This is a genomic window from Corynebacterium sp. Marseille-P4611, from assembly GCF_916618765.1.
GTDB classification, from domain to species: Bacteria; Actinomycetota; Actinomycetes; order Mycobacteriales; family Mycobacteriaceae; genus Corynebacterium; species Corynebacterium marquesiae.
Genome location: NZ_CAKAKD010000001.1, coordinates 1,252,031 through 1,364,758 on the forward strand (window position 1 = coordinate 1,252,031; position 112,728 = coordinate 1,364,758).

Below are 112,728 nucleotides of genomic sequence, written 5' to 3' on the forward strand. Positions count from 1 at the left end.
CGGAAGCGAAGCTGAACGGCTTTAACAGTAGAGGTTCGTGCAGGTAGCGGCCAAAATCTTACCGTGATGAGGAACACGTTCGGGGCTATTTCACCCCCGATGGAAGACGTACGTGCGTACTGTATAAAATCACTCACCTGCGAAACAACACGACCGGTTTATTACTTGGTTTTCAAACGTTTGCGAGAGTTGTTAATACCAGGGAATTGGTCAACAATTGGGGCCAGAGGGGCTTGGTGCTGTGGCTCGAAGAAAGCGGCATTTATCCCCTGATAGAAATTCGCCCGAGAGAAGGGAATTATGACTACCGCAACGCAGCCTCAACAGTTTGAAGCTTGGAAGGGATTTGAGTCCGGTCCGTGGACCGAGGGCATCAACGTCCGCGACTTCATCCAGCGCAACTACACGCCGTACGACGGTGACTCCAGCTTCCTGGCGGGTCCGACCGAAAAGACCAAGCGCGTCTGGGAGACCCTGGAAAAGAAGTACCTGTCCGTCGAGCGCGAAAAGCGCGTTTACGACGTTGACACCCACACCCCGACCGATATCGACGCCTTCCCGGCCGGCTACATCTCAGAGGACGACGACGTTATCGTCGGCCTGCAGACTGATACCCCGCTGAAGCGCGCCATGATGCCGTTCGGTGGCTGGCGCATGGTCAAGCAGGCTATTGCTGAAGCGGGCAAGGAAGTAGATCCTGAGGTGGAGAAGATCTTCACCCGTTACCGCAAGACCCACAACGATGCGGTCTTCGATATCTACACCCCGCGCATCCGCGCTGCTCGTTCATCACACATCATCACCGGCCTGCCGGATGCTTACGGCCGTGGCCGCATCATCGGCGACTACCGCCGTGTCGCACTGTATGGTGTGGACTACCTGATTGAGGAAAAGCAGGCTTCCCGCGATTCCGTCGCAGATGCTGGCTTCTCTGAGCACTGGGCACGCTTCCGCGAGGAGCACTCCGAGCAGATCAAGGCCCTGAAGAAGCTCAAGAAGATGGCTGAGTCCTACGGCTTCGACATCTCCCAGCCGGCTAAGACCGCTCACGAGGCAGTGCAGTGGACCTACTTTGGCTACCTGGCTTCCATTAAGTCCCAGGATGGCGCCGCAATGTCCATCGGCCGCCTGTCCGCCTTCTTCGATTGCTACTTCGAGCGCGACCTCGCCGCTGGCATCATCACCGAGGAAGACGCCCAGGAGATCATCGACTCCCTGGTTCTCAAGCTGCGTATCGTTCGCTTCCTGCGCACCATCGATTACGACCAGATCTTCTCCGGCGACCCATACTGGGCAACTTGGTCCGACGCTGGCTTTGGCAACGACGGCCGCCACTTGGTCACTAAGACCTCTTTCCGCCTGCTGCAGACCCTGGTGAACCTTGGCCCATCACCTGAGCCAAACATCACCATCTTCTGGGATCCGAAGCTGCCAGAGGGCTACAAGGAATTCTGTGCCCACATCTCCATTGAGACCTCCTCCATCCAGTACGAGTCTGACCGCCAGATCCGTGAGCAGTGGGGCGATGACGCCGCAATTGCTTGCTGTGTCTCCCCGATGCAAGTTGGCAAGCAGATGCAGTTCTTCGGCGCTCGTGTGAACGCCGCAAAGGCTCTGCTCTACGCCATCAACGGTGGCCGCGATGAGGTAACCGGCAAGCAGGTTGTCGAAGGCTACGAGCCCATCAAGGGCGACGGCCCACTGGACTTCGACGAGGTTTGGCAGAAGTACGAGGAGATGCTGGACTGGGTTGTTGGCACCTACGTAGAAGCCCTCAACATCATCCACTACTCCCACGATAAGTACGCCTACGAGGCAGTCGAGATGGCGCTGCACGATTCCAATATCGTCCGCTCCATGGGCTGCGGCATCGCCGGCCTGTCCATCGTTGCCGACTCCCTGGCTGCTATCAAGTACGCCAAGGTCACCCCGGTACGCGACGAGACTGGCTTGATTACGGACTACGTCACCGAAGGTGACTTCCCGTTCTACGGCAACGATGACGACCGCGCCGATGATATCGCCGCTACCATTGTCCACACCGTGATGGAAAAGATTAAGGCCATCCCGATGTACCGCAACGCCATCCCAACCCAGTCCGTGCTGACCATTACCTCGAACGTGGTCTACGGCAAGGCAACAGGCGCCTTCCCGTCGGGCCACAAGGCTGGCACGCCGTTCTCCCCGGGTGCTAACCCAGAAAACGGTGCTGACAGCCACGGTATGGTCGCGTCCATGCTGTCGGTCGGCAAACTGGACTACAAGGATGCCCTCGACGGTATCTCGCTGACCAACACCATTACTCCTTCCGGATTGGGCCGCACCCCAGAAGAGCGCATCAATAACTTGGTGGGCGTTCTGGACGCCGGCTTCATCATGGAAAAGTAAGAACCACTCATCCCATCAACCATCTCGAAAAGGAGAAAATCATGGCAACCCCAACTTTCGAAGACCGCATGTCAGCAATGAAGGCAAACCGCGATGCACACCAGATGAACTCTGGTCTGTACCACGCCAACATCAACGTGCTGGACAAGTCCACCCTGGAAGATGCCGTTGAGCACCCAGAGAAGTACCCGAACCTCACCGTTCGCGTCTCTGGCTACGCAGTCAACTTCGTTAAGCTGACCAAGGAGCAGCAGCTCGACGTTATCTCCCGTACCTTCCACCAGGGTTCCTAATCATGGCAGATGGCGTTACTGGTGTCGTTACCCTCTCTCCTGAAGAGGGAGAGCGAGTCCGCGGCGCAGCCGCGGGCCTGGGAGATGACGCTCAATTCGATGACATTACCCGCCCCGAACTCATGGAGGCGCGCCGTACCGGCGATATTGGCCTCGTGCACTCTTGGGAGCTCGTGACCGCCGTCGATGGCCCGGGTACCCGCATGACGATGTTCATGTCCGGCTGCCCACTGCGCTGCCAGTACTGCCATAACCCAGACACCTGGGAGATGAAGACCGGCACGCTGGAGCGGGTCGAGGATGTGGTCAAGCGCATTAAGCGTTATAAGCCAATCTTCAACGCTTCCGGTGGCGGTCTCACCATCTCCGGTGGTGAACCCCTCTTCCAACTTTCTTTCACGCGCCGCGTGCTCAAGGAAGTTCACGATGCGGGCATCCACACCACCATCGATACTGCCGGTTATCTCGGTGCGCGGTTGCGTGACGAGGACCTGGACAATATCGACCTCGTGCTTCTCGACGTCAAGTCGGGCGACGAGGAAACCTATCGCAAGGTCACTCAGCGCGAACTCCAGCCCACGCTGGACTTCGGCGACAGGTTGAACAAGATAGGCAAACCGGTGTGGATCCGCTTCGTGGCGGTGCCAGACCTCACGGACTCGCCAGAGAACGTGGAAAATGTGGCCAATATCGTGGCGCGTTGGAAATCCAACGTTGAGCGCGTTGAGGTCCTGCCTTTCCACAATATGGGCAAGGACAAGTGGGATCGCTTGGGCATGAACTACCAGCTAGCTGACACGAAGCCACCAAAGCCGGAAGATGTGGAGAAAATCCGTGACGTCTTCCGCTCGAAGGGCCTGGAAGTCCACTAGCCTGGGAGGACATGACCTCCTATTGCCGCTTCGGCCACACAATTAAAGAGCACCACCTAGAAGTCCCGTGGGATTATTCCAATCCCCACGGGACTTTTGGGCTCTACGCCCGCGAAATCATTCCGCCAGGCGGAGAGGACCTGCCTGCGCTGCTTTATCTCCAGGGCGGGCCTGGTTTCCCAGCACCCCGGCCGCTGGCACCTACGGGATTGATTGGCAAGGCGCTAGAGCGCTATCGCGTTATCCTCATGGATCAGCGAGGCACCGGCCGCTCGCACCGCATTGATGCACTTAGCCCGGCCGCAGAGCGCACCGCCAAGCACTTGGCGTTGCTGCGCCAGGACAATATCGTCCGCGATGCCGAGCGCCTGCGCGAGCACCTCGGCCTCGAGAAGTGGTCGCTGTTCGGGCAGTCTTTCGGCGGCTTTTGCATCACCGCCTACCTGTCCCAGGCGCCCGAGCGCGTCGAGCATGCTTTCTTCACCGGCGGCATCCCCACGCTGAAGGGCGCGGATGAGCTCTACCGCGCTACTTTCCGCAAGCTCAAGGCCCGCCAGCAGCGTTTTTACCGCGAATTCCCGTGGGCACAGGGTCGTATCGAGGAGATCATTTCCCACCTGGACAATTCAGATGAGCGGCTACCTACCGGTGAGCGCCTGTCCGCGCTGCGCTTTCGTACCATCGGCATCGAGCTCGGCCGCGGCACCGGCTTCGATTCGCTTGCCTATCTGCTCGAAGAGCCCTTCCGCACCGTGGCGAGGGAGAAGCGGTTGCGGGGTGATTTCCTGGCGGACGTCGGCCAGCGCGTGAGCTTTGCGGACGGCCCGTTATATGCTGCCATTCATGAATCCATCTACGGCGGCGCCGGTGGCCAGGCCACTACGAACTGGGCGGCGCACCGCGTGCGCGAGGAGTTCCCCGAGTTTGCCGAATCCGGTACGTGGCTAACCGGCGAGCACATCTTTCCCTGGCAGTTCGACGAGGACCCAGCTTTGCACGCGTTTGCCGACGCCGCCCATGGCCTCGCCCGCCATGAATTCTCCCCGCCCTATGCGTTGAACGAGGTGCCGACCACAGCCGCGGCCATCTACGTCGATGATATTTTCGTCCCGCTCGAGGAGTCCTTGGCTACGGCCGCGCACCTGGGAGACCTGCGGCCGTGGATCAACAATGAATTCCAGCACAACGGCATCCGCGAGGATGGTGCGACCATCTTGGGGAAGCTCTTTTCGCTTATCGACGATCACTAGCATTTCGCTATTTCCTATGCGAAAATATTGGTGATCATCACGACATTTAGGGAGACTCAATGATTGCCACCATAGTAATAGTCTTTATCCTGCTGATTATCTTGGGAACGCTCTTCGATGGCTATTTCATCGTTCGCACTCGCGAAGCTGCCATACTGGAGCGTTTGGGCAAATTCCAAAAGGTGGCACACGCTGGCCTGCACTTTAAGATGCCGTGGATAGACCGCGTCCGCGATAAGATTTCGCTGCAGGTGCGTCAGTTGGATGTCATGGTAGAGACCAAGACGAAGGACAATGTCTTCGTCCAGATCCCTGTCGCCGTGCAGTACGAGGTAGTCCAGGGCCGCGAGCGCGAGGCGTACTACATGCTCTCCAATCACGAGCAGCAGATTGTGGCTTACGTCCAGGACAATGTTCGTTCCTCCGTAGCGAATATGAACCTAGATGATTCCTTCTCCTCCAAGGACACCATCGCCCGCAATGTTGCGGCCTCCCTGCGCGACAACATGGCCGAATATGGCTGGAACTTCGTCAATACCTTGGTTACCGATATTCGCCCCGATTCCCGCGTGCGCGAGTCCATGAACTCCATTAACGCAGCGCAGCGCGAGCGCGAGGCGGCCGTCGCCCAGGCGGAGGCTGAAAAGATCCGCGTGGTGAAGGAGGCCGAGGGTGCAGCCGAGGCGAAGAAGCTGCAGGGCCGCGGCGTCGCCGACCAGCGTAAGGAAATTGTCGAGGGCATTGCACAGCAGTACGAGATGCTTCGCGACGCCGGTGTGGAAGAATCCCCCGAAGCCCTCATGCTGGTCTCCCAGTACCTCGACGCTATGGTCGACGTCTCTCACAACGGCCAAGCGTCCGTTCTCTACATGCCCTCCAACCCGCAGGGGATGGGCGATCTATTCAGCGGTATGCGTGACGTGCTCATGGCCAACCGTGCCCTCGACTCCGCCGAGGAGCCGTCCCAACGTCGTCGCCCGCAGCCTAAGAAGCCTTCCCGTGCTGAAGAAATCGAGCGCGAATCTAAGCGTCAGGCCGAACGCGCTAAGCGCGAAGCCATCGCCGCTTCCCAGCGCGCTGAGCAGCAACGCTCCGAGAACCAGCAGGCAGAGCCGCAGGCGCAGCAGGGCCAGCACTCCACCGCGCAGCCCCAAGCTGCCCGCGAGTACTTCCAGCAGCTGCGCGAGCAACTGAAAAGCGAGGACTAGCCCTGAGCATCGATAACCTCTTTGATGCCTATACCGCGCAGCGTGGCATAACCCGCCGCGCGGAGGTGATCCCCGATCACGAGTGCCAGATTTTCTCCGCCGACACCCAAGCTGCCTCAGAAACCGACACCTTAAACGCCGCCCGAAACCTCGTCCACGACGTCCTTTCGGCCAACCAAGAGCATGAGCCCCAGTGCGACGGGGACGAATCCGACAATAAGTAGGTAGTTCCGCTCCGCATCTGCCGAGGAAGGGTCATAGAGCGTCGATAGTGTTCCCGCCAGCGAGGTGCCGATGGCCATGGTGAGAAAGTACAGGGCTGAAAAGCGCGTCGCGTAGGCCCGTGGTGCGTGCGCGGCCGATGCCGCCATGCCCACTGGTCCGATGAATAGCTCGCCGAGCGACATCAAGAAGATGGTCAAGGCTAAAACCGCGAACGGCGTTGAGTTTTCTCCGCCCCCGACGAACGGCAACAGCACAAACATTCCGGAACCAGCCACCATGATGCCTACGGCCATTAATAGACGTCGCGAGCGAGCCCATCGGGCCATGCCTGCCGCCAATGGAAGGGACAACACCAAGATGAACAGTGGGTTGAGCGATTGCGTCCACGCCGCTGGAATCTCAAATCCGCCTACCATGCGGTTTACACGTTGATCCGAGTACACGGCTAGCACGCCGTAAATCTGCGGTTGGAGGGTCCAATAGGCCGTCGAGCAGAAAAACAGCGGAATATATGTCACGACTTTCCGCCGCTCCGGTGCGCTGACCCCCGGCGATCGCAGCATGCTGGCGAAGAGGGCGAGGGCGGCCGTAATCGTGGTAAAGAGCAAAAGCATGGCGAGCTTATCTGGCGAGATAGTCACCGCAACGGCGACGCCGCCCACGACGGCCGCCAACGCTATCGCCGCGGCCCTGCCCGGTGTGGTGGTGGGGTTGGGCGGCTGCGAATCAAATTCGGCGACTACCCGCCGGCGCAGCGTGCCGTAGAGGGCGCACCCGCAACACATGAGGATCGCGGCCGCGAGGAAGCCAGCGTGGTAGCCGTATTCTTGTGCCAGCCAGCCAGTAAGCATCGGCCCGAGTAGGGCGCCGATATTAATCCCTAGATAAAAGATCTGGAAGGCGCCATCTCGTGTGCCGGCCGCGGGAGGAAAAGCCGCACCCAGAATGGTGATTGCTGCTGTCTTGAGCAGGCCTGAGCCCAGCGCAAGCGGCAAAAGCCCGGCTACGAGACCTGCCGCGCCAGGCACCAAGGACAGCGAAAAGTGCCCGCAAATGAGCAGAACCGCGCCGCCAAGCAGTGTGCGTTCGGCGCCCAAGAGCCGGTCGCTGACCCACCCGCCGACGAACGTGCACAGATAGAGCAGGCTACCGTATGCGCCGACAAGCGCGGTGGCCTGTGCTTGGTCCATGCCGAGCCCGCCGGAGGTGGAATAGAGGTAGTAGGCGAGGATGGCCTGCATGCCGTAGAAGCTAAAGCGCTCCCACATTTCAATTCCGGCGACTGCTGGTAAAGCCGCCGGTAGACGCCGGATTGAACGCTGTTTAATAATTGTCATAAAAGCACTATAACGGCCGAAAGTCTGTGATAGACCTAAAATCATGGATATTTCAGCGGAGGATATTGTCACTCTCGATGCGCGACACATTTGGCACCCCTACGCCGAGCCAGGCGAGCCAACGCTTGTGGTGGACTCGGCCGCCGGCGTCCATCTAACGCTTGCGGATGGCACCACGCTTATCGACGCCATGTCTTCCTGGTGGGCCGCCGCCCACGGCCACGGACACCCGCGACTCAAGGCAGCAGCGGCCGCACAAATCGAGCGAATGAGCCACGTCATGTTCGGTGGGCTTACCCACGAACCTGCCGCGAGGCTTACTCGCAACCTCATGGAACTGACCCGGGGTGATTTCAAACAGGTCTTTTATTCGGACTCCGGATCTGTATCGGTAGAAGTAGCCATCAAAATGGCGCTACAGTATGCCCGTGGCTTAGGGCACCCCGAGCGCACCAAGATGCTGACGTGGCGATCGGGGTATCACGGCGATACCTTCGCGGCGATGAGCGTGTGCGATCCCGAAGGCGGTATGCACTCGATGTGGACTGGCACCCTAGCGCGCCAGGTTTTCGCCCCGGCGCCGCCTATTCGCGGAGCTAGCCCGGCCGAGCGCGCAACCTATCTGCACGAGCTGGAATCGTGCATCACCGAGGAGGTCGCGGCCCTAGTCATAGAACCTGTAGTCCAAGGCGCGGGAGGCATGCGCTTTCACGACCACGAGCTGGTACGCGGGGCCCGCGATATCTGTGACCACCACGGTATCGTGCTCATCGCGGACGAGATCGCCACTGGCTTCGGCCGGACTGGCGACCTATTTGCCACCCAAGCGGCCGGTGTCGTGCCGGATATTATGTGCGTTGGCAAAGCGATGACCGGTGGGTTTATGACCATGGCCGCCACGCTCGCTACCGCGAAGGTGGCCGAGGGGATGCGTCCGCGCGCGCTGATGCACGGACCGACGTTTATGGCTAATCCGCTTGCTTGCGCCGTTTCAGCCGCGGCAACTGAGCTCATTGTGGAAGGACACTGGCGCGAGCAGGTAGCGGGCATCGAAAAGCAGCTGCAGCGCGGGCTTGCAGACCTAGCTGAGGAGCCGGGGGTAGCGGATGTGCGCGTGCTCGGTGCCATCGGCGTGGTGGAAATGGAACGCGAAGTAAATATGGCCGCAGCGACGGCCGCGGCCGTGGAACAGGGCGTGTGGTTGCGCCCGTTCGGCCGACTGATTTATATCATGCCGCCGTTTATCAGCACCGCCGACGAAGTAACCCAGATGTGCCGCGGCGTGCGCGCCGCGGTAGCAGGAGGACGACAGTGATTATTTACGTAACGGGGACGAACACGGACGTCGGCAAGACGGTGGCAACGGCCGCGCTCGCCAGTGCCTTCAAGCAGCGCGGCCGTGAGGTTGTCTACGCTAAGCCACTGCAGACGGGGGAGCCGGAGGGGAAGGGGGATGCGGTGACCGTCGGCAAGCTGGCAGGCGTGGAGGTTACCGAGATGGTGCGCTTCCCGGAGCCGCTGGCGCCAAACCTTTCTGCGCGCCGGGCCGGAATGGACCAACCCGGCCTGCAGGAACTCAAGGAGTGGATTGCCGCCCTCGACGCGCCCGGCCGCGTGGTGCTTGTTGAAGGCGCCGGCGGGCTGCTCGTGCGTCTGACGGACACCTATACGCTTGCCGACGTCGCCGATAGGCTCCTCATCGTCACCTCCCTCGGCCTAGGAAGCCTCAACGCGGCCGAGCTGACCGTGCGCGAGGCGCAACGCCACGGAATCGAGGTGCTCGGGCTGATTGGTGGCTCGCTGTCGGCCGCCCCCGACTTAGCTACCCGACTGAACCTCGAGGAGATGCCGGAGGTGACCGGCTGTCCGCTGTGGGGCAGCCTGCCGGAGGGCATGGCCCGCATGACGCCGGCCGAATTCGCACGGGTAGCCGCCGAAGTCTACGCGGACTTTTTAGAGCACGCCGAGTAGCGCTACCTCGCAGAGGCAGCGCTAGCGGACCCAACGTACCTTGCCATTGACTCGGGCAAGGCGCCCACGCAGCGGCGGGGCATTCGGATCATCTTGGTTGACCCCGTTGTGGTAGGGGCAGCACACCGTCAGGTTCTCCATATTGGTCAACCCGCCGTGTTTCCACGCCTTGAGGTGATGGATCTGGGCCTTGTCCGCCGGGTGGTTGCACGGCGGCCACGGGCAGGTGGGATTTTCGGCCGCGGCCATTTGCCGCTGTTTCTCGGTGGCGTAACGCGACGTGCGATACAGGTTGACTGGGCCCTTGACGGGGTGGATTAGGGTGGCTAGACCATGCTCGGTGAAGGTGCGCTCGACCAACTCAGCACCGGTAATCGTGGCGCCATTAGTCAGCCGCAGGGTGACTTCTTCACCGTCGCCGTCCAAGATGCGGTCCAGCGCGTTGAGCGGGATGATGACATTGGTTGTGGTGCGCGCGGAAGGGGCGCCCGAGCCGCGAAGGAGATCGCGCAGGGAATCGAGTGGGCGCGCGGGATCGAGCGCGGCGTCGAACTCCGCGAGGAAGGCCGAGGGAGCGGTAATCCGCATGGTCCAGGGGCCATTCGGGCGGCGAAGGAGCTGCACCCCTTCGCGGGGCGGCGTGCGGCGCGGGCGGAGGTCGCGGAGGCGTTGCTTGGCGCGGCGGGCGATTTCAGAGGCGGGGCCTCGCAGGCGGCACAGCTCTACCCGCAAGTTCCACGCATCGCGCTGTGTGCGCACGCGGGAGACGTATTTTTCAATCAGCTTGAGCGTTATGAGGTCATGGTGGCGAGCGGCTGTAGCCGCGTGGCGTTGCTTGCGGCTAAAGCCGGTCGTACCGAAATAGACTTCGGCCATGGCGCGCAGTTCGCGCGCTTCCACGTCCGGCAAACCAAGCTCGAGAAGGGCGCGTTCAGACATGCCGTGGGCCTCGGCGAGGATGTCCATCGCCGAGGCAATATGGGTGGCATAGGCCTGCAGTGCGCTCATAGCTGCAACTTTAAGCAGAGCCGGCGGGCGAGCCGAGGCGAAGACGTCCGCAACTGTGGATAACTTGTTTAAGCGTCAACTTCCCCAGTGGCCCGCAATGGCAAAAAGGTACGAAACGAGCAGGCGCTTAATCTCTACGACCACGGCATCAAAGTCGTCCGAGTCGCCCGCAGTTGCGCAATTGAGCTGCGCGACGACGCTGTGGATAAGGGAGCTGGCCTGGTCAATGCGCTCGGCATCCGCGGCGGTGTCGCACCGAGTGAGATCGCAGGCGAGGTACAACGCACCGACGGGTGCCCCGGCGCTAGTTAAGACCCTTCATCACGCGGGCGACGTGGCCGGTGGCCTTGACGTTGTAGTGCGTCTGGCCGATGGTGCCATCCGGCTCGACCAAGAAGGTGGAGCGGATAACGCCCTGGACGACCTTGCCGTAGTTCTTCTTCTCACCAAACGCGCCGTAGGAGGTCATGACAGACTTATCCGGATCCGAAAGCAGCGGGAAGTTCAGTTCGTGGTCTGCGCGGAACTTCGCCAGCGCCTCCGGCTTATCGGGCGAGATACCCACGACGGCGATATTGAGATCATTGAGCTGTTCCAGGGAATCGCGGAAATCGCAGGCTTCCTTGGTGCAGCCTGGGGTATTGGCGCGGGGGTAGAAGTAGACCAGTACGCGCTGGCCTGCGTAATCGGCGAGGGAAACGGTGTTTCCGGCGTCGTCGGCAAGCGCAAAGGCAGGGGCGGTATCTCCAGCATTCAAACGGTTTTCAGTCATGGTTTCCACCTTACTTACCGCCCGGGCTGCACGCTTTTAGGCCGGCGGGGTAGAATGACCCCGTTAAGAGCGAACCTAAGTTAAGAGGAGAACTTCGTGGCACGCAATATTGAAGACATTCAGCGCGATATCGAGCGCACCCGCCGCCAGCTGGCCGGCACCCTGGACGAGCTGGCACAGCGCAGCAACCCGCAGAACTTTGCCAACGAGGCTAAGAACGCGGCTACCGATAAGCTGCAGGACCGCAACGTGCAGATGGCCCTGGGCGGCGTCGGCGCCGCTGTGGTTGGGCTGATTGCTTTCTCGGTCTTCCGCTCTCGCCGCCGCAAGAGCGACCTGAAGGAGCTGCAGCGCCTGCTGTCCGAGCGCCACTAAATTATGGAAGTCCCCGCACACTGCGGGGACTTTTTTCGTAGGCTGGGTTGGGATGAAGACACCAATCCCTTTTTATTTGCAGGAAATCCTCACCAAGGTGCGCGATAATCGCGACGGTGCCGTGGCGGATTATATTCCGGAGCTGGCCAAGGCTGAGCCCGAGTATCTCGGCGCCGCGATGTGCACCACCACCGGCCACGTCTACTCAGCGGGCGATGATGAGGTGGAATTTACCCTGCAATCCTTGTCCAAGCCGTTTGTCTACGCACTGGCGCTGCAGGAGCTGGGCCTTTCTGCGGTGCGTGAGATAGTGGGTATGGAGCCTTCAGGGGAGGCTTTTAATGAGCTTTCGCTCAACCGTGATGATCACCGGCCGGTCAACCCCATGATTAACGCGGGCGCGATTGCGGTCACGCAGTTAATTAATGGCGTGGATTCGGAGCCGGCCGAGCGCGTGGAGCGCCTGCGCACCTATTTCTCTCGGTTGGCGGGACGCGATTTGCTTATCGACGCCCCCATGCGCGACTCCGAGCTCGAAGTCAGCGACCGCAACCTCTCCCTGGCGCATATGCTGCGCAATTACGACATCATCCAGGACGAGGCGCACGATGCGGTGTCAACGTATATCGAGCAGTGCTCGATTGTGGTGACGGTACGGGACCTGGCCGTGATGTCGGCAACGCTGGCCAATGGCGGCGTGCAGCCGGTGACGGGCGACAAAATTTTGGACGCGGACGTGTGCCGGTTGACGCTTTCGGTGATGAGCTCGGCCGGCATGTACGACGGCGCCGGACGGTGGATGGCCGAGGTGGGTATCCCGGCGAAGTCGGGCGTCTCGGGTGGCCTGCTAGGCACGTTGCCGGGCCAGTTGGGCGTGGCTACATTCTCGCCGCGGCTGAACAAGGAAGGCAACTCGGTGCGCGGGGTGGATGCGTTCAAGCTGCTGTCGAAGGATATGGGCCTGCACCTGATGTCTACGGATGAGCGTTATGGCGTGAACCCAGTGCGCAAGGTGGAGCAGGATGCGGAGCTGACCGTCATTTATCTGCAGGGCTTGATTAACTTCAACGCGGCCGAGACCATCTTGTACGAGCTGATGGAGTGGGATTTTGGCGAAGGTACGGTAGTGCTCGAGCTATCGCATATCACCGGTACAAACCGTATGGGTCGGCGCATGCTGAAAGAGGGGCTGCGCCGCATCCGCGAGTCCGGCTTTGATATTGCGATCGTGGATCCGGATGGAGAGCTGGAAGATCGCACCATGTCGGACGGTACCCAGGTGCCCAAGGGAGAGCCGGAAGACTACATGATTAACGGTGAACCCGTTTAGGTTTGGGTTGCCTTACTTAATCAGGTTAGGATGTCCTATGTAAGGCCCTTCGCGTTAGCCGCGAGGGCACCCAACGACCAAGGACTAAAAATGGCTCATACCCCCTTCAAGGTGATGGCGGTTGTGGCGGCATCGGCAACCGCACTCGTCGGCTGCGGCGCAGCTGAGGAAGTAACTGGCGGCTCCAGCGGCGATGCTGAGTTCTCCTTCACCGATATCACCGGCCGTGACGTGGAACTGGATAAGGCTCCCGATCGCGTGATTTTGGGCGAGGGCCGGTCGCTTTTTGCTACCGGCGTACTCAATACCGATAATCCGCTGGACAAGGTCGTTGGAATCGGCACGGACCTCAAACAAACCGTGCCGGATTACTACAACGCGCTGGAAAAGGAGCTGCCCTCCGTCAACGAGGTGCCAGAAATCGGCGGCTTTACCAAGGGCGATGTCACCGTGGAGAAGCTTGTGAGCTTGGATCCGGACCTTATCGTGCTGTCGCTGGATCAATATGATGCCTCCCGCGAAGCTGGTCTGACCGACAAGATGGACCAAGCTGGCTTGAAGTATGCGGTCACCGATTTCCGCCGCGACCCGCTGGAGAATACGCCCAAGACTATGGACATCTTCGGCGAGATCTTTGGCCAAGAGGATCGCGCTGAGGAATTTAACTCGGATTGGCAAAAGACCGTGGATTTGGTCGAGGACCGCGCAGAGAAGGTAAAAGATAAACCAAAGACTTTCGTTTGGAGAGCAGCAGGTGTGTCCGATTGCTGCGGTTCCTGGAACGATTCCAATATCTCCCAGCTGGTCAACGCGGCCGGTGGCGAGAATATCGGCGATAAAGTCATTCCGGGCGAGTCTGGCACAATCACCCCGGAAAAGGTCCTGGAATCTGACCCGGATATGATCATCGCCACCGGTGGCGATTGGTCCGAGATGAAGGACGATGAAGGCCACCCTGTCGGATACGCTGCAGTGGGCTACGGCATTGATGAAAAGGAAGCCAAGGGCAGCATTGCGAAGCTTCCGGAGAAGCAGGCCGGCTTCGATAAGCTGCGGGCGGTTAAGGAGCATCACCTGCACAGCATGTGGCACCAGTTCTATAATTCGCCGTTTAACTACCTGGCACTGCTGCAGGTAGCGGAGTGGATCGACCCGGAGGCGTATGCCGATATGGACGTCGCCAAGCAGTGGATGGATGCGCAAGAAAAGTACTCGCCGGTCTCTGGTGAGGGAACCTTCTTTAGCACCAACTAATGGAGGGCGCAGAGGTAGCCGCCCTCGCGCGGCAACATAAGAAGTTAACCTGGCAACGCATAGGCATCGTTGCGGGCCTGACCCTGATTGCGGCCGCCGCATTTGTCATTAGCAACTTCGTCGGTGCAATTGATATCAGTCCTGGCGAGGTAATAAAGGGCATCGTGAATCCCGCGGGTCTGGAGGACCAGACGCGCACGGTGCTGTGGCAACTGCGCCTGCCTATGGCCGTGATGGCCGTGCTTATCGGTATGGCCTTGTCCTTGGCCGGCGCGGAGATGCAGACCATCCTCAATAACCCGCTAGCCGAGCCGTTTACCCTCGGCATTTCTGCGGCCGCCGCGTTTGGCGGCGCCACCTCCATCGTGCTCAAGTGGCAGCTGATTGCGCAGCCGCAGTTCAACCTGGCGCTGATGGCGTGGCTTGCAGCCGCGGTGGCTACGGCCATTATTGTTATCGCGGCCGTTATCCGTGGCGCGAAGGCAGAAACCATGGTGCTGCTGGGCATCGGGTTGGTGTTCTTTTTTCAAGCCATGCTGGCTCTTATCCAGTACCAGTCCTCGGCCGAGGCGCTGCAGCAGATCGTGTTTTGGTCCATGGGCTCTCTTACCCGCGCCAATTGGGCGGCCAATGGCGTATTGGCGGCCGTGCTGATTATCGCCCTGCCCATTCTGTGGGCGCTGGGCTGGCGCCTTACTGCCTTGCGGCTTGGCGATGCCCGCGCCACCGCCATGGGCGTAAATACCTCCCGCCTGCGCATCGTGGTGCTCATCGTGGTGTCGCTCGTCGCGGCGACGACCGTGGCCTTTGCCGGCATCATCGGTTTCATTGGTCTGGTCGGCCCGCATATTGCCCGCATGCTGGTGGGCGAGGACCAGCGCTACTTCTTGCCGGCCTCCATGGCGGCGGGCGCGGCCGTGATGTGTGCCGCGCATGCGGTCAGCCTGATGATTAAGCCGGGCCTGGCTATTCCCATTGGTATCGTTACCTCGCTTTTGGGCGTGCCATTCTTCATTGCCATCGTCATGACCCGAAGGAGGGCACTGTGGACGTAGAACTGACTATTTCCGGGCTGAGAGCGGCCTATGGCAAGCACCGCGTACTGGAGTCCGTGGACGTGGAAAAACTCCACGGCGGGCAGTTGGTGGGCCTGCTGGGGCCGAATGCCTCCGGCAAGACCACGCTTATCAAGTCCCTGGCCGGCGTCCACCGCGGCTGCCAGGGCGAGGTGGATTTTCGCGTCGATGGCACGGCACCGCGCGGCAAGCGCCGCCGGCAGCTCATCGGCTACGTGCCGCAGGATCTCACGAGCACGGCCGCGCTGCGGGCGTTTGAGGCAGTGCTGATCTCTGCGCGCCGTGAGGCCTGCGAGGACCCGATTACGCGCACCGGTGAGGTGCTGCACTCGCTGGGGCTGGACGCGATTGCCTCGCGCTACCTCAACGAGCTTTCCGGCGGCCAGCGTCAGCTGGTGGCGGTGGCGCAGATGTTGGTGGGCAACCCAGGCCTGATGCTTCTCGACGAACCTACCTCCGCCCTCGACCTGCACCACCAGATCTTTGTATTGGACGAGGTGCGTGCCAAGGCGAAGCGCGACGGCAGCTTGGGCTTGGTGGCCATCCACGATATTAACCTGGCTGCGCGCATGTGCGACCAGCTGGTGGTGCTCAAAAAGGGTCATATTCGCGCCCAGGGCAAACCTTCGGACGTTCTTACAGGGGAGCTCGTGGAAGGCGTGTATGGGGTAGAGGCGGACGTCGTCCAGCATGGCGGCGCTCCACTCATTGCCCCGCTGCGGGTGAGATAACAAAAAGGCCGGGTTATCGCCCGGCCTAATTTTTTAACTTAAATTTTTAAGTGGTGCGCCATCAGGGAATCGAACCCCGAACCCACTGATTAAGAGTCAGTTGCTCTGCCAATTGAGCTAATGGCGCATCGTTGACTTCCTGCCGTGTGGCTCTCTGTGCAACGAGTAGATACTCTAGCAGCCATTCTTGAAAAGTGTAAAATCGCCTGGTTATGGCGTGTTTTTAGGGGTCTATAACGAATTGGTTAATGCCTGAAGTGGCTTCTGGTAATTGCTGGAGTGAGACGCTAATCTAAATTGGTCTTTGAAAGCAGCAATTACGTGTCTAAGGGCAACTCAGTGAAACATTCCCTCCCTATTGCGCGCCGCCTCATCGCGGCCGCGGGCGTTGCGTGCATTTCCCTAGCCGCCGCCTCCTGCTCCTCTGATTCTTCTGCCGAGAATCAAACCGCTGACCAAGAATCCACCGCCGCCGCGAGCGCGAGCGGCGCGAAGGATGGAGGCAAAGAGTCCGAAAAGAAAAAGGACGGCCTGAAGGTTTCCGTAAAGGACGGGGCGCAGGACGTAGACCCGTCGAAGCCGGTAACGGTGGAGACCAACGGCAAGCTCAAGAGCGTCACCATGACCAATGAAGTGGGCGTGGAAGTCAAAGAAAAGCTCTCCAAGGACGCTAAGACCTGGTCTACTGCGGAGGACTTGGGCTATAACCACACCTATTCCATCGTCGCCTCCGATGTGGATGGCAACAAGAAGAACCTAAGCTTTTCCACCTCGCAAGCAGCGGGCGTAGCCGAAGTCTCGCTTACTCCGATCCCGGACTCTGAGGTGGGCGTAGGCCAGGTCATTGGTGTGAACTTTGGTGTGCCGATTACGGACCGCAAGGCGGCCGAGAAGACCATTACTGTGACCACCAACCCAGAGGTTAAGGGCGCTTTCTACTGGGTCAACAACCAGGAGGTGCGCTGGCGTCCGAAGGACTACTGGGAGCCGGGCACCAAGGTTGAGGTGAAGGTGGACCAGTACGGCAAGGACCTAGGCGGCGGAATCTATGGCGGCGAGAACGCCAAGACCAATTTCACCATTGGGGACCGCACCGTTGCGATTATTGATAACGCCACCAAGACCATGAAGGTCTTCAAGAATAAGAAGTTCTTGCGCGCCATCCCGGTCTCGCTAGGCCGCGATTATCAGTACGATACGCCGAACGGGCGCTACATCATCGGTGACGAGCATCCGCAGCTAGTCATGGACTCGGAGACCTTTGGCCTAGCCCATGAGGCAGGCGGTTACCGCACGACCGTGGACTGGGCTACCCAGATGTCCTATTCCGGCATCTATGTCCACTCCGCTCCGTGGTCCGTATGGGCGCAGGGCAATACCAATACCTCCCATGGCTGCATCAATGTGACGCCGGAGGCTGCCCAGTGGTTCCAGGAGACGATGAAGCGCGGCGACGTGGTGCGCGTGTTCAATACTTACGGTGAAACGCTTAATGCGATGGATGGCCTGGGTGACTGGAATATGTCCTGGGACGAGTGGTCTAAGGGCAACGCGGACGCCAATCAGTAGCGCCCAACCGCGGTGCAGGCGATGAGCGCATGGCTACAGTGGTGGCCATGCGCTTTTCTGTTTTAGACCGCGGGGCGGCCAGCCCGCTGGACCAAGTGGCTGAGCACGCGCGGCACGTAGAGAGGCTTGGTTTCCGGCGATTTCTGGTGGCCGAGCACCACGGTGTGCCGGGAATTCCGGCAGGCCAGCCGGGTATGTTGGCGGCGCACGTGGCGGCGCACACGCAGCGCATTCGGGTGGGAACGGCCGGCATCATGCTGTTGAATCATCCGCCGTTTTTGGTGGCCGAGCAGATTAACCTCCTCGAGGCTCTGTATCCCGGGCGCATCGATATTGGAATTGGTTCCTCTGTTGGCTTTACCGGCCCGGTGCGGCGGGCGCTGCGCCAGGGCAACCCGGCTGAAGTGAAACAGCGCTTTGAGCCGGAGCTGGAAACGCTGTTGCGCTACCTGCGCGGCGAGGAGGCGGTGACGGTGCGGCCGGAGTATGCGGGCACTCCGATCTACGTCTTGGCGGGCTTTCGATCCGCCATGGTTGCGGCCAAGATGGGGCTCGGCGTCATCTTGGGTGGTCCGGTGGCCACGCAGGAGGCAGCCGCGCGGGTGTATCGGGAGCATGCGCTTGCCGACGCCCCACCTATCATCTCCTCGCTCAATATTGCCGTTGCCGATACGTCCGCGGCCGCCCGTGATCTGTTGTTACCGGAGGCCTATGCCAAGGCACTCGCGCAATCTACCGGCGAGTTCGCGGCCCTGCGGCCTGCAGGAGAGCTGGACATGGATGCGCTGACGGGGCAGCAGCGCCGGCGCATTGAGGGGTCGCTGGCCCATGACACGTGGGGAACGGTGAGGGAAGTGGGGGAGGAGCTTAGGGGCGTCGGCAAGCGGCTGGGTGTTAGCGAGTTTGTGGTGACCGGAGACATGCCAGATGTGGCCGGTCGGGCGCGTTCGGAGGAGCTGCTGGCGAGCATGCAGGCGGAAAACTGAAAAGGCCCGAGCACAAGGCTCGGGCCTTTGGGGTGGCTGACGGGGCTCGAACCCGCGACACCCAGGATCACAACCTGGTGCTCTACCAGCTGAACTACAGCCACCATCGCTGCGTGAAAGCAACGAGATATAGGTTAACTCACGCCGCCTAAATTACAAAAACGCCTGGTAGTCAGCGGTGGTTTCGGCCTTGATCTCCTCCGCCTCGGGGGAGGTGGGGCCCTCGTCGGTGCGGAAGACGCTGCGGCGGTAGAAGTCCAACTCGCGGATCGATTCGATAATGTCCTGCAGTGCGCGGTGGGCCATGCCCTTATCAGGCTGGTTGAAGTAAGCGCGCGGGTGCCACCGGCGGGCAAGCTCCTTGATGGTGGAGACGTCAATCATGCGGTAATGCAGGGCGCTATCGAGCCGCGGCATATAAGCGCGGATGAAGGTGCGGTCCGTGGCGATGGAGTTGCCGGCTAGCGGAGCGGGGTGCTCCGGATCGCAATGCTCATTGATGAGCGCGAGTACGGCATCCTCGGCTTCCCCGATGGAGGTGGTGGACTCGCGGATTTCCTTATCTAGCCCGGACTTAGCGTGCATCTCGGTAACGAAGGAATCCATCTGTGCCAGCTCATCCTCGGTGGCGTGGACGACGAGGTCGATGCCTTCGCCCAGGATATTGAGGTTGCCATCGGTGATGACGGCAGCGACCTCGACGATGACGTGGCGTTCGGGGTCCAAGCCCGTCATCTCCAAATCGATCCAGACGAGGCGGTCGTGTTTTGCGGCTATCTCGGAATGTGGCATGCGGTCCATTCTACGCCCGCGTGCTTTTACCCCTGTATGGGGTACGAACTGGGCTGCCCTGGAGGGGCGATTGCTACTGGACAACGCAACCTTTTAGAAAGTGTGGCACTGTGCTGCATAAAATTAATAGGTGATTTGACTCACTTATAGATGTGAGTTACGGCATACTTTGGTTAATCGCTCTTCATCCCGGAGGTGCGACAGACTTAGGAGAGACCAGATGGCAAACTTCCTCGATGCCCTCAATACCGTAATTTGGTCCCCCGTCTTGGTGTTTTTATGCCTCGGCGCGGGTATTTATTTCACCGTGGTGACACGCGGCCTGCAGGTGCGCTGTTTACCGGACATGCTCAAGCAGATCGTTAACGGAGAAAAGTCCGCGGATGGCGTGTCTTCCTTCCAATCCTTGATGGTCTCGCTCTCTGGCCGCGTGGGTGTGGGCAATATCGCCGGCGTGGCCACGGCTATCGCCTTCGGTGGGCCTGGTGCCGTGTTCTGGATGTGGGCAGTGGCGCTTTTGGGCTCGTCCACCTCGTTCATCGAATGTACGTTGGCTCAGATTTACAAGGAAAAGGATCAGGACACCGGTGAGTACCGCGGTGGGCCCGCCTATTACATCGAAAAGGCCTACAAGCACACTAAGGCCGCGCCGTTCATGGTGGTCTACGGCATCGTATTTGCCGTCGCCATGATCCTGGCGACGAGTTACTTCCTGCCGGCCATCCAAGCCAATGCGGTGGCCGCTGCGGCCGATACCGCCTGGGGTATCAACTCCACCTGGGCAGCCGTCGTCCTCGCGGGCATCCTGGCCATCATCATTATTGGTGGCGTCAAGCGTATCGCGAACTTCGCCACCATTGTCGTGCCCTTTATGGCGCTCATTTATATCGTGATTTCCGTGGTGGTTATGTGCATGAACTTCTCGCAGATTCCGGAGGTCTTCGGGCTCATCTTCAAGTCCGCATTCAATATGGAAGCCGGATTCTCCGGCATGCTGGGTGCGGCCATTATGTGGGGTGTGAAGCGCGGCATCTACTCCAATGAGGCTGGCCAGGGTACCGGCCCGCAGTCCGCGGCGGCTGCCGAGGTCTCCCACCCTGCTAAGCAGGGCTTTGTGCAGTCCTTCGCGGTGTACGTTGATACGCTTTTTGTCTGCTCGGCCACCGCGTTCATGATTATTTCTACGGATATGTACACCGTCTTCCGCGGCAGCTCCGAGGACGGCGAAGTGGTCTACAACGGCTCGCTTCCTGATGGCGTCGAGGTCGGCCCCGGCTACGTGCAGTCCGGCCTCGATAGCGTTTTTGCCGGCTGGGGCCCAACCTTCATTGCCGTCTCCATTGCCTTCTTCGCCTTTACGACGGTCCTGGCGTACTACTACATGTCCGAAGTCAACCTGACCTACTTCAACCGTTGGGTCCGCTCCCGCACGGCCCGCCGTGGCCTGATCTGGGTCCTGCGCGCACTGATTATTGTTTCTGTCATCGTTGGCGCCACCACCACTCCGGGTGCGGCGTGGGCGCTGGGCGATATCGGCGTCGGCACGACGGCATGGCTCAATATCATCGCTATTCTTTTCCTGCAGATCCCCGCCATCAAGGCACTCAAGGACTACGAAAAGCAGAAGAAGGCCGGCAAGGATCCGCAGTTCGACCCAGAAGCTTTGGGCATTAAGAATGCGGACTTCTGGGTAGAGCGCAAACGAGCACGTGGCGAGGGCAGCGTGCTCAAAGACAAGGACTTAGAAGGCGCCGGGGCCTAGCCCATCTTGGCGTAGAAGCTGCCTACCAGCGGTGCAATCACCGGGGTGGGCAGCACCTGGCTGAGGGTATTCATCGCCTTAGACAGCGGGCCGGGCACCACGCGGCGCTGATTGCGGCGCATGGCCTCGATGGTTTCTTGGGAGCACGACTCGTAGGTGGTCCACAAAAAGTCCGGCACCACCTTGTCCACGATCGACTGGTCTTCCTCTGCGATGGTGGCCTCGCGCACGGGGCCGGGGGCAAGCAGGGTGCACGAGACGCCGGAGCCCTTCAGCTCATAGTGCAGGGCCTCCGTAAATGCATTGACGCCCGCCTTGGTGAAAACGTAGGTGGCGTTATTGGGGATGGGGATATTGCCCGCGGCAGATCCGACATTGCAAATGGCGCCGCTGCGGCGAGGCAGCATCTGCTCCAAGGCGGCTCGCGTGAGGTGGTGGACGGCAGTTCCATTGAGCTCGAACTGCGTCGTCTCGTACGACCAGTCCTGGTCCATGAAGGGGCCGAAGCTGGCGATGCCAGCGGAGTTGACCAGGATCGACACCTCGCGGGTGGCGATGGTCTCGGCCACGCGGGCGACGTCGTCAGCCACCGCTAGATCCGCTGGCAGGGCAATGGCCTCGATACTATGGCGCTGTTCGAGCTCGGCGGCGATGGACTCCAGGAGCTCGCGGCGTCGAGCCACAAGGATAACGTTATAGCCCAGGGCTGCGAAATCTTGCGCCATGGCCTTGCCAATGCCTTGGCTGGCGCCCGTAACGAGGGCGTAGGACGTTCGGGAAGGAGCGGGAAGTGACATGGTTAAGCCTTTCCGGAGTGGGGGCATGGTGAGTCCTAGCGTAAACAAAAAGCCCTGAAGCGGCGAGAAACTCGGCGCCTCAAGGCTTTCGCGCGGTGCCCCCAGCAGGATTCGAACCCGCGACACATGGGGTAGAAACCCACTGCTCTAATCCACTGAGCTATGGGGGCTTACAACGCACTTATAGTAGCCCACGAGGGCGGGGAAACCTAAGCCAGGGTGCGCTGCGGCGTGCGCAGGATGTCCACTAAGTCTTGGGTGGCTGCGGTCAGCTCGCGATCCGTGCGGTAGGCCACGATGGCGTAGTAGCGGGGTAGGTCATCAGCAATGGGGCGGGTGATGATGCCGTGTGGCTGCACAGCGGGTGCGCAATTGGGCACGATGCTGACGCCGAGGCCACTGGAGACCATAGGAATCGCGCTATTGAGGCTGGCGACCTCCTGGGTCTTTTCCGGCTTGAGGCCCGGGCGGCTATTCCATAGGTCTTGATAGAACTCGGCTAGTTCAGGAAGTTCGCGGCTGCGCGGTGGGACAAGCCATGTTTCCTTCTTCAGGTCAGCGAGGGAGACGGGGGATTCCAACTCGGCGAGGCGCTGGGGAAGGGCGACGGAGTAGTCGAACGTGGCCACCTGGTGGACGGTTAGCTCGGGGGAGTAGCGGCGAATGAAGGCCTTCGGATCGGACGTCGGCAAGAGCGCTAGGTCCACCTGGCCATCCAGTAGGTGCTTGATAGCGGTAGCCGGCTCGGCGTCATCCAGCGAGATATTGGCGGTGGGGTAAATCCGCTTGAGCTCAGCGAGGGCGGCAGGGGTAAATTCCCAGTTCAAAATGGCGCCGGAGGCGAGGGATACGGTGCTGGCCTTGTCGCCGGTGATTTCGCTGATATGGCGCTGGGTTTCGCTTAGCAGCGCATCAACCTTGACGGCCGTTTCGTAGACATAATCGCCAGCCTCAGTGGTGGAGACACCGGAGCGACCGCGTGAAAGTAGCTGAGCGTTTAGCTCCTTTTCTAGCTTCCGGATGGAAAGGCTCAGAGATGGCTGGGTCATATCGAGGGATTCGGCAGCGTGCGTGAAGGAGCCATGGTCTACAACGGCGCGAAAATAAAGAAGTTGACGGGTGTCCATAAGGTCCATGATGGCACATGTAAAGACAAAATGGGTGTTATGTGAGTAACTAGGTCGCGCTATACAATGCGCACTATGGCGAATGAGCAGGTTAACAGTGTGAACGCGGCGGGTAAGAAGCCCCGCCCTTCCTGGGGAATTTATATCGCAGCGATGCTTATTGCCGGCCTGATTGCCGGTTTTATTTCGCTGTTCCTTTTAGCCGATTCCCTGGCGGCCCTGGGTATCCCGGATCCCGGTCGCATAACTACCTTTGGCCTGCCACTTTTTCGTGGCATGGCGTGGGTGCTTATGGCTTTGTCCGTGGGCTCATTTTTGGCCTCGTCGTTCCTCATTGCACCGCGCGGGGACAATGCCACGCTTATCGATGCCCCCTTGTCCGTCGACGGCCACATCGCCGCGCGCACCGGTACGTGGGCTTCCTTTGGTGTGGCGGCCGTGGGTCTCGTGGAAATTCCACTCATTATGTCCGACCTCACCGGCGCGCCCTTTTCCCAGGTATTCGAGCCTTCCATCATGAAAATGGCGCTGACGGAAATTTCCACCACCATCGTGTGGGCAATCTCCGTACTCATCGCTCTCGTAGTGGGCATTCTCGGTCTCGTGGGCCGCGGCTGGTCCATGCAGCCGGTCCTGCTTTTCTTGTCCATAATGCAGGTCGTACCAATTGGCATGGAAGGCCACTCCGCGGCGGGCGGCGACCATGATTACGGCACCAATTCGCTCCTGTGGCATTTGGTCTTTGTCATGCTTTGGGTAGGCGGGCTTATGGCGCTTATCGCCCATGGTCGGCGCCTTGGCCCCAACCTCGCCTTTGCGGTGAAGCGCTACTCCGGCATCGCCTTTATGGCCATTGTGGTGCTTGCTGTTTCGGGCTTGATTAACACGCTCATCCGCATGAATGTCTCCGATCTGGTGGATTCTGCGTACGGAATCATTCTGATTACCAAGTTCGTGCTGACGATTTTGCTGGGCATTTTCGGCCTTGCTCACCGCGAGCTCACCATCCCGCAGCTGGGCAAGAATCCGCGCCTTTTCCTTCGTATTGCCATCGTGGAAGTAGCGGTCATGGCCGCCACTATTGGCGTAGCCATCACGCTGGGCCGCACTGTGCCCCCGGCGCCGCGGGATCCCAACCTCAACTCGATGCAGATTCTGATGGGATATGAGCTGTTTGAAAAGCCCACGGTGCTCAACGTGTGGACCATGTTCCGCTTTGACATCATGTTTGGCACCATTGGCCTGCTTTTGGCTGCGGCCTATGGTTACTGCGTCTACCGCGTACACAAGCGTGGCCTGACCTGGAGCAAGGGGCGTACTGCGTGGTTTATGTGCGGTGCGCTGGGCCTGACCCTTGTGATGTCCACCGGCCTAGGCCTGTATATGCCGGCGATGTATTCCATGCACATGTTGGTGCACATGATTTTGTCGATGGCAATACCGCTCCTGCTCGTCCTGGGTGCGCCATTGACCCTGCTCATGGAGGCCTTTGAGGCGGGACCGAAGGGAAAGCCCAGCCTGCACGACTATGCGCTGGCGGCCACCCAGTCCAAGATCGTCGCGTTTATTACCAATCCGTTTGTCAACCTCGTGCAGTACCTATTTTTCCTCTACGTGCTGTATTTGTTCCCGGGCCTGTATCAATTCGCTATCTCCGAGCACGCCGGCCACCTCATTATGAACTTCACGTTCATCATCTCCGGCTGCTTCTACTTCTGGGAAATCATCGGGCCGGATCCGCTTCCCAAGCGCCACTCCACCCCGTTCCGATTGGCCGTGTTGTTCCTTTCCATGCCATTCCACCTCTTTGCCGGCGTGTACCTGATGCAGCTGCAAAGTGTGTTGGGTGCAGACTTCTACCAGTATTTGGAGCTGCCCTGGGATCAGGATCTGCTCCAAGATCAACGCGTGGGCGGCGGCATCGCGTGGGGCTTTGGTCAATTCCCGCTGGTTATTGTCTTTGGCAAGCTCTTCCTGGATTGGCTCAGCGATGATCGTGCTACCGCCCGCCGCCACGATATGCAAGCGGATGCGGACGATGATGCCGAACTGGAACGCTATAACGCGATGCTGCAGGATATGGGCCACGGCGATGAATCGAGCTTCCGCGGGCGCTAGCCTGTGGATAACCGGCCCAAAATCGCCCCCAAACCCGAGTTTTGCTGACGGGTACAACAAGTTATTCACAGGGTAGTGGTCGCCGGCATGGTGTGGCTTGCGCGCCGGTATCAGGATGTGGAAGCGAGCGAGGAAAACCGAACTCGCCTATCCAACTATCCAGCAAAGGATTTTCTAGCACCATGTCCCAATACCCAATTACCTTGACCGGTCGCCTTACTCGCGATCCCATCCTGACCAAGACTTCAACTGGGGCCTATAAGGCCAAACTGCGCGTAGCTTCCTCGCGCCGAATTCCGGACCGTCAGGTCGATGCCGGCGCCAATGATCCGGAAGGACACAACTCCAAGGCCCCGCAGTGGCGCGACGTAGACCACCTCTACATCGATGTCGAAATGTGGAATCAATTCGCCATCAATGTGCGCAAATCCCTGGCTAAAGGCATGCCGCTGGTCATCGTGGGCTCCTTAGTGACAGAACAATGGCGCGATGACCAGGGCACCGATCACTTCCGCACATTCATTAAGGCGCAGTATGTGGGCCTGGATCTGAACCGCCACGTTATCGGTACGAAGCGGCTCGCTCCGCAGTACAACCAGGAAAATATTGCGGTCCCAGAACTGGGGGACAATGCCATCGAACCGGACGTGGACCACAGCCTGCCGCCGCAGCAGGCGGGGCAGGGAGATACCGCTGCCGATACCGCAGCGGACCGCTATCTAGCCGAACGATCCGCACCTGGACGCGGTGGGGAAGAAGATACTTTCGACGTCGAAGTGGAAGAGGAGGCTGCCGAGGCAGAATCCGCCCCAGTAAACGCTTAAGCGTTTCCTCCCCGGCTTGATCGCCTCGGGTGTACCTGACCCGAGGCACTTGGGCGGTGGTTCTGATGTAGTGTTTGTGTAGATAAATACGTCTCCCAAATTTTTGCAAAGGGGTAAAAGTGGGCGAATTCATCTACACGATGAAAAACGTGCGCAAGGCAATTGGCGATAAAGTCATCCTTGACGATGTAACAATGGCGTTCTACCCAGGTGCCAAGATTGGTGTGGTCGGCCCTAACGGTGCCGGTAAGTCCTCCATTCTGAAGATTATGGCCGGCCTGGACCAGCCTTCCAATGGCGAGGCTTTCCTGGATCCGGGTGCCACCGTGGGCATCCTGCAGCAGGAGCCGCCACTCAATGACGAGAAGACCGTGCGCGGAAACGTCGAAGAGGGCTTGGGCGATATCTTTGAAAAGAAGCAGCGCTTCGAGCAGATCGCCGAGGAAATGGCCACCAACTACAGCGATGAGCTCATGGAAGAGATGGGCAAGCTGCAAGAAGAGCTGGACGCCGCCGATGCTTGGGAGGTTGATTCCAAGATCGAGCAGGCCATGGAAGCTTTGCGCTGCCCGCCTTCCGACGCCCCAGTGACCAACCTTTCTGGTGGCGAGCGCCGTCGTGTAGCGCTGGCTAAGCTCCTGCTCACCGAGCCGGACCTGCTGCTGCTCGACGAGCCTACGAACCACCTGGACGCCGAGTCCGTGCAGTGGTTGGAAAAGCACTTGGCCGATTACCCGGGTGCTGTCTTGGCCGTGACCCACGACCGTTACTTCTTGGACCACGTCGCGGGCTGGATTTGTGAGGTTGACCGCGGCAAGCTCTACCCGTATGAGGGTAACTACTCCACCTACCTGGATAAGAAGCAGGAGCGCCTGGAAGTTGCTGGCAAGAAGGACGCGAAGCTGCGCAAGCGTCTGAAGGACGAGCTGGAGTGGGTACGCTCCGGTGCGAAGGCTCGCCAAGCCAAAAACAAGGCTCGTCTGGAACGCTACGAGGAAATGGCTGCAGAGGCCGAGAAGTACAAGAAGCTCGACTTCGAAGAGATCCAGATTCCAACCCCGCCGCGCCTGGGCAATAAGGTCGTGGAGGTCAAGGACTTGCAGAAGGGCTTTGATGGCCGCACCTTGATTAAGGGCCTCTCCTTCACCCTGCCGCGCAACGGCATCGTGGGCGTTATCGGCCCGAACGGCGTGGGTAAGACCACCCTGTTTAAGACCATCGTTGGCCTGGAGCAGCCGGATTCCGGTTCCGTCGAGGTGGGCGATACCGTCAAGCTGTCCTACGTGGACCAGAACCGTGAGAATATCGACCCCGAGGCAACCGTGTGGGAGGTCGTCTCCGGCGGTCTAGACTACATCCACGTGGGCCAGAACGAGATGCCTTCGCGTGCCTACCTGTCCGCCTTCGGCTTCAAGGGCCCGGATCAGCAAAAGCCGTCCAAGGTGCTCTCCGGTGGTGAACGCAACCGCTTGAACCTGGCTCTGACCCTGAAGGAAGGCGGCAACCTGATCCTCCTTGACGAGCCGACCAACGACTTGGATGTGGAAACCCTCGGCTCGCTGGAAAACGCGCTGGAGAAGTTCCCGGGTTGTGCCGTGGTCATTTCCCACGACCGTTGGTTCCTGGACCGCACCTGTACCCACATCCTGGCCTGGGAGGGCAATGTGGAAGAAGGCCAGTGGTTCTGGTTTGAGGGTAACTTCGGCGACTATGAGAAGAATAAGGTCGACCGCCTCGGTGAAGAGGCAGCTCGTCCTTCTCGCGTGACCCACCGCAAGCTGACCCGCTAAGTAGCTGAAGCCTTTATTGAGGAGAATGATGGCAACCCCAAGTGTGCACACGTATCGTATTCAAACCCGCTGGTCGGACTTTGATATGTACGGCCACATGATGAACGCAAACTACATCGAGCTCGCCCAGGAAGCGCGCTTGGCCTTTGCGAAGGAGCATATCTATTCCAAGGGCCTTGACTTCATCGCATTCGTGCGCCACCTCGATGTGGACTTCCTTCGCCCGATGGAGTTTAAGGACACCACTACGGTGGAGGTAGAAACTACCATTTCGCAGATTGGCACGACCTCGTTTACCACTACCCAGCAGGTCAAGGATGACCAAGGGGAAGTCGCGGCAACTGTGGAGTGCGTGCAGGTAGTCATCGACCGTCAGCAGCAGACTCCTCGTCCGCTGACGGACCAGGAAAAGGATATTCTGCAAAATACCGCCGCTAACTAGCAGCGGAGCAGAGCACAGATTAGAAAGGCAGGGCCCGAAGGTATGGTCACCGAGACTCTAGAAATTGGAAGCGGTGGACCTGGCCTTCGGGCCCTTGTCACGCGCGCAGTTGGCTTGGACGCGGGTGCTTCGGTGCGGCTGCGCCAGCTGACTGACGACGTCGTCGATGTCTTTGTCACCACCCCTTTCGAGGTGGTTGCCTCCCGTCGCGTGCAGGGCGTCGTTTCCCGCGATGGGGCAGTGGTTTCTGCTGCCACCCTTGCCGAGCATCTCAAAGAGCATGAATCTAGCGGCACGTTAGATTTGGGTCCAGCCCGCGATCCATCCTGGCCGGGAGCCTTGCCGCCGGCGACTGGCTACAGTGTGGTCGATACCTTGCCGGTCACCGTTGTTCGTGAACTTTCCGATAAAGGTCAGCAATTGACCCGGCAATTTTCTGGCCCCATGGGCCCGCCGTCCAGCCTCTTGAATCAAACCGTCGTTACCGTAGAAAGCGATGGCGCCACGGTGGAAATTCCCATGCGCATGATTTTTGCCTGCACCAATCTGGGCCTTATTCCTGGATTTTCCGCCCCGATGGACGTGCCACGCCACTTGCGCGTGGCTCAGCTGGGCCGCTGGGTGCGTCTCGACGCCCCCTTCGGCAGCATTTATCGGTCCACCCGCCTCTCGCTGTTTTAAGCCCATCCATCTACCGCAAGACTCGGCGAGGGCCTCCTCCTCGGAGAACATGGACCCCCAAAAGCGGTCCACCTTTGGGAGGGTGAGGAGTGGTGCTTATCTCGCAAAACACTCGTCTAGCAGGACAATAACGGTAGTCATATAGGTTCGTGCTTTTTCGGCTATGTGAGTTTTAGATTAGACACCCAGCTAAACGTGTGCTGCGTTACTCTAGAAATGTAAAAGTAATTTCCTGCACCTACAAGGAGACGGTGTAATGCGTATTGCGGTACCAAAAGAAATCATGAATAACGAGAACCGCGTGGCTCTCACCCCTATGGGAGCGCAACCCCTCGTTGCTGATGGCCATGAAGTGTTCGTTGAAACCGGTGCCGGTGAAGGCGCATCCTTCCCCGATTCTGCCTACAAGGATGCCGGTGCCACAATTGTGGACTCAGCGGAAGAGACGTGGTCGCAAGCGGAACTGCTGCTCAAAGTCAAGGAGCCACTCGAGTCCGAGTACAAGTACCTACGCTCGGACCTTACCGTCTTTACCTACCTTCACCTCGCTGCGGACCGCCCGCTGGCGGAGGCACTGGTCGAGGCCAATACCACCTCGATTGCCTATGAAACGGTCACCGACCGCCACGGTACTTTGCCGCTGCTGACTCCAATGTCCCAGGTGGCTGGTCGCCTTGCCGTTATCGAAGGCACCCACCACCTGCTGTCCACCCAGGGCGGCCGCGGTTTGCTGGTCTCTGGCGTTCCGGGCACCCAGCCGGCACGCGTCGTCGTGATCGGCGGCGGCCAAGTTGGTGCCTCCGCCGTTGCGATGGCCCACGGCCTGCGCGCCGAAGTCACCGTGCTGGACCTTGATCCACACGTCTTGCAGCGCTTCGATGACCAGTACGCCGGTGGCGTGCGCACTCTGATCTCGGATCCGGCCACCATCGAAAAGGAGCTACAGGAAGCCGACCTCGTCATCGGTGCCGTGCTCATTCCAGGTTCCGCTGCGCCGAAACTGGTGCGCGAGGAGACCGTGAAGAAGATGAAGAAGGGCGCTGTTCTCGTGGACGTGGCCATCGACCAGGGCGGTTGCTTCGAAAACTCGAAGAAGACCTCCCACGATGATCCCACCTTTAAGGTGCACGACACCTTGTTCTACTGCGTGGCTAATATGCCAGGCGCGGTGGCTAATACCTCGACCCGCGCGCTATCGTCTGCGACGCTGCCGTATATCCGCGCGGTAGCCAAGGACAACTTGGATGCCGCCATCAAGCGCTTCCCAGGCCTAGAAGGCGGCGTGATGACCCGAGGCGGTCGTCTGGTGTCCGAGCCTGTGCGCAAGGCCTTTGACTGGGAAGACTAAGCATCGGGTCTTCATAGTGTGGGCTAGATAAACCACAAGCCCGGTTCCTCGCTAAATAGCGGGGGCCGGGCTTGTCTCGTGCGCGGGGAAGACGGTGCGGTTATGGTGCCTTGTTGATCATCATGGCGGCCACGTGCTGCATGTGATCCCAGATCATCTCGCGATAGGCCGGTGGGATGGTTTCCTCGTCGATCTTGGCGAGGGAGTTACCCATAAGCTCTAACCACCGGTCATGCGCGGTGATATCGATGGGGTAAGGGGCGTGGCGCATGCGCAGGCGCGGGTGGCCGCGGTTTTCAGAGAAGAGCTGCGGGCCACCCCAGTATTGCGCCAAGAACCAGGTAAGGCGCTGTTCTGCGCCTTCCCAGTCGTTATCGGGGTACATTGGACCGATGACATCGTCCTCTTTGACTTGGGAATAAAAGCCGTGGACGAGGCGCTCAAAGGTTTCCATGCCGCCAATGGCCTCATAAACAGAATCCATTTACTCTTCTTCTTCCTTGCGGGGATCGGAAATGCCGATGCCGTGAGGATAGGGGGTAGTAATACCTTTAGTGTGCATGACATTGAGCACGCGGGACTGCAGGAAACGCTGAACGTCCCACTGCTTGCCTGGCAAGGTCTTGGTCGAGACGCGGAAGGAAACATAATCCGGCTCAAAGCCAGACATGCCGTCCACACGGGGCGTGCTGAGGATGAGCTTGCGCACCTTATCGTCCTGTGCGGCTTCTTTCACTGCGTCCTCAATGACTTCGCCAGCAACCTCTGGGTCATTAGAAAGGCCTACCGGAATCTGGATGCGGGCAACGGAGTACTCATCGGAGTGGTTGGCCACCTGGAGAATTTCACCGTTGCGCACGTACCACAGGGCACCATCGATATCGCGGACCGTGGTGATGCGCAGGGAGATGGACTCGACATCGCCAAAGACGCCATTGCCCAAATCAACCACGTCACCAATGCCGTACTGGTCCTCAATGAGCATGAAGATGCCAGAAAGGAAGTCCTTCACCAGCGCCTGTGCGCCAAAGCCGAGGGCGACACCGATGACACCGGCGGAGGCGATAAGCGGTGCTACGTTGACCTCTAACTCATCCAGGATGGCAATAACGGCCCACACCCAGACGAAGATGGCGGCGGCGGAACGGGCTACGCCGGCAAGTGTCTTGATGCGGGAGGCGCGCCGGGTCTCGCGGGTTTGGCGCATGGCCTCTTCTTGTTGGCTGAGCTCGGGGCGATTGGCGCGGCCCTTGAATTTCCCGCGCAGGCGCTGCTTATCTAGCCCGGAGGACTTGATGCTATTTTCGGCCACTTTGTTGATAACTCGGTGGAGGAGCCAGTGGGCGATAATGGCCAGGATAAGGATGATAGCGATGCGAATCGGGCGCTCGATAAGCCAGCTTTGTACCTTCTCGTCATTCCAAAAATTGGACACGGACTCGATGGCCGAGTCCGTGGTGGAAGCGGCGGATGCTAAGAATTGCGTATTCATCATTCTTTCTTAGTCGAGGACAAAATGAACTGCGCCCATTGTAAGGGCAGAGGCTGAAAGTGCGATGAGTCGTGGGTGTCCGAGAGTGTGAAAATAAATACCCATCTCTCGGTTGGAAATGAACAGCTTGGTCTAGACTGTGGTGCTATGACTGAACGCAGCACGCAGAACCTCGCTCAAGGCTTTACGTCCCGTTCCATCCATGGCGGCTATCACCCGGATCCGCACATGGGCTCTATCAACGTGCCCATTTATGCCTCAACCACGTTTGCACAAGACGGCTTGGCGCAGCTGCGCGGTGGATTCGAATACGGCCGCGTGGCCAATCCAACCGTGCGCTCGCTGGAGCGCACACTAGCGGCACTGGAGGGTGCGGAGTATGCGCGCGTGTTTTCTTCCGGCATGGCCGCTGCCGATACCTTGATCCGCATCCTGGTGCGCCCAGGGGATCACGTCATTTTGGGCAATGACGCCTACGGTGGTTCCTACCGCCTGCTCAATGATTTCACCGAGTGGGGCGTGGAGATGTCCATCGTGAACACCAGCGATACCGCAGCGGTTGCCGCCGCGGTCCAAGAGAATACCAAGCTCATCTGGCTGGAAACGCCCACTAATCCGGCGCTAAATATCACCGATATTGCCGCGGTGGCCAAGATTAAGGGGAATGCGCAGGTGCTGGTGGACAATACTTTTGCCACGCCCTACCTGCAGAACCCCCTAGAACTCGGCGCCGACCACGTGCTGCACTCGACCACCAAGTACCTGGGCGGGCATTCCGATGTACTAGGTGGCGCGGTAGTTACTAATGACGCCCACGTGGACGAGCGCCTGCTCTACTTCCAGGGCAATGTGGGCGCGGTGAGCTCGCCTTTCGACGCCTACTTAACCGCCCGTGGCATCAAGACGCTGTCGGTGCGTATGGAACGCCATTGCGCGAATGCGCAGCGAGTAGCGGAATTCTTGCAGGCGCGACCCGAGGTCAAGCAGGTGCTCTACCCAGGGCTCAAGGAGCACCCGGGGCATGAGCTGGCAGCACGGCAGATGCGTGGCTTCGGCGGCATGATGTCCGTGCGCTTCCACAGTGCGGAGCATGCCAAGCAGATCTGCCTCAATACGCGGCTTATCTGCCTGGCAGAATCGCTGGGCGGAGTGGAATCGCTCATCGAGCATCCGAAGAATATGACGCACGTATCCGCGGAAGGGTCCGAGCTGGTGCCGCCGGAGGATCTGGTGCGCATCTCCATCGGTATCGAGGACATCGATGACCTGCTCGCGGACTTGGAGCAGGCCCTCGACGCGCTATAGGCCGCGGCACTGGGCCCATAGCGCAAGTGCGGTGGCTAGGAGCGCACCACGGCAAGGAGGGAACCGGCGGCCTTGTCGGTTTCCTGCAGCATGAGCGGGTCCGTGCCCGGCATGGGGGAAATGGTGGTGTCCGGCCACTGGGAATAGGTGGGGATGCCCACGATATGCAGGCGTGCATCCAACTCGCCGTCCGGGTGAATGGTGCGGCGTGTGGCCCCATCCGTTTCCGGCGAACCGGTGGGCTGGCCGTGATCGGGGAAGGGGCGCACGCGGGCGGAGTCCACCAGGCAGCGCGTCATGGCATCGCTGGCGGTGCGGATATCGGGGCGGTGCATAAAGGCGTCGACAAGCGTGGGCGCCGAAGCCGAGCGCGGGCCGGAGGTCAAGGTGAAGTGATCGGCCTCGATGGACACGGTGGGGTGATCGCCTAAGAAGTGGGCCAGGCCGGCGTCGACAAGCGCGAGCAACTGGCGCACGCGGAAGAGTGGTGGGCCGGAGCCGATCATCTGGCCAAAGGACATGACCTGGCCGTAGCGGCCGGTGCGGGACTCGCGGGTGTAGCGGCCCTCTGCGCCGAGGATGGAGGCCGGCTTGCGCGATTGCGAAAGCGACCACAGCGCGGCCTTGATGGGGGAGTCATGGCCGGCGGCGGCCTCCCGGATATCGCCTTCCATGGACTGGGCAATGTGCTCGGTGAGTTCAGCGATGTCCCCGGTAAACCCGGCAATCTGGTACATGAGATCGTTCATGTCCCATGGCTCGGTGACCATGGGCGCAATGGCCGCGCCCAGCTCATCGGGGGCGGTGGCATCGATGGCCTCGAGAATCTCTGCGCGCGGGCGCAGGAGGGAATCCGGGCGCACGCGCTCCAAGGTGGTGATATAGGCCTCGTAGCTATCGCGCGCGATGGCAGGCCAGACCTGGGCGTCAAAGTCGATGTCCTGGGTGCCACTGAGCTCCGCAATGACATTTTTCAGGCGGCGGCGCGGCATGGTAGGCGGCAGCTCGCCGTACTCGGACTTGGGGTGGTAGGGGTAGCCGCGGCCGGAGGAAATAATGAAGTTGGGCTCCTGGCCGCAAGGCTCATAGCGCAGGCCGGAGCGCGCGGAAGGGTCCTCCACGAATGTGCCGCCGCGCTCGATGGTGGTCAGCGCCATGATGTCATAAAAGCCCATGCCCAGACCGCGCACCAGCACGTCCTCGCCGCCCGGAATGGCGGCGTAGTCCTGCTCTACCGGGTTATTAGGGGCGATCCAGTTCAAGCCGGAAGCGGCCAACTGCTTTTCTTGCTCGTTGTATTCCGGAATCATCCAGCCATAGGCCAGCACCGTGGCATCGGCGCGCACCTCGGAGCCATCGGCCAGGTGGAGGACGTCTTGGTGACCGTCCTCGGCAATGGTCTCCAACCGGCTGAAGTGATTAACAGTGGAAATGCTCTTAGGCAGGCGTGCAATGACCACGTCATAGACCCAGCGCAGGTATTCGCCATACAGTGCGCGCGAAGGGTTGGATTCGGGGCGGGTAGCCGCGAGCTCTTCGCGGTAGTCCTGGGCAATATGTGCGGCCGGTGGATGCTGCTCAAAAAGCTCGCGCTTGGCTGCGGAGATATTCTCGCCATCGCCGCGCAACAGCTGAATCCACTCGTATTGAATGGGCCCCTCGAGCACAGGGGCATCAACGGTGGAGCCGGGCTCGGTAAAGAGGGTGACCGCCCCGGCGCGAGTATTCATGCACAGGGTCTTGGTTTGATCCGTTTCCCAGATGCGGCCGGCGCCATGTTGGGCGTCATCGATGAGGTGGACGGTAATGGGGTCGCTGGAATCGTCCATGCGGGCAGAAAGGCGTTCCAAGATGGAAATGCCGCGCGGGCCCATGCCGACGATCGCGATAGCTGGAGTAGACATACCTCCTATCGTGCCACATTCAGGCCCTTTCAGGATCATCGGACCTGGCGGTAAGAATAAAATAGACTAGGTAGTATACCGAGGTCCTGTTGTGTCGCCGTTTTGGCAGGTAATACGGTAGACCGCCCAGTCTTGTATTTTGAGGTATGGGTGTGGTCTAATGGGCGAGTACTACTTAAGACTTAAAGGAACTCGAGCTTTTATGAAGCAACTTTCTCGGCTCCTGCGGCCCGTGGCCGCGGTCCTGGCCAGCGGCGCGCTAGCTCTCTCGCTTACCTCGTGCGCCTCTACTTCCCACGCCGCGGAAGATGGCATGGTCACCTATGTCGAGCCCAATATGTTCAACAACCTCTATCCGCCCTCCGGCGGTTATTACCCCAATGGGGGTGTGCTCAATAACATCACGGACCGCCTGCTCTGGCAGGACCCGGATACCCTCGAGCTGCACCCGTGGATTGCGGAGGAGATGCCCAAGGCAAACAAGGACAACACCGAATTCACCTTCAAGATTCGCAAGGGCGTGACCTACTCTGATGGCTCCCGCCTGGATGCTGCGAACGTGAAGATGAACTATGACCTTTATGCCCTAGGCGACGAAGATCGCATGCTCACTCCATCGGAGCAGCTGCCCAACTATGAAAAGTCCGAGGTTATCGATGACTACACGGTGAAGTTCTACTTCAGCGAGCCTTCCCCAGGCTTCCCGCAGTCCACCTCCGTGATGAACCAGGGCCTGCTTTCTAATGACACCCTGGATTTGGATGACACCGGCTTCGCGCCGGGCAACGCCACCGCGATTTCCGGTTCTGGTCCCTTCGTCATTGAAGAAGAAGAGCTGGGCACCAAGCTGGTGCTCAAGAAGCGCGAGGATTATGACTGGGCGCCCCCGGCCCGCAAGGACCACCAAGGCCCGGCCGATATTGAGGGCATCAATATCGTGCTCGCGGCCGAAGACTCCGTGCGCGTGGGCTCGCTTGTAGCCGGCCAGTCCGATGTCGCGCGCCAGATCGAAGCCCCCGATGAGAAGCACCTGAAGGATCAAAACCTGCAGATTTTCGCCGCGCCCACTCGTGGCGTGAACAATAGCTTCCACTTCCACTTCCGCCATCCACTCTTGGAAGACAAGCGAGTGCGCCAGGCCATCATCCACGCCATTGACCGCGATAATATCCTGGACACCCTCTTTTCTGATTCCTACCCCAAGGGCACATCGATCCTGGCCAAGACGGCTATTGGCTATAAGGATCAGTCCGCGAACTATGCCTTCGATCCGGAAGAATCTAAGCGCCTGCTCGATGAGGCCGGTTGGCGCCCAGGTGAAGATGGTATTCGCGAAAAGGACGGCAAGCGCCTGTCCGTGACCTTCAATGAAGCCGTCCCACAGCCGCGCTCTAAAGAGATGTTCACCAAGGCCCAGGAGATGCTCAAGAACGTCGGCATCGAGGCCAACCTCAACCCGGGTGACCGCTCTGCGCAGCAAAAGGCCATGAAGGACCAAGACACCGTGCAGGTACGCCACACCATGACCGGCCGTGCCAATGTGGACACCTTGGCCACGTGGCTGGATGGCACCGGGCGCAATTCTTTCCTCAACTATGACGAGAAGACCGATAGCTTTGGCGATGAGAAGCTGCAGAAACTGGTGGAGGACTACTTCAACCTCAGCAGTGAAAAGGATCGCCTCGCCATGACCGGCCGCATGCAGGACTATCTGTCCGAACAGGCCTATATCCTGCCCATGTTTGAAGAGCCGCAGGTCTATGGTTTCCAGCCCTATATCGAGGGCTTTAGCACCGAGGCCATTGGCCGCCCGTCGTTCTATGCGGTAGACATCAACCCCACAGAAGGGGAGGACTAAACCATGAGCCTGAAAACTATTGCCCTGCGCATCGGCCAAGCCGTGCTCGTCATCTGGGCAACCTTCACCCTTTCTTTCATCCTCCTAGCAGCACTGCCTGGTGACGCCGTCGCGACCCGCTATGACAACCCCAACTTGGGGCTCAACGCCGAGCAGCTGGCCACCATCCGCGAGGTTTATGGTGCCGATGAGCCGATCTTAAGCCGCTACTTCAGCGCGCTCGGCGGATTCCTCACCGGTGATTTCGGCTTTTCCGTCGCCACCGGTACCGCCGTATCGGAGATGCTGGCGGATGCCCTTCCTTCCACGCTGGCGCTGGCGGTCTTCGCCTTCCTTGTAGGCGTGGTCCTAGCCTTCGTGGTGGCTATTGTCTCCACCTTCGGCCCCTTTTCTTGGCTGCGCAGTTTCTTCCGCAGCCTGCCTTCCGTGATGGTTTCCCTGCCCACCTTCTGGATCGGCATCATCTTGATCCAGATATTCTCCTTTGGCTTGGGCTGGGTGCCGGTCATTGGCGCGAGCGACGCCCAAAGCCTCATCCTGCCGGTAATCACCCTGGCCATCTTCGTGGCCGCACCGCTGGCGCAGGTGCTGCTGCGCTCCATCGATGAGGTCATGGATATGTCCTTCGTGCAGGTTGTACGTGCCAAGGGTGCTAGCGGTGCCTGGTTGTTGTGGCGCAACGTCTTGCGCAACGCGCTGCTGCCGGCACTGACCATGGCCGGCCTTACCTTTGGTGAGCTCGTCGGCGGCTCCGTGGTGACGGAAGCGGTCTTCGCCCGCCACGGCATCGGTGCGCTGACCGTGGATGCGGTGGCCAACCGTGATACCTCAGTGCTGCTGGCCATCGTGGTGCTTGCCGCCGCCGTCTTTGTCCTTATCAATCTGATTGTGGACCTGCTCTACCCAGTGCTTGACGTGCGCCTGCGCGAGCGCGAGCACGAGACTACATCTAGCTCCGCCACCGCTGCCACCACCGCCGATACCACCGCAACGAACGAGAAGAAGGTCCAAGCATGAAGCTTAAATCCACACAGCTGAAGCTCACCCCGGGCACCATCATCTCGCTGATTGTGCTGGGCCTGGCGGTGCTCTGCGCGCTGTTCCCCCAACTGTTTACCTCCCAGGACCCTAATCAGGGCGGGGACACCACGGCGCTGCTGCAACCCAGCTTCCAACACTGGTTCGGCACCGATGCCGTCGGCCGTGATCTCTACACCCGCGTGGTCTACGGCGCGCGCCAATCCCTACTCGGCGCGCTCCTGGCCGTACTCTTCGGCCTCATCGTCGGCACCATCTTGGGCGTCATCGCCGGAGTGCGCCGCGGCTGGGTCGATGCCGTGATCATGCGCATTGTGGATGTGCTGCTGTCCATCCCTGGACTCTTGCTCTCCCTGTCCGTCATCATCGTGCTCGGACACGGCATCTTCAATGCTGCCATCGCGGTAGGTATCACCTCCGTGGCCACCTTTGCACGCCTTGCACGCTCCCAGGTGCTTAGCGTTGCCGGCTCCGATTTCGTCGAGGCCGCCTACGGCTCCGGCGGTTCTTCCTTCCAGGTGCTCGTGCGCCATATTCTTCCCAATTCACTCACCGCGGTCTTCGCTGTAGCAGCGCTGCAATTTGGCCTGGCCATTTTGCAGCTAGCCACCCTAGGCTTCCTGGGCTATGGCGCACCGCCCCCAACCCCGGAATGGGGCTTGCTCATCTCTGAATCGCGCGATTACATCGCCACGGCCGGCTGGTTGACCATCGCCCCGGGCCTTGTCATCGTCGCGGTGGTCCTCGCGGCCAACCACCTCAGCCAGACACTGCGAAAGGCGGCCTAATGTCCCTGCTTAGCATTAGTGATCTATCCATTACCTACCGCACCGCCCATGGTGAGGTAGAAGCGGTAAGTGGCATTGAGTTTGAGGTAAACCCTGGCGAAATGACCGCCATCGTTGGCGAGTCCGGTTCCGGCAAGTCCACCTCCGCCATGGCCGCCATCGGCCTGCTGCCAGATAATGCGTCGATCGTTTCTGGCACCATTACTTTCGACGGCCGCGACGTTACCCAGTATTCCCAAAAGCAATGGCGGGAACTGCGCGGTCGCCGTATTGGACTTATTCCGCAGGATCCCAATAACTCGCTTAACCCGCTCAAGACCATCGGTGCCTCGGTGGAGGAGGGTATGACCATCCACGGACAGGGCGATAAAGCCTCCCGGAAAAAGCGTGCACTGGAGCTTTTGGAACGCGTGGGCATTGATGATCCGCAGCGCCGCTATCACCAGTACCCGCATGAGCTATCCGGCGGCATGAAGCAACGCGTGCTCATTGCCGCGGCCGTGGCATTGGAGCCGGAGCTTATCATCGCCGATGAGCCTACCTCCGCGCTCGATGTCACCGTGCAGAAGATCATCCTGGACCTCCTGGATGAGATGCGCGAAGAGCTCACCATGGGCATCCTTTTCATTACCCATGATCTGGCCGTAGCGGGCGACCGCGCCAATAACATCGTGGTGATGGAAAAGGGCACCGTCCGCGAGTCGGGCGTTGCTGCCCGCGTCCTCACCGACCCCCAGCATGCCTATTCTAAGCGCCTGCTTGCCGACGCCCCCTCGCTCACCGCCCCCACTTCCTCCCAGGCCGCATCTCCTGTGCGGGCCGCCGCGCCCGCGCACCGCGAAACCTTGCTCGAGGTGGAAGGGCTGAGCCAACGCTTCGGGGATTACACCGCGGTGGAGGGCATCAACTTTTCCGTGGCCCGCGGCACTACCCATGCATTGGTGGGGGAGTCTGGCTCCGGTAAGACAACCACCGGCCGCGCCATTTCCTTGTTGAGCACGCCCACCTCCGGCAGCATTCGCTTGGGCGGGGAAGACATTAGCTCCGCCCGTGGCAAGCACCGTCGTGAGCTGCGCCGTTCGATCCAGATGGTCTACCAAAATCCTTTTGGCTCGCTGGATCCGCGCTTGAGCATTGGCGATACCATCGCCGAACCGGTGCGCAATTTCACCGGCGCTTCTAAGCGTGATGCGCGTGCCAAGGCACGCGAATTTCTTGATTTGGTGGCCTTGGATTCTTCCATGGCTTCCCGCCGTCCCCGTGAGCTCTCCGGTGGCCAACGCCAGCGCGTGGCCATCGCCCGCGCCATGATCATTGAGCCCGATCTCGTGGTGCTTGATGAGGCCGTGTCCGCGCTCGACGTCACCGTGCAGGCGCAGATACTGCGCTTGCTCGACGAGCTGCAGCGCGAGCTGGAGCTTACCTATATCTTCATCTCCCACGATCTGGCGGTAGTCAACCAAATTTCCGATACCGTCTCCGTGCTCTCCCACGGCACGCAAGTGGAATCTGGACCTACCGCGCAGGTCTTTGCGCACCCAGAAACCGAGTACACGCGCCAGCTCATTGACGCCATCCCTGGCTCCCGCTATCGTGCCGGAGACTTAAACTTGGGGCTATAACCGCGCCCCAGAAAGGTTGGACTGAGAATATGACCGACATTATTAATGAACTCTCCCATGCCAGCGCCGAGGTGCAACAGCTGCGCCGTGCGCGCCACGATGCGCAGGACAATGCGCAACTGAGCTTTAGCGCTTTGCTCGAGCCTGCAGAACCAGGCGAGTTCTCCTATACGGAGCGCTATGCCGTAGCGGCTTTTACCGCTGCCACCTACCGGGCGAGCGAGGCGACGGATTTCTACTTCGACCTGCTGGGCGATGAGGCCGACGAGGATCTTGTTGCCGCCGTGCGCGCCGCGAGCCAGCGCGGTGTGTCTACCGGCCCGTACCACCAGGGTGATTTCCTTATCTTCGGCGATACCGCCGCGGAAGCCGCGCTCGGCACGCGCCTAGCTGCAGCCTTCGATTGGGCGCACCTTCTGGCTTTCCACCCCAAGGATGCCTCCCCGCAGGCGATCGGACACCTCGATGCCGCAGGATGGTCTGCTACGGATATCGTCAGCCTGTCCCAGCTGGTGGCATTTTTGGCCTTCCAGCTGCGCGTGGTCCACGGCCTGCGCGTGCTTTCTGGTGAGGATCCCGCATCCCACCCCGCAGCCGAGCGCGCCGCCGGCGTGGCCGATCCGGGTTGGGAGGTAACCGCGACTACATTGCAGCCCAATACCGTGCTGCCGGACCACTTTGTCAATCACTCCCTGGGCTGGAAGCCCTGGGTAGAGGCGCTGGCGAAGGAGGATTTCACCGCGGTGCATACCGATGCCCTCATCAAGCCAGAGCGTATCGATTCCGAGTACTTCCGCTTGCTCGCCCGCGACCCTGCGGCCTTGAAGGCGCGCACGCTGACTGACCTGGACATTTTCTATAACACCGAAGGTGGGCTCTCCCGTGCGGACCGCGAGCTCGCCGCTACTGTGGCATCGCGCTACAACGGCTGCGAGTACTGTGCCTCCGTGCACCAGGCGCGGTGCGTCCAGGAAGGCGGCGACCGTGAAATCGTAGACCGCCTCTTGGACGAGGGCATCGACGCCGACCTTGGCTCAAAGGAATGGGACCTTATCCGTCGCGCCGCCGTGGCGCTGACGGAAACCCCCTTCGCCTTTGATGCGGCACTATGCGCTGAACTACGTGGGGCGGGATTCGATGAGCAGTCCATCTTGGACCTCATCTACGCTTCCTCCTTCTTCAACTGGGCTAATCGTTTGATGCTCACCTTGGGCCAGCCGGACGTGCCTAAGCGCTTCCGTTAATCGGCTACCGGCGGCGACTGGTCCGGTGCGGCGCTGAAAGCAAAGGATCCCTATGATGGGGCGGCATGACTGATACAAAGAACGCCACCGCACCAGCACGCTCGGAGAGCGAAGCCCCGCAGAAGGTCGCCGTCGTCACCGGCGCTACCGGCGGCATGGGCCGCGAAATCATCGCTGACCTGGCCGGTGATTACCACGTGTACGCACTGGGACGGGGCGCGGCAGATCTGCCCGAAGCGGACTCCATTACTCCGGTGGCCATCGACCTCGTCGCCGGCCTCGATGAAGGCATGAAGCTGCCGGAGCTAGACCGCGTGGACGTGCTCGTCCACGCTGCAGCACGGGCTACCAAGTACTCCGTGGAGGAGGCCACGCCGGAAAATTGGCGCGCGCACATGGACCTCAACGTGCACGCCCCTGCAGAGCTGACCCGCGCCTTGCTGCCGCAGCTGCGCAAAGCGGAAGGCACCGTGGTCTTTATTAACTCTGGCGCTGGACGCCACAGCTACGGCGATAACGTCATCTACGCGGCGACCAAGCACGCGTTGTATGCACTCGCCGATGGACTGCGCATCTCTGAGCCGGGAATCCGCGTATCCACCGTGGCTCCAGGGCCTACCGATACCCCGATGCTTAAGGGGTTGCAGGATTATGATCCCTCCCAGGTTATTGCCCCGGCTGAGGTGGCTCGTGCCATTCGTACCGTGGTAGAGGCAGGCCCCACCACTCAGCTGACGGAAATCCAGGTCAGGCCGCGAATCGAGTTACATCTGCGCAAGTAGGAACGCAAGTAGTGGTAATGGACATCACACATTAATGGGTTTGGTTTCCAGGGGTGTCCATTACACTCGGGGGCTGTGAATTCCCAAAGCCGAAAGCGGCCCGCCTATCTCCGTATCTCGGATGCCCTACGCGATAAGATCGAACGCAATGAATTAGAACCCGGTCAGCGTTTTCCTACCGAACGCGAATTGGTCCGGGAATTTCATGTTGCGCGCATGACCGTGCGCCATGCTTTAGACATATTGGAGGTAGAAGGCCTCATTGACCGCCGCCGCGGGCGCAGTGGTGGCACCTACGTGCGCACGGTTCCCCCTACACTGAGCCTGACCAACAAGGACAATATCGTCACCCAGCTGCGCGAGCGCGGGCACGACACCGCCGTACGCGTGGTCTCCGTTAACAAAGCCCACGTGCCCAAGCATGTGGCAGCGGTACTGGGTGTTAGCGATTCCACCTTTGCGTGGGATATCAAGCGCCTCTATACCGTCGATGGCAAGCCCGTCATCCTTTCGCGCTACACCATCCCGGTAGATATGGCTCCCGATCTCAATCAGCACGATCTGCGCGAGCCCATCATGGAAATCCTGGCTGGCTACAACCTCAAGCCCGTCTTTAAGCGCGAGAGCATGCGCGCCGCTACCGCTCGCACCGAAGAGCAGAAACTATTGCACGCACCCGCTGCTTCGGTTCGTGCGACTGTTAAAGACTAAATCGGGCGCGGTCTTTGCCTATATTGAAGAGTCGCTGCGCTCTGATATCGCCAACGTCGAGGTGGTCCTGGGTGAGGATCCCGCGCCGCAACCCCTACCGGGCCAGGGCAACGGCGCGGGAAAGCCGGCTTAGCTAGCGTCGACCTGGCGGTTGCGCAGCGCGCGGGCCACGCGGTCACGCTGCTCGGTGACGGTACGGCGCAAACCACCCGGCAGCGCCTTCTTCAAGAAGGCATCGGCGCGCTCTAGGCCCTTGTGCGTGATATCCCAGGAAGGGAAGAGACCCGTCACGGTGGTCAGTGCCACCTCGGAGGATTGGGAAGTCCATACCTTTTCTGCGATATCGAAGAACTCCGCGGTGGGCAGGAATTCATCGCTATGCGGGTAGAGCAGGCCTTCCAGCTTGGAGGTGAGCTCGCGGTTGGTGAGATTTCCCGCCACGATTTCTTCCCATACCGCGCGCTTGTTCTCGGCGGTTGCCACGGCTGCGCGGGCACGCAGGGAAGAGTAGTAGCCGGTGGCGGAGTTATCGCGCTCGAGTTGCGCATCCGCGGCAGCAGGGACGTCCTCTACCGCGCCATCGGCGGCAAGTGCCGCCAGTGCGGACCAGCGCAGCCCCGCATCCGCGGAGGACTCGAGCACGCCGCGCAGATAGTCGCGCGCACTATCGTGCAGGCGAATCTTCGCCAGTGCCTGGGTGCAGATGATGGAGCGCTGGGCATCGGGGCTGTGGGCGCCGTCGAGGAGGGCGTCGGCAAGCAGGGTGCTCTGAGCCGCCCACTGTGGATCGGCATAGTTCTTCAGCGCGCTAGAGGCCTGCAGGACAATGCGTTCGAGGACGGCGAGCTCCGTCTCCGCCTGCATGCCGCGGGCAACCAGTTGGATGAAATCGCGGGCGCGCATAGTACCGGCGCGGGTCATCTCCCACGCGGTAGACCAGCACAGGGTACGGGCCATGGGATCGGCGAACTTATCAATATTGTCCAGCAGGAATTGCAGGGAACCCGCGTCCAGCTCGATGAGGCAATAGGTCAGGTCATCGTCGTTGGGTAGGAGGAAGTCAATGTCTGCCAACTGGCGGCCGATGAGCTCTGGAATCTCGGTGGTAGCGCCATCGATATCCATCTCGATGCGATCGGTGCGCACCACCTTGCCGTCCTGCAGGTTATACAGGCCTACCGCCACGCGGTGGGTGCGCAGGGTATCGCCGGCCTGGGTGAGGTAAGCATGGGTAATCGTGCCAGACTCATCCGCATTGAGCGCCACGCTGAGCGTATTGATGCCGGAGGTCTTGAGCCACTGTTGCGCCCAGAAGGAAAGGTCGCGGCCGGAGGCCTCTTCTAGGTGGCGCAGCAGATCATCAAAGGTGGCATTGCCCCATGCATGGGCGGCGAAGTGGCGGCGCACACCGGCGAGGAAGTTGTCGCGGCCGACATAAGCCTGCAGCTGCTTGAGCACCGAAGCGCCCTTGGCATAGGTGATGCCATCGAAGTTTTGCTCCACCGTTTCGATATCGCTGGCGTCGGTGGAAATCGGGTGGGTGGTCGGCAGCTGATCCTGCTGATAGGCCCAGGATTTTTCCACATTGGCAAAGGTCACCCACGCGGTATCGTATTCGGTTTCCTCCGCCTGGGAGATGGCGGCGGACCAGGTGGCGAAGGACTCATTGAGCCACAAATCGTCCCACCACTGCATGGTGACCAAGTCACCGAACCACATATGGGCCAACTCGTGTAGGACGGTATCGGCGCGGCGCTCGTACTTGTAGTGCGTGGCCTGGGAAGTAAAGACGTACTCATCGCGGATGGTAACGCAGCCGGCATTCTCCATCGCGCCGGCGTTGAACTCCGGCACGAAGATCTGGTCATACTTGCCAAAGGGGTAGGGGAAACCGAAGTTGCGGTGGTAGAAATCAAAGCCCTGCTTGGTCTCGGTAAATAGGCGCTCGGCATCCAGTGCGTGGGCGAGCGAAGCGCGGCAGTAGATGCCGAGTGGCACCTCGAGTTTTTGGGCCGGCTTGCCCTCTGGGTGCGCGGTTAGCTCGCCGTGCCAGGTATCGGTGACCTCGTGGTACGGGCCGGCGCACAGGGCTACCAGGTAGGTGGACAACGGATAGTCAATAGCCGTGCTGGCTACATCGCCTTCCCAGCTCACGGGGCCATTGCTAATGATGGTCCACTCTTCGGGCGCCTTGAAATGCAGCGCGTAGGTGGCCTTCATATCCGGCTGGTCAAAGCAGGCGAAGACTCGCTTGGCATCGGCGGTTTCAAACTGGGTATAAAGGTAGACTTTGTTATCGGCAGGGTCTACAAAGTGGTGCAGGCCCTCACCGGTGCGGGAGTACGGGATCGTGGCGGTGACTTCCAGTGTGTAATCGGCTACCTGGAGGCCAGACAGGGGAATGCCGTAGGTGGGGTTATAGGAATCAGTGGGCAGGGGATTGCCGTTGAGGCGTACCTCCTGGATTTCCTCGGCGCGCAGATCGATAAAGGTCGAGCCGATCTCTCGCGAGGTAAAGCTCACCTTCGTGGTGGACAGGAAGTGGGTGTCTGAATACTTGAGGTCTAAAGTGACATCGTAGTGGTCCACCTCGATCATTCGGGAGCGCTGGGCAGCTTCCTCGCGAGTCAGGTTTATAGAGGTCATAGCCTATATTCTCCTTCTAAGCTGAAAAATAGTTCTGCATCCACAGTAGTCGTGCACCTAGGCTGGTGGGGCAAACTTTTTCAATCAAAGGAGTATTCATGGCTGATGCAGTAAAGTTCTGGTTCGACGTATCCTGCCCCTTCGCTTGGGCTACCTCGCGCTGGATTAAGGAAGTGGAAAAGGTACGCGACATCGAGGTCGAGTTCGAGCCGATGTCCCTCTCCGTGCTCAATGACGGCCGCGATCTTGACTCCACCTACATGGACATGATGAAGGCTAACTGGGGTCCAGCCCGCGTCTTTGCCAAGGTCAAGGCCGAACGCCCTGAGAAGGTAGACGAGCTCTACACTGCGATGGGCACCCTGGTTCACGCCAAGGGCAATGGCGGGCGCACCGGCTTTGGCGCTTATGATGACATCATCGCTCAGGCCCTAGCGGAGGTGGACCTCCCAGCAGAGTTCGCCGAGGTAGCCAATACCGAGGATTATGACGAAAAGCTGCGCGAGTACCACCACAACGGCATTTCTTCTGTGGGTGATGAGGTAGGCACCCCGGTTATCAAGCTGGGTGATACCGCCTTCTTCGGCCCAGTCATTACCCGTATCCCTACCGGTGAAGAAGCAGGCGAGCTTTTCGACGCCTCCCTGCGCCTTGCCCAGTACCCCTACTTCTTCGAGCTCAAGCGCTCCCGCACCGAGATGCCGCAGGTGGAGGAAAACTAAGCGGTCTTTTTACGTCGGCGCAGCTGAATTGCGGCGCCGACACACAGTGCGATGGTCAGTGGGGTCAAGATGAATGCCGGCAGACCTGCGATATTGATAGAGGGAAGTTCCATGCCGGCCCGAAAGTCGTCCCACGCGACTAGCGCCCAGGATGCCCACGAGGCTCCAGCGAGAAGCGCGATAATGCCGGCCGCAATCGCGCCCCCGTTGGCCCGCGGGTTCCCGCGCACCTTTTGTGCAATCCACCACACACCCAGGCCTAGGTGAGCCAAAGTGGCAAGAATGCTCGTGATAAGCGGGAGGAGGAAGCCTCCGGCGCCGGAAACCTGAACACCAAGCAGGATGATGCAGGCGAGAAGGCTCCCGCCGTAGAGCGCGAGGACCGGTTTGGTTATAGGCATGACTTTCCTCCTTTATAGCGATAGTGGTTGCCCGCGAGCTTATCAAGACAATGTAATACGAAACAGGGTGGGCGCTAAGCCTCCTCAAGGCGCGCCGGGCCGGTAGGATGTGGGCCATGCGCGTATATCTAGGAGCAGACCACGCAGGTTTCGAAACCAAGAACCTGATTGCTGAACACCTCACCAAGCAGGGCCACGAAGTCATTGACTGCGGAGCCCATACCTACGATGCCGAGGATGATTACCCGGCATTTTGCATCGAAGCGGCACAACGCACCGTCAATGACCCAGGCTCCCTGGGCATCGTGCTTGGCGGCTCCGGCAACGGCGAGCAGATTGCCGCCAATAAGGTCAAGGGTGCTCGTTGCGCACTGGCGTGGTCCGCAGAGACCGCCCGCCTTGCCCGCGAACACAACAATGCCCAGCTCATCGGCATCGGTGGTCGTATGCACACCGAGGAGCAGGCACTGGAAATCGTCGATGCTTTCCTGGACCAAGAATGGTCCCGCGCGGAGCGCCACCAGCGTCGCATTGACATCTTGGCGGAATACGAGCGCACCGGCATCGCTCCGGAGCTGCCGGAGGCCTAAGCCACGAGGAATAAACGCCGCGGACCAAAGCTGGTTCCGCGGCGTTTATTTGTGTGGTTCGGCCGGCTCGGCCGAGGCGCTAAGGCTTAAGCGTCATTCATGTCATTCGGGTGCGGACCGCCGCGCCCCTCTTCGCCCTCATCCAGGGCGGTAATGGCAGCCATCTCGTCCTCGGTGAGCTCGAAGCCAAAGACGTCGAAATTCTCCGCGATGCGCGATGGCGTGGCGGACTTGGGGAAGAGGATGACGCCATTCTGCAGGTGCCAGCGGATGACGACTTGCGCTGGGCTGACATCGTGCGCCGCAGCGGCGTCGGTGACCTCGGGCGCGTCCAAAATGTCGCTCTTGCCCTGGCCCAAAGGCCCCCATGCCTCGATAGCTACGGTGTGGGCGCGGAAAGCATCCAGCTCGCGCCACCGCTGCAGGTAAGGGTGAAGCTCAACCTGATTGACCGCCGGCTTGACGTCGGTTTTGAGCTCCAGCTCCTCCAAGTGTTCCAGCTCAAAGTTGGAGACGCCGATTGACTTTGCCTTGCCCTGCTTCTGCAGCTCAATGAGCTGCTGCCAGGCCTCGACGTAGGTTCCCTTCGCCGGGGTAGGCCAGTGGATGAGGTAGAGATCCACATACTCTAGGCCGAGCTTGTCCAAAGACTCATCGAGTGCTGCGGCGGCATCGGTCTGGCGGTCATTCCACAGCTTGGTGGTGACAAAAAGTTCCTCGCGAGGGATGCCGGATTTGGCAATAGCCTTACCTACGCCTTCTTCATTGCCATAGATAGCGGCGGTATCGATATGGCGATAGCCCACCCGCAGGGCCTCGGCTACCAGCGCTTCGGTCTTGTCCGGGTCCATCTGGAATACGCCGAAGCCCAGCTGCGGGATGGTATTGCCGTCATTCAGGGTGATGTTAGGTACGCTCATGCGCCCCAGACTACCTATCTACTGCAGCGGGCCGAGCGTGATGAATTTATTCCACGTCTCCCACTCGTCCTGTAGGCGGGCACGCTCATGGGGTGGGGTAGCGGTGCCGTCGATAAGCGCGGCATCTATCATGCGCACGCCATTGTCAAAGAACAACGCGGCGTGCCCCGAGGCACCATGGCGCAGTACCGGAACCAAGTTCAACCCATCGAAGGACAGGCGCGCATTGGGCCGCACATCCAGCCCGGCAATGGCGGCGAGGGTGGGAGCCAAATCAATAGGGGAGACTAGTTCGTTATTCTCTCCGCTTTCCGCCACACCCGGCCACAGCACTGACATTGGGGTATTCCCGCCCAGCAGGGAGCAGACGGCAATGACGCCTTCAACCTGGTCGAGTTCCTCCAGGCTGGGCTGTTCTAGGAGGCGAAAGACGTCTTCACTGGCCGGTTGCGTGTCTTCGCGGACCTCATAGCCCACCCCAGCAAAAACCTCGCTGATGCGCGTGGTGGCCTGGCGCTGCGGGTACTGGCCGGTCAGGGTGCCGCGGCGGGAGTCCGCATACGTTTCCGAAGGCACCCACGTGTTTTTAAACCGAACGCCGCGCAGTGCGGTCTCCGGCGCATGGTCAAAGGTCGCAAGAGTGATATCCATGGGCTCAATTCTAGGCTTGCCGACGCCCCCTTCGGCCAACTTCGCTTAGTGATATTGGTGAGCGGACGCTCGCCGAGACGATTCAACGATTTCGTCCCTATAAATCGCCTATTTCGTCGACGGTCGCGGTGGTTTAGATGGACGAAATCGTTGAAAGTAGCTTCCTAAGGGGAGCTGGTGCTATTCGAGCTCCAAGGCCTCAATCCCGTGCACGGTCACGGTCTCTGAGAGCGGCGCGCGGCCCGGAGCCGTGTTAAAGACTGGGCTAGATTCATCGGCCGTACCAAAGGTGATGGCGGTGACCAGCTTGTAGTCCTCGTCTACACCGAGGAATTCGCGTGCGGTTGGCGCAATCAAGGAAATCATGCCCTGTGGGATGCCGTGATAGCCGTGTGCTTCTAAGGAAAGCAGGAAGTTTTCGGCGTAGGTTCCTTGGTCAAAGGCAGCACGGATGCGGTCGCCCATCGGTGGGATAAAGAGAAGTGCCGCATGCGGCGCGCCAAAGAAGCGCAGGTTTTCGCGGACGAACTCTACGCGGCCTTCTTTATCCTCGCGCTCAATACCCAGTAGACCGTACATCTTGGCGGCCAGCTCTTGGGAACGCTGGGGATGGATGCCCTCACCATAATCGGTGGTGAAGTCTGGGCTGAGGCCGTTGATGTCGAATTCCTTAATCAGCGCGGCGCTGAGCTCCTTGAGCTTTTCTCCGCCTACCACGTGGACGTTCCACGGCTGGGTATTGGAGTTGGACGGTGCGGATTGAGCGTCCTCCAAGACCTGCTTGATGTCTTCTACCGGCATGGGCTCCGGAAGGAATGCGCGGGGAGAGTGGCGATTGCGGGTTAAGCGACAAAATATGTGTCCGGAATCGTTGATTTTCATGCTCTGAACTCCGCGTTTGCGGAAAATATATGCTCCAAAAGCATATATTGGCCCTCTCTTGCGAAAATCCCCGGTGTGGCTGCCATGGTGTGCTACGGAGCGGTGGTTCGGTTGCCCAATGCCAAAGAACCGACCACGCTGCCATTGTGGCGGCGATATGAAACGAAACGGCACCACCAGCAACGGGACGACCCGGTGGCGGTGCAAAATCTGCGGTGCTTCACTGACCAAGCAGCGCAGCGATATCACCAACGCAGCCCTATTTCGTGCGTTCATCCAGCACCTGACCGCCGGGACCAGTCTTGCGGCGATCGCCGGCAACATGAGCTGCTCGACACGTACGCTGCAGCGCAAATTCGATGCCTTTTGGCTGGTTGACGTGCCTGACCCGACCATCGGCCATACAGGCAGGGTCTACGACCAGATCTTCATCGACGGCACCTACACCGCAGGTGGCTGTCTGATCGTGGCGGCAACGCTCGACCACGTCATCGCCTGGCACTGGTGCAAACAAGAAACCACACACGACTACAAGCGCCTGCTCGAGCGCATCGAAGCACCGTTGATCGCTGTGATCGACGGTGGCCGAGGAGCCACAAGCGCAATTAAAACGTGCTGGCCAAACACCAAAATCCAACGCTGCCTCGTGCACGCCCAACGCAGAGTACGCCGCTACACCACCTCACGACCACGCACTGATGCTGGCCGCACCATCTACCGACTCGCGCTGAAACTCACCCGCATCACCACCCTGGACGAGGCTGCACAATGGGGTGCACAACTGCAAGAGTTTCACACGCTCTACAAGGATTGGCTCAACGAAAAGACACAGGTCAAAGACCCGAAAACAGCAAAAGACACACTCGTGTGGACCCATGTCAACGTGCGCAAGGCCTACAACAGTCTCAACCACCTGTGGCGCAATGACCTGCTGTTTGTCTACCTCAAGCCCCCGAAAGGTGTGCTCGAGCCGCACCGGATCAAATCCACCACCAACAGTCTTGAAGGCGGCATCAACGCCCAGCTGAAGCTCCTTGCAAGAACTCATCGCGGCAGACGCGGTGAGCACCAACGCAAAATGCTGGATTGGTGGCTGTATCTGAAAACGGAACTGCCTGGCGATCCAATAGAAATCGCCAGACAGTCCAACTGGGGCCAGAACCAACTCGCCAAAGTTACAACCCTGACCCGAAACGAGAACCAAGCCGACTATGAAACAGGACAACCAGCCCTCTACGACAACGGTATCGATACCGAGTACACACACTCAATCGGCATCCAAAAAGGCCACATCTAACCCCGCGACACGCCGATAGCAGACACACATTTTGTCGCTTAACCCGCGATTGCGGATAAATTCGGAATACTTGTTGGTTGAAGTCATGCGCGCCACTGTACACTTCGCCGCATGCGTCCGCCTTAAACCAAGTGTGGCTAGCGCAGATGAGCAGGGCCGGGGAAGGAAAACGAAAAATCGCCCACCTGAAAGATGGGCGAGACGTGGAGGGAATGACGGGAATCGAACCCGCGTCTTCAGCTTGGAAGGCTGAGGTATTAGCCACTATACGACATTCCCACAGCGCGCTATTGAAACGCTGCGCCATACTTTAGCGCACGTGGGGGCAAAAATGAAAATAGGGAACTAGAGTAGCGCTTGAGCCGTTGGTATAAGAGGAATGGCCCTACCAATAGAAAGCGATGATCGTAGTGGGAATTTTGCTCCTTGTGCTGGCAGTGGGCGGAGGCGCGTGGTTTATGTCCTCGCGCAACTCTCAAAAGCGCCGCGAGGAACGAGAAGCACGGCAATTGGCCGATGCACAAGCCGATGCTCGCCGGTGGATTGAACGCCTGGGCGGCCAAGTAATGCAGATTTCAGGCACCGATGCTGCCTCCCAGCAGGCAATGGCCGATGCGTCCGAGCGCTTTACTGCGGCTAACTCAGCAATATCGCGCGCCACTACTGCAAAGCAGGCGAACCTCGCGCGTGAGTCCGCTTTGGAAGGCATGCATTATGTGAATGCCGCGCGCGAGATTATGGGCATGAACCCGGGCCCAGAGCTGCCGCCGCTCGAGGGGCAGCGCGCCGCGGGCAAGGTAACGGAAAAGCGCACCGTGGAAGCGAATGGTCAGCAGATTACGGCCTCGCCGTATGCCTCCGCGGATACCCCGAACTACTACCCAGGCGGAACCGTCGCAGGGCGCCCAGTTCCGGCAGGGTGGTACTCGCGTCCGTGGTGGGCTGATGCATTGCAGACCGGCGTGTGGATGGTTGGCTACTCCATGATGTTTAATGCCCTGTTCTCCGGTATGTCTGGCATTGGTTATTCCGCGGCCGCTGCCGAAAGCGGCGACTGGGGCGGTGGTGACGGCATGGGCGATGCTGGCGACATGGGCGGTGACGTTGGCGATGCTGGCGACATGGGCGGTGGCGATGACGGTGGCGGCCTGTTTGATGGTCTTGGCGATGGCGATGGCGGTGGATTCTTTGACGGAATGTTTGATTTCGATTTCGATTTCTAGCCGCTAGGCTGTCGAAATCGTCTTCTGTGCTGCGGGGATTCCATTAAGTGGGGGTCCGTTTAGGAGATTTAAAACTGACACGGTACACTGTCTCAGGTATGCAACGCAGCCAAGGTAACTTGGTGGCCTACATACGGGGCGTGGCGCAGTTTGGTAGCGCACCTGCTTTGGGAGCAGGGGGTCGCAGGTTCAAATCCTGTCGCCCCGACGTATGGGGGTCTGGAAATGCCCTAATAAGGATTTCCGGACCCCCTTTAAGTTTATGTACGTAAAACAATGAAGCCAGGGAGATTCACTCGTGAAGACCACCGTAGACAAGCTGAGCGATACCCGCGTTAAGCTCACCGTCAACGTTCCGTTTGCGGAGCTGGACCAGGAAATCGATCAAGCTTACGCGGCAATCGCGCAGCAGGTTTCTATTCCAGGTTTCCGTAAGGGCAAGGCACCGCGCCAGCTTATTGACGCTCGCTTCGGCCGCGGCCCCATCCTGGAGCAGGTTGTCAATGACATGCTGCCTTCCCGTTACGAGCAGGCAGTCAAGGAAAACGATCTGAAGGTCATCGGCCAGCCGGACGTTGATATTTCCAAGATTGAGGACAAGGACTTCGTGGAGTTCACCGCAGAGGTTGATATCCGCCCTGAGTTCGAGATTCCGGACTTCTCCAAGATCTCCGTTACCGTCCCGGCCCTGAAGGCTGACGAAGAGGACGTCGACAAGGCTCTGGAGGAGCTGGCAGAGCGCTTCGGTGAGCTCAAAGACACCAAGCGCAAGATGAAGACCGGCGACTACGCCATCATCGACATCACCGCTGAGATCGACGGCGAGAAGATTGAAGACGCTTCCACCGAGGGCCTTTCCTATCGCATCGGTGACGATGACCTCATCAAGGGTCTAGATACCGCCCTGCGCGGCATGAAGACTGGTGAGGATAACGAGTTCACCTCCACCATCCAGTCCGGTGAGCACAAGGACGAAGAGGCCACCATCAAGGTCCACGTTCAGCAGTCCAAGGAGCGCAAGCTGCCGGCTATGGACGATGAGTTCGCTCAGATGGCTTCTGAGTTCGACACCATGGACGAGCTGCGTGAGTCCACCAAGACCCAGGTGGAGGAGACCAAGAAGGCTGAGCAGGCTGCACAGATCCGCGATGAGGTTCTGAAGTCCGCACTGTCCGAGGTTGAATTCGAGCTGCCGCAGTCCGTAGTGGACGAGCAGGCTCACTCCCAGCTGCACCAGATCTTGGGCCAGCTGGCTCACGATGAGAAGGCACTGGCTCAGCTCCTTGAGGCACAGGGCACCTCTCGCGAGGAGTTTGATAAGCAGACTCGCGAGCAGGCAGAAGAGTCCGTCCGCACCCAGCTGTTCCTTGACGCCGTAGCCGAGAAGGAAGAGCCGGAAGTTTCCCAGCAGGAGCTGACCGACCACATCCTGTTCACCGCTCAGTCCTACGGCATGGACCCGAACCAGTTCATCCAGCAGCTGCAGTCCAACGGCCAGATCGCAAACCTCTTCTCTGACGTGCGCCGTGGCAAGGCACTGGCTGCCGCTATCTGCCGCACCACCGTCAAGGATGAAGAGGGCAACGACGTAGACGTTGACCAGTACTTCGGTGAAATCGAAGAAGAGGACGCTGCAGAAGCTTCCGAGGAGAAGTAATCTCCCGCTTGTAACGCGCTGCTGCCACATGTGTGGTGGCGAGCGCGCATGAAACCCCGGATTCAGGTAACTCAAGGATGAGCCTGAATCCGGGGTTTGTGTCATTGTGAACGCCCTCTAGGAGTCTTTGAGTACTTCGAAGAGGGCGTGATGTGTGTTGGCTGGGGATACCGCTAGCCGTTCTTGGCTCTAAAGGCCTCGTCGGTCAACTGCAGGAAGCGCATAACGTAATCCTTGACAAAGTCTGCGGTACGTTGATTGAGATGTCCGGACTCTTCGAAAAGGGTGGGGGATTGGCCCAGAAATACTTCGGGCTGACCAGGGAGCGGCATGTCGAAGTAGGACAGAGCGAGGCGAAGGTTCTTCTGTGAACTGTAGCCGCCCATGCGGCCTACAGAGTGGCTAATGATACCTGCGGGAAGGTTCTTCCACGCCACATCTGAGTTGGGTTTAGAGCCGATGTCCACTGCGTTTTTGAGGCAGGCAGGGATAGTGCGGTTGTTCTCTGGCGTAATGAAGAGGATCCCGCTCGAGTTCTTGATGGTCTCGCGAAAGGTGGTGTACTCAGCCGGAGTGGGCTTGTCCGTGACGGCGGGGTCATCGTAGTCGAAGTCATAGAGCGGCAAGTCACGGATTTCCACGATGTTTGCCTCGTAGCCTTCAGGGATCATCGTGAGCACCTCGTGTGCAATCTTGCGTGCAAATGACTCTCGGCGCAGGCTGCCGACGATAACGCTGATACGTGGGGTGGTCATGGTAAACCTTCTTTCTTAGTTGGGTGTAGGGAGACGTGGTCAAGGGAGAAAAGGCTTGCAGCCAAAGGCCGGTGGTGGGCCGGCAGCGTGGGCGGCGGTGAGGAAGCCATCTACTTTGTCTCCTTCTTCATGGCGGAAGTACAGATCGATGAGTCCTAGAAGCCCCCCGAGGACGGCCTCTCGTGCGGCGGATGTATTCAACAGCCGCATGGCTGCGGGTTGGTTTCCTTCGCGGATGGCTTCAAACAGCGCGATGGTCTCAAGCCAGCTTCCTTGGTCCGGTCGCGGAAAAGGTTTAGAAATCCCAGTCATCATCACTCGTTTCTTCAGCAGTACCAATGACATAGGAGGAACCAGATCCGGAGAAGAAGTCATGGTTCTCATCTGCTCCGGGGGCTAGGGCCGCGAGGATTTCTGGGTTCACTTCCGTTTCTTCGGGCGGGAAATAATCCGGGTAGCCCAAATTCATGAGTGCCTTATTGGCGTTATAGCGAACGAACACGGCTACATCATCCATGAGTCCCAAAGGCTCATATAGCTCGCCGGAATAGTCCAGCTCTAGTGCATAAAGCTCTTCGAGCAAAGAAATGGTGAAATCATGCATCTCCTTCTGCCGTAGCGGGGTCGTGGATTCCAGACCGCGCTGATATTTGTAACCCGAGTAGTAGCCGTGCACTGCCTTGTCACGCAGAATGAGGCGGATCATGTCTGCCGTATTTGTCAGGGTGGCGTGGACAGAAAAGTGCAAGGGAAGATAGAAACCCGCGTAGAGAAGCAGCGAGGAAAGCAACGTCGATGACACCTTGCGTTTGAGTGGATCCGGCCCAAAATAGTGCGCGAGAACTTTCTTGGCGCGTGCCTGGAGAAGGTCGTTATTCACCGCCCAGCGGTATGCTTCATCAATTTCCTTTGTACTGCTCAGGGTAGAAAACACTGAAGAGTATGAACGGGCATGGACTGACTGCATGAACGCGATGTTGGTATACACGGCCTCCTCGTGTTCGGTGCGGGCATCTTGAATCTGACAGATTTCACCCACGGTGGCCTGGACAGTATCCAGGGTGGTGAGTCCCGTGAACACCCGCATGGTGAGGTTGCGTTCCTCGGGTGTCATCTTCTGCCACGCCGGGAGATCATTAGAAAGCGGGACCTTCTCTGGCAACCAAAAGTTGGTGGTTAGACGGTTCCACACTTCAAGATCCTTGTCATCGCTCACCCGGTTCCAATTGATGGCGCGGATGCGGGCTGAAGGATCATGCCGGTAGCTCGGCGGAGTAACTGAAATGCTGGTTAGTTCAGCACTATTCGATGTTGACGACATAGCTTCTTTCTTTCTGAGTGAATGGTTGTGGACAAGGGGGAGGACCGTGCTCCTACAGAGCACAGGAGACGCAGCCTTCGACCTCGGTTCCTTGGAGCGCGGATTGGCGTAAACGGATGTAGTAGAGGGTCTTGATTCCGGCTTTCCAGGCATAGATTTGTGCCTTGTTGATGTCCCGCGTGGTGGTATCAGCGGTAAAGAACAAGGTCAGGGAAAGCCCTTGGTCCACGTGTTGGGTGGCCATGGCGTAGGTGTCGATGATTTTTTCGTATCCCACGGCGTAGGAGTCATCGAAATACTCCAGGTTGTCGTTGGTCATTTCCGGCGCGGGGTAGTACACGCGCCCCAAGCGGCCTTCCTTGCGTATTTCAATTTTGGAGGCAATTGGGTGGATGGACGCGGTGGAGTCATTGATGTAGGAAATTGATCCAGTGGGTGGAACTGCCTGCAAGTAGGCGTTGTAGATGCCGTCTTGCATCACTTGATTCTTGAGCCGTAGCCAATCCTCGCGTTGAGGGATCTGCACGCCTGCTTCGTGGAAGAGCTGTTTTACGTGTTCAGTGGCTGGCGCCCAGTCTTGGTCGATGTATTTGTCAAAGTAGGCGCCAGTGGCATAGGTGGATTCTTCGAAGCCTGTGAATCGTTGACCTTTTTCAACCGCGAGTGCATGGGATGCGCGGAGCGCATGGTAGGTCACCGTGAGGAAATAGATATTTGTAAAGTCCAGTGCCTCGGCGCAGCCATAAGGAATACGCTGTGAAGCAAGGAAGCCGTGGAGATTCATTTGGCCCAGACCAATGGCATGCATGGAAGCATTTCCGTGAGCGATGGAGGGAACAGCTTCGATATTCGTCAGGTCTGAAACCTTCGTGAGGGCACGCACTGCGGTTTCGACGGTCTCCCCGAAGTCCGGCGATTCAAAAGCCTTCGCAATGTTGAGCGAACCTAGATTGCAGGAAATATCCTGGCCAACAGTGGTGTAGTCACCCGAAGCTCCGTAGGTCGATGGCGTGTTGACCTGGAGGATTTCGCTACACAGGTTGGACATATTGATATGTCCTTTGAGGGGATTAGCGCGGTTGACCGTATCCTCAAAGAGGATGTAGGGGTATCCGGATTCAAACTGAAGCTCAGCCAGCGTGGTGAAAAACTCGCGGGCCTTAATGGTCGTGTGAGAGATTCGCGGATTGGCAACCAGCTCGTCGTAGTACCCGGTGATGGACATGTCAGACATGGCTACGCCGTACTCGCGAGCGATGTCATACGGGCTAAAAAGATGCATATCCTTGTTCTCTTTGGCCAGACGGAAGGTTATATCTGGAATAACAACCCCCAGCGAAAGAGTCTTGATGCGGACTTTCTCATCGGCATTTTCCCGCTTGGTATCCAGGAAGCGAAGAATATCTGGATGGTGCGCATGCAGGTAGACGGCTCCAGCGCCCTGCCGGGAGCCCAATTGGTTGGCATAGCTGAAGCTATCTTCGAGAATCTTCATGACTGGGACTACGCCGGAAGCCTGGTTCTCAATCTTTTTGATCGGGGCTCCGGATTCGCGCAGATTGCTCAGCAACAGGGCCACTCCACCACCGCGCTTTGATAGTTGCAGTGCAGAGTTCACGCAGCGGCCAATGCTCTCCAAATTGTCTTCGATTCGCAGGAGGAAGCAGGAGACCATTTCGCCGCGCTGGGCTTTGCCTGCGTTGAGAAAAGTAGGGGTGGCGGGCTGGAAGCGTCCGGTCATGATGTCATCCACCAGCTTTTCTGCGAGCTCTTCGTCGCCCTGTGCAAGGTATAAAGCTGTGGTGGCGACGCGTTCTTCGTAGCCTTCTAGGAATCGGGAGCCATCAAAGGTTTTCAGTGCATATGAAGTGAAGAACTTAAATGCGCCGAGGAAGGTGCGGAACTGATGCTTAACTCGATGTGCTCTGTCGTACATGGCGCACAGAAAGGCGTCATCATAAAGCTCAAGGAAATCCCGCTCGTAGTACTCGTTATCAACCAACCATTCCAAGCGCTGCTTGGTGGAATCGAACTGATGCATGCGGGGAGCGACATGGTGTGTGACATAGTCTTGTGCTGCCTGAATGTCCTTGTCAAACTGGATTTTTCCAGAAGCGTCGAACAAGTTCAGCTGCGCGTTGAGTGCGTGGTAGCTCTTGCGCTTGCCGACACCGCCGGCATTGTCTGCTGAAGCGGTGCGGGGCGTAGCGCCAATAGTCTGTGTGGGGGTGGCATCAAGAGGCCACATTGTGTTTTCCAATCTGTGTGATGCGGATGTGTTCTTCATCTTGTGGGGGATTAATGGGGTGTCATCGTTAGCTGCTTTTGCTGCTCCCAAAACTTCTGAAGGCCCTGCTTTACGGCGGCGATGTCCTTCTGGGTGCCGAGAAGCTCGAAGTGATACAGCTCCGGTACGTGGCACTTGGCGGAAATGATGCGTCCGGCGACGCAGTAAGCACTTCCGAAGTTGGTATTCCCTGAGGTAATAACGCCCCGGATAAAGGAGCGGTTGATTGGGTCATTGAGGAAGTCGATGACCTGTTTGGGGACTGCGCGTTTGAGCGAGCCGCCGCCGTAGGTGGGAACGATGAGTACGTACGGGTGTGAAACCTGGATCATCCCGGTTTTCTTGGGGCGCAGTGGAATGCGCACCGCGGGTCTATCTAAGTGTTCGACGAATCTTTTCGTGTTCTCTGAAACGCTGGAAAAGTACACCAAATCTGGTGAGTCTGACATGGCAATCCTGCTCATCCTGGCCTTAGCCATAAGTGGGGTAGGTGATATTCGAAAAGACTAACTACGCAATGCCGTAGTTGCAACTACGGTCTAACGTAGTTTTGAAAAGGGCAGGTGAGAGCAGGATTAATGCAAAGGGGAATGTCTAAAGGTTGTGGTGTGCTACAAACACTGCGTCGGTAGCTGGGCGTCCAAGTACTACCCACTGAGTGCCGCCGGCCACCTGTATTTCGAGAGAATCTGAAAAGGGCGCTCCCTCGCGCGTGCTAAGAACAGCCCCAGTGACAATGCCGCGCTCTTCAAGGAACTTCAGCAGTTGTGGGTCGGAATCAGAAATGCGTTCCACGGTCACCTGCGATTGTGCACCGCTGTCGGTGAGGCGATGCGCACTGGGGATGGTGATCTGTCCATCAACCGTAGGGATAGGATCGCCGTGCGGATCCCTAGTGGGGTAATCAAGGAACTTATCCACACGTTCTATGAGCATGTCAGACACCGCGTGTTCGAGATTTTCGGCTTCATTATGGACTTCGTCCCAGGTGTAGCCCAATGCTTGAACCAAAAAAGACTCAAGCAATCGGTGGCGGCGCACCATGACCAATGCGTACTGCCTGCCAAGTTCGGTTAACTCCACAGAGCCATAGGGCGTGTGTGACACGAGCCCTTGCTTCGCCATTTTGCGCACTGCATCGGAAACCGAGGAGAGCTTGAGTCCCAGCTGTTTCGCTATAAGCGTGGCGGTAACGGGCTCGGATGACCATTCCTTTAGCCCCCAGATAGCTTTCAAATAGTTCTGGGTACTGGTGGACAGCTCGGAAACAGACATGAGTAAATGTTAACCCAGCTTCCGTGTGCGCCTTTGGCGCTGTGGCCCAACGCTCATAGCGAACAGAGGCCAAGTTTGAGAGGAATGCCGGTAAGGTGGGGCCAGTTAAAGCATTCTTCACTTGAAGGAGAACCACTAATGTCTGAGAAGATTTCAATGAACTCGTCGTCTACGGGTATGAATCTGAGCGATAGCGTGTACGAGCGCCTGTTGCGCGAGCGCATTATCTTCCTGGGAACCCAGGTCGATGATGAGATTGCGAACAAGCTGTGCGCCCAGATCCTCCTGCTGTCCGCCGAGGACCCCACTCGCGACATTTCGCTCTACATCAACTCCCCGGGTGGCTCTGTCACTGCGGGCATGGCTATTTATGACACCATGAAGTACTCGCCGTGCGATATTGCCACGTACGGCATGGGCCTGGCTGCCTCCATGGGTCAGTTCCTGCTTTCCGGCGGCACCAAGGGCAAGCGCTTCGCGCTGCCGCACGCACGCATCATGATGCACCAGCCTTCTGCCGGTGTTGGCGGTACCGCTGCGGATATCGCCATCCAGGCTGAGCAATTTGCTCAGACCAAGCGCGAGATGGCCGAGCTCATTGCCGAGCACACCGGACAGACCTTTGAGCAGATCACCAAGGACTCCGACCGTGACCGTTGGATGACCGCCCAGCAGGCCAAGGACTACGGCATTGTTGACCACGTCATTGAGTCCGTCAACGGCCCGCTGAGTAACTAGGGAATAAGGAGAAAATCACTATGAATCAGTCCCAGATGCCAAGTTCCCGCTACGTTCTGCCGTCCTTCATCGAGCAGTCCGCACAGGGCACTAAGGAAACCAATCCATATTCCAAGCTTTTTGAAGAGCGCATTATCTTCTTGGGTACCCAGGTGGATGACACTTCCGCAAATGACATTATGGCCCAGCTGCTGGTTCTGGAGAGCCAGGACCCAGACCGCGATATCACCATGTACATCAACTCGCCCGGTGGTTCCTTCACCGCGTTGATGGCTATCTATGACACCATGCGCTACGTGCGTCCCGATGTGCAGACCGTGTGCCTGGGTCAGGCTGCTTCCGCTGCCGCTGTGCTCTTGGCTGCGGGTGCGCCGGGTAAGCGTGCCGCGCTACCTAACTCCCGTGTGCTCATTCACCAGCCGGCAACTCAGGGTACTCAGGGTCAGGTTTCTGATCTGGAGATTCAGGCCGCCGAGATTGAGCGCATGCGTAAGCTGATGGAAACCACCCTGTCTGAGCACACTGGTCGTACCGCTGAGCAGATCCGCATTGATACTGACCGCGATAAAATCCTGACCGCTCAGGAAGCCGTTGAATACGGCATCATCGATACGGTCTTTGATTACCGCAAGCTCAACGCTTAATTTGGAATAACTCATTCCAGGTAGCCCCTGCTGCTCAACCGAATTCCGGTTGTGAGGCAGGGGCTTTCAGCATTGTAGGGCAGGGAAGGGGCAACGCCCGGTAATTCTTGCTGCACCCGAATGGGGTAATTCTCTCTGCGCAATATCTGCAGGTCGTTAGGTTTATTTCTATCGTGCGACACTAAACTTATAATGACCGATTTGTGATTTAGACCTCCAAGTGGTCAGATATTTTTATGGAGAAACACACATCTGACGCGGCGGCCCAGGCTGCTACGCCCACGCCGCAGAGCGGCGAACGTACATTCTTTGGTCACCCTTGGGGTTTGGCAAACCTCTTCGGTGTGGAAATGTGGGAGCGCTTTAGCTTCTATGGCATGCAAGCTCTTGTCTTGCTTTATATGTATTACTCCACTACCGATGGTGGTCTCGGCCTCGACCGAGCGGACGCGACGTCTATTGTGGGAGCCTACGGTGGCTTGGTCTACATGGCCTGCTTATTGGCTTCTCTTGTTGCTGACCGTGTCTTGGGTGCAGAACGCACACTGTTTTACTCGGCCAGCATGGTGATGCTTGGCCACATTGCTTTGGCATTTGTTCCCGAAATAACTGGTTTGGCTATTGGCCTCGTCCTTATTGCCATCGGCTCCGGCGGTGTTAAGACCACCGCGCAGGTCGTGCTTGGTGCTATGTACAGTCGTGATGACCCGCGCCGCGATGGTGGCTTCTCCATCTTCTATATGGGCGTTAATATCGGCGCGCTTGTTGGTCCGCTGCTCACCACTGCCCTGTGGGGCTGGAAGGGCTTCCACTGGGGTTTTGGTATCGCGGCAATTGGTATGGCGCTTGGTCTGATTCAGTATTCCCTGATGCGCAAGACCACCATCAAGGATGCGGGGCATGAGGTTCCAAACCCGGCTAGCCCGAAGCAATTGCTCATGGGTGTGGTGGTAGTTGCAGCCATCATCGTGGTTATGGTGGTGGCAGTGGCTACCGGCGCTATTCAAGTAGATTGGCTGTCCAATATTGTCACCGCGGTTGCTCTGGTTGCAGCAATCTATCTGTGGGCGCAGATGTATACCTCGAAGTTGGTGACCCGGGAGGAAAAGAACCGCCTGTTGGGCTTTATTCCGATGTTTATTTCCGGTGTTTTGTTCTTCGGAATCTTCCAGCAGCAGTTTACGGTGATGACGATTTATTCGGATGTGCGCCTGGACCGCCACATGTTTGGCTGGGAAATCCCTCCATCACTCGTCCAGTCCATTAATCCAATCTTTATTGTTATTTTCTCCGCTGTCTTCGCAACGATGTGGACGAAGCTAGGGGATAGGCAGTGGTCCACCCCAGTAAAGTTCGGCGTAGCCAATATCGTCATCGGCATCTCCTTGTTCTTCTTCCTTCCTTTCTCGGGTGCGGAAGCGAACTCCACCCCGATGTTTGTCATCGTTTTCATCCTCTTCCTTTTCACCATGGCGGAGCTCCTTCTTTCGCCGGTGGGCAATGCGCTTGCCACCAAGGTGGCGCCGGTGGCATTCCCGTCCCGCATGATGGCGGTGTGGATGATGGCGGTGGCTATGGGTACCTCGCTGGCCGGCTCCTTGGCTAGCTTCTATAACCCGGATGATGCAGGCGCGGAGAATACCTTCTTCATCTCCCTTGGTGTTGTATCCATCGTGTTGGGTGCCATCCTGCTTGTTCTAAGCCGCTGGGTGGTAAAGAAGTTCTCTACCTTCCGCTAGGTGCTGTAAAACACCCTTAAAAGGGAGGTATGTCGGCGTGATGTTGGCATACCTCCCTAAGTGGTTTTTATCACCCGGGCTAAGTGGGGGAGTGTTCCTATATAGGTTGTCAACTCCGCGGGTGGGCTTGTTGGGGGTGTGAAGGGTTTCTGCTTCACGTTGTGGATGTTGTTTTCGGGCATCTTGAGGAGCCGATTGGGCTTGCTGCTCAATCGGCTTGAGGTGCGGTTCTGTTGGTTCTAGGCTGCTGCGGCCTCCCGGACTGTAGAGATGTCTCGGTAGAGCTCGCCGCTTCGCATCATGGCGAAGAGAACGTTTAGGCGTCGGCGTGCGAGTGCGACGACTGCGGCGTTGTGTCTTTTGCCTTCTTTGCGTTTTCGTTCATAGAATTGCCGGGAACGCTCGTGGAATCTGATCGATGCAAAAGACGATTGCCATAGGGCGTTCTTTAATTTTTTGTTGCCAGCCCGGTTGGGCGAACTCGACATAATGGACGTTCCCGACTGATTCGTCCGCGGTGATAGGCCTGCATAGGACGCTAGGTGCGCTGCATCGGGGAAGTCGGACATATCGCCAGCAGTCATGAGGATCTGCGCCGCACTACGCGGGCCGATGCCGGGCATGGATAAAAGAATCTCGGTTTGAGGAATATCCTGAATGAGCTTAAGTACCTGCGCTTCGATTTCCTTGCGATTCTCTAATTTGGCCAATGCATCTTTGGCGGACATTGCTACGCCTAGTTCGGCGTATTCTGCGCCAGCAATGGACACGGTCTGTGCGTGGATGGCAGCAAGCATGGCATCGATGACAGGTTCAGGATTGCGCGCTTTGTGGCTGCGTGCAAAGGCTGCCAGGCGTGTTCTGCCGATGCGTCGAATCTTGGTGGGGCCACCGTATTTCGCAAGTAGGTGGAGAATCCACTTTCGGTGAATCATCTGTCCGCGCAGGACATGTTCGAAGGCAGGATAGGTTCCTACGAGCGCGGATCGCATCTGGTTAATCAGGCGTGTGTAGGCCCGAGCGAGGTCTTCGTCGATACCGTTGAGAACTTTCAACTGGATAAAGACTTCCTCAACGCGGTCGACGCTGCGCAGGGCGTCCGGAAGGTTAAGACCGGCATGGGCGATGACGTAGGCGTCGCGCACATCAGTCTTGGAGTTGCCGACGTGGATGCGAGAGAGCTGCCGCATCGCAAGCCCGGGTAGATAGCGAACGTCTGCCCCCATGTCTTGGGCGACTGTGACGGTTAAACGGCCGATGTTGTTGGGCTGATCGACAATGACAAGGACCGAAGCGTTGTCGGCGATGAATTGGCCGAAGAGCTTGCGTAATGAGCTTTCATGCTGGTTGATGCGTTTGGACAGGACTTGCCTGCCTTGAGGGTCGAGGACGCAGGCGTGGTGGAAGTATTTGCCGACGTCCACGCCAATGACGAAGTCATAGGCCATGGGTGTGTGCCTCCTAGCGATGAATTAGAAGTTGGACTATTTAAGCTTCATCGCTGGGGTTGTCGGACATACTTGCGCTGGCATCCACATTACTGTGAGACCTCATACCACCTGGGCTGGGTCAGGTTCCTATTAGCAGTTCGAGTATGTCACTGTCTTCGGCGGCATCACCCCCCGGATCATTTTCAGACAGGGGCGGGAATAAGCCATACCGAAGCCAGCGACTAGTTCCACTGTCTTTTCAGACGGAGGGAACGGAAATAAACATAACCCGCCCAATCGGGTGGACAGACCATGAATCTTCGGCGCCCTGAGGTGGAACTGCTAACAACGTAATGGGGGGCATTTAATTAGCATTAGCTGGGGAAATTTTATCCCTTTGGAATCCTCTTGGGCTCGATTCTGAGTCTCAGCAGGTTAACAAAAGGTTAACCAAAGGAAATATTAAAGAAAAGCAATTGTCTGTGGATAGGCGCAGGAGTAATCTGCATTTCGTCCGCGACGTGTGAAGGCGCCGCAGATGCGTACCGTGTTCATCTTTTCTTTCCAAGGGGCCAACGCTGTGACAGCGACTCTGATTATCCTCGGCATTGTGGTGGTGACCGCCCTTGCCTTTGACTTTACGAACGGATTTCATGACACTGCCAACGCGATGGCTACGTCCATTGCCACCGGCGCTTTGAAGCCTTTTACTGCGGTAGCCATCTCCGCAGTGCTTAACCTTGTGGGTGCCTTCCTTTCGGTCAATGTTGCTGCGACCGTCGCAAAAGGCATTGTTAACCTTGATTCCTACGACCTGTCTGGCGCCGCCGCTGATACCGACGGCCAGGCACTGTTGATGGTCGTCTTCACTGGCCTTATCGGCGGCATCATCTGGAACCTGTTCACCTGGTTGCTGGGTATGCCGTCCAGTTCCTCCCACGCCTTGTTTGGTGGCCTTATTGGTGCCGCCTTCGCTGCGATGGGTTCGGCTGGCGTGGAGTGGTCCTCCATTGCCGGCAAGATCATCATCCCGGCCGTTGCCTCGCCTATCATCGCGGCGCTGGTTTCGGCGTGTGCCACGTTCCTTATCTACTGGGTAACCAACACCATCCCGAATAAGGCTAAGAACGAGCACTTCCGCCACGGTCAGATCGTCACTGCGTGCCTGGTGTCCCTGGCGCACGGCGCTGGCGATGCACAGAAGACCATGGGCGTTATCTTCCTGGCACTGGTTGCCTCTGGGCATGCGGTTGCAGACGCCCGCATTCCAACCTGGGTTATCGTTTCTTGTGCTGTGGCTATCGCGGCCGGCACTCTGTCCGGCGGCTGGCGCGTTATCCGCACCCTGGGCAAGGGTCTGGTGGAGATTGAGTCCCCACAGGGCATGGCCGCTGAAGCTACTTCTGCAGCCATCATCCTCACCTCTGCTACCGGTGGTATGGCACTGTCCACCACCCACGTGTCCACCGGTTCCATTCTGGGTACCGGCCTGGGGCGCCGCGGTGCTGAGGTTCGCTGGGGTGTTGCCATGCGCATGGTGTCCGCATGGCTCATCACCTTGCCGTGCGCTGCGTTCGTGGGCTTTGCTACCTGGTGGTTGGCACACGGCGTCTCCTCCTTCACCAACGTCGCAACCGGTGCCATCGTGGACTTCGTCTTGCTGCTGGCAATGGCCGCGCTCATTGTCATCCGTTCCCGCATGAACCCGGTGGATGCTTCCAACGTCAACAATGACTGGGATCCAAACTCCGAGTCCGTGGATTCTTCCATGGGTGCGGGCTCTGACCGCAAGGAGCCAGTTGCTGCCGGCGCCGCACCAGTGTCCGCTACCAATGCGGAGGATGCCTCCGCGCCGTCTACTGTTCAAGAGGAGCGCTAAACCATGACTGCTGCAGAAATCTTCCAGTCCCTCATTCACGTTGCAGGCTTGGCGTTGGTCTTCGGCGCTGGCATTCCGCTACTTTTCTCCTTGGGCATGCGGTGTATGACCGGTGACCCCATTCGCGACGACAACGGCGTCGTTGTTGGCGATACCCCTGCAAGCCCTCAGATGAAGGTGCTTGGCTGGACTGTCTATGCGGTGCTGGCCGTAGTTATCCTGGTGGCCATCATGTGGATTGCCCGCGATACGCTGGACCACTACTTTGGCTTCACGCCGTTTGGTGACCTCTAAGTCATTGTCCTTCCTTGGGGGCAAACCTCTAATGTGTCGTGCGACACACTTTCTGTAAGTTAACAAAAGGTTAACTTAAAGCAACCAAAGGGTTGCCTAACGAGGGTATGTCGCGTATATTCCTCTGTATCAAACAGAGAGAAAGCCACATGGAGGTGTGAGAAATGAACATGATGCGTTCTTTGATGGACGGCATCGCTGATGCGTTCAAGGGCTCCACCACTGGTACCGGGCTGGACACTGTATCGGGTGCTCCGGTTCGTGCTTTGGTGGCAGAATCCCTGCTTGACGCTGATAAGACCCCTGCTACGACTAAGGACGTTGCAGAGGCGCTAGAAACCGTCACCGGTCATGCACCGGATGAACTTGAGATGCTCGATGCAGAACTTTTCCTGCTCGACTTCGACTGGCTGCAGTAGGCAGCAAATGAATGAAATCCCACGAGGCCCCTCGCCGCACACTGTGTAGTGAGGGGCCTCGTGCTTTGTGCACATGGGGGGTTAAACGACAAGATGTGTTGTTTTCCGGCGTGTCGGGGTAAACGACATTTTGTGTTGGTGGACTGCGTGGTTTAGGGCACGTGGCCTTTGCGTATTCCCATAGAGTGGTTGTAGGCACTGCCGAAAGTTGCTGGTCGGCCGTATTCAAGGCCGCTGGTGGCTTGTGTTTCTTGGCTGGCTAGGGTGTCCACGTGAGCATGTGGGTCTGCCCCCTGATGCGTCCACTTTCCTGGGTCGGCCTTTAGCGCGAGTGTCAGTGGCTTTACAGGCGTTCCGTCGCCTTCGCTGGCGGATTGGTACTTGTAGTCCCGTAATTTTGGTGCACACCCCGCTACAGACGGGGCATCGAGGATGATTCTTACTCATCCATTCATCGTGAACCTCAGCGCTTAGCACATCAGCACGCCCCCGGCGGTATTTCAGGTCCGAGGCTGCGTTTTCCCTCCGGATAAGTGAAATAATCCTAATATCAGCAGGCCAGACGGGCTAAACATATAACTTCACCAACACATCCTGTCGTTTAGGCCCACATGGGGGCGTCGGCAAGCGCGGCTAATCGCGCGGCGGCAGTATGGCCTCGGGAGTCTCGGGCAAGAGCTGGCCGCCATCTATGACGAGGGTTTGGCCGGTGATGTAGCCTGCCTCTTCCGAGGCCAGGAAGGCTGCCGCAGTGCCAATATCGCGCGGGGTGCCCAGGCGGTGCAGCGGTACTGACCGCGTCATTTGATCGAGGTACTCCTGGCCTTGGGCCTCGAGACCCTCGGTGAGGATATTGCCTGGGAGGACGCCGTTAATGGTGATGCCATCGCGGGCCACTTCCAGCGCGGCTGAACGCATAAACCCCTGCTGGGCGGCCTTGGAGGCGCCGTAGTGGGCCCAACCCGGAAAGCCCGTGTGTGAGCCGGTAATAGATGTGGTGATGACGATGCGCCCATAGCGGCGTTGCTTGAGGTAGGGGAGTGCCTCTTGGACCACCTTGAAGGTGCCGTGGGTGTTGATGGCAAACATCGCCTCCCACTTTTCATCGGTCATCTCTGCCAGCGGACAGTTGGGAAAGACCCCGGCATTGGAGCACACAATGTCGAAGCCGCCGTGCTCGGCAGTGACCTGGCGATACAGGTCCTTAACCGAAGCGCGGTCGGTGACGTCCACGCGAATGGCGCTGGCACCCAACTCCTCAGCGGTAGCGGTGGCGTGGTCGAGGTCGATATCGGCGATGACAACGGTGGCGCCGGCCTCCCGCAGCGAGGAGACGATGCCGCGGCCAATGCCGGAGGCGCCGCCGGTGACAATGGCTACTCGTCCTGTGAGATCGAACATTATGCTCCTGTTCCTAAAAGGGGTGGGATGAGGGTGATTTCACCTTCTAGTTTAGGCCGCAGGAGCAGGAAAGGCCTGGGAAATTCGCCACGCGGGAGGGAATGAATGAAGGGCCTGTCGGGTTGATTTACTAAGGTAGAAACAGATGAAGATTAAGCCGCTCGGAAGGGTAGAATCGTCCTTCCAACTGTGGATAGCGGTACGAAAAGCGAGTGTGAAAGAACTTAATGGCACGTATGCAAGAAAGCGCTGACCTGCTCAAGTGTTCCTTTTGTGGCAAGAGTCAGAAGCAGGTGAAAAAGCTCATCGCCGGCGGCGGTGTCTACATCTGCGATGAGTGCATCGAGCTATGCAATGAGATCATCGAAGAGGAACTGGGCCAAGAGCAGGCGCAGGAATCCTCCGATGCGGAGGTGCGCCTGCCTCGGCCCTCGCAGATTTCCGCCTTCCTTGATAAGTACGTCATCGGCCAAGACAAGGCCAAGCGCGTCTTGTCTGTGGCAGTGTATAACCACTACAAGCGCATCAAGGCCGAAGAGTCGGCCGCATTGGAGGCCCGCCGCAAGAAGGCCGAGGGCGATGAGGTGGAGATTTCTAAGTCCAATATCTTGATGTTGGGCCCCACCGGTTCCGGTAAGACCTACCTAGCGCAGACCTTGGCCCGGCTTCTCGATGTCCCCTTTGCCATCGCCGATGCCACCAGCCTCACCGAGGCCGGCTACGTGGGCGAAGATGTGGAAAATATCCTCCTGAAGCTGCTGCAAGCCGCGGACTTTGACGTGGAGCGTGCCCAGCGCGGCATCATCTACGTCGATGAGGTGGACAAGATTTCCCGCAAGTCCGAAAATCCGTCCATTACCCGCGATGTCTCCGGTGAGGGCGTGCAGCAGGCGCTGCTGAAGATTCTAGAAGGTACTGTGGCGGCCATCCCGCCGCAAGGCGGCCGCAAGCACCCGAATCAGGAGTTTATCCAGCTGGATACCTCCAATATCTTGTTCATTGTGGCCGGCGCCTTCGCAGGCCTGGATCAGGTCATTGCGGATCGCGTGGGCAAGAAAGGCGTGGGCTTTGGCGCCAACTTGGATACCAAGGACGAGCGCGAAAAGGTTGACCTTTTCTCCCAGGTGCGCCCCGAGGATCTAGTGAAGTTCGGCCTTATTCCAGAGTTCATCGGCCGCCTACCTGTCGTGGCCACGGTGGATAACCTGGACCGTGAATCCCTGGTGAAGGTGCTCACCGAGCCAAAGAACTCGCTGGTTAAGCAGTACAGCCGCCTCTTCGAGATGGATGACTGCGAATTGGAGATTGAGCCTGCGGCTTTGGATGCCATCGCGGAGCTCGCCTTGGAGCGCAAGACGGGTGCGCGTGGCCTGCGCGCCATCATGGAAGAGCTTTTAGTCCCGGTCATGTACGATCTGCCGGACCGCGAAGACATCGCCACGGTGCATATCACCCCAGAGTGCGTGACCGAAGGCGCGGAGCCGCAGTTTAGCTATAAGGATGAGGCAAAAGAATCTGCCTAAGGGCTCTCCGCTTACATCCTTGCCACTGTCCGCAGGCAGGGTAGGGTGTGGGTCGGAAGGTCCGCGCTATTACTCCTCGCTGTAGATATCCTGCGGGGAGGCCTCGTCGCCTTCCTTGGTATCGAACGAGGACGAGGTGAGGTAGGACTCGTGGCCCGAGGCCGGAATATTGGCGGTCAAAAACGCCAGCACAGCATCAACGGTGAGCCTATGCATGCCGTCGATATTTTCTTGGGTATTGAAATTAACGCCCAGCATGTTTTCCACCATCACCTGGTTGGTTACGCGGTAGACCGTCAACGAGGAAATCAGGGTGAAAATGTCAGTGGCGGAGATGCCGGGGCGGAAGGCGCCGGCATCTTGGCCCAAGAGCAGCAGGCGGTCGAGGTGGAGGGCTACCCCGGCGACGTCGGCAATAGCCTGCTGTGCCGGGTCCAGAATCTGCTGGTTAGTTTCCCACACCAGCATGCGGATGGCCTCCGGGTTGGCTACGCGCTCGCGAAAGAGCCAATCCACCAGCTTGCGTACGCCTTCGACCGGAACCGTGGTATCGATTTCCAGGGCATCCTCAGGCGGATTGAGGCGCTGCGCGGCGGTGCTCAGCGCTCGTAGGTAAAGGCCCTTCTTATCACCAAAGTGGTAATGGATCATGCGCTTGGACATGCCGGATTCTTGGGCGATGGTCTCTAGCTTGGTTTCTGCAAAGCCAAAGCGAGAAAACTGCTTGATCGCAACGTCCACCACGGAGTCAATGCTGACGGACTCCGCGTGGGCCGCGAGAGCAGAATCTGCCTGGTCTGCAGCTTGCAGTGGGTCAGTATTCTCAGTGCTCATTGCGTAAGTCCTTAATCCTTGCGGCGCGGCGGTGGCGCGGTGAACTGATGTCTCATAGTGCGGGAGTAGGAAATCCCTAGGCATTCTGGGTGTGCAGCGTGGGGGAGTGTCCCGCATTTCCTTTTCCTATCATGCCCGATTAATCACCCCGTGCGGGAGTATCTGGCCCATTGGGGGCGCTAATTTGGAGGTAAATGGGGGTAATTTAACGCAAGTGCTCTAGATTTTCCCTCCAAAAGAGGGGGCCAGATTCACAGCGCGGATGCTGGCAGTGGGGCTAAGCTCGGTGGTGGATTACATTCCGTGGCGGTGCGAGCACACTGGCTCGCGTGTGCCGCCCATGTCGCAGCCATTATTGAGGAGGCTTTACACCATGACTCAGCCCGTCAAAATCACTGTCACCGGCGCCGCCGGCAACATCGCGTATTCGCTGCTGTGGCGCATCGCTGCCGGTGATGTGTACGGAAAAGACACCCCGGTAGACCTAGCGTTGCTGGAAATTCCTGCTGCGGTGGAAAAGGCCCACGGCGTAGCCATGGAGCTCAATGACTCCGCCCTGCCGCTGGTTAACTCCATTACGGTTACTGATGATCTCAAGGAAGCCTTTGAAAACACCTCCGCTGCCTTCCTTGTCGGCGCTCGCCCACGCAGCAAGGGAATGGAGCGCGCCGACCTGCTGGAAGCCAATGGCGCCATCTTCACCAAGCAGGGCAAGGCCATCAATGACTACGCCGCGCGCGATGTCCGCGTGCTCGTAGTGGGCAACCCGGCTAATACCAATGCGCTCATCGCGGCGAATAATGCACCGGACTTGGATGATTCCCAGTTCACTGCCCTCATGCGCTTGGACCACAACCGCACCTTGAGCCAGCTAGCGCTAAAGACCGGCAAATCCACTACTGATTTCACCAAGGTCGCGGTCTGGGGCAACCATTCTGCTAGCCAGTTCCCGGATATTACCTATTCCAACGCTGAGGTGGACCAGGAGTGGTACCGAGAGGAAATGATCCCCAAGGTGGCCAAGCGCGGTGCGGAAATTATTGAGGTACGCGGCAGCTCCTCGGCCGCTTCGGCGGCGTCGGCAGCCGTGGACCACATGCATGACTGGATCCATGGCACCGAAGATTGGCGCACCGCGGCGGTAGTATCGGACGGATCCTACGGCGTTGACAAGGGCCTTATTTGCGGATTCCCCACAGTCAGCCGCAATGGCCAGTGGGAGATTGTGCAGGGGCTCGAGCTCACTGAATTCCAAAAGGAGCGCATCGAGGCCTCTGTGGCCGAGCTGCGCGAGGAGCGCAAGGCCGTGGCGGACCTGCTCTAAAACCTGCTCGGTGCGCACCTCATACTCGGTGCGCACCCTGCCTGGCTGAGCCGGTTGACGCGCAAGGTAGAATCGGCCAGGTGACTGAGCAAAATAATGAGCAATTAGTTGGTACCAACCGCGCCGATGCGCTGCCTAAGTCGTGGGAGCCGCAGGCCGTAGAGAAGGACCTCTATGAGGGATGGGTAGAAAAGGGCTACTTCACTCCGGATGCGAATTCGGAGGCCGAGCCCTATTCCATCGTGCTGCCGCCGCCGAATGTGACCGGTCAGCTGCATATGGGCCACGCATTGGACCACACGCTGATTGATTCCATTATTCGCCGCAAGCGCATGCAGGGCTATGCCACCCTGTGGCTGCCCGGTGCCGATCACGCCGGCATTGCCACCCAGACCAAGGTCGAGGCCAAGCTCAAGGAGACCGAGGGCAAGAAGCGCTGGGATTATGAGCGCGAAGAATTCATTGGCAAGGTCTGGGAATGGAAGGAGCAGTACGGCGGCACCATCCAGAACCAGATGCGGGCCATCGGCGACTCCGTAGACTGGTCCCGCGAGCGTTTCACCTTGGATGATGGCCTCTCCCGCGCCGTCCAGACCATCTTTAAGAACCTCTACGACGAGGGCATGATCTACCAGGCCAACCGCCTGGTGAACTGGTCGCCGGTGCTAGAGACCGCCGTCTCCGATATCGAGGTGGTGTACAAGGACGTCGAGGGCGAGCTGGTGTCCATCCGCTATGGCTCGCTCAATGACGATGAACCGCACCTCATCGTGGCCACCACCCGTGTGGAGACCATGCTGGGTGACGTTGCCATTGCCGTCCACCCAGACGATGAGCGCTACGCCGACTTGGTGGGCAAGGAGCTGCCGCACCCGTTCCGCGATGACCTGACGCTCAAGATCATCGCCGATGACTACGTAGACATGGAATTCGGTACCGGTGCGGTGAAGATCACCCCGGCACACGACCCGAATGACTACGCGATGGGCACCCGACACGACTTGGAGATGCCTACCGTTATCGATACCACCGGCCACATTGCCAATACTGGCACCCGCTTCGACGGACTGACCCGCGAGGAAGCCCGCGTGGAGATCCGCGAGGCGCTGCGCGAGCAGGGCCGCATTGTTAAGGAAATCCGCCCGTACGTCCACTCCGTGGGTCACTCGGAGCGCTCCGGCGAGCCCATCGAGCCGCGCCTGTCCCTGCAGTGGTTCGTGGACGTAGCCAAGATGGCCAAGGCCTCTGGCGACGCCGTGCGCGAGGGCGATACCACCCTGCACCCGCAGTCGCTCGAGCCGCGTTACTTCGAGTGGGTGGATGACATGCACGATTGGTGCATCTCCCGCCAGCTGTGGTGGGGCCACCGAATTCCTATCTGGTACGGACCAGAAGGTGAGGACGGCCAGCGAGACATCGTCTGTGTCGGCCCTGATGAGGAGCCGCCGGCAGGATACGAGCAGGATCCGGACGTGCTGGATACCTGGTTCTCCTCCGCGCTGTGGCCATTTTCCACCCTGGGCTGGCCAGAAAAGACCCCGGATCTGGAGAAGTTCTATCCCACCAACGTGCTGGTCACCGCCTATGACATCTTGTTCTTCTGGGTGGCCCGCATGATGATGTTCGGCACCTTTGCCGGCTCCCACACCCCGGAGCTTTTGGGTGAGGGCACCGATGGCCGCCCGCAGGTTCCGTTCAAGGACCTGTACCTGCACGGCTTGGTCCGCGATGAGCAGGGCCGCAAGATGTCTAAGTCCTTGGGAAACGGCATTGACCCGATGGATTGGGTGCGCGATTACGGTGCGGATGCCCTGCGCTTTACCCTTGCCCGCGGCGCCAACCCCGGCGTGGACCTGCCGCTTGGCTCCGATGCCGCCGCGGCCGCCCGCAACTTTGCTACCAAGCTCTTTAACGCCACCAAGTTCGCGCTTATGAACGGCGCTGGAGTGTCCACGCTGCCGAACCGGGCGGAGCTTAGCGACGCCGACCGCTGGATCCTCGACCGCGCCGAAGAGGTTCGCGCCAAGGTGGATGCCTACCTGGATGACTACCAATTTGCCAAGGCCAACGAGCTGCTCTACCACTTCACCTGGGACGAGCTATGTGACTGGTACTTGGAGATTGCCAAGACCCAGATCCCGCGCGATGGCGTAAGCGAGCAGGGCCGCAATACCCAGATCGTGTTGGGACGCGTGCTCGACGTTGTTCTGCGCCTGCTGCACCCGACCATGCCATTCGTCACCGAGGTGCTGTGGAAGGCGCTGACCGGCGGCGAATCCATCGTCGTGGCACCATGGCCAACCGTTGCCGATACCAACGGTGGCGCCACCAAGGATGAGGTGGCCGCCCGCCGCATCGAGGACGCCGATAAGCTCATCACCGAGCTGCGCCGCTTCCGATCCGACCAGGGCGTAAAGCCTTCCCAGAAGGTGCCGGGCCGCCTCGACTTTGCCGCAGCGGATCTCACCGGCCAAGAGGAACTGGTGCGCAATCTGGCCAATACCACCGCCCCGGGCGAGGATTTCGATCCTTCCGCCTCCATCGAGGTACGCCTTTCCCAGGCCACCGTGGAGGTCACCCTGGATACCCACGGCGCCGTGGACGTAGAAGCCGAGCGCAAGCGCCTGGAAAAGGACCTGGCCAAGGCCAATAAGGAACTGGAGCAAACCGGCAAGAAGCTGGGCAACGAGAACTTCTTGTCCAAGGCACCGGAAGAAGTGGTCAATAAGATCAAGGAGCGCCAGCAGATCGCCCGCGAAGAGGTCGAGCGCATCACCAGCCGTCTGGAGGGTCTGAAGTAGTGGCGGACAAGGACAAGGAGACTGAGGACTTCGAAATCGTCGATGCCCTCAAGGAAGGCACCGATGGTGGCCCGGTGGAAATTACCGAGTCCGGCCTGACTCTCAACTTGGGCATGGGCAGCGAGGACGAGTACAACGAGGCCGCACCACAAGAGGTGTCGGCCGAAGAGCTGCGCGCCCTCGCGGAGGTAGAAGACGAGCTCAACGAACGCTGGCCGGAAACCAAGATTGAGCCTTCCCTCGACCGCATCGAGATGCTCATGGATCTGCTTGGCCACCCTGAGCGTTCCTTCGACGTCATCCACATTGCCGGCACCAACGGCAAGTCCTCTACCGCGCGCATGGTGGATTCGCTCCTGCGCGCCTTCCACCGCCGCGTCGGCCTGGTGACCAGCCCGCACCTGCAGCGCGTCACGGAGCGCATCGGCATCGATGGCCAGCCCATCCACCCGCGCGATTATGTGCGCATCTGGCACGAGATTAAGCCTTTTGTGGAGATGGTCGATGCCCAGTCGGACGTCCCCATGTCCAAGTTCGAGGTCCTCGTTGGCTTGTCCTATGCCGCGTTTGCCGACGCCCCCGTGGACGTCGCCGTCGTCGAAGTCGGCCTCGGCGGCCGGTGGGATGCCACCAACGTGGTCAATGCGGACGTCTCCGTCATTACCCCGGTGGGCTTGGACCACACGGATTACTTGGGCGATACACTCGCAGAGATTGCTGGTGAAAAGGCCGGCATTATCAAGCCGCGCGAGGATGCCGATGATCCGCTGACCCCGAATGAAAACATCGTGGTCATTGCCGAGCAGGATCCGGAAGCAATGCGGGTTATCCTGCAGCAGGCCGTGGACGTGGAGGCGGGTGTCGCCCGCTCCGGCTCCGAATTTGCTGCCCTCGAGTCTCGCATCGCCGTCGGTGGTCAGCAGGTCAACATCCAGGGCCTTGGCGGCCTGTACGAGGATATTTTCCTGCCCCTGCACGGCGAGCACCAAGCCAAGAATGCTGCCGTGGCTCTTGCTGCGGTGGAGGCGTTCTTCGGCGCCTCGGCCGGCCACCCGCTGGATGTTGCGACCGTGCGCAATGGTTTTGCCCAAGCGATTTCGCCCGGCCGCCTGGAGCGCGTGCGCACCTCGCCGACGACGTTTATTGACGCCGCCCATAATCCACATGGCGCCAAGGCACTAGGTGCTGCACTGGACCGCGATTTCGACTTCGCCCGCCTCATCGGTGTGCTCTCGATCTTCGCGGATAAGGACGCTACCGGCATCCTTACCGCGCTAGAGCCGTACCTCACCGAGGTAGTCATCACCCAAAACTCCTCGCCGCGCGCCCTCGATGCCTACGACTTGGCAGAGACCGCCCGCGATATCTTTGGCGAGGAGCGCGTACACGTAGCCGATAACCTGCCGGGCGCCTATGCCCAGGCCGTGGAGCTTGCCGAGGACGCCGAGGTCCAGTCCGGCTCCGGCATCATCATCACCGGGTCGGTCGTCACCGCTGGTGATGCCCGCGCGATGTTTGGAAAGGAACCTGCATGAGTCGCGACAATCACCACCCAGGCGGAGAGCGCCAACCCCGCCCGCCCCGCAGCAGCCGTGCCCGCGGCCGCGAGGAACATATCCCTGAAAGCGAGATCGGACCCCTCGGCATGGGCCAAGCCCCAGTCAAGGACCCACTTAAAAGCTTCAACGGGATGGTCATTGCCAGCTCCCTGACCATGGAGGCGCTCGCCCTATCCTTCGCACTGCCGATGCTGTACAAGCTGTATGACGGTACCTTGTGGACCCCCTTCAACTACGGCTTTGTCATCGCCGCAGTGGTATTCCACCTCGTGATGATCGCGTTCATGAATAAGAAGTGGGCGCTGTCTGTCATCGTATGGGCGCAGCTGTTGTGCGTCATTGTGGGCTTTATGGTCCACTGGGCCGTGGCCGCCATCTTCATCATCTTTGGCATGGAGTGGCTGCTGGCCGTCTACCTGCGCAGCAACCTCATCGCCCGCATGAAGCGCGGATACCTCACCACGCAGCACCTCAACGAGAAATAGCACGGTAGCCTTGACGCCTTCGGCGAGTGGGCAAGACGCGATAGACTGGCGGCCATGCGCACTCTCTATCTCGTCCTTGCCGCACTCGCCTGCGTCGCCGCGGTGGTAGCCCGCGCCGCTACGGGAACGCCGTGGCTACCGCTAGTCGCCCTCATTATTGGCGGCGTTTTTCTGGTTTTGGCCCTGCGGAGCAACTTCGAGCCGGCCAAAGAAGCCACCTTCGAGGATTTGGATAAGGAACAGCGCGCGGAGCTGCAACGCCTGCTGGCCAATGGCCAGTTTGGCGCCGCAGTAGGCCAAGTGCGCCTGTGGTTTCGGGGCACCTCGCAGGAGCGTGCCGAAGAGATAGTTAAACAACTCGCATAGCCCTGGACCCCATACTTTTACCCCAAAGGAATACCCCAGCGCGCGACGCATGCGTGCGGTTTCGGTACAGTGTGGGGCATGACTGAACGTACACTGATTCTCATCAAGCCGGACGGCGTAAAGAACGGCCACGTAGGCGAAATCATCTCCCGCATCGAGCGCAAGGGCCTGAAGCTGGCCGAGCTCGACCTGCGCGTTGCTGACCGCGAGACCGCGGAGAAGCACTACGAGGAGCACAAGGATAAGCCATTCTTCGGTGACCTCGTCGAGTTCATCACCTCCGCACCGCTTATCGCTGGTGTTGTCGAGGGCGAGCGCGCCATCGAGGCATGGCGCCAGCTGGCCGGTGGCACCGACCCGGTCTCCAAGGCCGCCCCGGGCACCATCCGCGGCGACTTCGCTCTGACCGTTGGCGAGAACATCGTGCACGGCTCTGACTCCCCTGAGTCTGCAGAGCGCGAGATCGCTATCTGGTTCCCGAACCTCTAAACGTCTGCGCACTTAGCGCATCGTTCAGCCCGAGCCTGTAGGCTCGGGCTTTATTTATTGCTTGATCCATAAGCCCAGACGTAGAGCCGCAAACCGAGTATCCGGCCCTATCCTGAATAAATATTGCAACGGCAAAGCCGCAAATACGTAGAGAGGCAGAACTTAAGCAGGGGTTTGTTCTGGGAGTTGAAGGTGCCTAACGCGGCAGATCATTGCTGAGGATATTGCACGCGAGGTCATTCACTTCGCAGACTAGGACTGGAGTTCTCCTAATCGAAGGAGAGCAACTGGCGCAGTGTGCGGAAGGCTTCCTTTTGCACTCGATGGGTAACGGTACGGCCCGATTGTTGCTTGATTAAAAGACCGGATTTCCTCAACTTGCCGAGGTGATGAGATACCGTCGGTTGGCTAAGGCCGGAAAGCGCGGTCAACTCCGTAACACTCATCGGGCCGCAGCCCTCGTCGCACAATATGGATAGCAGGCGCAGGCGGGCTGGGTCAGCAAGTACTTTAAATTGCTGGGAAAAGCGGAGGGAGTCGCCCTGGCTGAGCGGGCCACTGCTCAGGGAACAGCACTGTGCATCCGGGGTGTTGTCGGCATTGCTAGGGGAGGAGTCCATGCACACAGTATAAGGAGCCTTCCTCCCACTCCGTTATATTGACGAGTATCAATATGGGTGATTAAAGTACTGATCGAAAGTTGAATTCCTCGTCGCACAAGGAGAGCCATGGCCGTTGCGCAACGCCCAAAGTTGTCATTTCTCGATAGATTCCTTCCCGTTTGGATCATCATGGCCATGGCTGTGGGGCTATTGATAGGCCACTTCCTGCCAGGCATTGGAGAAGCACTGTCTGCTCTAGAGGTTGGCGGTATTTCTCTTCCAATCGCGCTGGGCCTGCTAGTTATGATGTATCCGCCCCTGGCTAAAGTCCGCTATGAAAAGACCCGAGATATTGCTGCCGATGGCCGGTTGATGGTGGTATCGATTGTGTTGAACTGGCTGGTGGGGCCTGCAGTGATGTTCACCCTGGCGTGGATTTTTCTTGCCGATCAGCCAGAGCTGCGAACCGGCCTGATTATCGTTGGGCTAGCCCGTTGTATCGCAATGGTCCTTGTGTGGTCCGATCTCTCCTGCGCCGATCGGGAGGCCACCGCCGTTCTTGTCGCCATAAACTCTGTATTCCAGGTAGCCATGTTCGGTGTGCTGGGATGGTTCTATTTGCAGATTTTGCCAGGGTGGTTGGGGCTAGATACCACCTCTGCTGATTTCTCTTTCTGGTCCATCGTCACCGCGGTCCTCGTATTTTTGGGAGTCCCCCTGCTGCTTGGTGTGCTCTCACGGGTCTGGGGTGAGAAAGTCAAAGGCCGCGAATGGTTTGAAAACCGCTTCCTTCCGGCAGTTTCTCCCTTGGCGATGATCGGCTTGCTCTATACCATTGTGTTGCTGTTCTCCCTGCAGGGAGAACAGTTGGTAGCGCAGCCCACGGCGGTGATCAAGGTTGCGATTCCGTTGGTCATCTACTTTGTTGGAATGTTTTTCCTAGCTTTGGGTGTAGCAAAGGTCGTGGGAATGAACTACGCGCAATCCGCTTCCGTAGCATTTACCGCAGCTGGTAATAATTTCGAACTAGCCATCGCGGTTTCCATTGGCACTTTTGGGGCGGCGTCGGCACAGGCTCTCGCCGGTACCATCGGGCCGCTTATTGAAATTCCGGTACTTGTCGGACTCGTGTACGTAATGCTCTGGATAGGGCCGAAGCTTTTCCCCGGAGACAAAAGCTTGCCAAATTAACGCCGGCCCACTTGATACAAACAGCGAACCCCAGTCGGCGTGATGGTGATGGTCCACTTTGCGGGCGCGGTGCGCAGGCCCATTCGGCTTAGCTTCACCAGGTCCGCCTTTGCCAAAGCATCGAGGTGCTCGCATAGAGGGTCGAGGTCTACCCGCATGAACTTCGAGAGGGCAGTGGAATTAATCGTGTTTCCCTGCACCGCGCCGGTGGCGACGAGGGCGGTGAGGATGTCCGAGTGGGCGTCGGCAAGCTGCAAACGAGCCTCCGTAACCCCGTCGAGCGGGTCCTTTTCCAAAATCTTGTTGATGCGGCGCCGGCCGATGCGGAAGGACTGAGAAAACATGCCCCATATGCCCAGCGGCAAGCCAAAGGCCCACCATGCCCCGGACAGAATTCCGGCAACGGGCGGGGCCAGCTCTACCTCTGGAAGCAGGTTGGCCGCGCTCAGTGGTGCCATGATCAATGGCGCAGCTATCGGGATAAACGGGGCGATATAGGCAATCGTGGGATAGTCGCCATCGCGGAATTCCTCTTGCGCAGCGTTGATGCCGCGCGGGTAATTGCGGATGAGGTGCACCAACCCCAGCACCGCAAAAACGGCAAAAACACCGGCTCCCATCAACATATAATCCACGCCTGTGTTGGCGAAGCCAACGGCAAAGCCGGCCGGCACGCCGAAGTAAAGTGCCGAGCGCACTGGGACTTCATTGCGGTGCCGATGCTGCGCCAGTTCGCGGGCGGGGATTCGTGCTAGTTCTGCCACGCTGCCAACATAACACCGCCTGCCAGCCTGGCCGCGTTTCTGTGACACAATGGGGGATAGCGCGTACGAGACGCGGCATAACTTCATATCCCACAAACTTTTATAGCGCACAGAAAACCTCGTGCGGCGGCGGTGCGGTCTCTGACCGTGCCTGCGCCCGAGGCCGCGCCCCATAGAGACGATATACAGGAGTAAGCCCGAACATGGTGGCACAGAACTCTCAAGAAACAACTGAAAGCCTCAAGGCAGCGGCGCTTTTGGCCCAGAACCTAGACCGCAGCCAACTCAAGGACAAGACCCGCGTGTATTCCCTAGCCAAGCAGCTGGGGCTTTCCTCGCGCGAGTTGGTGGCACAGCTTAAAGACATGGGCTTGAAAAAGAGCGCGCAAAGCTCTCTTTCCCGCGAGGAAGCAGGCCAGGTGCTCGATGCTGTGGCGAATGCCGCTGCGGTTGCCGACGCCCCTGCGGGCGACACCACCGCAGCACCGGCTGAAGAGCCCGAGGACAAGCCTGCTGCGCAACCGGAAGAAAACCCGGACGAGGAAACAGAAAAGAAGCCAGCGAAGAAGCGCGCCAAGCGCGCCCGCAAGGCCACCCGTAAGTCCGCCGCACCAGCACCCGAAGAGCTGGCAGATACCGCCGAGTCAGAGGAAGGGGGGCAGTCCACGGAAGACGAAGAGCACCTGCGCCACCGCGTGCGCAAGAACGTGGATAATGAAATCTCCCAGATCGAAGACAAGGTAGAGGCATCGCTTGCTCAGGCTGCGGCCGAAACTCGCGCAGCCACCGAGGACGCCGAGCACGCTGAAGCAGAAGTACCCGAAGCAGCAGAAGCCACGGAGGAGGCGGAAAAAACACCTGCGAGCGGCTTTGATACCGGAACGGTTGATGCGGCAAAGCTGCACGAGGCGCTGGCAGAAGCCGGCGAGGACTTCGAGGATGACTACTACGCGCCGCACATCGTCCCACGCGCCGAATCCGAGGAAGACTCCGGGCACTATGACTTTGCGCCCATCTTCATGGCCCCGCAGCTGGACGAGGCTGCGGCATTTGCACCGACTCTAGATGCAGCGGAGGAGGACTTCTCGGCCGACGACTCCGCAGGCGATGACAACGAGGATGCTGCAGACTCCGCCGCAGAAAGCCGCGAGCACTCCGGCTCCGACCGCGGTTCCGGAAAGCCTGAGGGCCGCCGCCGCGGGCGCCGCGGCGCATCCCGCGGACGCGGCGCCGGTGCGAAGCGTGAAGAGCAGGCAGACGAGCCCGAGCACATTGAAGAGCCGAAAGCCATCCGCGGCTCCACGCGCATCGAGGCTCAGAAGCGCCGCCGCGCGGAATTGCGCGAAAAGGGCCGCACCCGTCAGCACATCGTCTCCCAAGCGGAGTTCCTTGCCCGCCGCGAAGCTGTGGAGCGCACCATGGTGGTGCGCGATAAGGAGCGCGAGGACGGCGCCGGCATCATCACCCAAGTGGGCGTGTTAGAAGATGACCTGTTGGTCGAGCACTTCGTGACCACCGAATCCCAGGCCTCGCTCATTGGCAATATTTACTTGGGCCGCGTTCAAAACGTGCTGCCGTCCATGGAGGCGGCTTTCGTGGATATCGGACAGGGCCGAAACGGCGTGCTCTACGCCGGTGAAATCGACTGGCGCAAGACCAAGCTGCACGGGCGCGCCCGCAAGGTAGAAAACGCCCTGAAGTCTGGTGACCAGGTGCTGGTTCAGGTGGCTAAGGATCCCATCGGTCATAAGGGCGCGCGCCTTACCACCCAGATTTCCCTTGCTGGCCGCTACCTGGTCTACGTACCGGGCGGGCGCAGCGCCGGCATTTCCCGCAAGCTGCCTGCCCCAGAGCGCAAGCGCTTGAAGGATATCCTTGGCCGCGTGGTTCCAGGCGATGGTGGAGCGATCATTCGCACCGCCGCCGAAAACGTACCGGAAAAGGCAATCGCTACCGACGTCAACCGCCTGCACAGCCGGTGGGAGGACATCGTGGCACACGCTAAGAAAGAAAAATCCTCCAAGGGCGCCAAACCGGTGACCATGTATGAAGAGCCGAACATGCTCATCAAGGTGGTGCGCGATCTCTTCAACGAAGACTTCACTGAGCTCCTCGTCGATGGCAAGCGTTCTTTCAACACCGTCCGTGCTTATGTGGATTCCATGGCGCCAGACCTTGCGGACCGCGTGGTGCGCTACCGTGCCAAGGACCACGGCGGGCAGGATGCTTTTGAGGCTTACCGCATTGATGAGCAGCTGCATAAGGCGCTCTCGCGCAAGGTATGGCTGCCCTCCGGCGGCACGTTGGTCATCGACCGCACCGAGGCCATGACCGTCATCGATGTCAATACCGGAAAGTTCACCGGTTCCGGCGGCAACCTGGAGGAAACGGTAACCCGCAATAACCTCGAGGCGGCCGAAGAAATCGTGCGCCAGATGCGCCTGCGCGATCTCGGCGGCATGATCGTCGTGGACTTTATCGATATGGTCCTGCCGGAAAACCAGGATCTGGTGCTGCGCCGCCTGAAGGAAGCCTTGGGCCGCGATCGCACCCGCCACCAGGTCTCGGAGGTGACGTCGCTGGGTCTGGTGCAGATGACCCGCAAGCGCCTCGGCACCGGCTTGGTAGAAACGTTCTCCACCGAGTGCGAGTGTTGTAACGGCCGTGGCATCATCATTCACCAGTATCCGGTGGATGAGGCCGAGGACGAGCAGCGCTCCAAGCATTCTGGCCGCAAGCCCAAGGCGCACAAGAAGCAACACCACGATCCGCAGCAGCACCCGGCTGCGGTGGCGATGCATAAGCACGAGCTTGACGACGCCGCCGAAAGCTCCTCCAAACCTAAGCGATTCAAGAAGACCCAGGCACCGGTCTACGGTACCGAGAGCGAAGAGGCCGCACAGGAATCTGCGAAGACGTCGCTGGAAGATCTCGTAGCGAACGTCGTTGTAGATGAGCGCGGTCCGGCTCAGTCGCACGCTGGATCGGAAGAGCACAGCGGGGACCATGACCGCAACAAGGAGCGCGGACGTGGACGCGGTCGCCGCCGCGCGCGCAAGCACACCCAGACTCAGGTATCCGATATCGAGGCCATCGCGTACGCCGCGGCGGATAATGCTGCCGAGAGTGACGAGGTGCAGGAATTTAATTCCTACGTCCCCGATGCGGATACGGACGCCGACTCGGGTGCTATTGCGCAGGTACACCCAGGTGCCGGGGCGGGCTCCAAGCGTGGCAAGAAGCCGCGCCGGGTGACGCGCCGGTCTAAGGCCACGCGTACGGCTGCAGGCGGCGAGCAGAAGATTACCGAGAAGGCAACGGCTACGGAGACGGCAATTGAAAAGACCTATGACGAGGCAGTAGCTGAGTTTGAGGCTTCCCCGCGCCGCAAGCGCCGCACCCGCGGAAATTCGCGCTCCGATAGGCGCCCGCAGCCGCAGGATTTTGCGGTCTCCGGTGAGCAGGACTCTGTCGACGCCGACGATAATGCCAACGGCGCTGAAGCCCAGCGCGGACAGAAGAGCTCGCGCGAAGAGCGCAAGGCTCGCGGGCGTGGCCGCCGTCGTGCGGTGCGCACCCAGCAGGCCAAGCGTCGGAACACCTCGCGTGTGCCGCACGAGGTCAAGGAAAAGGCGCAGGAGCACGAGCACAAGCAGGCGGGCGGGTCCGCCGAGCAGCGCCATGAAAAGGCCGCTGGCGCCGCGCGTGCGGGGCGCGCCGGTGGCAAGGGCCGTGGGCGTCGCCGTGCCGTGCGACAGGCCGCTCCTAAAAAGGCGGTAGCAGAGAATCCGAAGGCAGCGAAGACCGCCCAAGGCCGTTCGACGCAGCAGGGTGGCTCGCCGGATCGTTCCAATGCTGGCCAGCGGGCGACCACGGGCGATACCAAGGTGCTGCGCCGCGGAAAGAAGAGGGCGGTGCGCAAGAAGGGGACGTCGGAAAGCGCCAAGGCCCCAAAGGCGCAGGATAACGCAGAGCAGAAGCAGTCTTCCGCGAGCGGTGCGCACAAGGAAATGTCGCACGCTAAGGCTGGGCGCGGCCGACGCCGCGTAGCACGGCGAAGCACGTCTTAGGGCTACGCCACGCGGGCACAAAAAGCGTGGTTTGTATTTTGTGCCCGCTACGGGGTAGTCTTTGACAGTCGCTGTTTAGTACTCACGACGCTGGATCAGTCCGACACTCACTTAGTGAGCTGTGCGGGCATGTTCGCGCGGGAACTAAACGCAATGTGTAAGTGTCCATTCGGAACGCGGCCTCCCCGGTTGCTTCCGAGCGAGTTTAGATAAGGGGTAACCCTCTATGTACGCGATCGTCAAGACCGGCGGCAAGCAGTACAAGGTTGCTGAAGGTGACCTCGTCAAGGTCGAGAAGATCGAGGGTGAGCCAGGCTCTGCCGTAGCTCTCACCCCGGTTCTGCTCGTCGATGGCGCCGATGTTAAGTCCAAGGCTTCCGACTTGGAAAAGATTTCTGTCTCCGCAGAAATCGTTGAGCAGGGTAAAGGCCCGAAGGTCGATATCCTGAAGTACAAGAACAAGACTGGTTACAAGAGGCGTCTGGGCCACCGTCAGCCTGTGACCACCTTGAAGATCACCGGTATCAAGTAAGCCTTAACCGGCTGTAATTATCCCTAAAGGAGGGAAAACCACATGGCACACAAGAAGGGTGCTTCCAGCTCCAGCAACGGTCGCGATTCCGAGTCCAAGCGTCTCGGCGTCAAGCGCTTCGGTGGTCAGCAGGTTAATGCCGGCGAGATCATCGTGCGTCAGCGCGGTACCAAGTTCCACCCAGGTGAGAACGTAGGCCGCGGCGGCGACGATACCCTGTTCGCGCTTGCAGCTGGCTCCGTTGAGTTCGGTATCAAGCGCGGCCGTCGTATGGTCAACATCGTTCCGGCTGAAGAGGTTGCTGCAGAGGCAACTGCCTAACTAAGGCCGAAGAGGTTAATCCTCGAGCCTGCCCCAGTGAGGGCGGCTCGAGGATTTTCTTGTTTCATAGGGTCCCTTGTTTCCAAAAAGGAAAGTGGTTATTTTCTAAGAAACTGTCACGATAGGGGAGAGTCATGGCGCTAAGTCGATTCAGCACAAAGGTAAAAGCAAGTAGTACCAAGCGGCCAGAGGGGGTGTCCCGCGGCGAGGGAATGTGGCTGCTCATATTCGCTGCGCTCATTGTGTTGTTTGTGTGGGCCCGACTACTGGCCAAAGATGGGCAGTCGTGAATCTCGGCGACTATATATTTCCTAGCTCCACTGCTGTTCGTTGGGCTTGCTGTAGGGCTAGCGGTACGTATTGTGTCCAATCGCGGTGTACAACCGCGCGGTTGGCGGATCCGTTATGTCGTTGCCACCATTATTTCGATGTTGTGCGCTGCCGGCGCTGAATTTTTCTGGCCGCACTTAAGTGGGGGCGGGGGCCTCGATGTAGTTTGGGCTGCATTGTTGGCTGGGGTAGTCGGACTTCCCTTAGCTCTACTTGCTGCCTGGAAAATTCAGGTGGGAAACTGATGGAATTTGTATCAGCCTTGCAGGGGTTGCAGCCCCTGGTGCATTCACCTAAACGCTTGGCCGTAATGGCCTGCCTCAATTCCGTGGATACAGCTAATTATCAAACTTTGAAGGCTTATATGGGCGTAGGCTATCCGGCTTTATCAAAGGCGGTAGGCGCGCTCGAAGAAGCTGGGCTGGTCAATGTATCAAGGCGGATTCTAGTGGTCGTGGAAACACGTCTTATGTTTCGGTTGAGTTTATCAGTGCGGCCATTTTCTCGGCTGGTGTTTGAAAGCCCAGGGTTTTGCGGGGGCGGCGGTTGAGTTGCATGGCGACGAATTCTAGGTCGGCTGCACTATGGACGCTTAGGTCTGTTCCTTTAGGGAAGTACTGCCTTAGTAGTCCATTGGTGTTTTCATTGGTGCCTCGCTGCCACGGCGAACCAGGATCGCAGAAGAACACGGGACAGTTTGTAGCTACAGAAAAGGCCTTATGGCAGGCCATTTCACTTCCCTGATCCCAGGTAAGTGATCCTTTGAGATGGTCTGGCAAGGTAGCAATCGCTTTAGTAAGTGCTTTATTTACTTCGGTAGCACTATGCCCATGAGGTAGATGCAGCAAGATGACATAGCGCGTGGTTCGCTCTACTAGCGTGCCAATTGCAGACTTATTACCTGCGCCTAAGATGAGGTCGCCTTCCCAATGACCTGGTACTGCTCGGTCGTCTACTTCTGCTGGCCGGTCGGAAATCATCACCATAGGGTCAACAAACCGCTTGCGGGCACTGCGCGTGCCACGAGGTCGACGTTGGGCGTGACCGCGCCGCAGTGCAGCAGCGACTTCCTTTTTCAACTCGCCTTTAGCCTGGAAATACAAAGACTGATAAATAGTTTCAGGACACACGTACATAGTCTCATCACCGGGATAGCGACTGCGCAACCTCCCAGAAATCTGCTCTGGCGAGTACCTATCTTTTACCATTTCCCAGATCACCGTGCGCAAGCGTGGATTGGCATCAATCTTGCGCTTTTTCGGTCTAAACCTACGCAACACCGATTTACGGTGCGCATGCGTGGGAAGATACACCCCAAATTCATCCCGGTTGCGTTTAAGCTCCTTGCTGATAGTGCCAGCAGAGCGCTGAAGACGCCGAGCTATCTCGCGTACACCTTTGCCTTGCCGGTCAAGGTCAAAGATGAGCTCGCGCTCTTCTACCGACAAATAGCGCGAAGAAATACGCCTATCGATACGCTGTTGCGGAATAACCTGGACTGGAACTGCTTGGCGACCATCAACGTACTCAATTACCTGCATAAGCCTGTTATACAGCGCCACATCTGGGCCAGCCGGGACAAAAGGCACACGCCCCGCAGAAAGCTTGATGACACCTTTGTCTATATCAGCAGCATTACGCGGATGAATGCCACAGGCTAAAGCGGCATCTTTGCGGCCTAAAGCATTTACACGCAGTTGCAGATAACTACACCGGCGAGTTGTTGCCGCAGCTTTGCGGCCATGTGGATTGCGCTTCCACAAACCAAGCTCAATACCGATGCGATATACCGGAGAAGAGCCTATAGAAAGCTGGCGCGCAATATCCATCGGTGCCACACCTTCCAGCCACAACCGAGCTATTTCCTGACTGTCAGCCGAGCTAATACGCCTACAGCGCTTGCGCGGCAAGTCCAACTCACCAGCCAGCCGATAAGCTACCGACTCTGGTAAACAAACCACCCCAGCAGCCGCCCGTATTGAACTACCAGCCCGAACCAACGACGCAAACCGCGCCACAACAGCAGAATCCGGAACCCATTTCGACTCCACACAATCACCTAACCCATGTCAGGTGTTTCCACGACCGCTAGAAATCAAGCAAAAGCCTTTGACGGTAAAACCCCAACTACCGACCTTTCTTTATCAAGAAAGGGGCGAAAGGTATATGCCGAATATCTAGAGTGCCTCGATAGGATTGTTGTTGGGTTTAGATCATAGGGTTGGTGCTACGATCCTGGCGGCAGAAAATAATTTCTGTCGCCGCAAATAATTCATCTAAGATGTGATTCAAGATACTTACGCGGCCCGTTGGATCGGATTGAAATTGCGCTTTTTGGCTGGTTCTGAATGTATACGCGCTTCTTTCTGTTGGGAAAGTCTGTTTTGAAGCCCAACGGGGGTAGATCCGGAGGTCGACGGGGTTAATTTAAACCTTCAATTGTGTACTGTATAAAATCCATTCGAGCTGCAAAAACCCTGATTGTGGCCTTGACAACAGAATGTTTTAAGCATTAGGATTACGAGCGTACGAGCGAGTGTTGACGCAAGAAGCGGCGGAATCTTCCAAGTTGAGAGTTCGATAGCGGTTTTAATTTATTGCATGGATGTCGGGAAAATTCCACGCCAAAGCACTCGCGTTCAGGGGGGAGTAGCCCCTATTCCTTTCCAAATCCCACTTTCCTAAGAGGAGTCTCTTACTATGTCCGATTCTCAAAAGCGCACCCGCAAGGGCTGGATCCTGCCCGCCTCCGTTGCCTCCGTCGCACTGGTAGCCTCCCTGGCCGCTGGAACTTTGGGTGCCTATACCGCCCAGATCACCAACAGTGGCAACTCTGCTGGTACCGGTAAGCTGACCATGTCTGAGTCTGAAATCGTTGATGGTCAACCCACCAAGACCGAGGACACCTCCAAAGGTAAAAACAACACCATCTCCGTGTCCAATATCAACAAGTACGGCGGCAACATGAAAATGGTGCCGGGTGATTCCAAGACCACCACCGTGCAGTTTAAGAACACCGGCTCCGTTGATGCGTCTGCCTTTACTTTGAACTTTGGCGACTGCACCGTGACCGGGCAGGATCCCGAAGAGCAGTCCCTGTGTGACACACTACTGGTTACCGTAAAGACCGGCGAAACCACGTTGGTGGATAACCAAACCCCAACTGCCTTGAAGGACCACCAGACCTTCAATATCGATGCCCCTATGGCCGTTAATGCTACGAAGGACTTCGACATCACCGTAACCTTGCCGGAGAAGATCACGGATACCTCCATCATGGGCCAGCAGATCTCCCAGAACCTCGTCTGGACCCTGTCCGCTTAAGTCCTTCCTGTGTCCTTAAGGAACACGCTATAAAGGAGCGTTACTACGCCCTAGAATCACGCCAGCTCAGCAGCCACAACGTCGGGAGATGAGTATATGCAGGCACGTCGCCGTACTCTCGCCACGGTTGTGGCTGCGGTCGTTTTAGTTCTTGCCATTATCTGTGGCGGTTTCTACTTGGCGGGTTTCCGGGCGCATTTTCTAACCACGCCGTCGATGGGCACGCAACTTCCAGTAGGCTCTTTGGCAATAACCAAGCCGGTAGATATTGCTGATGTGCAGGTGGGCGATACCATCACCGTGGATAGCGCCAATGGCACCACCCATACCCACAACGTGGTTGAGCGGGCCGGTGATACTGCCATTACCCAGGGCGTACTCAATGGTGCGCCCGATGCGCTACCGGCTACCGCTGACACGTTGAAGGGCAAGGTTATCTTTTCTTGTCCGGCGCTCGGGTGGGGCGTGCGCATTGCAGGAATCATGGCCGCAGGCTGGTTGCTGATGTTGCTGGCGTCCCTGCGCATCGACGATGAACTGCACCGCCGCCGCTACCGCAACACCGGCGTCTTTTTGGGCCTTGCCATTGGCATCATTATCGTGCGCCCTCTGCTTGGCGCCTACTTGCTAGGTATGAATGTCAATGGCACCGGCGAAGAGGCCTACGCGCAGGCGCACGTGGTTTCCACGGGTCTGCTCCCAGTCAAGGTTGTTCCGCTTGGTGAGGGCGGGGGAGAAGACTCCGCCATTATGAGCCCCACCGGTACCGATTCCATCGCTATCGATGACGCCCCAAATGAGAAGGGGGACTTTGTCTTCCGCCCAGTGCCCGCGTTGACCTGGCCGTGGATCATCGGCCTCATTGGCTTGGTGCTGTCGCCCTTCGCATGGTTCTATGCCCAGTATCGCCGCGCGCTCAAGGAAGAGCAGGAGCTTGCCGACGCCACCTTAGAAGCCCAATCCAATGCCGATACCACCGAGTTTGAGGCGGTGAAACCCAATGCTTAAAAAGGAACGGATTCCCGTCGTGGCCGCCGCCGTCCTAGCCATCATTGTGCTGATTTTGGCCTTTTCCTTACAGCCGACGTTTGGTAGCTGGAGCGCCCGAGTCACCAATTCCCGTAATGCGGCCGGCACCGCTGAGGGCGTAGATGCACTCAACTGCTACGAAGAAATGCAGCAGACCACCAAGAAATATGGGGGCTACCTGTACCATTTTCAGGCCGACAAACCTCAGTCAAAAAACGACTCCCTCGACCAGATGACGTGGACAAGCGTCGCTGGCAGGCCGATTGTTCCGAACAACAACTGGAATTATGACGGCAGCGTTCAGGCTAGGAACGAACCTTGCGTGGGGGTTTCGAAGCATGCGTATTTCAGAGGCGGCAATTCGGTGAACGGCCTCTTTCCAGGAGTGAGCTCTACGCGCACTACGATTACTGCAAACTATGAGCAAATTAAGTTGCCGACCCGGTTTTCTACGGAAACCTGGATTAATACTCAGATGCCGCAGGGAACGGTGGCGGTAAATTCGGCAGTGGGTAACTGGCGAGATCCTGCATGGCGAATCCAAGTCCTCAGCGATGGAACGGTCGCCTTTCAAATTAGGGGAGAGGTGGATATCACCTATAAAAAGTCCGATCAGGTAAAAAGTGAAGCTACCGTAGATGATGGTGAATGGCATCAAATCGTGACCACATGGGATTGGAATACCAATGAGATGGGGCTTTACGTTGACGGCCAGCCGGAAAGCTTCAAAACGTCCACGGAACCCTTGTACCGTTTCGACTCCAATATTCGAGGGTTTATCCGCTATGGCTACAGCGGTAGTAGTTACGAGTGGCCCGAGACTACTTATGATGACAATTTTCTAGGGTTCATATCCTTCGCCGCAGTTTATCCCACAATTCTCTCGAAACAAGAAGTACAACGTCACTGGGAAGCACGCACTGTTGCTGGAAAAGCGTGGCCAAAATCCACCATGGGCTAAACAGTTGGAGTCCAGCCCAAGACACGCATTACACTGGCGGGGACATAGATTTAACAAACGGAGGGTTTGACCATGGCACGTTTTATTGACCGCGTCGTCCTGCACCTGCAAGCGGGCGACGGTGGACACGGCTGTGTGTCTGTCCACCGCGAAAAGTTCAAGCCCTTGGGTGGCCCAGATGGTGGCAATGGTGGCCACGGCGGCGATATTGTCCTCGAGGTCTCCGAGCAGATCCATACCCTGATGGATTTCCACTACCGCCCGCACATTAAGGCCCAGCGCGGCGGCAATGGCGCCGGCGATATGCGCAACGGCGCCCGCGGCGAGGATCTGATCCTTGAGGTTCCCGCCGGCACGGTGGTGCGCAATGAAAAGGGCGATACCCTGGCTGACCTGACGGTGCCGGGTACTCGCTTTGTTGCTGCTGAAGGCGGCTTCGGTGGCCTAGGTAACGCCGCGTTGGCCTCGAAGAACCGTAAGGCACCGGGTTTTGCTCTCCAAGGTGAGCCAGGCCAAGCACATGATCTGATCCTTGAGCTGAAATCTATGGCGGATGTAGGGCTGGTGGGCTTTCCATCGGCAGGCAAGTCCTCGCTCATCTCGGTGTTATCGGCCGCAAAGCCCAAGATCGGTGATTATCCTTTTACCACGCTGCAGCCGAACCTCGGCGTAGTGGATATGGGAGATAGTTCTTTCACCATCGCGGACGTGCCTGGCCTTATCCCCGGTGCAGCCGATGGCAAGGGCCTCGGCCTAGATTTCTTGCGCCATATCGAGCGCACGGCGGTGCTGGCGCACGTAGTTGATACCTCCTCCATCGAGCCGGGCCGCGATCCTGACTCCGATATTGAGGCGATGGAAAATGAGTTGGCGAAGTACCAGGAGGCTTTGCAGGAAGATACTGGTTTAGGGGATCTGCGTGAGCGCCCCCGCGTCATCATCTTGAATAAGGCAGATGTGCCTGAGGCCGAAGAGCTGGCCGAATTTGTCAAGGATGATCTGGAAGAGAAGTTTGGCTGGCCTGTCTTTATTATTTCGGCCGTCGCTCGCAAGGGTCTGGATCCGCTGAAGTTCCGGCTCATGGATATGGTGACTGAGCACCGCAAGGCCCAGCCGTTGCCAAAGAAGGATAAAAACCACACCGTTATCCATCCCAAGGCCCAAGGCCATAAGAAGCATACCGGCGCGTTTGCTGATTTCACCGTCAAGGCCGATCCGGATGTCGAAGGTGGCTTCATTGTTGAGGGCAAGAAGATTGATCGCTGGATTACCCAGACTGACTTTGAAAATGATGAGGCAGTGGGTTTCTTGGCGGACCGCTTGGCCAAGGCCGGTGTGGAGGATGAGCTGCGCGAGCAGGGTGCAGTAGAGGGCTGCCCGGTAACCATCGGTGGCATTACCTTTGAGTGGGAGCCGATGACCGGTGGTGATCCGACAATGGCAAGCCGCGGCGAGGATGCTCGCCTTAAAGGAACCGCCCGTGCTTCTGCAGCGGAGCGCAAGCGCGCCTCCCAGGCGCGTCGCGGCCTTATTGATGAATACGATTACGGCACCGATGAAGAGGTCACTCGCGAGGGCGCAAACCGCGATAGGTGGCAAGGCTAGCTCGGTAGGCCCCCTCTTCTTGGGGTGTATAAGAGGGGGCGCTTTGTAAACTCGGTTGGCATGTCTTCTGATGAACAGAAAGAACCCATCCTTCCGCTTCCGGTAGAGCCTTTTGCTGGACCTACCGCTGATACCCCTTTCCCGGAACCGCTCGATGAAAATCCGGTGGCGTCTGGTTTTGAATCGGATCTCCGCCGCGACATCGCGCAGGCAAAGCGCGTGGTGGTCAAGATTGGTTCCTCTTCTCTAACAGACGAGAATTTCCGCGTTTCTCAAGAAAAGATTGATCACATCGTTGATGCCGTCCATGCGCGCATGGGCCGCTCCGATGTCATCATCGTCTCCTCCGGTGCGGTTGCTGCAGGTATGGGCCCACTCGGCCTGCACCAGCGCCCCACGGATTTGGCTACCAAGCAGGCCTCCGCGTCCGTCGGCCAGGTGCACTTGGCCTCTGTGTGGGGCCAGTCCTTTGCGCGCTATAAGCGCACCATCGGCCAGGTCCTCCTCACCGCCTCCGATACTGGACACCGCGATCGCGCCCGCAACGCGCAGCGCACCATTGATCGTCTGCGCCAGTTGCGCACCATCCCCATCGTGAATGAGAACGATGCGGTGGCGACGTCGGAAATGCACTTTGGTGATAACGATCGCCTTTCCGCCCTGGTGGCCAACCTGGTGGGCGCTGACGCGCTCTTCCTATTTTCTGACGTGCCTGGTTTGTACGATAAGAACCCGGCCGAACCCGATGCCAAGTTCATCGATGAGGTGCGCACCGGCAAGGACCTGAAGGGCGTTGTGGCTGGTGATGGCGGCAAGGTCGGCACCGGCGGCATGGCCACAAAGGTTTCCGCGGCCCGCCTGGCTACCCGCGGCGGCATTCCAGTGCTGTTGACCTCCACGGATAATATTGGCCCCGCGCTTGCCGACGCCTCCGTAGGCACCGTCTTCCACACCCGCGAGGAACGCCAGCTGTCCGCCTGGAAGTTCTGGGCACTCTACTGCGCCGATACCGGCGGAGCCGTCCGCCTCGACGAGGGCGCCAAGGAGGCCGTCACCAAGGGCGGCACCTCGCTGCTCGCTGTCGGCATTACCGACGTGCAGGGCGAGTTCAATAAGGGAGAAATCATCGACATCCTGGGCCCGAATGGTGAGATCATCGGCCGCGGCGAAGTCCGCTTTGACTCCGAGGAGCTCCACGCCATCAAGGGCAAGAAGATGGAAGACCTGCCCGAGGACCAGCGCCGTTCCGTCGTTCACGCGGATTACCTCTCCAACTTCGCCTCCCGCATCTAAACCCAGGGCTGAGATTCCCCGTATGGTTGGGGCATGAAGTATTTCATGGGACCGGAAACCTGGCAGCCGATGGTAGAAGACATCGAGGCTGCCGGGCACCAACGCGTAAGCAGCATTGAAGAGGCCGAGGTCTATATCAATAATGCGCCTAACCCGCGCCGCATCCCCGAGATGCCGGAGAATATTGGCTGGGTGCAGCATTGTTATACCGGCGTCAACCAGCTCATCGATGCAGGCGTCATTATCCCAGACGGCGTGCCGTGGTGCAACGCCGCCGGTGCCTTTGCCCAACCAGTGGCCGAATCCGCACTCGGGTTGGCCCTTTCCCAGGCGCACCACCACAAAGCCTTCGCCCAAGCCGGTACCTGGTCGGTGGCCAAGGAGCTGGATGAATCCCAGGCCTGGCTCTATGACCAGCAAGGGCCGAAGAGGGTAGCGATCTTTGGCGCTGGGGGCATCGGCAAGCAGCTCATTAAGCTCCTGCAGCCCTTTGGCGTGCACATTACTGCCGTCAATCGCTCTGGTCGCGCGGTGGAAGGCGCCGATGAGGTCGTGCCCATGGACCAAGCTGAAAGCGTATGGGGTGAAGCGGATTTCATCTTCTGCATTCTGCCGGCCACCAAGGATACCGAGGGGCTTATCGATGCCGCCACGTTCCGCGCCATGAAACCCTCCGCCATCTTCATCAACGTCGGCCGCGGCAGCACCGTAGTAACCGACGATCTCGTGGCGGCCCTGCGCGATGGTGAAATCGCCGGCGCCGGGCTGGAAGTTATGGATCCTGAGCCGCTGCCTGATGGTCACCCGCTTTATGACCTGCCTAATTGCACCATGACGCCGCACATGGCCGCCTCCGCACACGTGGCGCAGTACCACTTGGGAGCTATCTTCAACGCGAATGCCGCCGCGTGGGAGAGGGGAGAGGCCATGCCCACCCGCGTGGATGCGGAGGCTGGCTACTAATGAAGTACGCGATGTTGCCCACCCCGTGGGAGGAAACCCTGCAGGCACTCGATGCGGCGGGTCACGAGCGCGCGCCATTGGAGGACGCCGAGGTGCTCATCTTCAACGGCGGTCCGGATGATTTCCCCCAGCCCCTGCCGCCGAACGTGGGCTTGGTGCAGGTTCCTTTTGCCGGGGTGGACCATCTGCTCGGCGTCATGCGCGATACCACCGCCCGCTGGTCCAATGCCGCAGGGCTATATGACGCCACCGTGGCTGAATCCACCATTGGACTCCTGCTCGCCCAGTTGCATGCCCATAAGCGCGTGGGGACGAGCTGGGATAATCGCGATGAGGTGGAGGCGCACACCAGCTTCCTTTTTGAGGATAAGACGGTAGCGGTGGTGGGTGCTGGGGGCATCGGAAAGCGGCTTATCCGCATGCTAGAGGGCTTTGGCCCGCGCATTATCGCAGTCAATCGCTCCGGTACCCCAGTGGAAGGCGCCGATGAAACCTTCGCCACCACCGATATTGAGCGCGTGTGGCCGGCTGCCGACTATTTTGTGGCGCTTGCGCCGCTAACGGAGCAGACACACCAGCTTTTCGATGCTGCTGCCTTCCGTGCCATGCCCGACCATGCAGTGGTAATTAACGTCGGCCGCGGTCCGCTTGTGGACACCGAGGCCCTTGTTGACGCTCTTCGCTCCGGCCAGATCGCCGGCGCCGGCCTAGATGTCACCGACCCCGAGCCCTTGCCTGATGGGCACCCGCTGTGGGACATGCCCAACGTGGTCATCACTCCGCACCTGGCCAACCCACCATATTCGGTGCGCCGGCGCATTGGCTCGCATACAGTACAGGCCATGGAGCGCTTTGCCGCAGGTGAGGCAATCCCCACGGAAGTAGATATTGAAGCTGGCTACTGATGGATAGCCCCGGTAACCGCGCTGACGATGGCCAGCTCAACCCGACCGCTGCTGAGGTCGCGGATATGAGGGAGCGCCGGAAGAAAGTGAAGACGGTCGATTATGCAGCCTGGGCAACCACCATTCTTTCCGTTGTGCTCGGCTATTTCTTCCACTGGACCTATTTCTGGGTTATCCCGATCATCTGTTTTGTATGCTCGGCCGGAGCCCGCCACGTTTATAATCTGAGCTATTTTGAGGAGGAATACCTCATGTTCGAGCGGAAGGACGAGAAGCGCCGCCGTGCATCCGACTAGCGCCGCCGCGAGCTCGGCTAATAAGTAGGCCACCGTGCGAGTGCTTGCTGGCCAACCGGCTGAAATGCGCGTGGCCTTTCGTTAAGCTGGTATGGCATGAGCAACACTGAACGCGAAGAAGTTCTGTCCAAAGCCCGTGCTGCCAAGGACGTAGCGCCCGTCGTAGCGCAGCTGTCCACGCCGCGCAAGAACGAAATCTTGCAGCGCGCAGCCGAAAACCTCATTGCCCACACCGAAGATATTCTCGCCGCCAATAAGCAGGATATCGACGCCGGCCGCGAACGCGGCATGTCCGAGTCTCTTATTGACCGCCTGTCCCTCAACGCCGCGCGCGTCGAAGGCATTGCCGGTGGCCTGCGCCAGGTAGCCGGCCTGCAGGACCCAGTAGGAGAGATCCTGCAGGGCCGCACCATGGACAACGGCATTCAGATGAAGCAGGTGCGCGTTCCGCTCGGCGTGATGGGCATGGTCTATGAGGCCCGCCCGAACGTCACCGTGGACGCCTTCGGCCTGGCCATCAAATCCGGCAACGTGCCGCTGCTGCGCGGCTCTAAATCCGCCCGCAACTCCAATGCCAAGCTGGTAGAAATCCTGCAGGATACCCTCACCGAGTTTGACCTTCCGCGCGAGGCCGTGCAGCTCCTGCCGTGCGAGACCCACGATTCCGTCCAGGACCTCATCACCGCTCGCGGCCTGGTGGACCTGGTCATTCCGCGCGGTGGCGCCAAGCTTATTGAGGCCGTCGTCACCGGCGCCACCGTCCCAGCCATTGAGACCGGCACCGGCAACTGCCACTTCTACGTGGACGCCTCTGCGGACTTGGGCAAGGCCATCGACATGGTCATCAACGGCAAGACCCGCCGCACCTCCGTGTGCAACTCCACGGAGTGCGTGCTTATCGACGCCGCCTTGGACGACTCCGCCAAGCTGCGCATCATCGCCGCGCTGCAGGATGCCGGCGTGACCATCCACGGCGACGTCGCCGAGCTCGAGGCTTTCGGCGTCAAGGATGCCGTGCCGGCCACCGATGAGGACTGGCGCGAGGAGTCGCTGTCCATGGATATCTGCGCCAAGGTGGTCGACGGCGTCGACGGTGCCATTGCCCACATCGCCGAGTTCACCACTGGCCACACCGAGGCCATCGCCGCGCAGGATGCCGACGTCCTAGTGAAGTTCGGCAACGAGGTAGATGCCGCCGCGGTCATGCTCAACGCCTCTACCGCTTTCACCGATGGCGAGGTCTACGGCATGGGCGCCGAAATCGGCATTTCCACCCAGAAGCTGCACGCCCGCGGCCCAATGGCGCTGCCGGAGCTCACCTCTTCTAAGTGGATCCTGCAGGGTACCGGACAGACCCGCCCCTAGTGGTGCGGCTATAATCACCACCCATGACTAGCCCACAGCGCATCGGCATCATGGGTGGCACCTTTGATCCCATCCACAATGGCCACTTGGTAGCGGCCAGCGAGGCCGCCCACCGCTTTGCCCTCGATACCGTCGTCTTTGTTCCCACCGGCCAGCCGTGGCAAAAGTCCCACCGCGACGTCACTGCGGCCGAGCACCGCTACTTGATGACGATGGTGGCCACGGCCTCAAACCCGCGCTTTACCGTCTCGCGCGTAGACATTGACCGCGAGGGGCCCACCTATACCATCGATACGTTGCGCGACCTGCGCGAACTCTTCCCAGAAGCGGAGTTCTACTTCATCACTGGAGCCGACTCGCTGGCCTCCATCATGAGCTGGCATAACTGGGAAGAGATGCTGGAGATGGCGCACTTTGTGGGCGTGACCCGCCCCGGCTATGAATTAAGCGCCGATATGCTACCTGCCGATGCGCAGGAGGCTATCGATCTTATCGACATTCCCGCCATGGCCATTTCCTCCACGGCGTGCCGCGAACGCGCCGGGCAGGGGCAGCCCGTGTGGTACCTCGTTCCGGATGGGGTGGTGCAGTACATCACCAAGAACAATCTCTATGGGCCTAACCCAGATAAGCCCCTGTAGAAACTTCCGCGGCCTTCCCCAGATTTTGGGCACGGGCCTGCTAAACGTGCAAGAATAGACTCTCAATAGAGATAGTTCATACCGAATATACTCAGACGCGAAAAGGGAATTTTTACACATTGTCTACTTCTGATCTCGCCCGCCGCATGGCAGAAACCGCGGCCCACGCCGCGCAAGAAAAGCTGGCCACCAATATCGCGGCCATTGATGTCTCCGATGTCCTCGCCATTACCGAGGTCTTCGTGCTCGCTTCTGCCGATAACGAGCGTCAGGTCGGCTCCATCGTGGATGAAGTCGAAGACGAAATGACTAAGCAAGGCTTCGAGCTGCAGCGCCGCGAAGGCAATCGCGAAAACCGTTGGGTGCTGCTGGATTATGGCAATATCGTCGTCCACGTTCAGCGCAATGACCAGCGTGAGTTCTACGGCTTGGACCGCCTGTACTACGATTGCCCAGCACTGGAGATCGAGGGCATCGAGGCCCCAGAGCGCCCGGGCGAATGGACCAATGGCGTCAACCCGCGCGAAGTTGATTCCATCGACGAGCTCCCACTGGCCGATAAGGTCCCTGGTGAGGACGAGGAGCTTTAAACTCGCATGAGCCGCCGCCTGATCCTGATCCGCCACGGGCAAACTACCTATAACGCCACTGGCCGCATGCAGGGCCACTTGGACACCGAGCTGTCCGAGCTGGGCTATGAGCAGGCCCGTGCCGCCGCGCGCCTGCTGCAGGATCAGGGCGTGTCTAAAATCGTTGCCTCTGACCTCATCCGCGCGCGCGAAACCGCGCGCGTGGTCGCCGAGGCCCTCGGCATGGATTTCACCACGGATGCCCGCCTGCGCGAGACGCACCTAGGCCAGTGGCAGGGCAGAACCTCCGCCGAGGTAGATACCGAGTTCCCTGGCGCGCGCGCCATCTGGCGCCACGACCCCACTTGGGCCCCGCCGCAGGGCGAATCCCGCGTGGACGTGGCCGAGCGTGCCCGGCCTGTCGTCGATGAGCTCATGGCAGACTTCGGTGGCTGGGACCAAGGCCCCGTCCTCATCGTGGCCCATGGCGGCGCTATCTCGGCGCTGACCTGCCACCTGCTGGGCCTTGACCATGCGCAGTACGGGATCCTTTCCGGATTGAAAAATACCCACTGGTCGCAGCTGACGGCCCGCCCTGATTTCAACCCGGACACGCCGCTGTCTTCGCTGGAGTTTACCCCAGACAATGTGGGTAGCGCCCAGTGGTATTTCGACGGCTGGAATATGGGCGGCGAGGTTACCGGGGACGGCGGGGCGGATATCTAGTGACGGTTCGCGTCATTACGGATTCCTCCGCGGGCCTGCCGCCAGAGTTGGCGGAGCAGCTATCCATCACGGTCATTGACCTCCACCTCATGGAAAGCCACGGCAAAGATGGTCTGGAGCGCTCCACCTCGGGCTTGAGCGCGCTGGAGCTGGCCGCCGCCTACGGCCGCGAAATGGAGCGCGCCCAAGATGAGGGAGTGGTGGCCATTCACCTGTCCAAAGAGCTATCTTCCACTTATTCCGCCGCGGTATCGGCCTCCGGCGTCTTTCCGCACACGGTGCGGGTGATTGACTCCGGTTCGGCCGGCATGGCCATGGGTGCGGCCGCGATGTCCGCGGCTAAGTTGGCCTCCCGCGGCGCCAGTCTGGACGAGTGCTACGCAGCGGCCATCGATACCCTCAAACGCGCGGCTACCTGGGTTTACCTGCATTCCACGGAGGATCTGCGCCGCTCTGGCCGCCTTTCCCCGGCCACGGCTGTGTTGTCTACGGCGCTGTTGGCTACCAAGCCGATTATGTCGATTACCCGTGGCAAGCTGGAGCTGGTGGGCAAGACCCGCACCCAGACCAAGGCTTTTACCAAGCTGGTGGACCTCATCGCCTCCCGCGCGGACGGTGAGCCGGCCTTTGTCGCCATCCAGCACAACCAGGCCGAGGACGCGGCCGCCAAGTTGGAGGCGCTCCTTGCAGTAGCGCTGCCGCAGGGTTCGTCCTTTATTTGCATTCCGCTTAACGACGTCCTCTCTGTCCACGCCGGCCCCTCCGCCATCGGCGTCTCCGCCGTGTTTAGCTCCGAGCCGCCCGCGGAACCTGTGCATTCTCACACACGTGGTCGACCTCGCGCCTTCCCGCCGCGCCGATCTGTGGATAACTAGACCCATCGCGCCGGGTTAGTTGACGCCCACAACAAGTTATCCACAGCCCACCTTCGCTCGACCTACCACTTGTTTGCGCCCGCGCTTAGTCTCAGCGCCATGGCGGCACCCAAGATCAGCGAACGACTCCGCGAATTTACCCAACCCACCGGCGAGGAAGAGCTCCTCGCTGTCGATTACCCGCGCCCGCGATTGCGCATCAGCCCCTGGCAAGCCTGCGCAGTGGCGGTCATTCTCGTTATCGGCGTGGTGGTCTGGCTCGGCATCAATGCGCGCTCCGAAGAATCCTCCGGCATGCCCGAGCCTGCGGCTATGAGCTCAGGCGCGGCCCCCAGCGGAGAGCCTAGCGAAATCATCGTTTCGGTCATCGGCGAGGTGGCTGAGCCCGGACTGAAAACGCTCGAGCCCGGCGCGCGCGTGGCCGATGCCCTCGACGCCGCCCAGCCGCTACCAGGCGCCGAGACCCTGGCTCTCAACCACGCCCAGCGGCTTTCCGACGGCCAACAGCTCCACATCCTGCCCTCCGGCGCCGCCCACCTCCCGCACCGGCAGGCCCGCCCCGCCGGCGGCAACTCCAGCGGCCCCGGCGGCAGCGCTAGCGGCAGCGGCGTGAGCCTTAATAGCGCCACCGCCGAGGAGCTCACCGAACTCAAGGGCGTCGGCGAGGTGACCGCGCAGGCAATCGTGGCTTACCGGGAGGAGCACGGCGGTTTCAAGGATGTAGAAGAGCTCCTCGAGGTCTCCGGCATCGGGCCGGCGAAGCTGGCACAGCTCAAAGACCAAGTTCAGCTCTAGCCCGTACTCGAGCGTGCGATGCGAGAACTGCGGCTCGTCCCCGGCGCGGCCACCGCCTGGCTGTCCGTCATCGCCGTGCTGCTCGCCGGCCGCGGCTGGGCCATCGCACTCATCGCGGTCGTCGTTGCGCTGTGCCTCATTGCCCGTCAGTGGGGCCAGGCGCTCTTCTGTGGGGCAGTCGCTGGGGGTGCGGTGCTCGTTGCCGCGGTACGCCAGGCCCGCGCCGCCGCCTTCTACCTCGGCACCGAAGTCACCGGGCGACTCGTTACCGCACCGACGCAGACCAGTACGGGCGGCTGGCTGCTGCGGCTGAAGGTGCCGGGGTATCCCACCCAGTTGCCGGTCTTTAGCCCGGATCCGGTCCCGGCTGCCGCGGGTGCCGAGCTTAAGGTCAGGGTGAGGGTAGGGGAGTCGGATAGGGCGGGCGTCGGAAAGCTCAGTGCCAATGCCACTGACGTGCAGGTAACCGGTGAGCCCGAAGGCCTGGCCGGTTGGGCGGCCGGCGTGGCTGAGAACTTCCGCGCGCTGGTCCTCGATACCGTAGGACCCTCCAGCCAGGGCCTGATTCCTGGCATGGTACTCGGCGATACCGCGCTGCAAGATACCGCCGAGCGCGACCTGTATATCGCCACCGGGCTCTCACACTTAAGCGCCGTATCCGGCGCCAATGTGGCCATAGTCTGCTCTGCCGCGGCCGTGGTCTGCGCCGCCTTCGCGCTCGGGCCCCGCGCCCGCGTGGCCGCCTCCCTGTGCGCCCTCGCCACCTATGTTCTGCTCGTGGGCTTCGAGCCCTCCGTCCAGCGCGCGGCCGTTGCCGGGGTAGTGGGGCTGCTCGCCGTGCTCAATTCCACCCGCATGGAGCCCATCCATGCGCTCAGTCTCGGCATCATCGCGCTGCTCTTTGTGGATTCCGACCTCGCCGTGCACTTTGGTTTTGCCCTATCCTGCGCGGCGACGCTCGGCATCGTGGCGCTGAGCCCGCTCATCTACAAGCACTTGGCCGTGACCGGCTGGCCCGCCATTTTCCTGCGCGCGGTCGCTGTGGCCATCGCCGCCGATATCGTCACCCTCCCGTTGGTCGCGCTTATGTCCGGTGAGGTCTCCGTGGTCTCCGTGCTGGCCAATATCCTCGTCGAGCCCGCCACCGTGCCGATTACCATCGTGGGGCTTATCGCCGCCATCTTTGCCCAGCTCGGCCCTCTCGACGTGCTGGGCGCCGGCTTGCTGCGCCTCATTGAGCCCTTCTCGTGGTGGATTAATACCATCGCCCACGGCGTGGCCCATCTGCCCGTGGTCACCATCCCTGCCAACCCGCTTTTTACGCTGCTTGCCTACGCCTGGATCATCGCGGGCCTTCTTTATCACCGTCCGTGGCTCACGTTGGCGCTGACGCTGGCGGGCATCGCCTGGCTCGGCCTGGCCGCAGGCTAGAATGGCGGGTATGCCTCCAGTACACCTCATCCTCGGCGACGATGAATTCCTCACCGAACGCGCCCGCCTGCAGATCCAGCGCGCCGCGGCCGAGGAGAGCGGATCTACCGGTACCCGGCCCGAGCTGACCAAGCTCAAAGCTTCCGAGGTCTCTGAGGGCGAGATCCTCGAGGCCACCAGCCCATCGCTGTTTGGCGATAACCGCGTCATCGTCATCAGCGACTGCGAGCGCGCCGGCAAAGAAGTAGTCGATATCCTTCTGCGCGCCTGCGCCAATCCCGCGCCGGGCATGACCATGGTCATTATCTACTCCGTGACGGCCAAGACGCTGAAGAAAAAGAAGAAGCAACCCGAGCTTGTGGCCAAGCTGCGCAAGATTGCCGAGGTCCACGAGGTCTTTTCGCTTTACCCCAATGAGCTGGGGCAGTGGGCCACCCGCGAATTTTCCAGCCACGGCGTGCGCCCGACCCCGGACGTTATCCATGCCGTGCTCGAGGGCGTGGGCTCTGATCTGCGCGAGCTGGGCTCAGCCATCTCCCAGTTGGTCTCCGATACCGGCGGCAATGTCACCCGCGAGGCGGTGCAAAACTACTACGTCGGCGTGGCCGAGGTCGCCAATTGGGACATTGCCGACGCCGCCGTCGCCGGCCGCGTCGAAGCCGCCGTATCCACCTGCCGCCGCGCTCTCCAGCTGGGCGCGAGCCCCGTGGCGATTGCCGCGGCGCTGGCCAATAAGGTCGGCGCCGTCGCCCGCCTTTACTCCGCGCGCGGGGACCAGTACTCGCTCGCGAGCCAAACCGGCCTAGCGCCCTACGTGGTCAAGATGACCCAGCCGGTGGCCCGCCGCTGGTCCGCCGATAATGTCACCAAGGCGGTTATCCTCGTCTCCGAGCTCGATGCCGCCGTCAAAGGCCAAGGCGGCGAGCCCGAATTCGCCGTAGAGGCGGCCGTCAAACGCGTCGCGGAACTGGCGCGATAAGCTAGAAACTATGTCTGAGACGCAAGTGCAAGAATTCGCCGGTCGACTCTTTGACATGGCGCGCGAGGGCAACCTGGACCTCCTCGCCTATATCGACCACGGCGTGAATATTGACCTCGTCAACCACGAAGGCCAGTCCTTTATTATGCTCGCCGCCTATCACGGCCACGCCGAGCTGGTTTCTGCACTTGCCCGCGCCGGCGCGGACGTCAACCTGCTCAATGACCGCGGCCAGTCCCCGCTGGCCGGTGCCATCTTCAAGAAGGAAGACGCGGTTATCGAGGCCCTCCTTTCCGCCCACGCCGACCCCACCGCCGGCCGTCCCTCCGCGCTGGATTCCGCCCGCCTGTTTGGCCGCGAGGACCTTATCCCGCGCCTCGAAAGCGAGGCGGGGGAGTGACCTGGACGTCCTTTTTCACCCTCTTGCTGATGAACCTGGTGGGCGTCGCCTCGCCGGGACCGGACATCATTTTGGTGACCCGCTACGCCACCCGCTCGCGCCGCCACGCCATTGCCGCGGCCGCCGGCATCCAGATCGGCGTGCTCTTTTGGAGCGCCGCCACCGTCTTTGGCGCCGCCGCGCTGCTGACCGCCTTCCCGGAAATCCTCGGCGCGGTCCAGGCCATCGGAGGCTGCTTTTTGGTGTTTATGGGAACGCGCGCGCTGCGCAGCGGCATCGCCCAGCGCGCCAATCCACCGGTAGACCTTGAAGACGCCGCCGCCCAGCTCGGCCGCCTGCGCACCGCCTTCAAGGTCGGCCTAGCCACCAATATGTCCAACCCAAAAATCGTGCTCTTCCTCGCCGCGATGATCGCCCCGCTGCTCCCGGCCAGCCCACCCGTCTGGCTGGCGATTGCGCTGACCCTCTCGCTTTCGCTGTCGGCCTTCCTCTTCTTCCTCGTCGTCGCCACGGTAATTTCCACCAATGCCGTGCGCCGCAAGCTCATCGCCGCCGGCCCGTGGATTGACATCGGCTCGGGCCTCTTCTTCGTCATCGCCGGCATTGTTCTCATCATCTCCGGCGGGCAAAACCTGCTGGCTTAAAATAGGCGCGGCGCGCCCTCGGCCACCGTGTCCAGCACCCACTGGGTCCAACGGGCGACGGTGGAGGCGCGCCGCCGGGACGTCGCCAAGCTGAGCCCCAGCCCATTCATGGCCGCACAAATCTCCGCGGTGCTAGCCACCGCGCCGCGGGCCAGGCTGAGCTCAAGCACCTCGCGGAAAACCCGCCGCGCCGCCAGCGCCCGTATGAGCGCCGCATTCCGAGCGTCGCGCTGCGGCTGCTCGATCACCCGCCGCCCGTGCTCCGTCGTCTCCCACGTGTCCTCCACCGGCTCCGCCAGGCCCAGGTAGCGCGCGGCGTTGGCATAATAATCCGCCTGCCGCGGGTCGAAATCATAGCGCTGGGTAATCTCCGCCTTGCTTAGCGGCTGCAGGGCGATGAGCTCCAGCAAGTTGACCACCCGCTCAAAGCTATTAGCCTGCGGGAAGGGCACGGCCGGTTCGGGTTCGGGCGCTACCGCCCGCACGATGTCGAGCGCCGCCTGCGCATCCAAGTGCGAGGAGGACAGCGCGTAGCGGGCGCTATCGACCAGCGAAATGCTGCGAAAATCCGCCGGGTCCCGAAACTCATAGCGGTACAGGTGGAAAATACCATTGGAATACACCAGGTAAACCGGCACCACATCCTTGGCCAGGCGCTGCTGGAAACGCCGATACGGAAAATACAGCTGCCGGATATTGAAATCCTCTGACAGGTGGTTCTTCGCCTCCACCAGCACCAGGTGCTCGAGCGATTCAAAGCCGCCGTCGATTTCCATCTGCGCGCGGTCCACCGCCACATCCACGCCCAAGTCCGGCAGCCGCACCTTAAGCCCGTGCGTGGACATGCGCCCCGCCACCGTGGCCTGCAACGGCGCGCACCCGAGGAAGTCCTCCAGCATCCCGCTTGCCGACGCCCCATTTAACGCCACCGCCTCCGAGCTCACCCCCTCCAACGAGAGGGTGTCCAGCCCCGCCGGCAGCTCCAGCGTGCGCACCTCGCCGCGCTGCGTTTCTGGAAATCGTTCGTACAGGTTGAATCGCCCCACCAGATATTCGCTGCGGCTGACCGGTAAGATTCCCAGTTGGAGACGCTGAAAAATCCACGGCCGCGACGTAGAAAAATCATGCTTGGCCATCAGCCGCGGCTGCCGGCCCGAGAGCCGTTCTAGCTCCCGCGCGCCGATATAGAAATACCCGCGCCGCTCCAGCTGCGCGTCGTATCCCGCCGCCAGGATGCGCAGCCAGCCCCAGTCATTGACGCCGAGCTTCACCGACTCCGGCACACCAAAGCGCGCCCGCAGCTCCTGCGCTTCCGGCCCGCTAGTCACCGCGGACCTCGTAGTTGCGCACCAGGACCTCGTCGACTTTGCCGCGTTTCGAACCAACGGAGTTAATCGCCCGCGTTGCTCCCACGATTCCTACTTCATAATCCGCATAAAGCTCGCGGATGAACTCGGTGGCCGAATTAGACAACAGGAACTTCACCCCGCGCCTATCCAAGTCATCGCAGACCTCTTTGAGGCGCTGTTGTTCCGCACGGTCAAAGCCGCCCTTTTGGTAGCCGGTAAAGGAGCTCGTCACGTTCACCGGGTCATAAGGAGGGTCGAAGTACACAAAGTCCCCCTCGCGTGCCTGTGCTACCGCCGCGGCGAAATCGCCCTGCGAGAAGGCCACATCGTTCTCCGCAAAATAGTGGTGCACCGCGCGCAGAGTGTCTTCATCGCAGATAGTGGGATTCTTATAACGCCCAAACGGGGCATTAAATTGGCCGGCCGCGTTCACGCGGTACAGGCCGTTATAGCAGGTGCGATTCAGATACAACGTTCGTGCCGCGCGCTCGACGGGGGAGAGGGCGGCAAACTCGTGGGCATCCCGGTCCACTGCGCGCAGCGCATAGAAAAACTCTGCCTCATTGGGGTAGCCCGCGAGCTCCTCAATGAGCTCATCGACCCCGCCGCGCACCACCTCATACAGGTTAATGAGCTCGCAATTGAGATCGTTGACCCGTGCGCTGGCCGGCTCCAGAGAGAAAAGCACCGCGCCGCCACCGATGAAGGGTTCATAATAACGCCGCGGGGTATCCGCCGGCAGGGCGGCGTGAATATGCGGCAAGAGCTGGCGCTTCCCGCCCGCCCATTTCACCAGTGGCTTAACGTTTTTCATCGTTGACTCATCTTAGCCGCCCCATCGGACATGAGCACCATCGGGCTTTCGAACGTGCGGGCGGATAAATCGAGTGCGCGGCCGGGCGGGGCTTGGCGCCCTGGTTGTCCAACGTCACAGTTTTCCCGAAAAGTGCCATGACGGGCGCAAACGCGCAGCCGTGCCGGCGGGAGATCCTCATGGCGCGTATGGCGGTTTCCCTGACCGAATATAAGGTAATAAAATCGCCCCAAAACCCCTTAGTTTGTAGACAAAATAGAATTTCCTCACATTTTCTTAGGGAGAAAGAAAAGTTACTGAAGCTTGAAGAGCGTCGGGACAGAAAGGGGCATTTATGCCGCGTATATCAAAAATCCGAGTCGCTGCGCTCAACCTCGTCATCGAGAACGGTTATGACGGGTTCACCATGGAGGAGCTCGCTCACGAAGTGGGCGTTTCCCGCCGTACGCTTTTTAATTACATAAAAGACAAAGAATCGGCAGTTTTAGGCCCCGAAATGTCGGAGGAAGTGGAGAACCAATTCCAAAATTTCGCCGCAGGATTGCCCACCGGAAGCCTGCGCGAAGATTCCAAAATCATGGCTATGACCGTATTCAATCGTGCCGTAGGCGATGAGTTCTTCCCCGAAATCTCCCAGCTCACGGCCCAGGCGTTGGCTAAGGATACGAAGCTGCGCGCTCTGTACTGCCAGCGCAATAGCCGCATAATTCAGCGCGTCCGCCAGGCGGTGCAGGCCCGCGAAGGTTGGAAGTCCTCCGACCCGCGTCTCACGCCGACCGTCAATATCATCCACACCCAGTTCCTGACCGCCTTCGAGACCTTCGTGGAAACCCGTGGCGGAACTTCGCTTGCCGACGCCTTCCGTAGCGCCGGCGCCATCTTCGAAGACTACTTCAACGACGACCTGGCCTAAGCGCCCCGCCTAAGTCTCACCGGCCCTGCCTGCCGGTTCCGCCGCCCAAAATGAGCTAAGAAAATCCCCCGGCGCGCTCCGTAGAGCGCGACCGGGGGATGATCTGTGCAATGGCTCTTAGTCCATCTTGTTGAACGCGGAAGCCATGCCGGACTTCTTGTTGGCTGCGGTGTTGCGGTGGAAGACACCCTTGGACACGGACTTGTCCAGGGCGCGGGATGCCACGCGCAGCTGCTTCTCAGCAGCAGCCTTGTCGCCAGCGGCAACGGTCTCGCGGAACTTGCGGATTTCGGTACGGACGGCGGAGCGAACGGACTTGTTGCGCTGACGTGCCTTCTCGTTGGTGATAACGCGCTTCTGCTTGGACTTGATATTTGCCATGAAAAATACCTCTTAGTAATCGAAAGTGATTGACGTAGAAACCGACCTACTCGGACTACTCCCGCGGCCAGCAAACGCTGGCGCGCTCGGCGCTGGTATTCGAAGAGCGAACCCAAGGTCCTGCCCGCCCCGACCAGCGCGCCCGGCAAGTAAGTAACCAACACACAATAGCAGTACCGAACCCGACCTGCCAAAACCCTCCCCGCGGCCGCCGCCTTCACGCCGGCTAGGCCCAGTGGTAGCGCGACCGCAACCTATTCGCGATTCGTTCGAATCTGCGTTCCGGGAAAAGCGTGCCTTGCCGGCGCACCTGCTCCTCGGATACCTCGAGCAGGCGGTCGAGGCGCACCCAGCAATCGCAGCCGGACTCGTCCCACTCGCCGGAGCCGATTTCCAGCCAGGCGTCGTCAAGCGCGTGCTTTGGGTTGGGGGAGATAAGCAAACCCAACACCGTGGTGCGGGTGCGGCCGACGACCAAAATGGCGCGCTCGCGCGGTGGCGCCTGCTTGCCTTCGGCCGGCACCCACACCCAGACCACCTCGCCGGAATCAGCCTGGCCGTCCATATCGGGGGTGAAAAATATGGACCGGGGGTGGGAGGCAGTGGCTTCTACCTGGATATCGGCGGCCTTGCGCGGCTCGTGGAACTCATCCGACCTATCCAGCCCCAAACGGGAATTAATGCGGCTCAGGCCGGTGTCTATTGGCTCGCGCTCGCTGATTCCCAGCGCTTGGCGCAGACGGGTGAGCATGCCACTTTTCATGTCGACTATTGTAGACGTATGTCTGAAAACTTTGCGGCCACGACGTTTACGGATCCCGCCCGAATCCGAAACTTCTGCATTATTGCTCACATCGACCACGGCAAGTCGACGCTGGCGGACCGCATCCTGCAGCTATCCAAGGTGGTTGCGGAGCGCGATATGCGTGACCAGTTCCTCGATAATATGGACATCGAGCGCGAGCGCGGCATCACCATTAAGGCGCAGAACGTGCGCCTGCCCTGGGTGCCCCAGTCCGGCACCGCGCAGGGGGAGCAGATCGTCCTACAGATGATCGACACCCCCGGCCACGTGGACTTTACCTACGAGGTCTCCCGCGCCCTCGAGGCGTGTGAGGGCGCTATCCTGCTTGTCGACGCCGCCCAGGGCATCGAAGCCCAAACCCTCGCCAACCTCTACCTGGCGATGGAAAACGACCTGGAAATCATCCCGGTCCTCAATAAAATCGACCTGCCGGCCGCCGACCCGGAAAAATACGCGCTGGAAATCGCCAATATCATCGGCTGCGAGCCGGAAGAGGTGCTGCGCGTGTCGGGCAAGACCGGCGAGGGCGTCGTCGAGCTGCTGGACAAGGTCTGCGAGCTAGTGCCGCCGCCGTCTTCTGAATTCGACACCGATGCGCCGGCCCGCGCCATGATTTTTGACTCCGTCTACGACACCTACCGCGGCGTTGTCACCTATATCCGCATGGTGGACGGCAAGCTCACCCCGCGCCAGAAGGTCACCATGATGTCAACCAACGCCAACCACGAGCTGTTGGAAATCGGCATCGTCTCGCCCACAATGCAAAAGTGCGAGGGTTTGGGCCCGGGCGAGGTGGGCTACCTCATTACCGGCGTAAAGGACGTCCGCGAGACCAAGGTGGGCGATACCGTCACCTGGTCCAACGGCGGCGCCGAGACCCCACTCAAGGGCTACAAGGATCCGGACCCGATGGTCTACTCCGGCCTTTTCCCCATCTCCCAGGCCGACTTCCCGGACCTGCGCGATGCTCTGGAAAAGCTGCAGCTTAACGACGCCTCCCTCACCTTCGAGCCCGAAACCTCCGTCGCCCTCGGATTTGGTTTCCGCTGCGGCTTCTTGGGACTGTTGCACATGGAAATCACCCGCGACCGCTTGGAGCGCGAGTTCGGCCTCGACCTGATTTCCACCGCGCCTTCGGTGACCTACCGCGTGGTGGCTGAAGACGGCGAGGAAAAGTGGGTCCACAACCCGTCTGACTGGCCGGAAGGAAAGCTCAACGAGGTCTATGAGCCCGTGGTCAAGATGACCGTCATCGTGCCCGAGCAGTTCGTTGGCCCTACCATGGAGCTATGCCAGTCCAAGCGCGGCCAGATGGGTGGCATGGACTACCTTTCCGAGGACCGCGTGGAGCTGCGCTACACCATGCCGCTCGGTGAAATCATCTTTGATTTCTTCGATATGCTCAAGTCCCGCACCAAGGGCTACGCTTCGCTGAACTATGAGGAGGCCGGCGAGCAGCTCGCGGACCTAGTCAAGGTCGACATCCTGCTCAACGGCGACCCGGTCGACGCTTTTTCCGCCATCGTCCACCGCGATTCCGCCCAGTGGTACGGCAATAAGATGACCAAGAAGCTCAAGGAGCTCATCCCGCGTCAGCAGTTCGAGGTGCCCGTCCAGGCAGCCATCGGCTCGAAGATCATCGCCCGCGAAAACATCCGCGCCATGCGCAAGGACGTGCTGGCGAAGTGCTACGGCGGCGATATCTCCCGTAAGCGCAAGCTGCTGGAGAAGCAGAAGGCCGGTAAGAAGCGCATGAAGACGCTGGGCTCCGTCTCGGTGCCGCAGGAGGCCTTCGTGGCCGCGCTGTCTACCGACGCCGACGATTAATCCACCCCACGCATGTCGAACTCACCTCGCAGCCACGCCTTGGTTGCGAGGTCGAGTCCAGCGGTAGTCTTTTGCGGCGGACTTGAGCGCCCACGCCGCGCCCAGCCCGCCCGGTCTGCCCAGCCCGTCCGGTCGGTTTTCTGAGGTTGGTTTACACGGCTGGGATACGCGGTAGGGCTGGGGCTTTAGGCGAGTAGCTAGGTTGAATCGGCCCAGGGCGGAACCCAGACTATTCGGCCCTGCCGGCGCTCCAGCCGGCCACGCACAGGCGGCGCGTGCGGATCGTCGTCGTTGACGCCGTTGTGATACGGGCACGCCACGCTGAGATTCGCCATATTGGTCTCGCCGCCGTGTTTCCACGCCTGTAGGTGATGAATCTGGCACTTATCCGCCGGATAGTTGCACTCGGCCCACGGGCAGGTGGGGTTTTCTGCGCCCGCCATGAGCCGCTGCTTCTCCGAGGCATGCCGCGAGGTGCGATACAGGTTTACCGCTCCCTCATAAGGATGAACGAGGGTGACGAGCCCGCATTCAGCCAAGCGCTTTTCTACCAGCTGGGCGCCGCTGATTTCGGCTCCATTAGTCAGCCGCAGCGTGATTTCCTCGCCTCCACCGCTTAAGATTTCATCCAATTCATCGAGCTGGATGATGATATTCGTCGTGGCAGTAGGCCGCGCCGCAGCCCCGCCGCGGAAGAAGATATTCTCTACGGAATCAAGCGGCTTTTCCTCATTGATGCTGGCGTGCAGGTCAGCAATGAAATCGGAATCGCCGGTAATCGAAAGCGTCGACGGGCCGCCCTTGCGCCGCGTCATCCGCACGCCCTTTTCCGGCTGTCGCGGCGGATACATCTCCTTCAATCGCGTGCGCGCGAGCCGCTCCACGTCCTGGTTGGTCGCGCATAATTCAGCGCGCAGCGCCCACGCATCCCGCTTGGATTTCGTGCGCGAAACGTATTTTTCAATGATCTTCAACGTCGCCAAGCAATGCTTGGTCGCCCGGCACGAACGCTGCCGGCGGGTGAAGGAGGTGGGGCCAAAGTAGACGTCGGCAAGCGCAAGCAGGCTCCGGGCCTCCTGCCGGGGAAGTCCCAGCCGGCGCAGGTCGGCCTCGCGCGCGCCAGAGACCTCGCCGAGAAGCTCCATCGGCGAGGCAAGTTGGCGGGCGTAGTCCTGCAAGCGGGTCATGCCGGTGAGCCTAAGTCACCCCGCAAGACCGTGGTAGCCCACCCACGCCAGCCTGTGGATAACTCGCCCCACCTGTCACACCAACCCCGAACCCGCCGGGCGGCCTGTGGATAACCTGCGGTACCCTCGAATGCGAAAGCGAGAAAAGGAGCCCCCATGACTGACCCGACCAAGCGGATTCGCCCCACCACCCCCGGACGTCTGGCCGCGCCGCGCCAGGCTCAGCAGCTGCCGCCCCTGCCGGTGACTCGGGCGCGCATTGGCGAGCGGATGGCCACCGAGGTCTTCCAGGAAATGGGTGAGGAGATGCTCGAGGAGCTGCAGAACTTCCGCCGCGACCTGCACCGCAATCCGGAAATCGGCTTGGATTTGCCGCGCACGCAGAAGAAGGTCCTGGAAGCGCTCGAGGGCCTACCGCTGGAGATCCACGTGGGCCAGGATCTGAGCTCGGTGGTGGCCGTGCTGCGCGGCGGTCAGCGCGGCGAGCGGCCGGTGTCGGTGCTTTTGCGTGCGGACATGGACGCCTTGGAGGTGCGCGAGCAGACCGGCAGCCCGTTTGCCTCGACGAATGGCTATATGCACGCCTGCGGCCATGACCTGCATACCGCCGGACTGGTGGGCGCGGCGCGGATTCTGTGCGAGCACCGCGAGGAGCTGCACGGCGATGTCACCTTTATGTTCCAGCCCGGCGAGGAAGGCCCGGGTGGCGCACTGCCCATGATTGAGGAGGGCGTCCTCGACGCCGCTGGCCGACGCCCCATTGCCGCCTACGGCCTCCACGTTGGCCCGCAGGACCGCGGCACCTTCCACTACGTGCCAGGCCCGATGATGGCTAGCTCATCCAACCTGACCATTACTGTGCTGGGCAAGGGCGGGCATGGCTCTCGCCCACACGATGCCATCGACCCGGTGGCCACGCTGGCGGAGATTCAGATGTCTTTGCAGACCGCGCTGACTCGCCGCTTCGATGCGCTCGAGCCCATCGTTATTACCGTGACCAACCTGTGGGCGGGAGACGGCGCGTATAACGCCATCCCGGAGCGTGCGGCCTTGGGTGCTACGGTGCGCGTACTGCGCGATGAGAAGATCGACGCCGTGCGGCAGATGATTACGGAGGTCTCCAGCTCCGTCGCTGCTTCGCACCGGTGCACCGCACAGGTGGATTTCGAGGTTTTGTACCCGACCACCAAGACGAATCCACGGGAAAATCAGTTCGCCG

106 protein-coding genes and 5 tRNA genes (1 of these 111 running past the window's edge) are annotated in these 112,728 nt (G+C 59.5%); 76 read left to right on the forward strand and 35 right to left on the reverse strand.

Going from position 1 to position 112,728, the window contains the following annotated elements; all coding sequences use genetic code 11:
• Positions 1-300 precede the first annotated feature (300 nt).
• Genes pflB through LG376_RS06100 form a run of 5 tightly spaced genes read left to right on the forward strand, consistent with a single transcriptional unit; the run spans position 301 to position 6,011 of the window.
• Positions 301-2,388: a formate C-acetyltransferase gene (pflB, locus tag LG376_RS06085; protein WP_255632129.1), complete on the forward strand. Its 2,088-nt coding sequence runs from the start codon at positions 301-303 to the stop codon at positions 2,386-2,388.
• Between the two features lie 41 nt (positions 2,389-2,429).
• Positions 2,430-2,681, forward strand: a complete 252-nt coding sequence (grcA2, locus tag LG376_RS12590) for an autonomous glycyl radical cofactor GrcA2 (protein WP_005323969.1) — start codon at positions 2,430-2,432, stop codon at positions 2,679-2,681.
• Positions 2,682-2,683: 2 nt separating this feature from the next.
• On the forward strand, positions 2,684-3,553 hold the full coding sequence (gene pflA, locus LG376_RS06090) for a pyruvate formate-lyase-activating protein (protein ID WP_049377270.1): 870 nt from the start codon (positions 2,684-2,686) through the stop codon (positions 3,551-3,553).
• Positions 3,554-3,564: 11 nt separating this feature from the next.
• Complete coding sequence (locus LG376_RS06095; protein WP_225746504.1) at positions 3,565-4,803, forward strand: alpha/beta fold hydrolase; 1,239 nt, start codon at positions 3,565-3,567, stop codon at positions 4,801-4,803.
• 59 nt (positions 4,804-4,862) lie between these two features.
• A complete protein-coding gene (locus tag LG376_RS06100) occupies positions 4,863-6,011 on the forward strand; it encodes an SPFH domain-containing protein (protein ID WP_225746505.1) in 1,149 nt (382 codons plus the stop codon).
• A gap of 131 nt (positions 6,012-6,142) precedes the next feature.
• On the opposite strand, the gene LG376_RS06105 is transcribed toward LG376_RS06100, so the two are convergent.
• Positions 6,143-7,573, reverse strand: a complete 1,431-nt coding sequence (locus tag LG376_RS06105; RefSeq protein ID WP_225746506.1) for a peptide MFS transporter — start codon at positions 7,571-7,573, stop codon at positions 6,143-6,145.
• A 43-nt stretch (positions 7,574-7,616) separates the two neighbouring features.
• Here LG376_RS06105 and LG376_RS06110 point away from each other — a divergent pair, with 43 nt between their 5' ends.
• Positions 7,617-8,888 (forward strand): adenosylmethionine--8-amino-7-oxononanoate transaminase, encoded by a 1,272-nt coding sequence (locus LG376_RS06110; protein WP_049377266.1) that lies wholly within the window; start codon positions 7,617-7,619, stop codon positions 8,886-8,888.
• On the forward strand, positions 8,885-9,544 hold the full coding sequence (gene bioD / locus LG376_RS06115; protein WP_225746507.1) for a dethiobiotin synthase: 660 nt from the start codon (positions 8,885-8,887) through the stop codon (positions 9,542-9,544). The genes LG376_RS06110 and bioD overlap by 4 nt, the downstream gene beginning before the upstream one ends.
• A gap of 21 nt (positions 9,545-9,565) precedes the next feature.
• On the opposite strand, the gene LG376_RS06120 is transcribed toward bioD, so the two are convergent.
• Entirely contained in the window at positions 9,566-10,552 is a 987-nt protein-coding gene (locus LG376_RS06120) for an HNH endonuclease signature motif containing protein (RefSeq protein ID WP_225746508.1), read from the reverse strand.
• An 87-nt stretch (positions 10,553-10,639) separates the two neighbouring features.
• Here LG376_RS06120 and LG376_RS06125 point away from each other — a divergent pair, with 87 nt between their 5' ends.
• Complete coding sequence (locus LG376_RS06125) at positions 10,640-10,864, forward strand: hypothetical protein (protein ID WP_225746509.1); 225 nt, start codon at positions 10,640-10,642, stop codon at positions 10,862-10,864.
• Here the strand turns inward: LG376_RS06125 and bcp are convergent.
• Positions 10,857-11,324 carry a thioredoxin-dependent thiol peroxidase gene (gene bcp / locus LG376_RS06130; protein WP_225746510.1) on the reverse strand — a complete coding sequence of 156 codons (468 nt, stop codon included), beginning with the start codon at positions 11,322-11,324 and terminating at the stop codon, positions 10,857-10,859. The genes LG376_RS06125 and bcp overlap by 8 nt on opposite strands.
• 96 nt (positions 11,325-11,420) lie before the next feature.
• Between bcp and LG376_RS06135 the strand changes: the two genes are divergently transcribed.
• The 5 genes from LG376_RS06135 (at position 11,421) to LG376_RS06155 (ending at position 16,090) form a co-directional block, all read left to right on the forward strand.
• The gene (locus LG376_RS06135) at positions 11,421-11,699 is read left to right on the forward strand and encodes a DUF3618 domain-containing protein (protein WP_049377261.1); all 279 of its coding nucleotides are present in this window, start codon (positions 11,421-11,423) and stop codon (positions 11,697-11,699) included.
• 52 nt (positions 11,700-11,751) lie between these two features.
• The gene (locus tag LG376_RS06140) at positions 11,752-13,029 is read left to right on the forward strand and encodes a glutaminase (RefSeq protein ID WP_225746511.1); all 1,278 of its coding nucleotides are present in this window, start codon (positions 11,752-11,754) and stop codon (positions 13,027-13,029) included.
• A 90-nt stretch (positions 13,030-13,119) separates the two neighbouring features.
• Positions 13,120-14,283, forward strand: coding sequence for an ABC transporter substrate-binding protein (locus LG376_RS06145; RefSeq protein WP_225746512.1), 1,164 nt, complete (start codon positions 13,120-13,122; stop codon positions 14,281-14,283).
• A complete protein-coding gene (locus LG376_RS06150; protein WP_049377258.1) occupies positions 14,283-15,338 on the forward strand; it encodes an iron ABC transporter permease in 1,056 nt (351 codons plus the stop codon). Before LG376_RS06145 ends, LG376_RS06150 begins: the two co-directional genes overlap by 1 nt.
• Positions 15,329-16,090, forward strand: a complete 762-nt coding sequence (locus LG376_RS06155; RefSeq protein WP_049377257.1) for an ABC transporter ATP-binding protein — start codon at positions 15,329-15,331, stop codon at positions 16,088-16,090. The genes LG376_RS06150 and LG376_RS06155 overlap by 10 nt, the downstream gene beginning before the upstream one ends.
• A gap of 51 nt (positions 16,091-16,141) precedes the next feature.
• Here LG376_RS06155 and LG376_RS06160 read toward each other — a convergent pair.
• Positions 16,142-16,217 (reverse strand) — tRNA-Lys (locus LG376_RS06160).
• A gap of 212 nt (positions 16,218-16,429) precedes the next feature.
• On the opposite strand from LG376_RS06160, the gene LG376_RS06165 reads away from it, so the two are divergent.
• Together LG376_RS06165 and LG376_RS06170 are read left to right on the forward strand one after the other, a co-directional pair.
• Entirely contained in the window at positions 16,430-17,659 is a 1,230-nt protein-coding gene (locus LG376_RS06165) for an Ig-like domain-containing protein (protein WP_225746513.1), read from the forward strand.
• 29 nt (positions 17,660-17,688) lie between these two features.
• The gene (locus tag LG376_RS06170; protein ID WP_225746514.1) at positions 17,689-18,645 is read left to right on the forward strand and encodes an MsnO8 family LLM class oxidoreductase; all 957 of its coding nucleotides are present in this window, start codon (positions 17,689-17,691) and stop codon (positions 18,643-18,645) included.
• A gap of 28 nt (positions 18,646-18,673) precedes the next feature.
• On the opposite strand, the gene LG376_RS06175 is transcribed toward LG376_RS06170, so the two are convergent.
• A tRNA-His gene (locus LG376_RS06175) sits at positions 18,674-18,749 on the reverse strand.
• Between the two features lie 49 nt (positions 18,750-18,798).
• Complete coding sequence (gene orn / locus LG376_RS06180) at positions 18,799-19,446, reverse strand: oligoribonuclease (protein WP_049377255.1); 648 nt, start codon at positions 19,444-19,446, stop codon at positions 18,799-18,801.
• A gap of 211 nt (positions 19,447-19,657) precedes the next feature.
• Between orn and LG376_RS06185 the strand changes: the two genes are divergently transcribed.
• Positions 19,658-21,199: a sodium:alanine symporter family protein gene (locus tag LG376_RS06185; RefSeq protein ID WP_225746515.1), complete on the forward strand. Its 1,542-nt coding sequence runs from the start codon at positions 19,658-19,660 to the stop codon at positions 21,197-21,199.
• Here the strand turns inward: LG376_RS06185 and cmrA are convergent.
• From cmrA to LG376_RS06200, 3 genes are all read right to left on the reverse strand, one after another.
• Positions 21,196-21,996, reverse strand: coding sequence for a mycolate reductase (gene cmrA, locus LG376_RS06190; RefSeq protein ID WP_225746516.1), 801 nt, complete (start codon positions 21,994-21,996; stop codon positions 21,196-21,198). The genes LG376_RS06185 and cmrA overlap by 4 nt on opposite strands.
• A gap of 96 nt (positions 21,997-22,092) precedes the next feature.
• A tRNA-Arg gene (locus LG376_RS06195) sits at positions 22,093-22,166 on the reverse strand.
• Positions 22,167-22,205: 39 nt separating this feature from the next.
• The gene (locus LG376_RS06200; RefSeq protein WP_225746517.1) at positions 22,206-23,123 is read right to left on the reverse strand and encodes a LysR family transcriptional regulator; all 918 of its coding nucleotides are present in this window, start codon (positions 23,121-23,123) and stop codon (positions 22,206-22,208) included.
• Between the two features lie 66 nt (positions 23,124-23,189).
• On the opposite strand from LG376_RS06200, the gene LG376_RS06205 reads away from it, so the two are divergent.
• The 6 genes from LG376_RS06205 (at position 23,190) to ald (ending at position 30,326) form a co-directional block, all read left to right on the forward strand.
• On the forward strand, positions 23,190-25,241 hold the full coding sequence (locus LG376_RS06205; protein WP_225746518.1) for a cytochrome c oxidase assembly protein: 2,052 nt from the start codon (positions 23,190-23,192) through the stop codon (positions 25,239-25,241).
• Positions 25,242-25,423: 182 nt separating this feature from the next.
• The gene (locus LG376_RS06210) at positions 25,424-26,065 is read left to right on the forward strand and encodes a single-stranded DNA-binding protein (protein ID WP_225746519.1); all 642 of its coding nucleotides are present in this window, start codon (positions 25,424-25,426) and stop codon (positions 26,063-26,065) included.
• 119 nt (positions 26,066-26,184) lie between these two features.
• Positions 26,185-27,855, forward strand: a complete 1,671-nt coding sequence (gene ettA / locus LG376_RS06215; protein ID WP_225746520.1) for an energy-dependent translational throttle protein EttA — start codon at positions 26,185-26,187, stop codon at positions 27,853-27,855.
• A gap of 25 nt (positions 27,856-27,880) precedes the next feature.
• Positions 27,881-28,297: a thioesterase family protein gene (locus LG376_RS06220; protein ID WP_225746521.1), complete on the forward strand. Its 417-nt coding sequence runs from the start codon at positions 27,881-27,883 to the stop codon at positions 28,295-28,297.
• A 42-nt stretch (positions 28,298-28,339) separates the two neighbouring features.
• Positions 28,340-28,978 (forward strand): hypothetical protein, encoded by a 639-nt coding sequence (locus tag LG376_RS06225; protein ID WP_225746522.1) that lies wholly within the window; start codon positions 28,340-28,342, stop codon positions 28,976-28,978.
• 256 nt (positions 28,979-29,234) lie between these two features.
• On the forward strand, positions 29,235-30,326 hold the full coding sequence (gene ald, locus LG376_RS06230; protein ID WP_225746523.1) for an alanine dehydrogenase: 1,092 nt from the start codon (positions 29,235-29,237) through the stop codon (positions 30,324-30,326).
• A gap of 100 nt (positions 30,327-30,426) precedes the next feature.
• Here the strand turns inward: ald and LG376_RS06235 are convergent, their stop codons facing one another.
• Complete coding sequence (locus LG376_RS06235) at positions 30,427-30,810, reverse strand: globin (protein ID WP_225746524.1); 384 nt, start codon at positions 30,808-30,810, stop codon at positions 30,427-30,429.
• Positions 30,811-31,821, reverse strand: coding sequence for a mechanosensitive ion channel family protein (locus LG376_RS06240; protein WP_225746525.1), 1,011 nt, complete (start codon positions 31,819-31,821; stop codon positions 30,811-30,813). It abuts the gene before it with no gap.
• A 144-nt stretch (positions 31,822-31,965) separates the two neighbouring features.
• Between LG376_RS06240 and LG376_RS06245 the strand changes: the two genes are divergently transcribed.
• The gene (locus LG376_RS06245; RefSeq protein WP_225746526.1) at positions 31,966-33,123 is read left to right on the forward strand and encodes a cystathionine gamma-synthase; all 1,158 of its coding nucleotides are present in this window, start codon (positions 31,966-31,968) and stop codon (positions 33,121-33,123) included.
• A gap of 35 nt (positions 33,124-33,158) precedes the next feature.
• Here LG376_RS06245 and LG376_RS06250 read toward each other — a convergent pair whose 3' ends face one another.
• Positions 33,159-35,027 (reverse strand): FAD/NAD(P)-binding protein, encoded by a 1,869-nt coding sequence (locus tag LG376_RS06250; RefSeq protein WP_225746527.1) that lies wholly within the window; start codon positions 35,025-35,027, stop codon positions 33,159-33,161.
• Between the two features lie 202 nt (positions 35,028-35,229).
• Between LG376_RS06250 and LG376_RS06255 the strand changes: the two genes are divergently transcribed.
• From LG376_RS06255 to LG376_RS06290, 8 genes are all read left to right on the forward strand, one after another.
• Positions 35,230-36,885, forward strand: coding sequence for a TIGR04028 family ABC transporter substrate-binding protein (locus tag LG376_RS06255; protein WP_225746528.1), 1,656 nt, complete (start codon positions 35,230-35,232; stop codon positions 36,883-36,885).
• A 3-nt stretch (positions 36,886-36,888) separates the two neighbouring features.
• Positions 36,889-37,902: an ABC transporter permease gene (locus LG376_RS06260; RefSeq protein ID WP_225746529.1), complete on the forward strand. Its 1,014-nt coding sequence runs from the start codon at positions 36,889-36,891 to the stop codon at positions 37,900-37,902.
• Positions 37,899-38,711: an ABC transporter permease gene (locus tag LG376_RS06265; protein WP_225746530.1), complete on the forward strand. Its 813-nt coding sequence runs from the start codon at positions 37,899-37,901 to the stop codon at positions 38,709-38,711. The genes LG376_RS06260 and LG376_RS06265 overlap by 4 nt, the downstream gene beginning before the upstream one ends.
• Positions 38,711-40,333, forward strand: coding sequence for an ABC transporter ATP-binding protein (locus LG376_RS06270; protein WP_225746531.1), 1,623 nt, complete (start codon positions 38,711-38,713; stop codon positions 40,331-40,333). Before LG376_RS06265 ends, LG376_RS06270 begins: the two co-directional genes overlap by 1 nt.
• A 29-nt stretch (positions 40,334-40,362) precedes the next feature.
• Positions 40,363-41,577: an alkylhydroperoxidase domain protein gene (locus LG376_RS06275; protein ID WP_225746532.1), complete on the forward strand. Its 1,215-nt coding sequence runs from the start codon at positions 40,363-40,365 to the stop codon at positions 41,575-41,577.
• 65 nt (positions 41,578-41,642) lie between these two features.
• Positions 41,643-42,359, forward strand: a complete 717-nt coding sequence (locus tag LG376_RS06280; RefSeq protein WP_225746533.1) for an SDR family oxidoreductase — start codon at positions 41,643-41,645, stop codon at positions 42,357-42,359.
• A 75-nt stretch (positions 42,360-42,434) separates the two neighbouring features.
• The gene (locus LG376_RS06285) at positions 42,435-43,070 is read left to right on the forward strand and encodes a GntR family transcriptional regulator (RefSeq protein WP_225746534.1); all 636 of its coding nucleotides are present in this window, start codon (positions 42,435-42,437) and stop codon (positions 43,068-43,070) included.
• Positions 43,051-43,203: a hypothetical protein gene (locus tag LG376_RS06290; protein WP_225746535.1), complete on the forward strand. Its 153-nt coding sequence runs from the start codon at positions 43,051-43,053 to the stop codon at positions 43,201-43,203. Before LG376_RS06285 ends, LG376_RS06290 begins: the two co-directional genes overlap by 20 nt.
• Here LG376_RS06290 and pepN read toward each other — a convergent pair.
• Complete coding sequence (gene pepN / locus LG376_RS06295; RefSeq protein ID WP_225746536.1) at positions 43,200-45,716, reverse strand: aminopeptidase N; 2,517 nt, start codon at positions 45,714-45,716, stop codon at positions 43,200-43,202. The two genes, LG376_RS06290 and pepN, sit on opposite strands and share 4 nt — an antisense overlap.
• Before the next feature lie 98 nt (positions 45,717-45,814).
• Here pepN and LG376_RS06300 point away from each other — a divergent pair, with 98 nt between their 5' ends.
• Positions 45,815-46,438 (forward strand): disulfide bond formation protein DsbA, encoded by a 624-nt coding sequence (locus tag LG376_RS06300; RefSeq protein WP_225746537.1) that lies wholly within the window; start codon positions 45,815-45,817, stop codon positions 46,436-46,438.
• Here the strand turns inward: LG376_RS06300 and LG376_RS06305 are convergent.
• Positions 46,435-46,839 (reverse strand): MFS transporter, encoded by a 405-nt coding sequence (locus tag LG376_RS06305; protein WP_225746538.1) that lies wholly within the window; start codon positions 46,837-46,839, stop codon positions 46,435-46,437. The genes LG376_RS06300 and LG376_RS06305 overlap by 4 nt on opposite strands.
• 116 nt (positions 46,840-46,955) lie before the next feature.
• Between LG376_RS06305 and LG376_RS06310 the strand changes: the two genes are divergently transcribed.
• Complete coding sequence (locus LG376_RS06310) at positions 46,956-47,429, forward strand: ribose-5-phosphate isomerase (RefSeq protein WP_005327249.1); 474 nt, start codon at positions 46,956-46,958, stop codon at positions 47,427-47,429.
• 86 nt (positions 47,430-47,515) lie between these two features.
• On the opposite strand, the gene LG376_RS06315 is transcribed toward LG376_RS06310, so the two are convergent.
• From LG376_RS06315 to LG376_RS06325, 3 genes are all read right to left on the reverse strand, one after another.
• Entirely contained in the window at positions 47,516-48,349 is an 834-nt protein-coding gene (locus LG376_RS06315; RefSeq protein ID WP_225746539.1) for an aldo/keto reductase, read from the reverse strand.
• A gap of 18 nt (positions 48,350-48,367) precedes the next feature.
• The gene (locus tag LG376_RS06320) at positions 48,368-49,000 is read right to left on the reverse strand and encodes a hypothetical protein (protein WP_225746540.1); all 633 of its coding nucleotides are present in this window, start codon (positions 48,998-49,000) and stop codon (positions 48,368-48,370) included.
• A 180-nt stretch (positions 49,001-49,180) separates the two neighbouring features.
• On the reverse strand, positions 49,181-49,882 hold the full coding sequence (locus LG376_RS06325; protein WP_225746541.1) for a nitroreductase: 702 nt from the start codon (positions 49,880-49,882) through the stop codon (positions 49,181-49,183).
• 118 nt (positions 49,883-50,000) lie between these two features.
• Here LG376_RS06325 and LG376_RS06330 point away from each other — a divergent pair, with 118 nt between their 5' ends.
• The gene (locus LG376_RS06330) at positions 50,001-51,179 is read left to right on the forward strand and encodes an IS256-like element ISCre1 family transposase (RefSeq protein ID WP_013887464.1); all 1,179 of its coding nucleotides are present in this window, start codon (positions 50,001-50,003) and stop codon (positions 51,177-51,179) included.
• A gap of 204 nt (positions 51,180-51,383) precedes the next feature.
• Here the strand turns inward: LG376_RS06330 and LG376_RS06335 are convergent.
• Positions 51,384-51,458: transfer RNA gene (locus LG376_RS06335), tRNA-Gly, on the reverse strand.
• Between the two features lie 122 nt (positions 51,459-51,580).
• Here LG376_RS06335 and LG376_RS06340 point away from each other — a divergent pair.
• The 3 genes from LG376_RS06340 to tig all read left to right on the forward strand — a co-directional run bounded on the left by LG376_RS06340 (position 51,581) and on the right by tig (position 54,059).
• Entirely contained in the window at positions 51,581-52,402 is an 822-nt protein-coding gene (locus LG376_RS06340; protein WP_225746542.1) for a DUF1542 domain-containing protein, read from the forward strand.
• A gap of 134 nt (positions 52,403-52,536) precedes the next feature.
• Positions 52,537-52,610 (forward strand) — tRNA-Pro (locus LG376_RS06345).
• A 90-nt stretch (positions 52,611-52,700) separates the two neighbouring features.
• Positions 52,701-54,059: a trigger factor gene (tig, locus tag LG376_RS06350; RefSeq protein WP_005324044.1), complete on the forward strand. Its 1,359-nt coding sequence runs from the start codon at positions 52,701-52,703 to the stop codon at positions 54,057-54,059.
• A gap of 173 nt (positions 54,060-54,232) precedes the next feature.
• Here tig and LG376_RS06355 read toward each other — a convergent pair whose 3' ends face one another.
• From LG376_RS06355 to LG376_RS12610, 6 genes are all read right to left on the reverse strand, one after another.
• Positions 54,233-54,814, reverse strand: a complete 582-nt coding sequence (locus LG376_RS06355; protein WP_005324045.1) for an NADPH-dependent FMN reductase — start codon at positions 54,812-54,814, stop codon at positions 54,233-54,235.
• 39 nt (positions 54,815-54,853) lie between these two features.
• On the reverse strand, positions 54,854-55,159 hold the full coding sequence (locus LG376_RS06360) for a hypothetical protein (RefSeq protein ID WP_150850435.1): 306 nt from the start codon (positions 55,157-55,159) through the stop codon (positions 54,854-54,856).
• Positions 55,110-56,135, reverse strand: a complete 1,026-nt coding sequence (gene nrdF, locus LG376_RS06365) for a class 1b ribonucleoside-diphosphate reductase subunit beta (RefSeq protein ID WP_005324047.1) — start codon at positions 56,133-56,135, stop codon at positions 55,110-55,112. The genes LG376_RS06360 and nrdF overlap by 50 nt, the downstream gene beginning before the upstream one ends.
• A 52-nt stretch (positions 56,136-56,187) precedes the next feature.
• Positions 56,188-58,383 (reverse strand): class 1b ribonucleoside-diphosphate reductase subunit alpha, encoded by a 2,196-nt coding sequence (gene nrdE / locus LG376_RS06370; protein ID WP_225746543.1) that lies wholly within the window; start codon positions 58,381-58,383, stop codon positions 56,188-56,190.
• Positions 58,384-58,433: 50 nt separating this feature from the next.
• Positions 58,434-58,901: a class Ib ribonucleoside-diphosphate reductase assembly flavoprotein NrdI gene (nrdI, locus tag LG376_RS06375; RefSeq protein WP_225746544.1), complete on the reverse strand. Its 468-nt coding sequence runs from the start codon at positions 58,899-58,901 to the stop codon at positions 58,434-58,436.
• A 115-nt stretch (positions 58,902-59,016) separates the two neighbouring features.
• The gene (locus tag LG376_RS12610; RefSeq protein ID WP_005324050.1) at positions 59,017-59,697 is read right to left on the reverse strand and encodes a metal-dependent transcriptional regulator; all 681 of its coding nucleotides are present in this window, start codon (positions 59,695-59,697) and stop codon (positions 59,017-59,019) included.
• 138 nt (positions 59,698-59,835) lie between these two features.
• Between LG376_RS12610 and LG376_RS06395 the strand changes: the two genes are divergently transcribed.
• The 3 genes from LG376_RS06395 to LG376_RS06405 all read left to right on the forward strand — a co-directional run bounded on the left by LG376_RS06395 (position 59,836) and on the right by LG376_RS06405 (position 62,818).
• Entirely contained in the window at positions 59,836-60,435 is a 600-nt protein-coding gene (locus LG376_RS06395) for an ATP-dependent Clp protease proteolytic subunit (RefSeq protein ID WP_049377226.1), read from the forward strand.
• A gap of 20 nt (positions 60,436-60,455) precedes the next feature.
• Positions 60,456-61,079: an ATP-dependent Clp protease proteolytic subunit gene (locus LG376_RS06400; protein ID WP_005324052.1), complete on the forward strand. Its 624-nt coding sequence runs from the start codon at positions 60,456-60,458 to the stop codon at positions 61,077-61,079.
• Between the two features lie 236 nt (positions 61,080-61,315).
• The gene (locus LG376_RS06405) at positions 61,316-62,818 is read left to right on the forward strand and encodes a peptide MFS transporter (protein WP_225746545.1); all 1,503 of its coding nucleotides are present in this window, start codon (positions 61,316-61,318) and stop codon (positions 62,816-62,818) included.
• Positions 62,819-63,057: 239 nt separating this feature from the next.
• Here LG376_RS06405 and LG376_RS06410 read toward each other — a convergent pair whose 3' ends face one another.
• A complete protein-coding gene (locus tag LG376_RS06410; protein ID WP_225746082.1) occupies positions 63,058-64,266 on the reverse strand; it encodes an IS110 family transposase in 1,209 nt (402 codons plus the stop codon).
• A 562-nt stretch (positions 64,267-64,828) separates the two neighbouring features.
• Here LG376_RS06410 and LG376_RS06415 point away from each other — a divergent pair.
• The 3 genes from LG376_RS06415 (at position 64,829) to LG376_RS06425 (ending at position 66,840) form a co-directional block, all read left to right on the forward strand.
• Positions 64,829-66,127 carry an inorganic phosphate transporter gene (locus LG376_RS06415; protein ID WP_225747364.1) on the forward strand — a complete coding sequence of 433 codons (1,299 nt, stop codon included), beginning with the start codon at positions 64,829-64,831 and terminating at the stop codon, positions 66,125-66,127.
• Positions 66,128-66,130: 3 nt separating this feature from the next.
• Entirely contained in the window at positions 66,131-66,421 is a 291-nt protein-coding gene (locus LG376_RS06420) for a hypothetical protein (RefSeq protein WP_049377224.1), read from the forward strand.
• Positions 66,422-66,585: 164 nt separating this feature from the next.
• Complete coding sequence (locus LG376_RS06425) at positions 66,586-66,840, forward strand: hypothetical protein (RefSeq protein ID WP_225746546.1); 255 nt, start codon at positions 66,586-66,588, stop codon at positions 66,838-66,840.
• A 633-nt stretch (positions 66,841-67,473) separates the two neighbouring features.
• Here the strand turns inward: LG376_RS06425 and fabG are convergent.
• Positions 67,474-68,241, reverse strand: coding sequence for a 3-oxoacyl-ACP reductase FabG (gene fabG / locus LG376_RS06430; protein WP_225746547.1), 768 nt, complete (start codon positions 68,239-68,241; stop codon positions 67,474-67,476).
• A 227-nt stretch (positions 68,242-68,468) separates the two neighbouring features.
• Here fabG and clpX point away from each other — a divergent pair, with 227 nt between their 5' ends.
• Positions 68,469-69,764: an ATP-dependent Clp protease ATP-binding subunit ClpX gene (gene clpX, locus LG376_RS06435; RefSeq protein WP_049377221.1), complete on the forward strand. Its 1,296-nt coding sequence runs from the start codon at positions 68,469-68,471 to the stop codon at positions 69,762-69,764.
• A 69-nt stretch (positions 69,765-69,833) separates the two neighbouring features.
• Here clpX and LG376_RS06440 read toward each other — a convergent pair whose 3' ends face one another.
• A complete protein-coding gene (locus LG376_RS06440; RefSeq protein WP_225746548.1) occupies positions 69,834-70,598 on the reverse strand; it encodes a TetR/AcrR family transcriptional regulator in 765 nt (254 codons plus the stop codon).
• Between the two features lie 373 nt (positions 70,599-70,971).
• Here LG376_RS06440 and LG376_RS06445 point away from each other — a divergent pair, with 373 nt between their 5' ends.
• The 6 genes from LG376_RS06445 (at position 70,972) to ndk (ending at position 77,622) form a co-directional block, all read left to right on the forward strand.
• A complete protein-coding gene (locus LG376_RS06445; RefSeq protein WP_049377219.1) occupies positions 70,972-71,922 on the forward strand; it encodes a malate dehydrogenase in 951 nt (316 codons plus the stop codon).
• Positions 71,923-72,002: 80 nt separating this feature from the next.
• Positions 72,003-74,723: a valine--tRNA ligase gene (locus LG376_RS06450; RefSeq protein WP_225746549.1), complete on the forward strand. Its 2,721-nt coding sequence runs from the start codon at positions 72,003-72,005 to the stop codon at positions 74,721-74,723.
• Positions 74,723-76,258 carry a folylpolyglutamate synthase/dihydrofolate synthase family protein gene (locus tag LG376_RS06455; RefSeq protein WP_049377217.1) on the forward strand — a complete coding sequence of 512 codons (1,536 nt, stop codon included), beginning with the start codon at positions 74,723-74,725 and terminating at the stop codon, positions 76,256-76,258. Before LG376_RS06450 ends, LG376_RS06455 begins: the two co-directional genes overlap by 1 nt.
• Positions 76,255-76,767: a DUF4233 domain-containing protein gene (locus LG376_RS06460; protein ID WP_049377216.1), complete on the forward strand. Its 513-nt coding sequence runs from the start codon at positions 76,255-76,257 to the stop codon at positions 76,765-76,767. Before LG376_RS06455 ends, LG376_RS06460 begins: the two co-directional genes overlap by 4 nt.
• Positions 76,768-76,821: 54 nt before the next feature.
• Positions 76,822-77,133 carry a hypothetical protein gene (locus LG376_RS06465; RefSeq protein WP_225746550.1) on the forward strand — a complete coding sequence of 104 codons (312 nt, stop codon included), beginning with the start codon at positions 76,822-76,824 and terminating at the stop codon, positions 77,131-77,133.
• 78 nt (positions 77,134-77,211) lie between these two features.
• Complete coding sequence (gene ndk / locus LG376_RS06470) at positions 77,212-77,622, forward strand: nucleoside-diphosphate kinase (RefSeq protein ID WP_225746551.1); 411 nt, start codon at positions 77,212-77,214, stop codon at positions 77,620-77,622.
• A 269-nt stretch (positions 77,623-77,891) separates the two neighbouring features.
• Here ndk and LG376_RS06475 read toward each other — a convergent pair whose 3' ends face one another.
• Entirely contained in the window at positions 77,892-78,242 is a 351-nt protein-coding gene (locus LG376_RS06475; RefSeq protein ID WP_225746552.1) for a metalloregulator ArsR/SmtB family transcription factor, read from the reverse strand.
• Between the two features lie 108 nt (positions 78,243-78,350).
• Between LG376_RS06475 and arsB the strand changes: the two genes are divergently transcribed.
• Positions 78,351-79,415, forward strand: a complete 1,065-nt coding sequence (arsB, locus tag LG376_RS06480; RefSeq protein WP_225746553.1) for an ACR3 family arsenite efflux transporter — start codon at positions 78,351-78,353, stop codon at positions 79,413-79,415.
• Here arsB and LG376_RS06485 read toward each other — a convergent pair.
• A complete protein-coding gene (locus LG376_RS06485) occupies positions 79,412-80,179 on the reverse strand; it encodes a hypothetical protein (protein WP_049377211.1) in 768 nt (255 codons plus the stop codon). The two genes, arsB and LG376_RS06485, sit on opposite strands and share 4 nt — an antisense overlap.
• A gap of 203 nt (positions 80,180-80,382) precedes the next feature.
• On the opposite strand from LG376_RS06485, the gene LG376_RS06490 reads away from it, so the two are divergent.
• The 4 genes from LG376_RS06490 to LG376_RS12685 all read left to right on the forward strand — a co-directional run bounded on the left by LG376_RS06490 (position 80,383) and on the right by LG376_RS12685 (position 85,982).
• Positions 80,383-84,249, forward strand: a complete 3,867-nt coding sequence (locus LG376_RS06490) for a translation initiation factor IF-2 N-terminal domain-containing protein (RefSeq protein ID WP_225746554.1) — start codon at positions 80,383-80,385, stop codon at positions 84,247-84,249.
• A gap of 226 nt (positions 84,250-84,475) precedes the next feature.
• Entirely contained in the window at positions 84,476-84,781 is a 306-nt protein-coding gene (gene rplU, locus LG376_RS06495; protein ID WP_198491932.1) for a 50S ribosomal protein L21, read from the forward strand.
• 42 nt (positions 84,782-84,823) lie between these two features.
• The gene (gene rpmA / locus LG376_RS06500; protein ID WP_005324079.1) at positions 84,824-85,102 is read left to right on the forward strand and encodes a 50S ribosomal protein L27; all 279 of its coding nucleotides are present in this window, start codon (positions 84,824-84,826) and stop codon (positions 85,100-85,102) included.
• A gap of 640 nt (positions 85,103-85,742) precedes the next feature.
• Positions 85,743-85,982, forward strand: a complete 240-nt coding sequence (locus LG376_RS12685; protein ID WP_225747365.1) for a transcriptional regulator — start codon at positions 85,743-85,745, stop codon at positions 85,980-85,982.
• Here the strand turns inward: LG376_RS12685 and LG376_RS06510 are convergent.
• The gene (locus LG376_RS06510; RefSeq protein WP_225747366.1) at positions 85,900-86,973 is read right to left on the reverse strand and encodes an IS30 family transposase; all 1,074 of its coding nucleotides are present in this window, start codon (positions 86,971-86,973) and stop codon (positions 85,900-85,902) included. The two genes, LG376_RS12685 and LG376_RS06510, sit on opposite strands and share 83 nt — an antisense overlap.
• A gap of 1,159 nt (positions 86,974-88,132) precedes the next feature.
• On the opposite strand from LG376_RS06510, the gene LG376_RS06515 reads away from it, so the two are divergent.
• From LG376_RS06515 to LG376_RS06600, 18 genes are all read left to right on the forward strand, one after another.
• The gene (locus LG376_RS06515) at positions 88,133-88,756 is read left to right on the forward strand and encodes a hypothetical protein (protein WP_225746555.1); all 624 of its coding nucleotides are present in this window, start codon (positions 88,133-88,135) and stop codon (positions 88,754-88,756) included.
• 216 nt (positions 88,757-88,972) lie between these two features.
• On the forward strand, positions 88,973-89,764 hold the full coding sequence (locus LG376_RS06520) for a hypothetical protein (protein ID WP_225746556.1): 792 nt from the start codon (positions 88,973-88,975) through the stop codon (positions 89,762-89,764).
• Positions 89,757-90,746 (forward strand): LamG-like jellyroll fold domain-containing protein, encoded by a 990-nt coding sequence (locus LG376_RS06525; RefSeq protein WP_225746557.1) that lies wholly within the window; start codon positions 89,757-89,759, stop codon positions 90,744-90,746. Before LG376_RS06520 ends, LG376_RS06525 begins: the two co-directional genes overlap by 8 nt.
• A 72-nt stretch (positions 90,747-90,818) precedes the next feature.
• The gene (gene obgE / locus LG376_RS06530; protein WP_225746558.1) at positions 90,819-92,351 is read left to right on the forward strand and encodes a GTPase ObgE; all 1,533 of its coding nucleotides are present in this window, start codon (positions 90,819-90,821) and stop codon (positions 92,349-92,351) included.
• Between the two features lie 60 nt (positions 92,352-92,411).
• On the forward strand, positions 92,412-93,644 hold the full coding sequence (gene proB, locus LG376_RS06535) for a glutamate 5-kinase (protein WP_049377283.1): 1,233 nt from the start codon (positions 92,412-92,414) through the stop codon (positions 93,642-93,644).
• Positions 93,645-93,677: 33 nt separating this feature from the next.
• Positions 93,678-94,607: a D-isomer specific 2-hydroxyacid dehydrogenase family protein gene (locus tag LG376_RS06540; protein ID WP_225746559.1), complete on the forward strand. Its 930-nt coding sequence runs from the start codon at positions 93,678-93,680 to the stop codon at positions 94,605-94,607.
• On the forward strand, positions 94,607-95,512 hold the full coding sequence (locus tag LG376_RS06545) for a D-isomer specific 2-hydroxyacid dehydrogenase family protein (protein WP_049377206.1): 906 nt from the start codon (positions 94,607-94,609) through the stop codon (positions 95,510-95,512). The genes LG376_RS06540 and LG376_RS06545 overlap by 1 nt, the downstream gene beginning before the upstream one ends.
• Positions 95,512-95,808, forward strand: coding sequence for a hypothetical protein (locus LG376_RS06550; protein WP_225746560.1), 297 nt, complete (start codon positions 95,512-95,514; stop codon positions 95,806-95,808). Before LG376_RS06545 ends, LG376_RS06550 begins: the two co-directional genes overlap by 1 nt.
• Before the next feature lie 96 nt (positions 95,809-95,904).
• A complete protein-coding gene (locus LG376_RS06555; protein WP_225746561.1) occupies positions 95,905-97,173 on the forward strand; it encodes a glutamate-5-semialdehyde dehydrogenase in 1,269 nt (422 codons plus the stop codon).
• Positions 97,174-97,196: 23 nt separating this feature from the next.
• Positions 97,197-97,814, forward strand: a complete 618-nt coding sequence (gene nadD / locus LG376_RS06560; RefSeq protein WP_005329234.1) for a nicotinate-nucleotide adenylyltransferase — start codon at positions 97,197-97,199, stop codon at positions 97,812-97,814.
• Positions 97,815-97,960: 146 nt separating this feature from the next.
• Positions 97,961-98,404, forward strand: a complete 444-nt coding sequence (gene rsfS, locus LG376_RS06565) for a ribosome silencing factor (RefSeq protein ID WP_225747367.1) — start codon at positions 97,961-97,963, stop codon at positions 98,402-98,404.
• A gap of 6 nt (positions 98,405-98,410) precedes the next feature.
• Entirely contained in the window at positions 98,411-99,109 is a 699-nt protein-coding gene (locus LG376_RS06570; protein ID WP_225746562.1) for a histidine phosphatase family protein, read from the forward strand.
• The gene (locus tag LG376_RS06575) at positions 99,109-99,984 is read left to right on the forward strand and encodes a DegV family protein (protein WP_198491920.1); all 876 of its coding nucleotides are present in this window, start codon (positions 99,109-99,111) and stop codon (positions 99,982-99,984) included. Before LG376_RS06570 ends, LG376_RS06575 begins: the two co-directional genes overlap by 1 nt.
• A 99-nt stretch (positions 99,985-100,083) precedes the next feature.
• The gene (locus LG376_RS06580) at positions 100,084-100,779 is read left to right on the forward strand and encodes a ComEA family DNA-binding protein (protein ID WP_225746563.1); all 696 of its coding nucleotides are present in this window, start codon (positions 100,084-100,086) and stop codon (positions 100,777-100,779) included.
• Between the two features lie 18 nt (positions 100,780-100,797).
• Positions 100,798-102,210, forward strand: coding sequence for a ComEC/Rec2 family competence protein (locus tag LG376_RS06585; RefSeq protein ID WP_225746564.1), 1,413 nt, complete (start codon positions 100,798-100,800; stop codon positions 102,208-102,210).
• A 1-nt stretch (position 102,211) separates the two neighbouring features.
• Entirely contained in the window at positions 102,212-103,189 is a 978-nt protein-coding gene (holA, locus tag LG376_RS06590) for a DNA polymerase III subunit delta (RefSeq protein ID WP_225746565.1), read from the forward strand.
• 10 nt (positions 103,190-103,199) lie between these two features.
• Positions 103,200-103,589, forward strand: a complete 390-nt coding sequence (locus LG376_RS06595; protein ID WP_225746566.1) for an ankyrin repeat domain-containing protein — start codon at positions 103,200-103,202, stop codon at positions 103,587-103,589.
• A complete protein-coding gene (locus LG376_RS06600; protein WP_049377196.1) occupies positions 103,586-104,233 on the forward strand; it encodes a LysE family translocator in 648 nt (215 codons plus the stop codon). The genes LG376_RS06595 and LG376_RS06600 overlap by 4 nt, the downstream gene beginning before the upstream one ends.
• On the opposite strand, the gene LG376_RS06605 is transcribed toward LG376_RS06600, so the two are convergent.
• A complete protein-coding gene (locus LG376_RS06605) occupies positions 104,230-105,561 on the reverse strand; it encodes a hypothetical protein (RefSeq protein WP_225746567.1) in 1,332 nt (443 codons plus the stop codon). The genes LG376_RS06600 and LG376_RS06605 overlap by 4 nt on opposite strands.
• Positions 105,554-106,396, reverse strand: coding sequence for a DNA adenine methylase (locus tag LG376_RS06610; protein WP_225746568.1), 843 nt, complete (start codon positions 106,394-106,396; stop codon positions 105,554-105,556). The genes LG376_RS06605 and LG376_RS06610 overlap by 8 nt, the downstream gene beginning before the upstream one ends.
• A 334-nt stretch (positions 106,397-106,730) precedes the next feature.
• Here LG376_RS06610 and LG376_RS06615 point away from each other — a divergent pair, with 334 nt between their 5' ends.
• The gene (locus tag LG376_RS06615) at positions 106,731-107,309 is read left to right on the forward strand and encodes a TetR/AcrR family transcriptional regulator (RefSeq protein WP_225746569.1); all 579 of its coding nucleotides are present in this window, start codon (positions 106,731-106,733) and stop codon (positions 107,307-107,309) included.
• Positions 107,310-107,426: 117 nt separating this feature from the next.
• Here LG376_RS06615 and rpsT read toward each other — a convergent pair whose 3' ends face one another.
• Positions 107,427-107,690, reverse strand: coding sequence for a 30S ribosomal protein S20 (gene rpsT / locus LG376_RS06620; RefSeq protein ID WP_005324114.1), 264 nt, complete (start codon positions 107,688-107,690; stop codon positions 107,427-107,429).
• A gap of 226 nt (positions 107,691-107,916) precedes the next feature.
• Positions 107,917-108,453 (reverse strand): type II toxin-antitoxin system PemK/MazF family toxin, encoded by a 537-nt coding sequence (locus LG376_RS06625; protein WP_225746570.1) that lies wholly within the window; start codon positions 108,451-108,453, stop codon positions 107,917-107,919.
• A gap of 18 nt (positions 108,454-108,471) precedes the next feature.
• Between LG376_RS06625 and lepA the strand changes: the two genes are divergently transcribed.
• On the forward strand, positions 108,472-110,322 hold the full coding sequence (gene lepA, locus LG376_RS06630) for a translation elongation factor 4 (protein ID WP_198491911.1): 1,851 nt from the start codon (positions 108,472-108,474) through the stop codon (positions 110,320-110,322).
• A gap of 197 nt (positions 110,323-110,519) precedes the next feature.
• Here the strand turns inward: lepA and LG376_RS06635 are convergent, their stop codons facing one another.
• On the reverse strand, positions 110,520-111,509 hold the full coding sequence (locus LG376_RS06635) for an HNH endonuclease signature motif containing protein (protein ID WP_225746571.1): 990 nt from the start codon (positions 111,507-111,509) through the stop codon (positions 110,520-110,522).
• A gap of 156 nt (positions 111,510-111,665) precedes the next feature.
• Here LG376_RS06635 and LG376_RS06640 point away from each other — a divergent pair, with 156 nt between their 5' ends.
• A protein-coding gene (locus LG376_RS06640) for a M20 family metallopeptidase (protein WP_225746572.1) crosses the window boundary here: on the forward strand, positions 111,666-112,728 show its 5' portion. It continues 314 nt past the right edge of the window; the window shows 1,063 of its 1,377 coding nt (coding positions 1-1,063); it begins with the start codon at positions 111,666-111,668; its stop codon lies off the right edge, out of view.

What these genes read in the sequence shown, in the direction of transcription:
- bcp (WP_225746510.1), bottom strand. Translation starts at nt 11,324, where the DNA reads ATGACTGAAAACCGTTTGAATGCTGGAGATACCGCCCCTGCCTTTGCG.
- LG376_RS06330 (WP_013887464.1), top strand. Translation starts at nt 50,001, where the DNA reads ATGCCAAAGAACCGACCACGCTGCCATTGTGGCGGCGATATGAAACGA.
- LG376_RS06475 (WP_225746552.1), bottom strand. Translation starts at nt 78,242, where the DNA reads ATGGACTCCTCCCCTAGCAATGCCGACAACACCCCGGATGCACAGTGC.
- LG376_RS06425 (WP_225746546.1), top strand. Translation starts at nt 66,586, where the DNA reads ATGAACATGATGCGTTCTTTGATGGACGGCATCGCTGATGCGTTCAAG.
- LG376_RS06510 (WP_225747366.1), bottom strand. Translation starts at nt 86,973, where the DNA reads ATGCAGGTAATTGAGTACGTTGATGGTCGCCAAGCAGTTCCAGTCCAG.
- obgE (WP_225746558.1), top strand. Translation starts at nt 90,819, where the DNA reads ATGGCACGTTTTATTGACCGCGTCGTCCTGCACCTGCAAGCGGGCGAC.
- LG376_RS06260 (WP_225746529.1), top strand. Translation starts at nt 36,889, where the DNA reads ATGAGCCTGAAAACTATTGCCCTGCGCATCGGCCAAGCCGTGCTCGTC.
- LG376_RS06200 (WP_225746517.1), bottom strand. Translation starts at nt 23,123, where the DNA reads ATGGACACCCGTCAACTTCTTTATTTTCGCGCCGTTGTAGACCATGGC.
- ndk (WP_225746551.1), top strand. Translation starts at nt 77,212, where the DNA reads ATGACTGAACGTACACTGATTCTCATCAAGCCGGACGGCGTAAAGAAC.
- rpsT (WP_005324114.1), bottom strand. Translation starts at nt 107,690, where the DNA reads ATGGCAAATATCAAGTCCAAGCAGAAGCGCGTTATCACCAACGAGAAG.
- LG376_RS06325 (WP_225746541.1), bottom strand. Translation starts at nt 49,882, where the DNA reads ATGAAAATCAACGATTCCGGACACATATTTTGTCGCTTAACCCGCAAT.
- LG376_RS06585 (WP_225746564.1), top strand. Translation starts at nt 100,798, where the DNA reads ATGCGAGAACTGCGGCTCGTCCCCGGCGCGGCCACCGCCTGGCTGTCC.
- LG376_RS06395 (WP_049377226.1), top strand. Translation starts at nt 59,836, where the DNA reads ATGTCTGAGAAGATTTCAATGAACTCGTCGTCTACGGGTATGAATCTG.
- LG376_RS06520 (WP_225746556.1), top strand. Translation starts at nt 88,973, where the DNA reads ATGGGCACGCAACTTCCAGTAGGCTCTTTGGCAATAACCAAGCCGGTA.
- ald (WP_225746523.1), top strand. Translation starts at nt 29,235, where the DNA reads ATGCGTATTGCGGTACCAAAAGAAATCATGAATAACGAGAACCGCGTG.
- LG376_RS06095 (WP_225746504.1), top strand. Translation starts at nt 3,565, where the DNA reads ATGACCTCCTATTGCCGCTTCGGCCACACAATTAAAGAGCACCACCTA.
- LG376_RS06515 (WP_225746555.1), top strand. Translation starts at nt 88,133, where the DNA reads ATGTCCGATTCTCAAAAGCGCACCCGCAAGGGCTGGATCCTGCCCGCC.
- LG376_RS06595 (WP_225746566.1), top strand. Translation starts at nt 103,200, where the DNA reads ATGTCTGAGACGCAAGTGCAAGAATTCGCCGGTCGACTCTTTGACATG.
- LG376_RS06270 (WP_225746531.1), top strand. Translation starts at nt 38,711, where the DNA reads ATGTCCCTGCTTAGCATTAGTGATCTATCCATTACCTACCGCACCGCC.
- LG376_RS06310 (WP_005327249.1), top strand. Translation starts at nt 46,956, where the DNA reads ATGCGCGTATATCTAGGAGCAGACCACGCAGGTTTCGAAACCAAGAAC.
- nrdF (WP_005324047.1), bottom strand. Translation starts at nt 56,135, where the DNA reads ATGTCGTCAACATCGAATAGTGCTGAACTAACCAGCATTTCAGTTACT.
- LG376_RS06170 (WP_225746514.1), top strand. Translation starts at nt 17,689, where the DNA reads ATGGCTACAGTGGTGGCCATGCGCTTTTCTGTTTTAGACCGCGGGGCG.
- nrdI (WP_225746544.1), bottom strand. Translation starts at nt 58,901, where the DNA reads ATGGCTAAGGCCAGGATGAGCAGGATTGCCATGTCAGACTCACCAGAT.
- holA (WP_225746565.1), top strand. Translation starts at nt 102,212, where the DNA reads ATGGCGGGTATGCCTCCAGTACACCTCATCCTCGGCGACGATGAATTC.
- LG376_RS06460 (WP_049377216.1), top strand. Translation starts at nt 76,255, where the DNA reads ATGAGTCGCGACAATCACCACCCAGGCGGAGAGCGCCAACCCCGCCCG.
- lepA (WP_198491911.1), top strand. Translation starts at nt 108,472, where the DNA reads ATGTCTGAAAACTTTGCGGCCACGACGTTTACGGATCCCGCCCGAATC.
- LG376_RS06540 (WP_225746559.1), top strand. Translation starts at nt 93,678, where the DNA reads ATGAAGTATTTCATGGGACCGGAAACCTGGCAGCCGATGGTAGAAGAC.
- LG376_RS06610 (WP_225746568.1), bottom strand. Translation starts at nt 106,396, where the DNA reads ATGAAAAACGTTAAGCCACTGGTGAAATGGGCGGGCGGGAAGCGCCAG.
- LG376_RS06300 (WP_225746537.1), top strand. Translation starts at nt 45,815, where the DNA reads ATGGCTGATGCAGTAAAGTTCTGGTTCGACGTATCCTGCCCCTTCGCT.
- fabG (WP_225746547.1), bottom strand. Translation starts at nt 68,241, where the DNA reads ATGTTCGATCTCACAGGACGAGTAGCCATTGTCACCGGCGGCGCCTCC.
- LG376_RS06550 (WP_225746560.1), top strand. Translation starts at nt 95,512, where the DNA reads ATGGATAGCCCCGGTAACCGCGCTGACGATGGCCAGCTCAACCCGACC.
- LG376_RS12685 (WP_225747365.1), top strand. Translation starts at nt 85,743, where the DNA reads ATGGCCTGCCTCAATTCCGTGGATACAGCTAATTATCAAACTTTGAAG.
- LG376_RS06250 (WP_225746527.1), bottom strand. Translation starts at nt 35,027, where the DNA reads ATGTCTACTCCAGCTATCGCGATCGTCGGCATGGGCCCGCGCGGCATT.
- LG376_RS06280 (WP_225746533.1), top strand. Translation starts at nt 41,643, where the DNA reads ATGACTGATACAAAGAACGCCACCGCACCAGCACGCTCGGAGAGCGAA.
- LG376_RS06635 (WP_225746571.1), bottom strand. Translation starts at nt 111,509, where the DNA reads ATGACCCGCTTGCAGGACTACGCCCGCCAACTTGCCTCGCCGATGGAG.
- LG376_RS06120 (WP_225746508.1), bottom strand. Translation starts at nt 10,552, where the DNA reads ATGAGCGCACTGCAGGCCTATGCCACCCATATTGCCTCGGCGATGGAC.
- LG376_RS06320 (WP_225746540.1), bottom strand. Translation starts at nt 49,000, where the DNA reads ATGGATATCACTCTTGCGACCTTTGACCATGCGCCGGAGACCGCACTG.
- pepN (WP_225746536.1), bottom strand. Translation starts at nt 45,716, where the DNA reads ATGACCTCTATAAACCTGACTCGCGAGGAAGCTGCCCAGCGCTCCCGA.
- rsfS (WP_225747367.1), top strand. Translation starts at nt 97,961, where the DNA reads ATGGCAGAAACCGCGGCCCACGCCGCGCAAGAAAAGCTGGCCACCAAT.
- LG376_RS06275 (WP_225746532.1), top strand. Translation starts at nt 40,363, where the DNA reads ATGACCGACATTATTAATGAACTCTCCCATGCCAGCGCCGAGGTGCAA.
- LG376_RS06240 (WP_225746525.1), bottom strand. Translation starts at nt 31,821, where the DNA reads ATGATGAATACGCAATTCTTAGCATCCGCCGCTTCCACCACGGACTCG.
- LG376_RS06265 (WP_225746530.1), top strand. Translation starts at nt 37,899, where the DNA reads ATGAAGCTTAAATCCACACAGCTGAAGCTCACCCCGGGCACCATCATC.
- LG376_RS06570 (WP_225746562.1), top strand. Translation starts at nt 98,411, where the DNA reads ATGAGCCGCCGCCTGATCCTGATCCGCCACGGGCAAACTACCTATAAC.
- LG376_RS06405 (WP_225746545.1), top strand. Translation starts at nt 61,316, where the DNA reads ATGGAGAAACACACATCTGACGCGGCGGCCCAGGCTGCTACGCCCACG.
- LG376_RS06580 (WP_225746563.1), top strand. Translation starts at nt 100,084, where the DNA reads ATGGCGGCACCCAAGATCAGCGAACGACTCCGCGAATTTACCCAACCC.
- LG376_RS06615 (WP_225746569.1), top strand. Translation starts at nt 106,731, where the DNA reads ATGCCGCGTATATCAAAAATCCGAGTCGCTGCGCTCAACCTCGTCATC.
- LG376_RS06465 (WP_225746550.1), top strand. Translation starts at nt 76,822, where the DNA reads ATGCGCACTCTCTATCTCGTCCTTGCCGCACTCGCCTGCGTCGCCGCG.
- LG376_RS06545 (WP_049377206.1), top strand. Translation starts at nt 94,607, where the DNA reads ATGAAGTACGCGATGTTGCCCACCCCGTGGGAGGAAACCCTGCAGGCA.
- LG376_RS06225 (WP_225746522.1), top strand. Translation starts at nt 28,340, where the DNA reads ATGGTCACCGAGACTCTAGAAATTGGAAGCGGTGGACCTGGCCTTCGG.
- nrdE (WP_225746543.1), bottom strand. Translation starts at nt 58,383, where the DNA reads ATGTGGCCTCTTGATGCCACCCCCACACAGACTATTGGCGCTACGCCC.
- clpX (WP_049377221.1), top strand. Translation starts at nt 68,469, where the DNA reads ATGGCACGTATGCAAGAAAGCGCTGACCTGCTCAAGTGTTCCTTTTGT.
- LG376_RS06185 (WP_225746515.1), top strand. Translation starts at nt 19,658, where the DNA reads ATGGCAAACTTCCTCGATGCCCTCAATACCGTAATTTGGTCCCCCGTC.
- LG376_RS06145 (WP_225746512.1), top strand. Translation starts at nt 13,120, where the DNA reads ATGGCTCATACCCCCTTCAAGGTGATGGCGGTTGTGGCGGCATCGGCA.
- pflB (WP_255632129.1), top strand. Translation starts at nt 301, where the DNA reads ATGACTACCGCAACGCAGCCTCAACAGTTTGAAGCTTGGAAGGGATTT.
- LG376_RS06410 (WP_225746082.1), bottom strand. Translation starts at nt 64,266, where the DNA reads ATGGCCTATGACTTCGTCATTGGCGTGGACGTCGGCAAATACTTCCAC.
- arsB (WP_225746553.1), top strand. Translation starts at nt 78,351, where the DNA reads ATGGCCGTTGCGCAACGCCCAAAGTTGTCATTTCTCGATAGATTCCTT.
- LG376_RS06490 (WP_225746554.1), top strand. Translation starts at nt 80,383, where the DNA reads ATGGTGGCACAGAACTCTCAAGAAACAACTGAAAGCCTCAAGGCAGCG.
- LG376_RS06445 (WP_049377219.1), top strand. Translation starts at nt 70,972, where the DNA reads ATGACTCAGCCCGTCAAAATCACTGTCACCGGCGCCGCCGGCAACATC.
- LG376_RS06220 (WP_225746521.1), top strand. Translation starts at nt 27,881, where the DNA reads ATGATGGCAACCCCAAGTGTGCACACGTATCGTATTCAAACCCGCTGG.
- LG376_RS06110 (WP_049377266.1), top strand. Translation starts at nt 7,617, where the DNA reads ATGGATATTTCAGCGGAGGATATTGTCACTCTCGATGCGCGACACATT.
- LG376_RS06400 (WP_005324052.1), top strand. Translation starts at nt 60,456, where the DNA reads ATGAATCAGTCCCAGATGCCAAGTTCCCGCTACGTTCTGCCGTCCTTC.
- rplU (WP_198491932.1), top strand. Translation starts at nt 84,476, where the DNA reads ATGTACGCGATCGTCAAGACCGGCGGCAAGCAGTACAAGGTTGCTGAA.
- LG376_RS06150 (WP_049377258.1), top strand. Translation starts at nt 14,283, where the DNA reads ATGGAGGGCGCAGAGGTAGCCGCCCTCGCGCGGCAACATAAGAAGTTA.
- LG376_RS06340 (WP_225746542.1), top strand. Translation starts at nt 51,581, where the DNA reads ATGATCGTAGTGGGAATTTTGCTCCTTGTGCTGGCAGTGGGCGGAGGC.
- cmrA (WP_225746516.1), bottom strand. Translation starts at nt 21,996, where the DNA reads ATGTCACTTCCCGCTCCTTCCCGAACGTCCTACGCCCTCGTTACGGGC.
- orn (WP_049377255.1), bottom strand. Translation starts at nt 19,446, where the DNA reads ATGGACCGCATGCCACATTCCGAGATAGCCGCAAAACACGACCGCCTC.
- LG376_RS06305 (WP_225746538.1), bottom strand. Translation starts at nt 46,839, where the DNA reads ATGCCTATAACCAAACCGGTCCTCGCGCTCTACGGCGGGAGCCTTCTC.
- LG376_RS06440 (WP_225746548.1), bottom strand. Translation starts at nt 70,598, where the DNA reads ATGAGCACTGAGAATACTGACCCACTGCAAGCTGCAGACCAGGCAGAT.
- LG376_RS06235 (WP_225746524.1), bottom strand. Translation starts at nt 30,810, where the DNA reads ATGGATTCTGTTTATGAGGCCATTGGCGGCATGGAAACCTTTGAGCGC.
- proB (WP_049377283.1), top strand. Translation starts at nt 92,412, where the DNA reads ATGTCTTCTGATGAACAGAAAGAACCCATCCTTCCGCTTCCGGTAGAG.
- LG376_RS06360 (WP_150850435.1), bottom strand. Translation starts at nt 55,159, where the DNA reads ATGTCATTGGTACTGCTGAAGAAACGAGTGATGATGACTGGGATTTCT.
- rpmA (WP_005324079.1), top strand. Translation starts at nt 84,824, where the DNA reads ATGGCACACAAGAAGGGTGCTTCCAGCTCCAGCAACGGTCGCGATTCC.
- LG376_RS06525 (WP_225746557.1), top strand. Translation starts at nt 89,757, where the DNA reads ATGCTTAAAAAGGAACGGATTCCCGTCGTGGCCGCCGCCGTCCTAGCC.
- LG376_RS06140 (WP_225746511.1), top strand. Translation starts at nt 11,752, where the DNA reads ATGAAGACACCAATCCCTTTTTATTTGCAGGAAATCCTCACCAAGGTG.
- LG376_RS12610 (WP_005324050.1), bottom strand. Translation starts at nt 59,697, where the DNA reads ATGTCTGTTTCCGAGCTGTCCACCAGTACCCAGAACTATTTGAAAGCT.
- LG376_RS06625 (WP_225746570.1), bottom strand. Translation starts at nt 108,453, where the DNA reads ATGAAAAGTGGCATGCTCACCCGTCTGCGCCAAGCGCTGGGAATCAGC.
- nadD (WP_005329234.1), top strand. Translation starts at nt 97,197, where the DNA reads ATGACTAGCCCACAGCGCATCGGCATCATGGGTGGCACCTTTGATCCC.
- LG376_RS06555 (WP_225746561.1), top strand. Translation starts at nt 95,905, where the DNA reads ATGAGCAACACTGAACGCGAAGAAGTTCTGTCCAAAGCCCGTGCTGCC.
- LG376_RS06205 (WP_225746518.1), top strand. Translation starts at nt 23,190, where the DNA reads ATGCGCACTATGGCGAATGAGCAGGTTAACAGTGTGAACGCGGCGGGT.
- LG376_RS06245 (WP_225746526.1), top strand. Translation starts at nt 31,966, where the DNA reads ATGACTGAACGCAGCACGCAGAACCTCGCTCAAGGCTTTACGTCCCGT.
- LG376_RS06210 (WP_225746519.1), top strand. Translation starts at nt 25,424, where the DNA reads ATGTCCCAATACCCAATTACCTTGACCGGTCGCCTTACTCGCGATCCC.
- LG376_RS06420 (WP_049377224.1), top strand. Translation starts at nt 66,131, where the DNA reads ATGACTGCTGCAGAAATCTTCCAGTCCCTCATTCACGTTGCAGGCTTG.
- grcA2 (WP_005323969.1), top strand. Translation starts at nt 2,430, where the DNA reads ATGGCAACCCCAACTTTCGAAGACCGCATGTCAGCAATGAAGGCAAAC.
- LG376_RS06315 (WP_225746539.1), bottom strand. Translation starts at nt 48,349, where the DNA reads ATGAGCGTACCTAACATCACCCTGAATGACGGCAATACCATCCCGCAG.
- LG376_RS06255 (WP_225746528.1), top strand. Translation starts at nt 35,230, where the DNA reads ATGAAGCAACTTTCTCGGCTCCTGCGGCCCGTGGCCGCGGTCCTGGCC.
- LG376_RS06100 (WP_225746505.1), top strand. Translation starts at nt 4,863, where the DNA reads ATGATTGCCACCATAGTAATAGTCTTTATCCTGCTGATTATCTTGGGA.
- pflA (WP_049377270.1), top strand. Translation starts at nt 2,684, where the DNA reads ATGGCAGATGGCGTTACTGGTGTCGTTACCCTCTCTCCTGAAGAGGGA.
- LG376_RS06105 (WP_225746506.1), bottom strand. Translation starts at nt 7,573, where the DNA reads ATGACAATTATTAAACAGCGTTCAATCCGGCGTCTACCGGCGGCTTTA.
- LG376_RS06355 (WP_005324045.1), bottom strand. Translation starts at nt 54,814, where the DNA reads ATGACCACCCCACGTATCAGCGTTATCGTCGGCAGCCTGCGCCGAGAG.